This is a genomic window from Pseudohongiella nitratireducens, assembly GCF_001642735.1.
GTDB lineage: Bacteria > Pseudomonadota > Gammaproteobacteria > Pseudomonadales > Pseudohongiellaceae > Pseudohongiella > Pseudohongiella nitratireducens.
Map to the genome: position 1 here is coordinate 1 of NZ_LWHM01000025.1, position 82,946 is coordinate 82,946.

General features: G+C 49.6%; 55 protein-coding genes, 1 tRNA gene and 1 pseudogene. 16 read left to right on the forward strand and 41 right to left on the reverse strand.

Features of this window, described 5'->3' with window-relative positions; all coding sequences use genetic code 11:
• Positions 1-18: 18 nt before the first annotated feature.
• The 28 genes and pseudogenes from PSCS_RS15565 to smc all read right to left on the reverse strand — a co-directional run bounded on the left by PSCS_RS15565 (position 19) and on the right by smc (position 37,567).
• Positions 19-1,130, reverse strand: a protein-coding gene (locus PSCS_RS15565; RefSeq protein ID WP_397387140.1) for an IS3 family transposase whose coding sequence is annotated in 2 segments (ribosomal slippage) — positions 19-878 and positions 878-1,130 — 1,113 coding nt in all. Because the reading frame shifts where the segments join, the coding sequence is not laid out codon by codon here.
• A gap of 79 nt (positions 1,131-1,209) precedes the next feature.
• A pseudogene (locus PSCS_RS08675) lies at positions 1,210-1,500 on the reverse strand (phosphoadenosine phosphosulfate reductase domain-containing protein); the annotation flags it as partial.
• A 171-nt stretch (positions 1,501-1,671) separates the two neighbouring features.
• Positions 1,672-2,433, reverse strand: a complete 762-nt coding sequence (locus PSCS_RS08680; protein WP_229694652.1) for a glycosyltransferase family 2 protein — start codon at positions 2,431-2,433, stop codon at positions 1,672-1,674.
• 3 nt (positions 2,434-2,436) lie between these two features.
• Positions 2,437-3,411 carry a GDP-L-fucose synthase gene (fcl, locus tag PSCS_RS08685; RefSeq protein ID WP_068811727.1) on the reverse strand — a complete coding sequence of 325 codons (975 nt, stop codon included), beginning with the start codon at positions 3,409-3,411 and terminating at the stop codon, positions 2,437-2,439.
• 2 nt (positions 3,412-3,413) lie between these two features.
• Positions 3,414-4,532 (reverse strand): GDP-mannose 4,6-dehydratase, encoded by a 1,119-nt coding sequence (gene gmd / locus PSCS_RS08690; protein ID WP_068811728.1) that lies wholly within the window; start codon positions 4,530-4,532, stop codon positions 3,414-3,416.
• Between the two features lie 26 nt (positions 4,533-4,558).
• Entirely contained in the window at positions 4,559-5,533 is a 975-nt protein-coding gene (galE, locus tag PSCS_RS08695) for a UDP-glucose 4-epimerase GalE (RefSeq protein ID WP_082866418.1), read from the reverse strand.
• Between the two features lie 63 nt (positions 5,534-5,596).
• Positions 5,597-6,556, reverse strand: coding sequence for a glycosyltransferase (locus PSCS_RS08700; RefSeq protein ID WP_157885674.1), 960 nt, complete (start codon positions 6,554-6,556; stop codon positions 5,597-5,599).
• Positions 6,557-7,355: 799 nt separating this feature from the next.
• Entirely contained in the window at positions 7,356-8,537 is a 1,182-nt protein-coding gene (locus PSCS_RS08705; RefSeq protein WP_157885675.1) for a hypothetical protein, read from the reverse strand.
• Positions 8,538-9,040: 503 nt separating this feature from the next.
• Positions 9,041-10,203, reverse strand: a protein-coding gene (locus PSCS_RS08710; RefSeq protein ID WP_106387096.1) for an IS3 family transposase whose coding sequence is annotated in 2 segments (ribosomal slippage) — positions 9,041-9,948 and positions 9,948-10,203 — 1,164 coding nt in all. Because the reading frame shifts where the segments join, the coding sequence is not laid out codon by codon here.
• A gap of 318 nt (positions 10,204-10,521) precedes the next feature.
• A complete protein-coding gene (locus tag PSCS_RS08720) occupies positions 10,522-11,610 on the reverse strand; it encodes a glycosyltransferase (protein ID WP_232790085.1) in 1,089 nt (362 codons plus the stop codon).
• A gap of 41 nt (positions 11,611-11,651) precedes the next feature.
• The gene (wecB, locus tag PSCS_RS08725; protein ID WP_068811732.1) at positions 11,652-12,713 is read right to left on the reverse strand and encodes a non-hydrolyzing UDP-N-acetylglucosamine 2-epimerase; all 1,062 of its coding nucleotides are present in this window, start codon (positions 12,711-12,713) and stop codon (positions 11,652-11,654) included.
• Positions 12,714-13,040: 327 nt separating this feature from the next.
• Complete coding sequence (locus PSCS_RS08735; protein WP_068811734.1) at positions 13,041-14,393, reverse strand: polysaccharide deacetylase family protein; 1,353 nt, start codon at positions 14,391-14,393, stop codon at positions 13,041-13,043.
• Positions 14,394-14,470: 77 nt separating this feature from the next.
• Complete coding sequence (locus PSCS_RS08740) at positions 14,471-15,421, reverse strand: GNAT family N-acetyltransferase (RefSeq protein ID WP_068811735.1); 951 nt, start codon at positions 15,419-15,421, stop codon at positions 14,471-14,473.
• Positions 15,414-16,370: a methionyl-tRNA formyltransferase gene (locus tag PSCS_RS08745; protein ID WP_068811736.1), complete on the reverse strand. Its 957-nt coding sequence runs from the start codon at positions 16,368-16,370 to the stop codon at positions 15,414-15,416. The genes PSCS_RS08740 and PSCS_RS08745 overlap by 8 nt, the downstream gene beginning before the upstream one ends.
• A gap of 12 nt (positions 16,371-16,382) precedes the next feature.
• A complete protein-coding gene (locus tag PSCS_RS08750) occupies positions 16,383-16,985 on the reverse strand; it encodes an acyltransferase (RefSeq protein WP_229694653.1) in 603 nt (200 codons plus the stop codon).
• A gap of 13 nt (positions 16,986-16,998) precedes the next feature.
• Positions 16,999-18,303 carry a lipopolysaccharide biosynthesis protein gene (locus tag PSCS_RS08755; RefSeq protein WP_068893750.1) on the reverse strand — a complete coding sequence of 435 codons (1,305 nt, stop codon included), beginning with the start codon at positions 18,301-18,303 and terminating at the stop codon, positions 16,999-17,001.
• A 67-nt stretch (positions 18,304-18,370) separates the two neighbouring features.
• Positions 18,371-19,477: a DegT/DnrJ/EryC1/StrS family aminotransferase gene (locus tag PSCS_RS08760; protein WP_068811739.1), complete on the reverse strand. Its 1,107-nt coding sequence runs from the start codon at positions 19,475-19,477 to the stop codon at positions 18,371-18,373.
• Positions 19,478-19,540: 63 nt separating this feature from the next.
• The gene (gene wbpD, locus PSCS_RS08765) at positions 19,541-20,116 is read right to left on the reverse strand and encodes a UDP-2-acetamido-3-amino-2,3-dideoxy-D-glucuronate N-acetyltransferase (RefSeq protein WP_068811740.1); all 576 of its coding nucleotides are present in this window, start codon (positions 20,114-20,116) and stop codon (positions 19,541-19,543) included.
• Between the two features lie 8 nt (positions 20,117-20,124).
• Positions 20,125-21,069, reverse strand: coding sequence for a Gfo/Idh/MocA family protein (locus PSCS_RS08770; RefSeq protein WP_068811741.1), 945 nt, complete (start codon positions 21,067-21,069; stop codon positions 20,125-20,127).
• A gap of 28 nt (positions 21,070-21,097) precedes the next feature.
• Entirely contained in the window at positions 21,098-22,408 is a 1,311-nt protein-coding gene (locus PSCS_RS08775) for a nucleotide sugar dehydrogenase (protein ID WP_068811742.1), read from the reverse strand.
• Positions 22,409-23,185: 777 nt separating this feature from the next.
• Positions 23,186-23,674 carry a transcription/translation regulatory transformer protein RfaH gene (gene rfaH / locus PSCS_RS08780; protein WP_068811743.1) on the reverse strand — a complete coding sequence of 163 codons (489 nt, stop codon included), beginning with the start codon at positions 23,672-23,674 and terminating at the stop codon, positions 23,186-23,188.
• Complete coding sequence (locus tag PSCS_RS08785) at positions 23,671-24,000, reverse strand: MarR family EPS-associated transcriptional regulator (RefSeq protein WP_068811744.1); 330 nt, start codon at positions 23,998-24,000, stop codon at positions 23,671-23,673. Before PSCS_RS08785 ends, rfaH begins: the two co-directional genes overlap by 4 nt.
• 130 nt (positions 24,001-24,130) lie before the next feature.
• Complete coding sequence (locus PSCS_RS08790; protein WP_082866416.1) at positions 24,131-26,458, reverse strand: polysaccharide biosynthesis tyrosine autokinase; 2,328 nt, start codon at positions 26,456-26,458, stop codon at positions 24,131-24,133.
• A gap of 80 nt (positions 26,459-26,538) precedes the next feature.
• Positions 26,539-27,003 (reverse strand): low molecular weight protein-tyrosine-phosphatase, encoded by a 465-nt coding sequence (locus PSCS_RS08795; RefSeq protein ID WP_068811745.1) that lies wholly within the window; start codon positions 27,001-27,003, stop codon positions 26,539-26,541.
• A 74-nt stretch (positions 27,004-27,077) separates the two neighbouring features.
• Positions 27,078-28,397, reverse strand: a complete 1,320-nt coding sequence (locus PSCS_RS08800) for a polysaccharide export protein (RefSeq protein WP_068811746.1) — start codon at positions 28,395-28,397, stop codon at positions 27,078-27,080.
• Positions 28,398-28,710: 313 nt separating this feature from the next.
• On the reverse strand, positions 28,711-30,834 hold the full coding sequence (gene ligA / locus PSCS_RS08805) for an NAD-dependent DNA ligase LigA (protein ID WP_068811777.1): 2,124 nt from the start codon (positions 30,832-30,834) through the stop codon (positions 28,711-28,713).
• Complete coding sequence (zipA, locus tag PSCS_RS08810) at positions 30,821-34,021, reverse strand: cell division protein ZipA (RefSeq protein ID WP_068811747.1); 3,201 nt, start codon at positions 34,019-34,021, stop codon at positions 30,821-30,823. The genes ligA and zipA overlap by 14 nt, the downstream gene beginning before the upstream one ends.
• Before the next feature lie 9 nt (positions 34,022-34,030).
• Positions 34,031-37,567 carry a chromosome segregation protein SMC gene (smc, locus tag PSCS_RS08815; protein WP_068811748.1) on the reverse strand — a complete coding sequence of 1,179 codons (3,537 nt, stop codon included), beginning with the start codon at positions 37,565-37,567 and terminating at the stop codon, positions 34,031-34,033.
• Between the two features lie 320 nt (positions 37,568-37,887).
• On the opposite strand from smc, the gene PSCS_RS08820 reads away from it, so the two are divergent.
• The 7 genes from PSCS_RS08820 (at position 37,888) to PSCS_RS08850 (ending at position 54,544) form a co-directional block, all read left to right on the forward strand.
• Positions 37,888-39,024: a hypothetical protein gene (locus PSCS_RS08820; RefSeq protein ID WP_068811749.1), complete on the forward strand. Its 1,137-nt coding sequence runs from the start codon at positions 37,888-37,890 to the stop codon at positions 39,022-39,024.
• 194 nt (positions 39,025-39,218) lie between these two features.
• Entirely contained in the window at positions 39,219-41,747 is a 2,529-nt protein-coding gene (locus tag PSCS_RS08825) for a hypothetical protein (RefSeq protein ID WP_068811750.1), read from the forward strand.
• Positions 41,748-42,026: 279 nt separating this feature from the next.
• Positions 42,027-44,732 (forward strand): hypothetical protein, encoded by a 2,706-nt coding sequence (locus tag PSCS_RS08830; protein WP_068811751.1) that lies wholly within the window; start codon positions 42,027-42,029, stop codon positions 44,730-44,732.
• 124 nt (positions 44,733-44,856) lie between these two features.
• Entirely contained in the window at positions 44,857-47,328 is a 2,472-nt protein-coding gene (locus PSCS_RS08835; RefSeq protein WP_068811752.1) for a hypothetical protein, read from the forward strand.
• Positions 47,329-47,485: 157 nt separating this feature from the next.
• On the forward strand, positions 47,486-50,077 hold the full coding sequence (locus PSCS_RS08840; RefSeq protein WP_068811753.1) for a hypothetical protein: 2,592 nt from the start codon (positions 47,486-47,488) through the stop codon (positions 50,075-50,077).
• A 521-nt stretch (positions 50,078-50,598) separates the two neighbouring features.
• Positions 50,599-53,175 (forward strand): hypothetical protein, encoded by a 2,577-nt coding sequence (locus PSCS_RS08845; RefSeq protein ID WP_068811754.1) that lies wholly within the window; start codon positions 50,599-50,601, stop codon positions 53,173-53,175.
• Positions 53,176-53,485: 310 nt separating this feature from the next.
• Positions 53,486-54,544, forward strand: a complete 1,059-nt coding sequence (locus PSCS_RS08850) for a hypothetical protein (RefSeq protein WP_068811755.1) — start codon at positions 53,486-53,488, stop codon at positions 54,542-54,544.
• Between the two features lie 42 nt (positions 54,545-54,586).
• Here PSCS_RS08850 and PSCS_RS08855 read toward each other — a convergent pair whose 3' ends face one another.
• The gene (locus PSCS_RS08855) at positions 54,587-56,257 is read right to left on the reverse strand and encodes an MBL fold metallo-hydrolase RNA specificity domain-containing protein (protein ID WP_068811756.1); all 1,671 of its coding nucleotides are present in this window, start codon (positions 56,255-56,257) and stop codon (positions 54,587-54,589) included.
• Positions 56,258-56,492: 235 nt separating this feature from the next.
• Here PSCS_RS08855 and PSCS_RS08860 point away from each other — a divergent pair, with 235 nt between their 5' ends.
• The 3 genes from PSCS_RS08860 to PSCS_RS08870 all read left to right on the forward strand — a co-directional run bounded on the left by PSCS_RS08860 (position 56,493) and on the right by PSCS_RS08870 (position 62,440).
• Positions 56,493-57,668, forward strand: a complete 1,176-nt coding sequence (locus tag PSCS_RS08860) for an aspartate aminotransferase family protein (protein ID WP_068811757.1) — start codon at positions 56,493-56,495, stop codon at positions 57,666-57,668.
• Between the two features lie 91 nt (positions 57,669-57,759).
• Positions 57,760-60,717 carry a bifunctional diguanylate cyclase/phosphodiesterase gene (locus PSCS_RS08865; protein ID WP_068811758.1) on the forward strand — a complete coding sequence of 986 codons (2,958 nt, stop codon included), beginning with the start codon at positions 57,760-57,762 and terminating at the stop codon, positions 60,715-60,717.
• A 181-nt stretch (positions 60,718-60,898) separates the two neighbouring features.
• The gene (locus tag PSCS_RS08870) at positions 60,899-62,440 is read left to right on the forward strand and encodes a methyl-accepting chemotaxis protein (RefSeq protein ID WP_068811759.1); all 1,542 of its coding nucleotides are present in this window, start codon (positions 60,899-60,901) and stop codon (positions 62,438-62,440) included.
• Between the two features lie 109 nt (positions 62,441-62,549).
• On the opposite strand, the gene mtnC is transcribed toward PSCS_RS08870, so the two are convergent.
• From mtnC to PSCS_RS08900, 6 genes are all read right to left on the reverse strand, one after another.
• Positions 62,550-63,254: an acireductone synthase gene (gene mtnC / locus PSCS_RS08875; RefSeq protein ID WP_068811760.1), complete on the reverse strand. Its 705-nt coding sequence runs from the start codon at positions 63,252-63,254 to the stop codon at positions 62,550-62,552.
• Positions 63,251-63,832 (reverse strand): 1,2-dihydroxy-3-keto-5-methylthiopentene dioxygenase, encoded by a 582-nt coding sequence (locus tag PSCS_RS08880; RefSeq protein WP_068811761.1) that lies wholly within the window; start codon positions 63,830-63,832, stop codon positions 63,251-63,253. Before PSCS_RS08880 ends, mtnC begins: the two co-directional genes overlap by 4 nt.
• On the reverse strand, positions 63,829-64,482 hold the full coding sequence (locus PSCS_RS08885; protein ID WP_068811762.1) for a methylthioribulose 1-phosphate dehydratase: 654 nt from the start codon (positions 64,480-64,482) through the stop codon (positions 63,829-63,831). Before PSCS_RS08885 ends, PSCS_RS08880 begins: the two co-directional genes overlap by 4 nt.
• A 92-nt stretch (positions 64,483-64,574) precedes the next feature.
• The gene (locus PSCS_RS08890; protein ID WP_068811763.1) at positions 64,575-65,807 is read right to left on the reverse strand and encodes a class I SAM-dependent rRNA methyltransferase; all 1,233 of its coding nucleotides are present in this window, start codon (positions 65,805-65,807) and stop codon (positions 64,575-64,577) included.
• Positions 65,804-66,658, reverse strand: coding sequence for a pirin family protein (locus PSCS_RS08895; protein WP_068811764.1), 855 nt, complete (start codon positions 66,656-66,658; stop codon positions 65,804-65,806). Before PSCS_RS08895 ends, PSCS_RS08890 begins: the two co-directional genes overlap by 4 nt.
• A gap of 32 nt (positions 66,659-66,690) precedes the next feature.
• Positions 66,691-67,275, reverse strand: coding sequence for a nitroreductase family protein (locus PSCS_RS08900; protein ID WP_157885677.1), 585 nt, complete (start codon positions 67,273-67,275; stop codon positions 66,691-66,693).
• Between the two features lie 250 nt (positions 67,276-67,525).
• Between PSCS_RS08900 and PSCS_RS08905 the strand changes: the two genes are divergently transcribed.
• On the forward strand, positions 67,526-68,587 hold the full coding sequence (locus PSCS_RS08905; protein WP_157885678.1) for a lysylphosphatidylglycerol synthase transmembrane domain-containing protein: 1,062 nt from the start codon (positions 67,526-67,528) through the stop codon (positions 68,585-68,587).
• Complete coding sequence (locus PSCS_RS08910; RefSeq protein WP_068811765.1) at positions 68,580-70,796, forward strand: glycosyltransferase; 2,217 nt, start codon at positions 68,580-68,582, stop codon at positions 70,794-70,796. The genes PSCS_RS08905 and PSCS_RS08910 overlap by 8 nt, the downstream gene beginning before the upstream one ends.
• A gap of 76 nt (positions 70,797-70,872) precedes the next feature.
• On the opposite strand, the gene PSCS_RS15570 is transcribed toward PSCS_RS08910, so the two are convergent.
• Positions 70,873-72,093, reverse strand: a complete 1,221-nt coding sequence (locus PSCS_RS15570) for an HD domain-containing phosphohydrolase (RefSeq protein ID WP_082869573.1) — start codon at positions 72,091-72,093, stop codon at positions 70,873-70,875.
• Positions 72,094-72,272: 179 nt separating this feature from the next.
• Between PSCS_RS15570 and PSCS_RS08920 the strand changes: the two genes are divergently transcribed.
• From PSCS_RS08920 to PSCS_RS15575, 3 genes are read left to right on the forward strand one after another with little or no spacing between them, the layout of a single operon-like run.
• On the forward strand, positions 72,273-73,115 hold the full coding sequence (locus PSCS_RS08920; RefSeq protein ID WP_229694654.1) for a helix-turn-helix domain-containing protein: 843 nt from the start codon (positions 72,273-72,275) through the stop codon (positions 73,113-73,115).
• 53 nt (positions 73,116-73,168) lie between these two features.
• The gene (locus PSCS_RS08925; protein ID WP_068811767.1) at positions 73,169-73,621 is read left to right on the forward strand and encodes a carboxymuconolactone decarboxylase family protein; all 453 of its coding nucleotides are present in this window, start codon (positions 73,169-73,171) and stop codon (positions 73,619-73,621) included.
• Positions 73,622-73,632: 11 nt separating this feature from the next.
• A complete protein-coding gene (locus PSCS_RS15575; protein ID WP_082866412.1) occupies positions 73,633-73,806 on the forward strand; it encodes a YrhK family protein in 174 nt (57 codons plus the stop codon).
• Positions 73,807-73,823: 17 nt separating this feature from the next.
• On the opposite strand, the gene PSCS_RS08930 is transcribed toward PSCS_RS15575, so the two are convergent.
• From PSCS_RS08930 to PSCS_RS08950, 5 genes are all read right to left on the reverse strand, one after another.
• Positions 73,824-74,261, reverse strand: coding sequence for a HEPN domain-containing protein (locus PSCS_RS08930; protein ID WP_068811768.1), 438 nt, complete (start codon positions 74,259-74,261; stop codon positions 73,824-73,826).
• A complete protein-coding gene (locus PSCS_RS08935; protein ID WP_068811769.1) occupies positions 74,248-74,832 on the reverse strand; it encodes a nucleotidyltransferase domain-containing protein in 585 nt (194 codons plus the stop codon). Before PSCS_RS08935 ends, PSCS_RS08930 begins: the two co-directional genes overlap by 14 nt.
• 86 nt (positions 74,833-74,918) lie before the next feature.
• A tRNA-Leu gene (locus tag PSCS_RS08940) sits at positions 74,919-75,005 on the reverse strand.
• A gap of 606 nt (positions 75,006-75,611) precedes the next feature.
• On the reverse strand, positions 75,612-75,830 hold the full coding sequence (locus tag PSCS_RS08945) for a hypothetical protein (RefSeq protein WP_068811770.1): 219 nt from the start codon (positions 75,828-75,830) through the stop codon (positions 75,612-75,614).
• A 4-nt stretch (positions 75,831-75,834) separates the two neighbouring features.
• Complete coding sequence (locus tag PSCS_RS08950; protein WP_068811771.1) at positions 75,835-81,603, reverse strand: RHS repeat-associated core domain-containing protein; 5,769 nt, start codon at positions 81,601-81,603, stop codon at positions 75,835-75,837.
• 136 nt (positions 81,604-81,739) lie between these two features.
• Between PSCS_RS08950 and PSCS_RS08960 the strand changes: the two genes are divergently transcribed.
• A protein-coding gene (locus PSCS_RS08960) for an IS3 family transposase (RefSeq protein ID WP_106387068.1) occupies positions 81,740-82,938 on the forward strand; the annotation gives its coding sequence in 2 pieces (ribosomal slippage) (positions 81,740-82,010 and positions 82,010-82,938; 1,200 coding nt in all).
• Positions 82,939-82,946: the final 8 nt, after the last annotated feature.

An 82,946-nucleotide genomic window follows, 5' to 3' on the forward strand; every position in this document is an offset into this window, starting at 1 on the left:
TCTGTAAACATCCCTTAATTAGTGCCAACAGTTTTTAGAGGCCAAGGGTTCATTTTTCAGCCGAGCATATTCTGCTGGCGGAATGTCATTCAGTGACTCATGCGGCCGTTCTTCATTGTATTCTGTCAGCCATTGTTCTGTGATATTCCGAACTTCCGTCAGATTCCGGAAGACGTAAAAATCTAATACCTCGTTCCGATAGGTTCGATTGAACCGTTCAACATATGAGTTTTGCGTTGGTTTTCCTGGCGAAATAAATTCCAGGTGCACATTGTTTTCCTCTGCCCATTCGGCCAGTGCGACCGAGATGAACTCAGGGCCATTATCCAGTCTGACCTGCTCCGGATATCCGCGCCAAGCAGCCAGTCGATCCAGCGTGCGGATCACTCGTGCGGCTGGCAGATTCAGATCGATCTCGATGGCCAGAGCCTCACGGTTGAAGTCATCGACCACATTGAAGGTGCGAAATCGCCGCCCGCAGTACAGTGCATCGCTCATAAAATCAACCGACCAACTCTGGTTCAACGACTGCGGTACTGACAGCTGTTTCGGGTTGCGACTGGGTAGTCGTCGTTTGCCGCGTCGTCGCATGTTAAGCTTCAAAGCGCAGTACACTCGGTGTAATCGCTTGTGGTTCCATTGATGGCCCTCTCGCCTCAGTACGTGATACAGCTTTCTGAATCCGTAGCGTGGATAGCGTTCAACCGCCGACAGCAATGTTTCGATCACCTCGTCGTCCCTGTGGGTATCTGGCTGGTAATCGTACGTCGAGCGGCTCAGTCGCAGTGCTTTGCAGCTGCGCCGAACGCTGAGCCCATGCTCACTTACCAGATAATCGACAATACTGCGTTTCTCTGCCGGCGCTAGAGCTTTTTTTCAATGACGTCCTTCAGGGCAGTGTTCTCAAGCGCCATATCGGCATACATTCGCTTGAGCTTGGCGTTTTCCTCCTCCAGGGCTTTCAGCCGTCGGATGTCGGAGGCTTCCATACCACCATACTTCGATTTCCAGTTGTAGTACGTGGCATCGGAGATGCCATGCTCGCGGCAGACATCCTTGACCATCCTACCGCCTTCGACCTCCTTGAGGATCTTGATAATCTGGTGCTCGCTGAATTTCGTTTTTCGCATTTTCGGTTCTCCGTGGTTAACTACTATTATCCACAAGAACCTCTAAAAATCACTGGCCCAATTTTAGGGGAGGTTTACAAATCTCCTGGGCTTTGGCTTCAGGGTTTTGCCAGACAATCAGCTCCATGCCCGCCTCCTCCGCCGCTTTCTCGCGCATGGCATACATGTCACGGAACTTCCATGTGGTATCGACATGCATCAAGGGAAAAGGGGGCGGCGAAGGATAAAACGCTTTACGTGCCAGATGCAGCATGACTGCACTGTCTTTACCGATGGAATACAGCATGACAGGCTTGTCGGCTTGTGCCACAACCTCGTGCATGATGTGGATTGATTCAGCTTCGAGGCGTTGGAGGTGCGTTAACTTCATAATCTCATTTTCCACATTTTTGTGCTACAGCAACCTTAGACAGCACACATAACGATGAGATGGTGGATAAGAGCTACTAGAGTACCCAAAAGACGGTGGCCAAAATCACTTGACAACCATTTACCATAACTTTTTCAAGTGAAGAGTCAGATTTAGCCTAAAATAATACAATTAATTTCTTATAAAAAACTGATGAATTTTAGAGAGGTTTTTGTACGGTAATGCAATGAAGGGATTTAAACCATGTTTTTTCATAACGGCAAAATCCTCTTTAGACTTCCTGATAATTTGCTTCAGACTACCGTTACTGGCACCACCAACACGCATTTTTACTAATACTTCAGGGATATAAGCCACTTTTATTGTTGAACGATTCAGATAACGCAACATAGAATCATAGTCACTGGCAATTCGTAACTCCGTATCAAATGCACCAAGGCTCTCGTATAAGTCCCGCTTCATGAAAAAAGCTGGATGTGGCGGCATCCAACCACGACGAAGCTTGGATAGCTGAAATTCACCAGAGTGCCAGTTTCGAATAATGCGTGTGGGATCATCCGCACTCACATACTGCAAATCACCGTAAACAGCGTCAGCACCTGAACTTAAAAAAAGTTTAGCTACTCTTTGTAGAACCGTCTCTTTTGCCAAAAAATCATCCGAATGCAGAAACCCTATAACATCGCCCGTACTGAGGCTGATGCCTTTGTTCAATGCATCATAGATCCCTTTGTCGGGTTCTGAAACAAATACATCTTGATCCCCCAGGGTGGATTGCGCAATTTTTTGAGTATCATCTGTGGACGAGCCATCAATAACTAGGTGCTCAATTTCCGCCCAACTCTGCTTTTTTAAGCTGGCTATGGCCTGACTAATGGTCGCTCCGCTGTTATAACAGGCGGTCACTATTGAAAATTTCAATTTAGCAGCCATTAATCAAGCCATCCTGAGAGTCAATACATTCGCATTAAACCAATCATAAGTGTGAGCCAAACCACGCTCTAGATTATAGTTTGGCTGCCACCCCAAAGAGCGGATCTTTGATGAACTCATTAACTTGCGAGGGGAACCGTCTGGCTTTGTCGTATCGAAAACCAAACTACCCTGATAACCAATCACCTTGGCGATTGTTTCCGCTAATTCTTTGATTGAGCAATCAACACCAGAGCCTACATTGATATGAGACAACATAGGCGTAGTTTGTTTTTGATAAAGAGCCTGATCCAGATTCATGACATAGATGCTCGCAGCAGCCATATCATCAACATGGAGAAACTCCCGCAAGGGTTTTCCGCTACCCCAAATAACGACTTCGGATGCATTACTCACCTTCGCTTCATGAAAGCGCCGCATCAACGCTGGAATGACATGACTATTATCTGGGTGAAAATTATCTTCGGGACCGTAAAGGTTGGTCGGCATCACGCTACGATAGTCACGTCCGTACTGGCGATTGTAACTCTCGCAAAGCTTAATGCCCGCGATCTTAGCGACCGCATATGGCTCGTTAGTAGGTTCTAACGTACCTGCCAATAAAGCATCTTCAGACATGGGCTGATCTGCGAATTTCGGGTAAATACAGGATGATCCCAGAAACAAAAGCTTCTGCACATTATTTTGATTAGCTGCCTGAATAATATTGGCCTCAATCATCAGATTCTGATAGATGAAGTCTGCCGGATAGGTGTTATTCGCGTGAATTCCCCCTACCTTAGCAGCCGCCAAATAAACCTGATCTATCCTGTGCGTAGCAAAGAATTCATTGACAGCTTGCTGATTAGCCAGGTCAAGCTCGGCTCTGGTCGCGGTGATGATTGACACATTGTCATGAATCTCTAACTGTCGCTTCAAAGCCGAGCCCACCATACCTCGGTGGCCCGCAATAAAAACACGCAAAACTGAAGACGACATACTCAATTCTCCACAGATACTGGAATATCCAAATCATGCTGCTTCAACAATGCATGACGACGGGCGGTTTTTAAGTCTTCAGCAACCATTTCCTGACACATCTGCTGCACAGTAATTTCAGGTACCCAACCCAGTTTTTCTTTGGCTTTAGAAGGATCACCCAACAATGTCTCTACTTCGGCTGGACGGAAATATCGAGGATCAACTCGGACAGCAACATCACCAACCTTGACATATGGTGCTTTGTCGCCATCAACGGAGTCAACAATACCTATTTCATCAACTCCTTCTCCCTGAAATCGAAGCTTTATACCTAATTCAGAAGCACTCCATTCAATGAATTCCCGAACAGAATATTGAACACCCGTAGCTATAACAAAATCTTCCGGATGATCCTGTTGTAACATCATCCACTGCATACGCACATAGTCTTTGGCATGCCCCCAGTCGCGTAAGGCATCCAGATTTCCCATGTACAGGCAAGACTCGAGTCCTTGCGCGATATTAGCAAGACCACGGGTAATCTTACGCGTCACAAAGGTTTCACCACGGCGGGGTGACTCGTGATTAAACAAAATACCGTTACAAGCATACATACCGTAAGCTTCTCGATAATTAACGGCTATCCAATATGCATAGAGTTTTGCCACTGCATAGGGCGATCTGGGATAGAAAGGTGTCGTTTCTTTTTGCGGGACCTCTTGAACCATGCCAAAAAGCTCAGAGGTGGATGCCTGATAAAACTTAGTTTTCTTTTCCAAACCAAGTAAACGTATGGCCTCTAAAAGCCGTAACGTACCCATCGCATCAACGTCTGCAGTATACTCTGGCGACTCAAAAGACACCGCAACATGGGACTGCGCACCCAGATTATAGACTTCGTCAGGCTGAACTTCCTGAAGAATTCTGGTCAGGTTTGAACTATCTGTAAGATCACCGTAATGAAGAACAAAATTTTGATTCTCGACGTGTGGATCCTGGTAAATATGATCAACCCGTTGAGTATTGAAAAGCGATGCTCTTCGCTTTAATCCGTGAACCTGATAGCCTTTTTCTAGAAGTAACTCGGCAAGGTACGAGCCATCTTGGCCTGTGATACCGGTGATTAATGCTTTTTTCATACTGAATGTGTCCTAAAAGTATCTACTTACCGAGGGCGATTTCCGGACAGCTCCCACTTCCATGCATGTTCGATTATCGTTTTAAGGTCATGATAGCGAGGAACCCAACCCAGCTCCACCTTGGCTTTGGCAGAGTCGGCTACCAAAACTGCCGGATCTCCTGCGCGACGGGGTGCGTCCACAACCTTAATCGTTCGCCCAGTTACATCTATTGCCGCCTCTATAACCTCCTTAACTGAAAAGCCATGTCCGTTACCAAGGTTATACCTTTGGCTGCCACTTCCTTTCAGCAACGAAGTCAATGCAAGCCAGTGTGCACTGCATAAATCCATGACATGTACGTAGTCTCTAATACAAGTACCATCTGGCGTGACATAGTCACGGCCATAAATATTAATTGATTCTCTCAATCCTAGTGCTGCCTTAAGAACCAATGGGATCAAGTGAGTCTCTGGCTCATGACACTCACCAAACTCTCCCGCAGGGTCTGCACCAGCAGCGTTGAAATATCTAAGACATACAGACGTTAGCCCATAGGCACGATCGTAATCTTCCAATATTTGTTCGACCATTAATTTAGATTTACCATAAGGATTAATAGGAACTTGTGAATGGTTCTCATCAATGGGTAATGTTATTGGCTCCCCAAAAGTAGCTGCAGTCGATGAGAATATGAAATTACTTACTGAGTGCTCACACATAGAGTCCAGAAGAGTTAGCGTATTCGAAAGATTATTTAGATAATATTTGGCAGGATTTCGAATTGATTCTGATACTTCGATAGAAGAGGCAAAATGCATTACAGCGCAAACACCGGGCAGCACCTTACCCAACACCTCTTTATCACTAACGTTCCCGATCGTTAGGCTGGCGTAGCGCGATATATCTGCATTCCCTGATGACAAATCATCAAGAACTACAACCTCACAACCCTGATGAAACAAAAACTTCACCATATGCGACCCTATATACCCCGCACCGCCCACAACCAGAACCTTCAATCTAGCAACTCCCTCTTACCTGTAATAACTACTTTTCATCGCCACGAAAATTGATTCGTATACTTAAAGTATACTTTGAAATAATTGTAAGTATTGTCTAGAAACCACCTTATATGAGAATTTCGAAACGATTTTCTCTCTTGCAGCAGCAGAAAGCTTACTATTTTCTAATTGACTCAAAACAAAAAGCATACCATTAGCCAGATCTTCAGTGTCCATCGGTCTCGCCAAATAACCGTTAACCTTATGGTCGATCATGTCAGAATTGCCACCTATATCAAAACCCACCACTGGTAGAGAACAAGACATGCTTTCCATAATTGCATTTGACAAATTTTCTTGCAGTGAAGGTACAACCATCACATCGGCGGCTGAGTAAAGCTCTATTAATTTGTCATCGGAACTGATATTCCCCATCAAACGGACTTTTTGGTTTAAGGTTTCGCTTAGATCAGAATCGGTCGCTCCAAATACAACAACCTCAATATCTTTTTCTGACAAACTTCGAATTGCCTGACATAGTTGAGCGAAACCTTTGCGCTTGTCAACCACGCTCATTGCACCAAATAAGATCACCTTTTTATTAAGTGGAATGCCGAGCCCCCGCCTTGCCTGGTCTTTTGATATCGGTACGAACTTAGAGACATCAATGGGATTCGGCAAATTAACAACTCTATAGAAATCTGAGAGTGTTGATTTTTGAGCTTGGTCTGCCATCCATTTACTCAACCCAATAAATGTCAAAGAAGGCAACATTTTATACGAATTAATTTTTTTTTCGAAAAAAAATGAGGATAGCCACCCCCCTAGAAAGTTAGGAATTTCACCGCAAAACCCCTTACACGAACGAATATATCCATTACACTGCCCCGCGTAGTGGCAGCCGCCTGTAAAGGGCCACATATCATGAAGTGACCATATGATTGGTTTATTTATTCTCCCGATGTCATCAACATTAAGAGTACCAGAATTCACCCAATGCAGGTTAACCAAATCACAATCTGAAGTATTGATAAACTCCACCAATCTCCTAGAGGAAACAAATGGAGTAGAAAAGAATGCCCCTCCCCTCGATAAGAGATGCCCGGGAAGCCGATTCATAACTAACTTTAACCTCGTTCCAACGATATTATTAACGAATCTTTCTTCATCCAGGGCCGAGACAAAAGTAACTGCGACCTCAGGACATTGGTCCAAGCACGCCTCTAATCGTTTTGCGGCCCTTGTGGCCCCTCCCTTGGAGGAATACGCGTTGACAATCAAGATTTTTATTAACATAAGTGGAATGCTACCGATTATTGGACACCTGGAGAGGTAATAGCTAAGGATACTATTCAATTACATCGTTCATCACTGCTCGTTCCCACTACTTAGTCGATCGAGCTTCGTTAAGGCTTTTTTGCAGTTCCGGGCAATCATTTGCCAGATTAAGTTTACTATTCTTTTTTTTCAGTTTTTAGATCCAGCGCTGATCTGCTTCTTTTGTTCCTCGCAGAGTAAGGCGAACTTTTGCTGAAACCTTTATCGCCGTTCAGGGCAAACTCACGGCGCTAACCCGACAACAGGCTTCCATAAAGATTTTCACGACTAAACTTTCCATCAAGTTTTCCAAGCTGGACTACAGCCTTTGGATGAATTTCAGCTTCTAATCGGCTCGCAAAACTGGCCACTACAGCGTTTCTTCAGCACAGGATTAGGGTCAACTTACGTAGTAGCAATACTGACTTTAGTTTTGGCATTTCAATAACTCGCTTAGGAACCTTGAAATCTATGTTTTCACTAATCGCTGTATCGAATCAGGCTGAGACACAGGGATAACACCTCAATTGCTTGACACTTTGGCATTAGGATAAGCGCTCAAGACAAAACATGCAAAACACAAAGGAACAACAGAAAATGCTATAGGAATAGCGCCCAGCAACAGAGTAAACATGAGGAATAACTCATACCTTCTTAGTTTATCACACCTAACCATCATCGAACGATATAGAAAGTAAAGAGCAAATACACCCAAGAGTCCTAGCTCATAAATAAAAGAGCCGAGCCAACTCATAATCTTGTCACCAGTTCCGCCGTACCAAAAAAAGCCTTCATAAGCCATTATCAAATCAGCACGCTTCTCCCCAAAACTGTCTAGTCCACCAGGCAATAGATAATTATCCAAAGCCCCATGGATAGAAAAAACGACATGTCCCACTCTGTCGTTAATACTTGCATCGCTTCGAATGATTTCAATAGGAGAAACAGTCTGGCTCAAACTCAATAGCCTAGAAAGTCTTGATGACTCTGCGCCGATTGCTATAACTGCCACGACTGAAATAATTAATACTAACGAAAATCCCCACCTTAAAGTGGAAACCCTTAGTCGCGATATCTGATATAAGCCAACCACACAACAAACAACCATCAAGTACAAAAACCCCATACTTGATTGAGAAAGCAAAACTAATGCCGATGCATTAAGAAAAATCATTATTGAAACTAGCCAAGTCCACTTGTAATTATTTGAGAGTAGTAGCAACCAAGAAACAAATATTAAAAACACTGCGAAAAAAGTAGGTTCTGCCGCCAACGAAGTCACCCCTCGATCTAGGGTAGTGCGTTGCGCTGATATAAAACTCACGATCCTAGGATTGACTAACTCGACAAGTGCCACCAATAACCAAAGTAGATTCACGAAAACGATTTGCTTTAAAGGAAAACCGGATCGACGAACAATCTCAATGAACGCAGTCATAACCGTGAAGATAGACATATAGCCCACTATTGAGCGAAGCCTCAAAAACATCGTCGCGTCGCTACTAATTAATACAGCCATAATTACTGAAAACAATAAGAGCAGGCCAAATCCAAGTAACGCACCACTTAGCACTCTAGGTCTGTAAAACAAAATTATATACAAACTACTAGAAATGAATGGCCAAGGCTGGGAATCAAAACGATTTAGCCCCCAACTGGCCCAAGGGGTTAGAGATGAGAATACAACTAGGAATGAAACCATCAAATGAAGTGCTCCATTTCTAGCTCGAGAAACTTTTACCGTTTGGTAAACTGATTCATGACCCAGAGGCTGCTGTAGGAGAGATGGCAAATGCGACATTTTTTTGTACCCGGCCGGCCTGCATACATTTATAAATGTTTCCGGCGTTCATTTATGTGATTCAAGTTCGTTATGGAACTGAACCACCACCAAAAGCGCCACAGAGATCGCGCAGGACGACCTAGACGCCGAGTGGGAAACAGTACCAAATCATCGACATACGTTCCTGGCGCAATCTCTGGGACAGTCTGTCGGTGCACATCAAATACCCCGAAGTTGTCCGTAAAGCCATCTACACCACCGACGCTTTTCACCGTCATGTAGTGGTCAACTAATTCCGTGAACTGACCAAGATCGAAGACAGGCACCCTAATAGGAACAGCCTTCTAAAATTACACTATGCCGGTATACTTAGTGCTTTTAAAAGTGGACTCACCCCGTCCGAAACTGGCACCTAAATGTAGTGGTCAACTAATCCCGGACAGTGATTTAAGTTTTTCTTCCTTAGCTACAGGTGGTAATCCATCATTTGCCGCATGCGGTCTTTTCTGATTGTAAAAACTCATCAGATACCAACCTATATCCATTGTTGCCTCAGTTATTGACCGGTAACCATGATTGGGTACCCATTCTGTTTTCAGGCTTCGGAACAGTCTCTCCATTGGCGCATTGTCCCAGCAATTTCCACGACGACTCATGCTCTGCTCAAAGCGATAGCGCCATAGTCGCTGTCGGAATCTCAAACTGCTGTATTGCGATCCTTGATCCGAGTGAAACAAGACCCGTTCTGGTCGCCCTCGACGATGATAAGCATCCTCTAGCGCTTTTACTGCCAAATTCGCATCTGCCTTGTCTGATATCGCCCAACCAACCACTCGTCGTGCATATAGATCAAGAACAGCGGCCAGATAAACCCAACGTGAGCCAGTCCATATATAGGTAATGTCGCCACACCAAACCTGGTCCGGTCTGTCCACATTAAACTCCCGGTTCAGCACATTTGGTATATCCAATCGTTCTACGGTTGCTTGCTTGTATTTGTGAGGTCCTGGCTGCTTGCAGATCAACCCCAGCTCTCTCATCAGGGACCGAACAAGATAGCGACCCACTTTGATTCCCTGTGCTGCCAACATGCCTCGAATTGTTCTACTGCCAGCAGCGCTGCGGCTTTCTCGAAAACTTTGATTAACCAATGAGCACAACTGTTCTCGCTCAGGGTTCACTCTGTGTTTACGGCTGCGGTAGTCGTAATAACACGAACGACTCACATCAAACACGCGACAGACCTGCTCAACCGGGGCTAGCTCACTTAACTGGTCTATCAGTTGGTACGATTCCAATCGTCCGACATCAAGAGAGCTGTAGCCTTTTTTAAAATCCGTTTCTCCGTCTCCAGATCACGAACCCGCTTCTCTAGCTCCTGTATCCGTTGCTGATCCGGTGTCAGGGCTTTGCCTTTAGGCGTGATACCTTCTCGTTCAGCGCGCAGCTGGTTCACCCAACGTCTGAGGACGTTCTCGCCCACATCTAGTGAACGACTGGCTTCAAGCACTGAGTATTGCTGATCCAGCACCAGTGACGCTGCTTCTTTTTTAAATTCAGCCGTGAACGACCGACGTTGTCTCTTCATTGAACACCTCTCTGGCGGTAATATTACCACCTAAGTTGATGTCCGGTTTCATTAGACCACTACAAATACTGTCGCAAATGGTGATCCATTTAGAAGGTCGACTCGCACCGTATCTGGATCTTTAGCAGCGTGCCACGTTACACTTGAAACTGGCGATCTAAAGAATCGTTTAAAAAGACACAGATTTTTTTGAACATCCTCTAATCAAATGAAATCAACCGGTGACGGATATCAAACTAATTTGGTTAACATAAAATTCGCGTATTCTTCGCCCAAGAGCAAACAATAAGTCCTTAAAAAGTTATTCTAGCTGATGGCTCAATCGATAATCTTAGACGCCTTGACTCTAATATCTAGGTTTTCAATTGCGAAATTTCTTATCTGTTCCGGTAAGACCTGCTTCGCAATCTCATAAGTGTACCAGTTAACAATAGACTCTACATCTATCGCACTGGTATTATTCTGGCACTTAAACGCAAATCTCGGCCAATCTCCAAAGTCGATATCGTCCACACAAACAATTGGCAATCCTCTTGCCAAATACTCTCTAGACTTTAGAGTGGAAGCTGATGCCAGACCGATTTTGTGGAGCCCTAGTGACGAAACAGCAATATGTGAATCTTCGAATATTTCATCCAACTCTGAGCCAAATTTTGATCCTACGAACAGGACTTGACTTTCTATATCCAAAGTCCTCGCTAAATTTTTCCATACACCCAGAACTTCCCCGTTTCCAACGATTGTAAATTTGACATCACAGCTCACTTCGTCTCTACCATAGTACCTTGCGAGACCATAAATCATACGCTCGTACCCATGCCACGGAGCCAAGGCTCCAACGGCGACAATATTGAGACAATTGATCTCTGCGCTGAAGTACTCCCGCTTAATTCGTAAAATGTCAGCTGTAGAAACTCCATTGCCTATCAATTCGGTCTTACTTTTGACAAGGGTCATAAAATATTTCGACTCTTGCCCACATTGAATCACTCGATTTGCAGGTATCAAAACCCAAGGAAAAGAGCCATAAATGATGAATAGCTTAAGCACACACTCAAGAACTGATTTCCGATAAATAATTATCTCTCGTTGCGCGGCGACGAGCGGCGTGGGAATATCGATTATTATTCTTCGCCCCAAGGCTCTATGATATAAAAACAAAAAAAACATTGGCCACATTGAATACATCGTGTTTCTTATTATTAACACATCTGCTTTTGACCTCAATACATAACTGAGGAGTCGGACATGCCCCTTTAGCCCCCGAGCATTAACTGCGCACAAATTACTGTCGTGCCCCAAATCACAAAACGCATTAACCGTAGCGCTAATCTTCTTCCAGACGCCAGGGTTACTGACCTTATCACACAAAGAAAAATATTCTACTTTCAAATCAACCCCCAACACCTGACCCAAGATTGAGCTTTAGAATCCCTAAAAAAGCGTCATTATTGATTCAACAAGTCAACAACCATATTAGCTGAGTTTCCTTGTCCATAAATATTCGAATTCAAGAGTGAAAATTTGGCCTCACGTATGCTTTTAGCGATCAAATTAGTGTCGTCTCCCACTAATTGATTTATGCCTGCGTCTACAAGTTCAACCCACTCCGTCTCATCTCGAATAGTCACACAAGGTTTACCAAAGAAATATGCCTCCTTCTGCACCCCACCAGAGTCTGTGACAATCACCCTACTGTTTGCCTCTAACCAGACCATTTCAAGGTAACCTACAGGGTCTATCACACAAATGTTCTCGGGAATTCCAAGATCAAATTCAGCAATTTTAGATCTAGTTCGTGGATGCAAGGGAAGGATGATCTGCACGTTACTATCACTGAGGCCATGGAGGATATTTGTTAACCTCTGACGATTGTCGGTATTTTCCGCTCGGTGAATAGTACAAAGCACATATTCAGACACCTTATCACTTAGACCAATAGGAAGCTGTGGCTTTCGAGCCTTAGATTTGTAATACAATGAGGCATCATACATCACATCACCCACTAGTTTGATTTTTTCATCCGCAATACCTTCATTTCGAAGATTCTGGCGTCCGATTTCTGTGGGTACTAAAAGGATTTGTGCGATGTGGTCTGTCAACACACGATTGATCTCCTCTGGCATTTTTCGATTGAAACTACGTAATCCAGCCTCGACATGTGCCACAGGAATATCCAACTTTGCTGCAGCCAAAGCACCGGCTAAAGTGCTGTCGGTATCGCCATATACCAGTACCCACTGAGGTTGAATTTTCTTCATTATGCCTTCTAGCTTTTCTATCATACGGCCCGTGTTCTGGCCGTGGGTTCCGCCACCAATACCCAAGTTGTAGTCTGGCCTTGAAATGCAGAGTTCATCAAAGAAAACGTCTGACATATTAGCATCGTAATGTTGGCCGGTGTGTACGATAACCTCCCTAACGTCGGGTCGGATGTCTTTGAAAGCTCGGGATACTACAGAAGCTTTTATAAATTGGGGGCGAGCCCCAATGACGGTTAATACTTTCATTTAGGAATCATTCCTTTACTACAAACTTACGAGCCGAAAGTTCATATCAATATCTTCGGATGAATTAAAGAACGAGTTGTGCCAAAGCAGGATGAATACGCCATAAATTATTTTGCATTTATCCCTGAGCTTGTTAAATTTATCATAGACCGCCTCAGTCGAGCCAGGCCCAAGATACGGATTGGCTATCACTGTGCAGTCCATCACCACCATGCAGTGGCAAACCAAATCCGGAAAAAAGTTGAAGTTCAGTTTTTTACGGTGGCACACCTCATTGAATTGATGTGGTCTTCGCTAGGGGTAGCCATCAAGTTATAACTGGCATATTTACTTAGAAATCAAGCGACGATAAATGCTAAAGTCATTTGGCGAACTAAAAAACGAGTTATGCCAAAGCAGTGTGAACACCCCATCCACCTTTCGGCAATTATTCTTCAGTTCATTGAACTTTTCATAGGCGGTTTCGGTAGCCCCCAACCCAAGGTAGTGTTTCGCGATCACCGTGCAATCCATAGCGACCAAAGGCCTGATTCGCAGTGCCAAAGGCTTATCAGTTGCTACATCAAAGGCCGTGTACTCGAAGCAAGTGCCGCAGCGGAAGCCGGGCCTGTCGGCATAACTCAAGGTGCTGTCATAACTCATGCTCGCATCCGCCCAGGCTTTCTGAGTAATGGCCTGGTCCCAGCGAAGGAAGTGCATTCGGCCGCCCCATTCGTTCTGCTGTATGCCCTCTTCCTCACACACCTTCCTCAACCTATCCGCTTCTTTTATGATTTCTTCCGGACGGTTGTAGGTGTTGTAGCTGGGGTGCAGTCCTATTTCATGGCCTCGCTGGTGAATCTCTCGCATGAGCCTGCGTATTTGTGGCATTTCGGGATCGTACTTGGCATCTTTACTAATGTCTGTGCGGCCACAGATGAAGTAAAAGGCGCTGACCAAGCCATTATCCTCAGACTGCGACATAAGCCAGTCAAAGGTATTGGCAGGGTCTCTCGGGTGGATTGCCTGCTTGCTGTTTAGCCATATCCAAAGGGATCTTAGTGAAGCGGGAATGTCCTTTCGAACCAGAACATTACCACCCATAGTTCTGATAAGACCTTTCACACTCTGAAAAGCGTAGCTGGCTGGGCAGTCCACATCGTGGGAAACTTTCATGTTGAACTTATGTTGCTTAAGCTCAATCCCAGGCCAGACTCTTAGCATCACTTGGCCCAAAATGTTCAGCCATTCATCAATAATGGGTCTCTCCAGGTAGCCATGCCTGAAAGCGTGGGATGATATCGCCGGGAAGCGTTGATGATTGTCCAGGTCTGTACGCCCAATTTCCTCCAGGCGGGTCAGCATCCAGTAAGTTAACCCAAGAATGTCGTAGTGAATTGTGCCACCTTGTTCATGGAGCTCTATCAATCGAGTTGGCAATGAATCCATAGCAGGTGCCGGTATCAAGTCCTCTATGGGTGCCTGAAAGCCTTCACCGGATGCACACCATAATTTACAAGAAAAGTCTGATCGGGATTGATGAAAAATCGGCTGTAAGGAGTCGAAAACAATGTAATCCTCCGTGCCGGGTAGCGAAAGCGTTAGCATATGCTTTTGCTCTTTCAGCTCAAACGAATGGCCAAAGCGCTCCTGTAGGATGGACTCAAGCCAAAGCAGGGCGGCGGAAGTAAAGTAGTTCATGAATACCTTGAAAATTGAGCTGCAAAATCTCTAGGCGCTTGACCAAACGCCTTATTTGTTGCGCTATAAGATAGGAGTTAGTTTTTAAGATCACGCAACATTTTTAATCCTTTAAATAACTTTGAGGGGCTGCGAGATACGTTGAAGTAGGGAGTCTGAACTGCACCAAAGCCGCGAAAAAAACGTTCGATTGGTTCAATCATGGAGCCCTCAAAGTCAAAAATCTCAACCGTCTCCGGTTGCCGAATGATGGCTTCCCAGAGCACTAGACTTGTCGCTCCGCTGCCACGCAGCACGGGGTCGCCGCCCCCTATGAGGTAATACGCGGTATCGCCACTGCGAACGATATAAGCACCTGCATGCAACTTGCCGTCCGGCCCTTCGGCTACCAGGCAGTCCCGGCTATTGTGCGCAGAAGCGGCGGCATCTATACGGGCGACGAACTCATTGGTGTAAGGCACAGAAATATTCTGGCGCTGAAACACCATCTTATTGAGCGCCAAAAACTCCTCTAACGAGCCATCCCTAACCGTAACGCCTTCTCGCTCTCTGGCTTTGCGAATATCCCCACGAATGTTCTGTTGCAGGTCTTTCCATAACTGCTCCTGACTAGGCGCAAGCGGTAACCGATAGGTATATCTTGTGGTTTGCTTAAATCCACGCCAATAGAACGGCAACCAATTTTGCTGATCACAATGCCAACTCTGAGCGTAGTGATCACACTTTGGCAGTTGATCCGCCAGCTCGCCAAGTACATCCTTTTCGTAGGCGAGCTTTTTGGGGTAGGACTTATGTGTGGGTTTCACCCAAGGACCTAGAGTTTGAGTTAAGACTGGCTGGGTGAGCAGAGTGAATCCGTATTTTTTCTGGATTACGTATGGCAACGCGCCGATCACCTGATCGCCTTTTTTTGCCAATACTACATCCCAGTTATCTCCAGCTACAGCATCCAGCCACCAGTGTTGGGAGAAGATAGGGATGGTGGGTTCCCGTGCACATATTGCTCTATACTCTTCCTTACTATGCATGCTTAACAAACCCTAGAATCATCCGCTTGATGCGAAAGTCAATCGATAAGAAAATACGGCCACCTGCGGCCGCAACATATTTTCGACGATGTATCCGATAAATCTTTCCCGGAATGTCGGTATCGCGCGAACAGGCATCATAGTTGTCAATTGTCCATCTCTGCCCCCGGAAAACTCCTGAAGGCTGGGGAATCGCATTCAGCCATAGCTCGGTCCCTCTCAGCACATGCCAGACTCTTTCTACTGGCCAATTCTCCCAGTCTATAACGGTTTTGTGCTCATCAAGATGAAGGTTTCGGGCACGACTAGTAGGGCTTTCCATGGGCTGCTTAACTCTTGGCGCATGTCCCAACTCAATTGCATTCAATGCTTTGAGAATAAGAGAAACACCTAGCTTTCCCACTAACTGGTCAAGTCTTTCTGGCGACTTTGTACCAATCGGTATATTTACTCTATCCTGAAAAATAATATCGCCGGTATCTTCGCCTTCATCAACATAGTGAACGGTGGCACCAGGATACTCCTCCATATTAATATATTGCCAAAGGTCAGGATTAGGCCCACGGTATTCGGGAAGAAACGAAGGGTGAAGATTAATTGTTCCTAACTTTGGAATATTGAATATACTCTTTTTCAAAAGCTGAGACATACTGAAGACCACTATGACATCTGGATGTTTTTCACGCAGCCAAGCCTCCAACCCCTCATCATCGCAAGATTTCATAAACCTATATGGAATACTTGAATACTTGCAAACCATCTTTAGAGTACAACCACCGCTAAAAAATATTGAAAATAACCACCTAAATACTCTCTTTATTCTAAAAATCTTTATTTTCTTATTATAATTCCGTGGAGCTGACTCAATAATGCCAACAATTTCATGCTTTGAATTTAGAAGTGGGGGGACTATTCGAGACACACCCTGAGTAATCACAATAATTCTCAAAACGGAGGCACCTTAAATATCCAAACGTTTTTTTTCATAGGATGGAAATTTTTTCGCTTTGATGAACCCATAATATTTCCACTTATTTTCTCGCCTACTCACTTTATGTTCTGGAATAGATTTAATAATCTTTGCAGGATTCCCGCCGATTACTACAAAACCATCAGAAAAAGACTTAGTAACAACAGAACCCGCCGCAACGATTGTGTAATCCCCTAACTCAACACCAGGTAGAATGATCGATCCCATCCCTAGCCAACAATGGCTGCCAATTTTTACTTTAGACCGAACATGCTTGCTCGGATCCAACGGATCATGATTAGCACTAATTATTCCGACATTTGGACCAACCAATGTATAATCACCTATGTAAATGCGACCGATTCCTTGAATATAGCATCCAGGAGATAAGCCTGGGGCAGTTCCTACTCCAATCTTCACCCTACTAGCTCCATTAATTTTACTGGTATAGTGCACAGGCCAGTAAGCAGATCCGTTAATTCTTAGAATTTTTTGGATAAACAACCCGCGATACGTAACCGGAGCTGCAGTTCCGGCAGTCTCAACAACCATCGGAACAATTAATCTTGATAAAATAAAGTAAAGCTTTTTCAATAAAAATTTCACATTAAACCACTAAGAAGATAGTTATTATTACCAAAAAAGGGATTATATAATTTAACAAAATTTCTAAAGGGTCACCACCAACGACCTTAAATAGATAACATAGATAGATAGCATACGAGATGACATTGCTAACTGAAAAACAAGCAACGGCAAAAATGAAATCACCATAGAGAGCACCAAACACTACACCTATACATCTTGAGATCAAAAGTTGAAACTGCATTGCCATACCAAGACGTTGACGCTCAGCAACCTCATACATTGAACTTAAAGGGGAAGTAGTAAATGCCATCATCATCCATAGCGAAAGCCATCGCGACGCTTCCCCTGCACCCCTCCAATTTTCACCAAATATCACTGAAAATATTTCTGGCCCAAGACCCACTAAAACTAAAACAGGTAAAAGTATTAAATACACAAGCTTCTTGTGAACAGATAATAATAAAGGAGCCAATGTATTGTTTCGGTATCGTTTTGGTGCCTCAGACAGAAATACGTTTCCCACGGCTTGCCCAATAAATGTCATTGGCGCCGCCATTACCCGGTGAGCCAATGCATACAAACCTACAACTCCGGGTGTATAGAAAACGGCAAACAGCAATGGCGGCAACTGAGACCCAGCGACGTTTGCCAACCCAGCCCATGTAGAATAGAGCGGAAAGTCTTGATATCGGGCTGCACAAACCCTAACACCTTTGCTCGTTGCTTTAAGATATAGCTTACTTTTTATGAAGTCTTTTGAAAGACCCCAAACACCAACAGACTGTCCTCCCGTCTGACCTAGCACCAGCCCCAAACCTAACAACTTAAATGCTGAAAATTGGACTATTAACGTAGCGACTGATTGCATTATCTTAGTTTTTGATATTTCTTTGAAAGACTTACGCCTTATCGCCCAGTAACTAAAGACTTGATAAGTGCCAATAAGGAGAACACCCGAGGGAATCATCCAAAGATAACCTTGGATCTCTGGAATCATTAAAATCCCAACAATATTATCACCCCAAATAGTCAACAATATCGCAGCAACGATAGATACAACTACAACCAAACACTCAGCCAAAACTACTAGATTTATCGCTTGCTCTTCGTCTTCAGGTAAAGGTATTGCTAATTCGTACCGCAGGCCAGCAAGAACAACAAATAAGGACACAATAGCCATATACACAGCCAAGATGCCGAAATATTCAGGTGCGTACAGCCTTGTAAGTATCGGAGTTGCCAATATCAAAAGCAACTGGGAAAAGAAAGTCCCGCCTACCAATACTCCAACATTTTTGGCGAACCTATTACCTAAAGCTTTCAATTTATTTAAACTCGCACCGAAAAACTTTAAACATTAACTTAATGATCAACCCTTATCTTCAAGCGTTTTACACACTACTCTTAGGTAGTGCTGAACATGATCGAAGTTCGTCTATTACCAGTTGCTGATCTTCAATTCTTAGATATGGATGCATTGGTAGGCTAATCACTTTCTCTGCAGCATTATCGCCTATCTGCAGACTCACTTTTTGCTCAGACACGGCGGGCTGTCTGTTCAAAGGTAACGGGTAATGTACGGCTGTTGGTACACCCGCATCCTTCAACCTGGCCTGCACCGTTTCACGGTCATCTACACGGATTGTGTATTGCGCCCATGCTGAAACATTGTGTTCACTAACAAAGGGCGCTGTGTTAATGCAGGCTTCATGCAATAACTTCGTATACTGCTCAGCAACCTGGTTTCTGAGCTCAATCTCCTCACATAGAATCTCGAGCTTTGGAAGTATAATTGCAGCTTGCAGGGTATCAAGCCGGCTGTTCATTCCCACACGTATATGATGATAACGCCTATCCTGTCCGTGGCTGGCAATCTGGCGTATTACTGTTGCCAGTTCGGCATCGTTGGTGAAAATCGCTCCTCCGTCTCCGTAGCAGCCTAAAGGTTTGCTTGGGAAAAAGCTTGTGCAGCCTATGGTACTCAAATTACAGGATTTCTGTCCCTTGTAGCTGGCACCGAAACTTTGGGCGCCATCTTCAATCACCGGAATGCCGTGCTTTTGGGCAATGGCATTGATTTTATCGAAGTCCGCACACTGGCCGTACAGGGATACGGGGATAATTGCCTTGGTACGCGTGGTAATCGCAGCTTCCAGCTTAGCCGGGTCCATATTGTAGGTTTTCGGGTCGATGTCTACATATACAGGCTTAGCACCCAATATCGCAGGAGTCTCAGCGGTAGCTATGTAGCTGAAGCCAGGAACTATTACTTCGTCGCCAAGCCCTACTCCTAGTGCCATTTGGGAAATTTGCAGCGCGTCGGTTCCGTTGGCTACAGTAATGCAGTGTTTCGCTCCGCAAAATTCAGCCAGCTTCTGCTCCAGCTCGACTACTTCAGGGCCGAGGATGTAGTTACCGTGTGCTAAGACTGTCTGGATATTTGCATCGATTTTATTTTTAATTCTTGCCTGTTGGGCGGCTAGATCTACGAATTTCATGTTTGAAAACCTATTACTAACACGGACGGTTCGAACTAACAGAGACAAAAGACAGCACCAAGATTAGTGTTTGGTTACTTCGTTGCCTTTAAGTTTGTAGATGGCACCTGTGTGCTGACAAGTGGCTTCTGCTTCACCTGTTACGGGTAGGTCCAGTTGTTCACCAAATTCGCTCATCCAACCGATTTGTTTGGCTGGCACGCCAACCATCAGGGCGAAGGCAGGCACATCCTTGTTTATCACGGCACCAGCACCCACAAACGCATACACCCCAATAGTTACACCGCAAACTATGGTGCAGTTGGCACCCAGAGTAGCACCTTTTTTTACCAGAGTGTCACGGTATTCGTCTTTTCGCTCGATGAGTGAGCGGGGGTTGTAGACGTTGGTGAACACCATGCTGGGTCCGCAGAATACGCCTTCTTCCAGGTGCACGTTGTCGTATACAGAAACGTTGTTCTGGATCTTGCAGTTGTCGCCAATGGTTACTTTGTTGCCGATGAACACGTTCTGGCCCATGGAGACATTTTTGCCGATTCTGGCACCGCCGCATACGTGTACGAAGTGCCAAACCCGGGAGCCTTCGTCGATTTGGGCACCGTCATCGACAATCGCGCTGGGGTGAATGCTGACAGACATAATGCCCCCTACTGTTTCAGGAACGGATGGTAATCACCGGTCAAACCTGCTGTGGTAGCATTGCGAATATAAGCCACGGTCTCAATCGCCACGCGATTCTCCTCCAGGCCAAATCCACGGCCAGCTAGGATCTCTTCGTAGCTACGGGTGTGCAGGTCGGTAAAGCCGCCGGAAAATTCAATTTCTTCGCCATCCACGGTAATGGAGCGATACGTACGCTGTCCCTGTGCTTTGGCAGTCTCTGGTACGTACTTATAGTCCACAGACAAAAACCAGCGAACGCGAGCTTTCTCATACTCAAGATAGCCCGCAGCCGTAGTGTCGTCGCTGTAGTGCACAACATTGTCATGCAGCTCACCAAAAATGAAATGCAACATATCGTAAAAGTGCACACCAATGTTAGTGGCAATACCGCCGGACTTCTTATTGTCACCCTTCCAGGACTGTAGGTACCAATGTCCACGAGAAGTGATGTAAGTCAGGTCAACGTCGTGCTTAGAGTTGCGGTTATCATCCTTAACTTTATCACGGAGCGCGATGATAGACGGGTGCACGCGCAACTGCAGGATTGTGTTTACTTTCTGACCTGTGTCTTTCTCAACGTCAATCAGACCATCGATGCTCCAGGGGTTCAGCACCAGCGGCTTTTCACAGATGGCATCGGCACCCGAACGCAAAGCGAAGCGCATGTGGCTGTCGTGCAGATAGTTGGGTGAACAAATGGACATATAGTCGATTACTTGGCCGTTGTTGGCTCTGCGGAGCTTGTCAATGTGACGGTCAAAACGTTCAAATTCGGTGAAGAAATCAGCCTCCGGAAAGTAGCTGTCGATAATGCCTACGGAGTCGTTTTTGTCTAATGCTACGACCAGGTCATTGTCATTGTCTTTAATGGCTTTCATGTGGCGAGGTGCAATGTAGCCAGCAGCACCAATGAGGGCGAAGTTTTTCATGGTGATAACTCAGTCTCTGGTTTTATTTTCAGGCTTTGATGATATTGGATGCAGGCTCTCTATACCGCCCGCGACTGTCAATAATTAATTTTGCGCTGGATTTTATGAGAGCGTAGTCAAACTTGTCATGGTCAGTTGTTAACACAACCGCATCAAAGGTCTGTATATTTTCAGCACTTAATGACTCGCTTTTCAGATTAAACTTATGCTCGCGCATCCTTGGGAATACAGGCACGTGCGGATCACTGTACGCAATTTCTGCGCCTTTTCGAACCATCATCTCCATAATCTCAACTGACGGTGACTCTCGCATGTCATCGACATTTTTCTTATAAGCAATACCTAGTACCAGAATTCGACTGCCTTTAATTGCCTTACCAAGGGCGTTTAAACCATCCATTAGTTTACCAACGACATACTCTGGCATGGCACGATTAACTTCTCCGGAGAGCTCGATGAACCTGGTGTGGAGACCGTACTCACGCGCTTTCCAGGTTAAATAAAAAGGGTCGATTGGAATGCAATGCCCGCCAAGACCGGGACCGGGGTAATAAGGAGTAAAGCCAAAAGGTTTTGTTGCCGCTGCATCTACTACCTCGAAAATATCAACTCCCATTCGGTCAGCTACAATCTTCATCTCGTTAACCAAACCGATGTTCACTGCGCGATGAATGTTCTCTAACAACTTTGTCATCTCGGCAACTTTTGTGCTGGATACGGGAACAATTTTCGAGATAGCTTGCTCATAAAGAGCGATACCTATTTGGCGACAGTTTTCAGTGCAACCTCCAACAACTTTGGGGATTGTGCTGGTCTCAAAATTGGGATTACCCGGGTCTTCGCGCTCAGGCGAATAAACAAGAAATATATCACCCCCTACGACCAAACCTTTCTGTTGAACACGAGGTAATAATTCTTCGTCTGTAGTGCCGGGATAAGTTGTGCTCTCTAGCGAAACAACTTGACCTGGTCTAAGATAAGGCACTAGTGAGTCGGTCGTGTTGGTAACAAAACTAATATCTGGTTCACGATACTTATTGAGGGGGGTTGGCACGCATAGAATTAGCGCATCACATTCAGACGCACGACTGAAATCTGAAGTAGCGTCTAAACCAGCGGAAACGGCTGCAGTAACACGACTTGAAACGATATGCTCTATATAACTAACACCAGACTTTATTTTTGCTACTTTATCTGGGTCTATGTCAATGCCTAGAACCTGGTAACCAATGTTGGAATAACGCAGAGCCAATGGCAATCCAACATATCCTAGACCCACAACACCAATTGTTGCGTTTTTGCTATTCAGCTTGTCCAGCAACGCTTTAAACGCGGACATCTAATTTTCCTTTTTGGTTGATCCTAAGACTTGCTACAAGGCGTAAGTAAATACTTTAATGGCATTCACATGGCTTCGATCAGGTAGTTTCCCAAACAACCCTATCAACACCCACTTCTGCCCTACTTCCCATGCGCCTAACGCTGATATTTCATTCTACTTTAGCCTGACTTTTATCTGATCTCACTAATAATAACTGAGACCAACTGAGTTGATCTCACTTGAAGATGACTTCGGTTAGGCTAACCGAGCTATTTGCATAGGAAAACGTTTTTTACTGACTGCGCCTAGATTGTCGCCAGTGATGGAGAGCGGAGTCTCCTTCCCCAACGCCAACCAAATCTCCGACTTATGCAAGCAGGCCTAGGCGCTGCTTTCAATGGCATCCAGAGGTTCTCTTTGACTGGCGCACCGGCGCTCTCAAGTTGCTGCAGGGCGCGTTCAATTTCCTTGAGACTGTCTACTGCCTAAGCGGGTGATCATCAGCGTAACGGCTGCCTGTTCTGCCCACCAAGGGAGAGTCCAGAATACGCACGGTGCCGGCGCGGACGATGCACAATTCTTGCTGTTAAAACCTAAAATTTAACAAATGTCTGACTCATTATTAACATACTACGTCTTCAGACACGCTACCGCCCTACCCGTGCATTTTATGCGGCATCTTGGGTGGGGCTTTGTAAACAGGCTCCCGGAATGTTTCTGTACTGCATTGCACTGTGCCTGATATCTAACAGTGGTGTAATGCGATGGGGACGGAGCAACCCCCTGCCCCAAAAGTTAACCGGCTCGGGCCAGTTGTGTGACGGGAAAGGCGAGGGTTTGAGGGCTGTGCAGGATGTGAAGCAACACAATCACTCTCTCGTCCGGTGTCACGGCTTTGACGATGGCTTCGATGTCTTTGAAACAACCGTCGGTCACTTGTACTTTGTCACCTGCTTTATACAGGGCGACAGGTTTTTCCAGGGTGTAGAATTGATGGCGCAAGGCGTTGATCAGGTCGTCAGATACGCTGCAGGGAGAGCCATTGAAACTGACGATTTTGCCGACTCCACGGGTGCTGCTCAATGCGCCCCAATCGCTCTGCTCAAGGTCTAGCCTGATAAAAATGTAGCCAGGAAAGACGGCTTCATCACGAATGACACGCTTTTTTCGTACGATACGCTCAACAGAAATACTAGGCGAGAAAATAGCAAAGCCCTGATTGCACAGATTCTTTTCGGCACGCTGCTGCTGATTGGCTTTGGATTGGATCACATACCACTTCATGACGAATACTGCTCTAGGTCCTTCCGGATGTCTTCAATCTCTGCTTTCAGCGTTTCGTATTCGGCCATTTTTCGGACTAGAAAGCGTTTGGTGAGCCGCGCACGACTGTCAATACCTGCAGGGGTGAGCACATACAAGTAGCGCTTCTTATTGGCGCTCTTGCTGAAATTTCTGGCCTTGATCAGCCCCTTGTCCACCAGCGCCTTCAGACAGTAGTTGACTTTACCCAGGCTAATACCCAACTCATCGGCCAATTCCCGCTGGCTGACATCAGGGTTCACTTCCAGTGCACGAAGAATTCTGTAGCGGGCGTCTTCCGGGGCCATGATTTGTTTTCTTTTTAGTTTGCTTTGATCTTAATCCGTGTTCAACTATTGAACAATGTACTTATAACCAAGCTACATTGCAATAGCCCATATAGGTTAATTCCCAGCCATACAAAGCTGTTGCCTAACCTCAGTCATTATCTGATTTATAGGCATAATGATAATAGCCGTACCCATATCCGTAACCATAATACGACGATGCCGTTCGCTCGATAGCATTCAAAATACTGCCCTTTACGACCACGCCTGCATTTTCTAGTTGCTCCAGTGAACGTTCGATTTCATTGACCGGGTTTTCACGGAATCGGGTTATCATCAGCGTCGTACCCACCAGTTTCCCTACCACAGCAGCATCCGTTACTGCTAGTGCGGGCGGGGTATCAATAATCACCAGATCGTATTGTGATTCGACATCATCCAGAAACTGTGCAAAGCGCTGTGTCATCAATAGCTCAGAAGGGTTGGGCGGAGCAGTACCACGGGCTATGTAATCCAGGCCATTTTGCTCAGTGCCGCGTAGTACCGTATCCAGAGAACAATCCCCCACCAGGTAATCGGACAAACCTTGCGCACTCTCGCCTTTGAAACTGCGATGGATGTGACCTTTGCGCAAATCAGCATCAATTAATAAAACGCGCTGACCAGACTGAGCACAAATGGCTGCCAGATTAGCTGAAATAAAGCTTTTACCCACCGCTGGGCTAGGCCCGGTTAACATCAATCGCTTATTACCTGCTTCCAACATGGCAAAATGCAAACTGGTGCGCAAGCTACGTAATGCTTCAATAGCCAGGTCAGACGGATCGATTAACGCTAACACACCATTTTCATCTCTGGTACGACGAAATTTTCTCGCCTTACCCATTGTATCAGCCATCGTATTACCAAAAGCTGAGCGTATACGATGTCGCCATTTTCTATCTTTAAATCGGTCAAATAGACGCCGCTGACGCTCGGATAATGGAATCGTTGCATAGACTTGAAGTCCTAACGCTTGCAACTGATCGACAGACTCCACACCACGTCTCAACATGTGTCGTAAAAGCACGACCATCAACCCCAACATAATGCCCGCCATCGAGGAAATAACAATAATCAGATTTTTCCTGGGTTCAATGGGATACGTACCCGTAACAGCATTGTCCAAGATCCTGACATTACCCACAGTCCCCGCTCTGGCAATTCGTAACTCTTGTGTTGCATTGAGCATTTGCATGTAAATCGCTTGCGACACTTCCACATCGCGATTGAGACGCAGCACCTGTCTTTGTGTTTCAGGCAAGTTATCTGTTTGTGCTTCCAGGCGAGAGCGTTCTCGCTCTAGCTGTGAACGCTTTTCCAGCAACGTTTGATAGCTGGGGTGACTGGGAGTAAATCGTTGAGAAAGCTCGCTCTCCTGGATTTCCAGCTGATTCAGTTCAGATTCCAGCTCCACCAATCGCTCAAGCATGCTGCGCGTCTCGAAACTCAAGTCAACGCTATCCTGGCTGGCCCGATAATCATTGAGACGACTTTCCGCAGAATTTAAATCATTCTGAATAAGTGGTGTCTGCTGTTCGAGGAATTCCAGGCGACTTTCCGCCTCAGCGGCCTGGCGATTGATATTCTGTACAAGGTAGACATCTGAAATCGCATTCAGTGAGCGCTCAAGCTCTTCTGGGTCTGGCCCTTCAAGTGTTAATTCAAGAATGCCGGTCTCACGGCCACGCTGCGATACATTAAAGCGAACCTGCAAATTGCGAATCATTTGCGTATCGGTACGTTTAAGCACGGTGAATTCAACACCAGCCGGGGCCGATATTTGCGTCACCAACATTTCAACAAAGGGCGTTTCTATCGTTAACAGTTCACCAAGGCTGCCCTCGCCAAGCACTCTCTCATCTTGATCACTTAAGCGATACCTGTTTGCACCCGTCACGGTTAACGTTAATGGGCGTCCTGTTAACGACGGGTCAACCTGTAACGAATCAACCGTGATACTGTCACCGGCCCAGGCATGGTTGCTGCCTTGTGCAAATCCTGGACGCTCCACGTCCATACGAACCATGGCCGCACCGATGACAGGGAAATAGTTAGGTGTGACGACCAGATCCAATCCGGCCTGTTGCGCCGCACGCCCCATAATCATACGGGAACGTAAAATCTCTGACTGGGTACTGGAAGCCACCTGTTCCTGCCCCATCACAGCCATTTCGATCGATCCCAGGTTGCTTTGCGTTTGCTCTACTTGCAGTAGCGCGTCCGCCCGATAGATAGGCGTCGCCAGTGTGGCATAGGTATAACCGAGTAAGGTGACAATCAGCGTGACAATAATGATCAGCCATTTGTGGTCCAGACAGATGGCCAGCAAATAGCCCAGATCGATTTCATCACTGTTCTGGTTCTGCCCGCGCGACTGCCGGGGTGATTGCACGGGCGCCGCATGATTGGTGTGGCTGTTTGCAAAATTCTCTGACATGTTCTTCCTGTCTTTACCTTAACTGGCGCAGCGATAAACGGCGGCGCAAAAATACTGTATTAAAACTGATATCGAAAAGGTTACTTCAATTTGGGCGCCCACAGATTCACTGAGTCCTGGAGTAAAGCATGCACATGTTCAAACACATCCCGGCTCTTTTTATAAGGATCGGGAATATCCAGCCCATTGTTGGCTCGCGTCCCAGTGGCATGCACCCAGTGCCCAAGCAGCAGTGATTTACCCATCGCCGGCGAAGACATCTGTCCCAGCTGACGTCGCTGATGCTGACTCATGGTCAAAATCAGATCCGCCCACTGGATGATTTCACTGTCCAGTTGACGGGCCACATGGCTAGAAACATCCAGATCAGCCGCCGTGGCAATGTCAGCTGCCGTCGGCTCTGTACCCTGCCCCACCATCGCCGTCAGCCCCGCTGACTGCACCTGCTTGTGTGGCAGTGCCTGCTTCAGCATGGCCTCGGCCACAGGGCTGCGGCAGATGTTTCCCTGGCAAATCACCAGTATGTTCTGGTAGGGGCTGCTCATCCTGTGCCACCCGCTCCCTTTAGCTTATGTATTGATTAAATGGTATGTGACGTTTTTCTCAGCACCACAAGCGATCATAACTGGTTCACCCGGTCGGCTGTGATCAGTGCATTCAGGCTGGGGATGATCTGCGAGATCACGCGGTTCCAGCGTGTCACCGGTGCTGTCGTCACGTACACAATATCGGAAGGTTCCAGCATGAACTGCGTGCCCACGGCAAAGGCCACGGCGTTGCGCACGTTCAACTGGTAGACCGTGGCCAGTTTGTCGCTGGTCGCTTCGGTCTGGCGAATCACAAAAATGCCTTCGGCGTTGGACGTCACCTGGTTCAGACCACCGGAGCGGGTCAGCGCTTCGGTCAGAGACATACGGATGTTGCCCATGGGCAGTGTGTTCACGCGATTCAACTCACCCAGGACAAAGACTTTTTGTTGTCCCAGATCCGGCACGTGCAGGACATCGCCGTGCTGTAAGAGCATGTTTTGTCCCAGACGCCCGTTGTTCAGCATCTCATACACTGACAGACGAGTTTCTACACCATTACGGGACAGCAGCACTTCATGCCAGTTAGCGCCGTCGGCCAGCCCACCGGCACGCGAAATGGCATCCAGCACGGTCATGGGAATATCGTTAATGGGTTGCGGGCCTGGATTAGCGACCTGCCCTGTCACGTAGGCACGTTCGGCGTTAAAACCAATGACGCGCACATTGACTTGTGGCGAGGCAATAAATTCGGCCAGGGGGTTAGCGATGGATTCACGAATTTCATTGGTGGTTTTGCCCGCGACCTGCACCTTGCCGATGTAGGGATAAAAAATCGTGCCATCCGACTCAACAATGATGCCGGAGTTCTGGATATTGTTGTTATTGCTGCCGCTGGGGTTGGTCAGTTCGGGGTGGTCGTAAACGGTGATATGTAGCATATCGCCTTTGCCAACGTGGTATTCGTAGTTAGCGATGTCTTCCTGCAGCGATGCCGGCATGGCGGCCGGGATAAGGTTCTGGGATTGTGATTGCTGGGCAATGACGTTGGAGGTAATGGGGACGATATCGATGGCGTCTTCCAGCGTGTCTTCGTCCAGTGGCTCACCGGCAGTGGCGTCGGATTCCGCATCGCCACCGCGTAGTCCGGGGAACCAGGTGCCGCGGTTGACTTCAAACCAGTTGCTGCCGGCGTCGGCTTCATAAATGTCGGGGTCGATATTACTGCCTGGCACCAGGACGCAGGCGCTGAGGCTGATCAGCAAGGTTGTCAACGTCGCGACTTTGAAAAAACCGCTGCGGAATGAGCTTGATGCGAGACGACTGTCTGGTACCGCTTTCCTGCTGTTTGGCTGTTCGTTGCCATGAATCCGGTTGTTTTCGCTGTGCTCGTGGATCTTCTTATTACGCATGCCTACCACTTACTCTCATTCCATGAACCGACGCATTGTAACGAATAAATAACGCCAATGCTTGCTTTTGCTGCCGTATTACTACCAATGGCTAGGTGCTCCTTTACAGGATACCCAGTTTCTCAGTGCTGTCATGACACTAACATGACAGCTGATTATGACATTTTCCTGTCAATTTACGAATAAATGTTGATTCTTCAACTGCTTATTCAGGCTTATCTTTCAAAAACCGAGCCAGTGTTCACTCAGGTTTCCCTGGCAAATTTGCAACACGGGCAATTTGAACGATTTCTCGCCGGATGCAAGGCGCACGTTACGCTGTCGTATTCAGCAGCGCCAACAGGCCGGCCTCGTCCATGACCTCAACACCCAGTGACTGTGCTTTTTCCAGCTTGGAACCCGCCCCCGGTCCAGCTACCACCACCGAGGTCTTTTTGGAGACACTGCCCGCCACTTTGGCGCCCATGGCCTGCAGTTTCTGCTTGGCTTCATCGCGTGTCATCGCTTCCAGCGTGCCGGTCAGTACCCAGGTTTGGCCAGCCAGTGTCTCCGACCGCACCTCAACCACTTCCTCTGGCCAGTTCACGCCCACTTCCCGCAGCTCCTTGATAACCGCCTGGTTAGCGTCATTATCAAAAAAGTGAACGATATGTTCCGCCATGATCGGGCCGACATCAGCGACTTCTATCAGGGCCTCCTGATCGGCTGCCATCAGTGCATCCAGTTGCACGAAGTGGGCGGCCAGCGCTTGCGCAGTGGCTTCGCCGACTTCGCGAATCCCCAGGGCAAACAGTAACCGTGGCAAGGTGGTGGTTTTAGATGTCTCAATGGCGGCCAGCAGGTTATCGGCTGATTTTTCGCCCATGCGCTCCAGGCTGACCAGTTGCTCTTTTGTGAGGCGGAAAATATCAGCCACGGTATGCACCATGTCGGCATCCACCAGTTGCACGACCAGCTTCTCGCCCAGGCCATCGATATCCATGGCAGCGCGACTGCAAAAATGGCGCAGGGATTCTTTGCGCTGGGCCGGACAGATCAGACCGCCGGTACAACGGTACAGCACGTCACCGTCTTTCTCGACCGGGGAATCACAGGCCGGACAATGAGACGGCATTTCGATGGCTTTGCGTTCGTTTGCCTTTTCATCGTCAGCCGCCGGCGGAATCACCGAAATAATTTTGGGAATCACATCACCGGCCCGGCGCAGCACGACCCGATCGCCAATCTGGACGCCCAGCCGCTCAATTTCGGCCATGTTGTGGAGGGTGGCATTGCTGACCGTGACACCACCGACAAATACAGGCTTCAGCCGGGCCACTGGCGTAATGGTGCCGGTGCGCCCTACCTGGAACTCCACGTCATTCAGTGTGGTAGAGGCTTCTTCCGCCGGAAACTTGTAAGCCATGGCCCAGCGCGGCGTGCGGGCATTACTGCCCAGTTCGTGTTGCAGGGTCAGTGAATCGACCTTGATCACCGCACCGTCGATTTCATAGTCGAGATCATCGCGTTTGCTGAGCAGATCCCTGGCGTAATCCAGGCAGGCCTGCCAGCCTTTGACACGACCGCGCTCCGGATTCAGGGGCAAGCCCCAGTCACCCAGCATGGCCAGCACCTCGCTGTGATTGCTTGGCCAGTCGGTGGACACGGAGGATTCTGCTGCGTCTGAGGACACCGTTGCTGAGTAGGCAAAGAATTTCAGCGGACGCCGTGCCGCGATCCGCGGATCCAGTTGCCGCAAGGTGCCCGCAGCCGCATTGCGGGGGTTCACAAACACCCGGCCGCCCTCTTCTTTCTCGGCGGCGGCGTTCATGCGGGCAAAGCCGGAGCGGGTCATGTAAATTTCGCCGCGCACTTCCAGTCGGGCCGGGGCTTGTACCTTTTCTTTGCCTTTGCCGCTGTAGCCGCCTGCGCTGCCACTGTCGTCACCTTGGATCGCCAATCGCATGGGGATGTCGCCGATGGTTTTGACGTTGTGCGTGATGTCTTCCCCGGTCACCCCGTCACCGCGGGTGGCTGCCCGGGTCAGCTTGCCATGTTCATACAACAAGCTGACGGCAACGCCATCGATTTTGGGCTCACAGGCATAATGCAGGCTGTCATCGCTGACCTGGTCATCCAGGCGTTTGAGCAGACGGGCTTCAAAATCGGCGAGATCCTGTTCGTTGAACACCTTGGACAGCGACATCATCGGAATGTCGTGTGTGACCTGGGTGAAGGATGCCAGCGGCTCACTGCCGACTCGCTGACTGGGGGAATCGTCCGTGATCAGCTCAGGATACTCGGCTTCCAGCGCCAGCAGGCGATCGAACAGTTTGTCGAAATCGGCATCGGGGATTTCCGGCGCATCCTCGCGATGATAGCGCCGATTATGGTAATCGATTTGCTCGCGCAGGGAAGCCAGCTCTGCCGCGACGTCTTGCGGTTTAGCGTCGTCCATGAGCATGTTTCAATTGCTGTAATTCAAAGTCGCGAATGCGCTGACGGTAATGTTCCATCGTTTGCGCTGTCATCACCGAGCGGTTGTCATCCTTGAGCTCGGCATCCAGAGACTGCTGTACGTGTCTGGCCGTAGCCAGCATCTGCTCGTAAACCAGCATGTTATTGCTGGCCACATTCGGCAGCGTCATGAAGAAACAGACACCCGGCGTGGTGAACTCGCTGATTTCGTTCAGGTCGAAGGTGCCCGGATTAAGCGCGTTGGCCACGCTGAACAGGACCGGTCCGTTCTTGCCATTGGCATGACGGTGGAAGATGGACATCTCGCCGAAACGCAGACCGGATGACAACAGCACCTGCAGCAATTCATCCCCGGCAAAGCGTCGACCCTGGCGGGCCAGTACATTGATGGCCAGCACTTCCGAGGGCTCGTTACTGTCGTCGTCGTTTTCTTCGTAGCTGCTGTCTGTGTACGGATCCTGATCAAAGCCATCATCAAACGCAGATTGCTGCTGGTATGGTGATGCGGACTGCCCGGTTGCCTGCCCAGGTGCAGCACGACGTTGACGGCCGTAACCATCATCCTGCTGCCCCGCTACTGCTTCAGCGGCCTGTGCGTCAACTTCAATATCGAGACTCAATTGCTGCTCCTGATAACTGCCAGCACCTTGTTGTCTGCCAACACTTTCTTCCGGATAAGCGTCTTCTGGGTAACCGTCTTCCGGGCAGCCTAGACCTTGTTGATCGTCTGCATTATTCCAGACAGTTTCCTGCTCTTGATGCTCCGTATACCGCTTGTCATATTCTGTCTGCGCGTTTTCTTCTGTTTGTTCGTACCACTGATCTTGATCAGCGTTCGACTCAACCGGATCTTGCTGTTGATGCACCTGCTCTGGGGTCGACTCAACCGACTCAATCGTGTCGGCAGATTTTTTGGCACCCAGTCGTTTGAAAGCGCCACTGGCCCAGCTCATCCAGCTTCGGCCACGAGACGACTCCTTCTCTTCAATTTCTTCCATGGCTGCCTGACGACGCAAACGGTCTTCATCGTCGAACAGCTCATCAAGATCATCTTCCGGATCGACAGCAGCAAAGGCATCGTCCTCACTGGGCTCTGGTTCGGCATCCGCTTCCAGTTCGTCATCGAAGTCCGGGACGCTGTCTTCATCCGCTTCTGCCGTTTCAGCTATTTCAGCTATTTCAGCTGTTTCAGCTGTTTCAGCTGTTTCCACAACGTCGTCGTATTGAGCGGCTTCTTCAGCCAATTCAGAGACGTCAGCAGTGTCCTCATCCCGATCGCTGTACTTTTCTTCACGATCGCTGTATTCGGCTTCCTGTAATTCATCTTCTTCTGCTATTAACTGATCTTCCTGATCAACCGCAGAGTCTACCTTGTCTTCAGCATCCAGGCTGTAAAAGTTATCACCGGCAACCGGCTCATCATCAAAACCGCTGTCTTCATCGTTCTCGCTGTAATCAAACAGCGGGTCGAAGTCTTCGTCGTCGCGATCTTCGAACAGCACTTCATTGTCGACGTCCTCATTCGCGGAATATTCCAAAGAATCTGACGTTTTCTTGCCGTCTTCAGTCATTTCTTCGGTTTCCCTTTCCTCTTCACTTTCTGCACTCTCAGCACTACCACTCACATCAAGGTCTTCATCTTCTGCAGAGACAGTCATAGGTGCTGCATTCTCTTCCAGCAGCTCATCCAGGACATGATCAAGATCGCGTTCCTCACGTTCCGGGTGAAGGGCTTCGTCCTGGGCATATTCTTCTGCCACCAGGTCAACGTCTACCGAGCCACTGTCTTCATCACCTTCATCAATCAGCGGATCCGCATCTGCGTCACCCTGTTCAAAATTGACAGCCTCAAGGCCCGCATCTTCTTCCGTTTCAACAGAATCATCGCCCTCATCATCTTCCACAGAAGCCAATGGTTCTGAGTCTTCCTCTTCAGCATAGTCACCCAATACAGGCTCTGGCTGATCGTCTTCAAAATTATCCCAGTCAGCGTCATTGTCTGACGCTTGCAGTCCTTCCTTCGCCGATTCCTCTGATGCGATGTCAGCCATCTCATTCTCTGTGGGCTCACGTTCTTCCATGACTTCACCGGGTTCACTGACGTCAGACAGGAAGACATTGTTATCCTCTTCCTCATCGTCCCAGTCTTCGAGTTCAGGACGCTCTTCCTCGTCATCAACATCCCAGTCACTGCTCTCCAGGTCATCGGCTGCCGCTTCGCTAAAGAGAGCATCCGCTTCGCTTGCATCGGAGTCACTGTCTTCCCAGTCATCGTCGTCCCGGTTATTCGCAAACAGCGGCTCGGCGTGATCCAGGTCAAAGCCTTCCTCGTGGAAATCCGCAGCGCCATCCTCTTCTTCGGCTTCTGTCTCTTCCAGTTCCTGGTCAGACACACTTTCGCTCAACACTGAGGATTCTGACTGAGTCGTGGCCGCTGCGGTGCGATTCACTTCGCGGGCGGGTGAAACATCATCCATCCAGGCGTCATCCATCTCAGCGTTATTGTCCCAGTTGTCATCATTAATGGATTCACCCAGCGGATCGTCATTATCGATGTCAGTGCCTGTGGTGACAGGTTCAATGCCATCTGAATCTTCAGCCACTTCTTCAGATGTAACCGTCACTTCTTCGACTTCTGTTTCAACGAGATCCATGCCTTCGGTTGACGCCAGTGTTTCAGAAACAGGTGTCATTTCCTGTTCCTGTTCTTGTTTATGTTCTTGGAAATGATCCGCTTGCACCGTTTCCACAGCTTCTGTTTCTGTGAATGGCGTTTGTGCATCAGTATCCGCCGCAGACGTTTGATGGGCGTCAGTGGCGGCAGCGCGATTCTGATCCCGATTTTTAAAGGCATTGGTTCGCGGCGGCTTGAGGGTGGACTTGCGCGGAGGGGCCTTGGCTTGCGTTGTCGCTTTCGCCTGCCCACTAGCGGTTTCATTTAGCCCCTGGCTTTGCATCACTCGCGCAAAAGAACGCTCTACCTGACGGGCGCCGCCACTGGGCAGTTCACGCAGTTCGAGCTCATCCAGGTCATACTCCGGGATGTTTTTATCCAGGGCGATTTTGATTTTGTTCTTGCGACCGCTAATGGCCACGAAAATACCACGCAGTACAACGACCACGATGGCAAAGATAAGAAGTAGTATTAGCAGTTCGCGAATACTCATTATTGTTCCTTACATCGCTGCCAGTTCGGCGGCTTCATCGATATCCACCGCTACCATGCGCGACACACCCGGCTCGTGCATGGTGACACCCAGCAGCTGATTGGCGATTTCCATGGTCAGCTTGTTGTGCGTAATAAACACAAACTGTACCGATTCAGACATTTCTTTAACCAGTCGGCTGTAACGTCCCACGTTGGCATCATCAAGCGGTGCATCAACCTCATCCAGCATACAAAATGGTGAGGGGTTCAGCCGGAAGATCGAGAACACCAGCGCAATCGCCGTCATTGCCTTTTCACCACCGGAGAGCAGGTGAATCGTGCTGTTACGCTTGCCTGGCGGGCGCGCCATAATGGCGACACCGGTATCGAGCAGGTCTTCACCGGTCATATCCAGATAGGCATGGCCACCACCGAACACTTTCGGGAACAGCTCCTGCAAACCGGCATTGATCTTGTCAAAGGTCTCTTTAAAGCGCGTCCGCGTCTCCCGGTCAATTTTACGGATGGCATTTTCCAGGGTCACCAGCGCTTTTTGCAGGTCTTCATCCTGGGCATCCAAATAGACTTTACGTTCGGACTGCTGTTCGTATTCCTCAATCGCTGCCAAATTGATGGCACCGAGGCGCTGAATGCGATTATTGAGCAATGCCAGTTCGTCTTCGCAGCCTTTGGCGGTCAGCTCTTCGGGCAGATTGGCCAGCACGGTGTCCAGATCATAGCGTGCTTCCTGTAATTGCTCGACCAGGGCCTGGCGCTTGACCAGATCACCTTCAGTTTTCAGGCGATGCTCCATCAGTTTCTCGCGCACGCCACCGGCATCACGCTCAAAACCGGCGCGCTGCTGCTCAATGCTACGCAACTGATGTTCGTTCTCATCGGCCGCGGCCTTGGCCTTGTTCATCTGTTCTTCGACTTCAACCCGTTGCTGCAGCAGCGTTTCCAGCTCCAGGCGCTTGTCGTCCATGGGTTCGTCTGACTGGCTTAACTGCTGCTCGATTGACTCGATGCGTTCGCGGGCACGTTGCACCTGGGTGCCCATGCGGTCCATGGTGTCTTTTAATGATTTGATCTGCGACTGCAGCAACTGATCTCGCATGCTGAACTGGTGCAACTGGTCTTTGTCGTGGCGCGCTTTCTGACGTACCTGATCCAGTGTGGCACGGAATTCGTCGCGCTGTTGTAGCAGGGTTTCACGACGATCCGTGTCCTGCTCCATGGCATCCAGGGCATTTTGCAGACGTTCGCGCGATTCGGTGATATTTTCCTGCTCGATTTCCAGCTGTTTCTGCAGTTCCTGAAGATCCTGGTCCAGCCGCTGACGGCGCTGGTTGGTCTGCTCTTCCTGGGCAATCCTGGCGCTGAGCTGGGATTTCAGCTCGCTGTGTTCGCGGGTGTTCTGGGCAATCTGGCGCTGCACACTTTCACGCTGCTGCTCCAGATCCTGCAAACGATCACGACCACTTTGCTGTGCCTCGACCATGTCGTCGACTTTCAGTTGCAGGGTTTCCATGGTCTCGCTGAGCTGGGCCATTTCGCTCTTGCGGGCCAGCAGACCTTCGCTGGCATCCACGGCTTTGCGCACGCGAATCCAGTTGCGACCCAGCCAGATGCCCTGCTGCGTGACGATGGAGGCGTCAGCTGGCAGTTGCGCTCGTTGCTGCAGAGCCTGGTCCAGCGACTCAGCAACGTAGATACCCTGAAGCAAGGTCGACACATCCAGGCTGGATTGAATCTTGTCACTGAGCGGACTCAGTGTGCTGACAGAAGGCTGGCTGCCTGATGCGGATGCGGTATCACTATCATCGCTATCATCAGTATCGATTAAAGAGACCACACCGTCCGGCAGGGCCTCCAGCGCGGCAGCGACGCTATCCAGTCCGGGCACGCAAACCGCTTGCAGGGTGTCACCCAGCACGGCCTCCACGGCACCTTCCCAGCCTGAGTCGACACGAATCTGTTCGCCCAGTCTTGGCTTGTCGCTCAGCGCATGGTCATTGAGCCATTTGTTCAGTTTGTCATTCTTCTGTCCCAGCGCGGCCTGTTGCAACGCTTCCAGCGAGGCATACTGACCTTTACTGCGCTGCAGTTCGCTGCGCGACTGATCCAGATCCTGGGACAGCTGTTGCGACTGGCTGCGCTGATCGTCAATTTGTTCAGCCAGATTGTGATTCTCTTCCTGCTGAACCTCCAAAGCTTCTTCGGCCTGGGTGATCTGCATGCTCAGTTCGTCGATAGCGCTCTGTTCGGGGTTCTCACCCAGCGTCTCGCGCTCTTCCTTCAGGCGGCTACGTCGCTCGATCCCACGTTCAACAATGCGCTCAAGTTGCTGAATTCTCGACTGTTCAACTTCAGCAACCTGGCGTGGCTCTTCGGAACGTTGTGAGAACTCGTCCCAGTCCTGCTGCCACTGCTGCATGCGCTCTTCGGCTTCTTCCTGCTGGATGGCAGACTCTTCGGCAGTATGCTCGGCCATCTCCAGATCGGGCGCCAGCGTGTCCTGCTCTTCCTGCAGCTGGGCCAGTTTGTCGACATCCATATCCATGTCGGCCTGGGTCTGCTTGAAGTTGCGACGATGGTCTTCCAGCTCCTGGCGAAGCTGCTGCATGCGCTCTTTCTGGAACTCAATGGTCTGCTCAATACGGGCAATGTCACCACCGATGCTGTAATAACGCCCCTGCACTTCACTCAAAGTGTCATTCAGGTCGGTCTGGCGAATCAGCAGCTCTTCGTGCTGGGCATCCAGTGAGCGCTGATCAGCAATCACCGATTCGAGTTTGATCTCCAGCTCATTGATAATGGCCTGTTTGGACTCAACCTCGTCGTTCAAGGCTTTCCACTTCAAGGCATTAAACTGCGCATTAAGATCGCGCTCTTGTGCTTTGTATTCTTTGTACTTTTCTGCTGCTTGCGCCTGGCGATGCAGATGCTGCAACTGACGCTCCAGCTCTTCACGAATGTCGGTCAGACGTTCCAGGTTTTCGCGGGTGCGGCGGATACGGTTCTCAGTATCACGGCGACGCTCTTTGTACTTGGAGATGCCGGCGGCTTCTTCAATAAAGATGCGCAGCTCTTCGGGCTTGGACTCAATCAGCCGCGATACCATGCCCTGCTCAATGATCGAGTAACTGCGCGGACCCAGACCGGTACCGAGGAAAATATCGGTAATATCACGCCGACGACATTTGGCGCCGTTGAGCATGTAGATGTTCTGACCGTCGCGGGTCACCTTGCGCTTGATGGAAATCTCGGCAAAACGGGCGTACTCACCCTGGATGCGGTTATCCGAGTTGTCGAAAACCAGTTCGATACTGGCCTGCCCCACGGGTTTTCGCCCCCCGGAGCCATTAAAGATGACGTCGGTCATGCTTTCGCCGCGCAGGTTCTTGGCTGAGCTTTCACCCATCACCCAACGCACGGCGTCAATGATATTGGACTTACCGCAACCGTTCGGGCCGACGACCGCACAGAGATTACTGGGTAAATTAACCGTGGTCGGGTCCACAAACGATTTGAACCCGGCGAGTTTGATACTTTTTAAACGCATTTGGAGTGGACGGTGTCCTGTTTGAATTATGACTTCCTTATGAATCTGTAGAGTGTAGCGAAAAAACACGCTGCATGGGGAGTGGGAATTCAGGAAATGTGAAATAAAGTTGCCGGATGATGGGAAAATCTCCCTGATGACGAGAACAGCGATCTGAATAATGGGATTGGCAAGGGCAGAAACAAAAATAAAACGCAAAAAGTCTGTTCGGGTAATAAACAGCGCCACATTTTTTCGTTAAACTCAGCGCACAAAGTCTTAAAACAGCGTCTTAAAACAGCCTGGAGGCTGACTGCCTCCTATATTGAAGGGAATTCAACATGCGATCGTTCGCGACCACATCCACGCCACAACTGATCCTCTCCGCCCTGGTCCTGACTGGCGCAGCCAACGCCTCGGCTGCCGATGAGGCGACCGGCTGGATCGGCAACGATCACACCAGCGCCTACACCCTGGACGCCGGGGAGTTCGAGTTATCCGGTGGACTGTCCCGCGTTGATGAAACCATTGATTTTCTGGATCTGCGCGATGACATGCTGGCCGGCAACAGCCGACTGATTGACAACAGCGGCGACCTGGATGGCGTGCGCGGCGAAGCTCGCCTCGGTATCTGGCGCGGGCTGGAAGTGTTCTACAAACGCCATGATTTTGATCTGACCCTGAAGACATCGCCTACCACGCGCGCCAACATCGTTGACCTGTCCAACCAGTTAAGCACCACGCAAACCAGCTGGGGCGCCAAGTTTGTGCTATATGAAAGTGAGGGTGCCAATAACTCACTGGGCGGATCCAGCTTTGCCATTGATCTGCGCCGGGTCGAAAGCGAAAGCGATGACTTTGACGGTTATATTGAATCATTCAGTGTCAACGCCAACAGCAGCGTCAGTTTTGATCCACCGCAGCGTTTTGCCATGGACCGGCTGTCTGACGAAGGCTGGCAGACCCGCCTGCTGTACAGCAACGACCTGGGCAGCAACTCGCAGTTCAGCATCTGGGCCGGTTATGGAGAATCAGAGGCAGGCTCAGGCACCAGTACTGATATCGAGTTCGATTTCATCGCTGATCAATTCCTGCAAACCTTTGATATTGAAGAGTCCCAGTACATGGCTGGTGCCAGCATCAACCTGCAGGGCATCCCCCGATTGCCAATCCAGATTGGCTACGAGTACATCAAGATCAACAAGCGTGAAGCGGTAACTCAAAGCAGCAACAGTTCGCTGATCCCCTCCTTCCTGCGCGGCAGCAACATCCAGGACAGCGCCGACACCAACCACACGGCCTACGGTACCGTCAGCTGGTGGATCACCCCGCACATGTATACCTCACTGAGCGGCAAGCTCTTCAAAAACCAGTTCGTCGGCATTATGCCGCATTACAACAATCCGCTGAGCGCCAGCTTCTCGGAAACGTTGTACGGGTATGTGACGCTGAGCCTGGGGCTGAAATTTACGCGATAATCCTAGTGCTCAATATTTGTCAGTTTCATACGATAACCAACACTAACGACTACTAAACAAGCAGCCTGCTTAATGGCAGAATTGCTGCTTCTTAGTATTTTGGCTTGGCGGCAGCACCCGAAACACTTGCAATCGACGTTTGAAATCGCACGACACTCACTTTCCAGCACATAAAAAGATAGGGATTTTGATTTATGCAACATCGCAGTAGCTTTAAAAAACGCTTACTCAGCCAAGTTATATCGGCCGGTTTACTGGCCTCAGCCACAACCTCTGCCATGGCAGCGGATTTTGTCCTGGTCGGCAATCAGATCAGCTGGAACAAAGGCGCTGTCTCTGGCACTGCTACCATCGACAGCGGCGGCAATGCATCGACCATCAGCCTGGTCAACACCAGCAACTCCAGCACACTTCCTAACGTCACTTTCTCGTTAGAGGACTATGCCTCAACCAGTGATACCTATTCGCTGGGCATCTATATGGAAGTCAACAGCGACAGCGGGAATAACCAGGTTGAGATGTCACTGGGCACCGTACGTGTCACCACAGTGAATGGCTCTATCACTTCTGTGGCCATGGTTAGCAACTCAGGTGACGCACACTACCGCCCAGTGGAAGTGAATGCACAGAAAGTCTCTGGCGGCAGCACCTTGAACCTGTCTGCATCCTTTGCCGCGAAAGCCAACATGATCAGCAACCCGGCTGGCAACCAGAACCAGGTAACTATTCAGGTCGACAATGTGATTTCTGCCCTGAGCGGCAACAATGGCCTGTTTGACGACATCATCGAGCGTTTTGCCAGCAATGGCGATTACAGCTACCACATTGGTATCCAGCACATTAATTCGACCACGGGTAATGCGGAAATCGGCACCTATGACGACAACAACGATTTCACCGCCTCCAATGTTGGCGCCCCGTCCATCACACTGGGCACGCCTAACCTGTCCAGCAAGTTCTCCAGCGCCACCTACATCACCGGCGAATTCAACATCGTTGACACATTACCTGATTCGGGCGGCAGCACTGGCGGCGGTGGCAGCGGCTCCGGCGGCGAGTCAGTGGTCGATGACCAAACACTGAACGAGATAGAAGAAGACAACGCTGAACTGAACAATGCAGTTGAAGACGCACTGAACAACGGTGGAGACGTACCGGCAGCGGTTGTGACCCAGACCAAGGATGCCGTTGAGAAAAGCGCTAGCGCCATCAAAAAAATCACTGACGTGATCAATGGTGGTGGCACGGTTGATCAGGGCAACCTGTTGCAGGCAGCTCGCCGTATTACTGAAACTGTTATCACTGCTACCAAAGTGATCAATAATTCCTCTTCCGACACCAGCGAAGTTGAGGAAACCACTCGCCAGGCGGTCGACAACCTGGTGGCTGCAGTGAATAACCTGCAGGATCGCGAAGTTGAGCTGAATGACGTTGAAAAAGAAGTCTTCAACGACGTACTGGAGAACCTGGCGCCGTCTGTGAGCGGCCTGACTGAGAAGAGCCAGACCGAAGACGATGTCAAAGCTCAGTCTGACAAACTCAAGCAATTGACTGAAGCCAACAATGCTCTTGGCGTTGCTGCCTCGGACGAAGCCCAGCAGGCTGTTGCGGATGCGACTCAACAGATTCAGAAACGCTTACTGGAAGTGAAAAATGGCACCCTGGTCACTGATGAACAGGTTCAAGATGAGTTCACTAACAATGACGAATTCCGTGAGGATGCAGTCGAGATCGCACCACCGCGTCCAAACCAGGGGTTCGTTAGACCTATCGAGACCCTTACTAACCTGGGAAGCAGCTTCGATCTGATTCGCAATGACGCCGTCACCTTGAATGCCGTGCGCGCAGATCTGTCTCAAGACTTATCCGCACTGCTTGGTATCAATGCGGAATTTCTTGTCATTACTCAGATGATTCTAGGCGTCCAGACACCGGTGATTGCGCCTGAATACACCTCTGCAGATAACCGTGTGATTGCTGCCGCAACGGAAGCTGATTCCACCTTTGACATTGCTATCGACGATGAAACAGCGTTGGTGACGGTAACGTTGCCAGGCGAAAAATACGTGGCACGCCTGGTTAGCTCCAAAACGGTACCAGTCACTGACCAGCCAGCTTTCTACTTCCGCGCCAATGGCAATGCCATGCTGGTTGGTAATGGTGTGGCGTACGAGCTGGCTCCGGCTCCAGCCAGTCGACTGGCCTTCACACAAGCGGCACTGGCAATGTCTTTCCCCAGCACACTGCGGGACAACGGCAGCTTCTACCTCAAGCTGAGTGACACTGACCGCTTCTCAGGCACCTTTGCTTACGACAACCTGACCGGTCTGTCTCCAGCCGAGTGTGGCGAAGTCTCGTTTGCCACACCCACAACCGCCGTCAATACTGCTGATTACGCGTTCACCATGAACTGTGCGGATAACGACATCAGCCAACGCATCGTACCTTTTGTGGATGCAGTGGATTTCCGTGCCAGCGTGGCCGGATTTGACCTGTCAGCCAGCATTGACCGCAGCACCGGCTTTATCACCATCGCCGGTATTGGCAAACTGAAGCCCAGCTTCTTTGTCGAGCCAGCCAATGACGCTGAAACAGCATTCCACACGGCCAACAAGGACAGCTTCGGCCTGGCCTACATGGGCGAAGACGTCAATAATGATGGCAAGCTGGACTACAAGGTGATCTCTGAAACCGGTGTTCAGGTGCTGTACGCCGCGGACTGATGAGCAACTGTTAGTCTGGCAAAAACAGCCATTATTGATTGGCTGACCGTGACCCAAACGGCTACCTGACACTGAATCAGGTAGCCGTTTTTGTATTCAAACCCGCTTTTTCCCATTAAACCAACCACTGAGTGATTGAAGTCACTAAACATTGCTCTCATTTTTTGGCAAACTTAGCACCCTATGCATTTTGTCTCAGGTTGTTTGGCGGCAACCTGGCAAAACCGCAGATGCTCGACCATCACTTTCCAGCACAGAAAAAGATAGGGATTATTTTTTATGCAGCATCGCAATACTTACCAACGCAGTCGGTTTAAGAAACGCTTGCTCAGCCAGGTCATCTCCGCTGGCCTGCTGGCAACCGCCGCAACCTCCACCCTGGCCGGCGATTTCGTCCTGGTCGGCAACCAGATCAGTTGGAACAAAGGCGCGGTCTCCGGCACAGCGACCATTGCTGAAAACGGTGTCGCTTCCGAGATCAATCTGGTCAACACCAATAATGTCACCACTCTGCCCAATGTCACCTTCTCCCTGGAAGACTATGCCTCTTTGAGCGATACCTACTCACTGGGTATCTACATGGAAGTGAACAGCGACAGCGGTAACAACCAGGTGGAAATGTCACTGGGTACTGTGCGTGTCACAACCGTCAACGGCTCCATTACCTCTGTGGCCATGGTCACCAACTCCGGTGATGCTCACTACCGTCCAGTGGAAGTGAATGCCCAGAAAGTTTCCGGTGGCAGCACCTTGAACTTGTCAGCCTCTTTTGCCGCAAAAGCCAACATGATCAGCAACCCGGCGGGAAACCAGAACCAGGTGACCATTCAGGTAGACAATGTGGTCTCTGCCCTGTCCGGCAACAACGGCTTGTTTGATGACATCATCGAGCGCTTTGCCAGCAATGGTGACTATAGCTACCACATTGGCATCCAGTTCCTTGACGCCGCTGACAACAATGCCACGGATGCTGAACTGGGCACTTACGATGATGACAATAATTTCACGGCATCCAATGTTGGCGCTCCGGCCATCACTCTGGGTGCCCCCACACTGGCCACAAAATTCCCCAGCGCCTCCTATATCACCGGCGAATTCAACATCGTTGATGAGTTGCCCGATAACGGCGGCAGCACCGGTGGTGGCGGTGGTGGTGGCGACGACGGTGAGAACGTTGTCGACGACGGCACCCTGAATACCATTGAAGAAGACAATGCCGCCCTTGATAACGCTGTAGAGGATGCCATCAATGATGGCGGTGAGGTACCTGAAACAGTCGTTACTCAGACACGTGACGCTGTTCAGCAAAGTGCCGACGCCATTAAAGAGATAACTGATGCTATCAGTGGCGGTACGACCGTTGAACCGAATAACATTCTGGAAGCGGCACGACGTATCGCGCAAACCGTTAAAACAGCCACGACTGTGATCAACAACTCCAGTTCCGAGACCCGTGATGAAGTTGAGGAAACCACGCGTCAGGCCGTCCAGAATCTGGTGACCGCTGTCAACAATCTGAAACAACGAGGTGTTGAACTCAATACAGTGCAACAAGGCACACTGAACACCGTCGTGGAAAACATGGCGCCTTCGATCAGCGGGCTGGCACGTCGAAGCCAGACGCAAGAAGACGTTGACGCGCAAAGTGCTCGACTCAATCAACTATCTGAAACGCTGTCCGGCTTGAATGTAGATCCAACACCCGAGGTGTCTCAGGCCGTTACCGAATCTGGTCGCGCCATTCAGAAACGCAAAGCAGAGCTGGCTGCAGGCGGACCGTTGACAGACCAGGGGGTCGCTGACCAGTTCAATACTAACCCTGGGTTTCGTCAGCAAGGTACGGCAACTGCCCCCCCTGCACCACCAGCCGCGCCCCCTCCCCCTTCTACTACTACCGATAGCATCACATCGCGCTATGGTTCTGGTGCTTTTAGCGCTGTAACAGGTCAATTGGGCTCGCAAAGCGCCATTGATAACAGTGGTACTCCGGTCACGGCTGGCCTTAACGGGACTTATGGCAGCAACATGAGTGGTGGGTTAGCCGGATCCGGTGTTGGTGGTGCACTTGGCAATGCTGGCCGCCCAGGTAACACCAACCTGCCTGCGACTGGCGGATTGGGCGGTGGATTGGGCGGTGGATTTGGTGGCGGACTTGCCTCTCAAGGCCTGGGACAAGGTATCGGTGGATTTGGCGGCGGTAATGCGATTCGCGGGCTGCTGGGTAATGAACGTGAAATATTGGCCGCAACTGACACTGAGACCAAGTACAGCGCCGAGTATGATGAACTGACCGGCCTCTTCACTATCAACCTGGGTACAGAAACATACCTGGCCACACTGCGAAGTGTAAAACCGGCACCAACACTGGCTGCCACACAGTTTGACTTCATGCCGGATGGTAATGCCGTGTTCATCGACAAGGGTTATGCCTACATTCTGGCACCAGGCGCCTCATCACTGGTTGGTTTCCTGGCGGCCACTGATGGGCAGTCATTCACGCCGAATGTCCGTGCCGATGGCAGTTTCTACCTGGAGCTGACTGAGACCGAGCGTTTCTCTGGCACCTTTGCCTTTGAGAACATGCGGGGACTGGACACCGATGCCTGTGTGACGGTGAGTTTTGAGCCGCCGACCCAGGAAGTGAACAGTGCTGAGTATGCCTTTACCATGCGTTGCGATGATGTTGATGTCAGCCAGAGGATTCTGCCTTACGTCGATGCCGCAAGCTTCCTGAACAGTGTTACGGCCTTTGACCTGGATGTCAGCTTTAATCGGGTCAACGGATTTGTCACCGTAGAGGGTATCGGTAACTTGAAGCCCAGTTTCTTTGTCAGAGAGGCAACGGCAGCAGAAACCGCCTTCCACACCGCCAACCAGGATGACTTCGGCCTGGCCTACATGGGCGAGGACGTCAATGGTGATGGCAAACTGGACTACAAGGTGATCTCTGAAACCGGTGTGCAGGTGCTGTACGCTGCAGACTGAACACAGCACACACCCGTTGCCTTGTGCGGACGGGTCACTGCTGTATACAAAAACGGTCGTCCTAGGGCGACCGTTTTTGTTACCCCTATCACCCCATAACAAAAAAGCCAAAAGGATTCTCGCCGTGATCCCTCCTCGCTTCAAGAAATCACATCTCAGTAAACTGATTCTCACTGGCCTGATATCAAGCCTGGCCAGCTCTGCCTATGCCGGTGACTTTGTGCTGCAAAACAACCAGATATCCTGGGTTTCCAGCGGTACGTCCATCAATACCAGTACCGCAACCATCGCAAGTACTGGTGTCGCAGATACAATCAATCTGCTCAAGGGCAACGATGCAAGCGCACTGCCTAAGGTGAGTTTTACGCTGGAGGATCTGGCTGATACCACAGGCATTTATTTCATTCGACTGTTTATGCAGATAGCTGACCAGAGCAACAACAACCAGTTGGAGATGCGATTAGGTGTGGTTGAAGTGGCGGTAAATGCCGGTGACATCACAAGCACCCAGATAATCACCAATCAGGCTGACCCGAATTACGCCTCTGTCCATGTATATGCGCAAAAAGAGTCCGACAGCGCGACTCTCAACCTGGATGCTGAGTTTAGCACTCGTGCCGACATGGTGACTGGTGGCGGCAACGATGTGACCATCAATGTGGATAATGTGATAAGTGCCCTGAGCGGAAACAACTCTTTGTTTGATGGCATTATTGAGCGCTTTGCTGCTACCGGAACATTCGATTACATCATTGGCGTTAAAGACGACTCTATCAATGGTGGTCGCATCGGCACTAATGATGGAGGTGCTTTCACCGTCTCTCCCGTTGCAGTCCCAAATTTCGACCTCAATGCCGACTTTGACGTTGACTTCGCGGGTGCTACCTACATCAAAGGTACGCTGGCAATCGTCAATACGCTACCCACGCCACCCAACACAGGCGGAGGCAGCACGACACCGGATCCTGGCGAAAATGTGGCTGTGAGCCAGGATGAAATTGACGCACTCGATAACCAGGCGGATGAACTTGATAGCACGGTCGATGAAGAAATCAACCGCGGACAGATCTCCCAGACAACGATTACCCAAACAGCAACAGCGACCACGACTGCTCAGAGTCAGGTCAACACGGTTGTCAGCCAGTTAAACAACGGCAGCAATGTCTCCACAGACAATGTCATAAATGTATTAACCACTTCCACGAAGGTGGTTAGTACAGGGGCCAGGGTGGTCTCTGCCGGGTCAACCGACACAGCGGGGCTGAATACGCAAACAACCCAACTTGTTAACGCCAGCACTGATGTCATAGAGCAACTGGCGAATAACGCCACCAATGGCCTAACAATACTGGCTCCTGGCCAGCAATCAGAGATCCAGCTGTCTGTGAATTCGTTATTGACATCCACCGTGGACCTGACCAGGGTCACACAGTCAGTCAATGACCATATCAACATGGCCGACTCTGTCACGCGAATGATTAATGCTACCTCCTACCTGGGTATTGCGCAGGATGTGAACCAGGTTAATTCGGTTGCCAGAGGTTTGCAGCAAAATACAGCCAGGCGTGTACTGGGGATTGATGAAGCCCCGGATGACAATCTCCTTAAGACCATGCTGCAAGTCACTAACCAGGCAAAACTGCTGCTTGACGGCACTCCCGATACATCCCGGGTAAACCAGCCATCCCTGTCCGAGGTGGCGAATCAGGTAAAAAGCAGACTGCAACTAACTAACCCCGGGCTCTCCGGGCCCTCACTGGATAGTCTGGTTAACAACCTGAGCCGATCCAGTCAACTGACACAGTCCATCACTCAACAAATACCATTGAACAGTATGTTGAGCAGCCTGGCAGCATCCACAACCGGCAACGCATCTGACGGCTCGGGCACTGCGGACATCACCACTGGCAACTTGTCCATAGGTTTGCAGGAGCTGATGTTTTCTGGACGCCCGACCAGACTGAAACAGATACCGCCGGGCATGACGCCGGGTACTTTCAGCGAACCAAACGGCGACGTAACCATTTTCACCGCTGATGGTGCTGCTGTCACGATATCACCCGCACCTGCAAACCCGGTACAGTTCAATACTTCGGTCAATAACCTGGGGTTTATACCGAATATTAAGAATGGTGAAGTGAATGTCCCCATCGACAACGATGCTCGTTTTTCCGGCGCGTTCACTTTTGAGCCTGTCAATGTCCCCACAGGTTTTATCCCGATTGCAACCTCGGTCTTGATAGGGCCAACGGGTAGTCCGGCATCGCCCAACTCTTCCTATCAGATCAACTACCCAAACGGCAGCAGTCAACGCATCCAGCCTTCGATTGCAGATAGCAATGTTTTCAAGAGTCTTGATAACCTCGGCCTCAATCCGAGTGCCGATCGAAATTCTGGCACGATGAGTGTAGGAGGCAGTACAGTTCGACCTGATTATTTTGTACAGGCACTCAATTCGACTGATCGAGCATTTCTCGATCAGAATGCTGATGCCTCAGGGGTGGCCTATCGGCAACTCGATGCCAATGGCGACGGTGTGACTGACTATGAGGTGCTTTCTGCCAGTGGCAAACAAATTGTCTATGGTGTGCCCTGAGAGCATTTCCACGAACACCTTGCAAAGGCTTTTGATTTTTAAAAAACCAAAATACTATTGAATTTAATGCCTTTTTATGATTAAAAGTGGGTAGAATTTTCCGTCAGATAAATCTGAATCTAGATATCTCAATAAAAAAGCCAAAAGGACTCGCATCATGCTGCCACAGCGTTTTAAGAAAACTCACCTCAGCAAATATATTGCAACGGGTATTATTGCCAGCTTGGGCTCCAGCGTTTTTGCTGGTGACTTTGTGCTGGAGACCAACCAGATTACCTGGACAAACGGTCCAACCACCAACACCACTACGGCCACTGTGGCAGAAACAGGGGTAGCAGAGACAATCAGTCTCTTGCGAGGTAACGATGCCAATGCATTGCCTAATGTCAGTTTTACACTGCAGGATCTTGCAAACACCACAGGAACTTATTACATCCGCCTGTTCATGCAAGTCAAAAACCAGAGTGGCAATAACCAGGTGGAAATGCGGCTCGGCGTGGTAGAAGTCGATGTCACCGCTGGCACAGTGGACAGTGTTGATATGATCACCAACCAGGCTGACCCGAACTACGCACCTGTAAAAGTGTATGCACGCAAAGAATCCGGTGGCAGCACCCTCAATCTAGATGCGGAATTTGTCACGATTGCCAGCATGATTACAGGCGCTGGCAACGAAGTCACGGTAAATGTAAGCAATGTCGTGAACGCCCTGAGCGGTAATAACAGCCTGTTTGACGACATCATTGAGCGTTTTGCCTCTTCTGGTGATTTTGATTATGTCATCGGCGTCAAAGATGATTCCGCCAATGGCGGTGAAATCGGCACCAATGATGACGGCACATTTGTGGTCTCGCCAGTAGCGGCGCCGGCCTTTGATCTCAACGCCGGATTTAGTGCTGAGTTTGCAGGTGCAACTTACATCAAAGGCACCCTGAATATCGTCGATACCCTGCCCTCAGCGCCCGACAATGACGGCGGTACGACTGACCCGGAAGAAGAGGAAGAAACCACCATTCCCGAGTCTGACATCACCACCCTGAACACTGAAACCGATCTGGCAGATGTCCAGGTCGACGATGAACTGGAAAGTGGTACCGTCAGTGAAAGTACGGTTACCCTGACAGAAGAAGTAACCAATGACGCAGCGAATCAGACTGACCAACTGGTCACTGGCAGCCAGACTGGCGAGATCTCAACCTCAAACACTTTGAGTGTGCTAGCAACTTCCTCCAAGACGGCTGTTACCGGCAGTAAAGTGGTGAACGCCGATACCGCTGCTGACAAAACAACCGTCACCAACACCACCAAAAAGGTAATCAGCAATAGCGCGACGTTACTTGACAGCATTGCCACCAGCAATGAAGGCTCTGATGCCGCATTAACGGATGATCAGAAAAACCAGGTCGTTAACACCATCGTCAACATGGCCACTGCCGCTAAAAACGTCACCAGTGGTTCGACAGGTAAAGAATCCACTGCCAAAGAAATGAAGCAAAACCTGGAAAAAGCCTTCCAGGCGACTACGCGTCTGAAAGTGCCGCTAACCGATGAAGCTGAAACAGCCATCAAGGAAGCGGCGGTAAGTATTCAGGTGGCTGCACTGGCGGAACTGACCGGCAAGAGCAGCGAAGAAGTCACGCAGGAAGATTTGCAGACTGCCTTTAATGATCCTGAAACGCGTGAAAAGGTCCTGGCAGCTTCACCAAAACTGCCGCTGAAAAATCCGCGCTCCAATGCTGACATTGAGGCGGAGATTAACTCTTATATCACGGCGAATTATCCTGCCAAGTCTACGACTGTCGCCAAAGACGCCACCAAACAAACTCAGGACAACTCCGACGATTCACCCGCTGATAATTATGAAAATGACGATGAAGTTAGCAGTGCTATAGGCTGCCCTTTATTAGGCTTAATAATGGGCCCAGGGTTTTGCGCATTTATCCAAGCTCCTGCTGAGTCACCGAATGGCGCGCTATTGCTGGCAGCAACAGAACCTACCCAAACCAGTTCAACTGCACTCAAGCCTTCAGGCATGACCTATGACAAGGCGACAGCAACAACTTCCATGCCGGTGGGTGACGGAATCATGAAGTTTTCGCAACTTGGCCAGAAGGCCCTTCCGGCAGGATTGACACCTGGTGTAGTGACACAGCCAGACGGTCGTTTGACCCTGATTGGCTCACAGGGTGTGGCAATGGACCTCGCACCAACTGCTGAAGATACCATTGCTTTGGCAATTGCGCTGGATGACATGGGCTTCCCCATGACTTTCCGTAATGATGGCAGCTTTGAACTGGCATTGGCAGGCAATGACAAATTCACTGGCACATTTGGCTTTGATACGCTCCCGGCGGGCGATCGCGCTGCTTGCGGTGACATGACATTCGCACCAACGGCGAACATCGAAGTGAACCACCCAGACTACGTGTTCACAGCCGAGTGTGAGAATGGCATTACGCAAAACATTGCGCCATTCGTTGCCGAGGCGGGCATGTATGAAAGCCTGGCCAACGGTGGTTTCACATTGCTGACCAATCGCAATACGGGTGTTATCTCGGTTGAGGGTGTAGGTGACTTCAAACCCAGCTTCTTCAGCTCCACACCTACTGAGGCTGAAGTTGCATACCAGGCGCAAAACGCGGACAGCCTGGGAATTGCTTACATGCCGATGGATGTGAACGGTGACGGTCGAATCGACTTCAAAATCATCAGCGATACACGAGTCCAGATCATGTACGCCGCACCATGATAACGATCGCCTGGACAGGGCTTTGAGGTCAAACCCCTATCCTGGTCTACAAAACGCGTTGTCGGATAATCCTGACAGCGCGTTTTTTTATGCTTTCCTGTGGATCGAAATAGAGTCAGAATAACTGAAGAAACGGACTTGGGACGCAATCACTAGTACATCCGGCTAGCTTTGCGAAGCGCCATCCTTTTGACAGAATGTCTCAAAAGTGAGACAAATAACCAATAGGATAGGATTGACTGAAGCCTTTTCTTTGGAATATCTGACTCGCCTATTCGTTTCGATAAGGTGAAACGCTGTTTCACATATAACCTGTTCTTCCTCTCGAAAGAGACGATATTTTCTATTTGCGTCAAATATTTGTCACAAAGCTCTGGCATAATTTACAGAGGCGAAATATGATAATCAGGTTGGCGTGGAAGTAGCGTAAAACTGGCAATGCAACGCCAGGTTCGTACAGCTTCAGCTGAAATCAGCATGGCAGCTTTATAACAATTGACCGTACCAGAGGGACTCTCGTAATGAATCACGTTCGACGCTTCAGAAAATCCCGGCTTAGCCAATTCATTGCCGCAGGCGTACTGGCCACTGCTGGCACATCTGCACTGGCAGCAGATTTCGCACTTCAAACCAATCAAATCACCTGGACCCTGGGCGCTGTCACTAACACCACGACAGCAACGGTAGCCAACACGGGCGAAGCAGAAACCATCTCCCTGCTACGCGGCAATGATGCCTCTGCACTGCCCAATGTCAGCTTTACACTTCAGGACCTGGGCAACACATCTCAGACTTACGACCTTAGACTGTTTATGCAGGTCAAGAGCACCTCGGGCAGCAACGAAGTCGAAATGCGCCTTGGCGTGGTACGCGTCACCACCAATGCCGGGGAAGTCACTAGCGTATCCATGGTGAGCAATAACGCCGATCCTGACTACGAAACCATCGATGTCTATGCCAAAAAAGAATCGGGCGGATCGACAATTAACCTGAACGCCAGCTTTACTACGGTAGCCAACCTGATCTCAAATAATGGCGATGAAGTCACTATTAACGTAAATAATGTGGTCAGCGCGCTAAGCAATGATAATTCGTTGTTCGATGACATCATCGAACGATTTGCCTCGGTAGGCAGCTTTGACTATGCCATCGGTATTGAAGACATTAATGGCGATGGTGCCAAAATTGGTACTCAGGCTGATGGCGCCTTTACTGTTTCACCCTTTGCCGCTCCGGCTATTGATCTGGCCGGCGGCGCACTGGCGGCCGAATTTGGTACTGCCACCTATATTGGAGGTACACTGAATATCGTCAACACCCTGCCAGACGATGGCGGCGATGGTGGCGATGGTGAACCTGGCGAAGATGATCCCGTTGATGTAGTTGATGATGAGGACATCGAAGAACTGGATGGTGAAGCCGAAGACCTGGCGGGCGAGGTTGAGGGTGAAATCGCCAGCGGCGGAGTCTCAGCCGAAACAGTGACTCGCACAGAAACGGCTGCCGGTAATGCAGTCACGCAAACCAATACCCTTATTGAGTCCTCAAATAATGGCACGGCCGTTACGACAAGCAATCTGCTTACTGTTGTAACTACCGCGTCTAAAGTTGGTGCGACTTCCAGTACAGTTGCCAATTTCACATCCGGTGACACCACTAACCTGGTCACTCAATCTGCAAACATCCTGAACAACAGCGCCCAGGCATTGCGCATTGTTGCTTCTCGCAGCAACAACCAGGACAGCCCGCTGTCGACGCAGGAGGAAACACAGGTCAATACTGCGCTGGATAACCTGACAACAACAGGTGTTCAGTTGTCGCAAAAAGCGACCACGACTGCCCAGTTACAATCCTTGAGCAACAGCATGATCAGCCTGGTCAGCTCAGCCAAATCCATGAAAGTGCCTATCACTGAAGGTACTATGGGCAAGCTGGTATCAAACAGCAAACTGCTGATCCGCAACATTGTCAGACTGGAAAATGGCAGCAGCGATGTTCCATCTGAGGCCGAGGTGGTTCAACAACTGCAAAGCAATGCAGCATTGCGCGCCAGGGTGATAGCCCAGGCTTTCCCATTGCCACCATCAAGCTACGAGTCTTCAAGCGAGACTAACGGCAAGGTCACCGGCAATGCCCAGAGCAAAGGTGTCAACATCAATGCTTCCAGCCGGGCAAAACTGGTAGCAGGCATTAATAACAGAGCAAACGTCAATAATACCAATGTCAACGGTCAGGCTTTGCCTGAGCAGGCCAACTCAATCGTTCAGCAAATCCTGGCTGCTATACTCGGCGGCAGCGATTCACTGACTGTGCCGGTGCTGAGCGATGGTCGCATCGGTGGCATTAACGCTGCTGAGGGTGATACCACTGCCGAAATCAGTTTTGATGCAGATCTGCAACGCTATACAGTTCGCTTCGGCAGCGAGGTCTATGTTGCCCAGGCTCTGTCAGCCAAAGCAATCCCTGAAGGCCTGACAGCAGGACTGAGCATGTTGGCTGATGGCCGGATTGTGCTTATCGGCGAAGGAGGCGTAGCGATTGAAATGGCACCAGCGCCACTGGATATCTACTACTTCACAGCAGCTGTCGATAACCAGAACTTCACACCTGACTTCCGTGATAATGGCGGCTTCACGCTGGCATTATCTGGCAGCGAGTCATTCAGCGGCACCTTTGCCTACGACAACCTCGGTGCTGCGAATGTCACTGAAAGTTGTGGCGAAGTCAGCTTCACCGCACCAACCATTGCCCCAAATGCTCCGGCTTATGGTTTTGTCATGAACTGTAGTGACAGCGGCGTCAGCCAGAACATCGTGCCCTTCCCGGCCCAGGACAATTTCTTCAGCGCCCTGGCTGGCCTGGATATCGACGTCAGCACTGATCGCAATACAGGCATCGTAACTGTTGAGGGCTTTGGCATGTTCAAGCCCAGCTTCTTCGTCAGCAATAACCGTACTGATGCAGAAGCCAGCTACTACACGACTAACTCAGGTGACCTGGGTATTGCCTTCCAGGGTATGGATGTCAACGCTGATGGCGTACTTGATGTGAAAGTCATTACAGAAAGCAACGTACAGATCCTGTACGGCGTTCAGTAATACGGCTAGACCAGCCTGCCCCCTTGGCGATAATGGATTCCGCTTTGGGGGCAGACTGCAGCTCTTGACTGGTCAATATATGACTTGGCAGGAGACAAAATAATAAGCGTTATAAAATAATAATTAATAACCAGGTGCTTGATAAAGCGTAATACCTCGGGGAGAACACCAGTTCAATATTCAGATCCATAACAAAGGCGTCAAAGGCCATTGTATTCCTGCTACACCTGTACAGGTCATTGACATAATTACTGAATAAGAGAAAATAGCGGCCGCTTTGACGGCCCCCCGACACCGAACGGAATCAAACATGACCATTTATGCGTTATTGTGTGCATTTGTCATAACCGCCTTCTCCATGATGGCGTTACGGCCTTTTGCCTCCCGTGTGGGCCTGCTCGATATGCCCGGCGGAAGAAAGACTCACAAAGCTCCAACTCCTATGATCGGCGGGCTGGGTATTTATCTCGGCACTCTCTCTATCTGCATGCTCTCTCCAGTCATTGCAGAAGACTTCAAAATCCTGTTACTGGTTTCCGGTTTTGTCCTGTTTATCGGGGTCATTGATGATCTTTATGAACTGAAAGCCTCACTGCGTATGGCTGCTCACGGTGTTGCCGCCTGGGTGATGGCCATTACAGCAGGGATTCAAATCCAGAGCTTTGGTGACCTGTTTTTCACCGGGCCTATCATGCTCGGTGCGCTGGCGCTGCCAGTGACGCTGTTCGCGACAATCGGCGTTATCAATGCTGTCAATATGAGCGATGGCCTCGATGGTCTCTCCGGTGGTCTGGTGACCGTAACCCTGATTCTGTTGTCAGTGGCAGCGCTGGGTTCCGGACAGAGTGCTATCCTTAATTTCAATCAGATCCTGATTGTTTCCTTACTGGCCTTCCTGGCATTCAATTTCCGTCTGTTATGGAAGAAAAGCGCGTTGGTCTATCTGGGTGATGCCGGCAGTACACTGCTCGGCTTTATCGTCGCCTGGCTGGTGATTGCTGCCTCTCAGGGTGCGGACGCTTTTATCTCCCCGGTAACCGCACTGTGGTTATTGGCAGTACCGCTGATTGATACGGTCAGTTTGCTGATTCGCCGTCCACTGCAAGGCCGCTCACCTTTCAATCCGGGTCGCGATCATCTCCACCATCGCCTCCTGAATGCCGGGTTTGATGCCAAGCAAACGGTACTGATCATTCATGGTTGCGCTCTGTTTTTCGGCGTTATCGGCCTGGTTGGACATTTTGCCGGCGCCCCTGAAGGCCTGATGTTTATGCTGTTCCTCGCACTGTTTGCGGTATACATGCAGATTTCCAAGCGGGTTTTGACGGCAGGCGATCAACCGCCGTCTATCACTACCGAAAATCATTAATTCCAGAAACCGGGGTGGCGGCGAGTGTGGCTTGATTCAAGCTCACTCATCCAGCCCCGGAATCCAGACCTTCACTCCCAGCTCTCCCTTCACCGCCAGTTTCTTCGTCAGCTTTTGCTGGAAAGACTGCTTGGCCTCATCATCACCGTGAACGATCCGTACCTCTTCCAGCCCATCGATGTGCCCAGCAAAACGTAACAAATCCGACAAATCGGCATGCGCGCTATAGCCGCCCAGGGTATGGATTGCGGCACGGACTTCAATGCGCTGCCCGTCCAGTTCAATGCTCGGTACCGCAGTATGCTGGCTGCAGTTATCGCCTGAAGCCCCGGGTGCAAATTCACGGCGCTGCTGTTTCTCCGCCAGGTCTTGTAATGCCCGGCCCGGGGTTCCCGCTGCCTGATAGCCGACAAACAGCACATCATGCACCGGGTCTGCCAGCATGGCTTTGAGGTAGTTCACAATGCGCCCGCCTGATGCCATCCCGCTGGCAGCAAGAACAACTGCCGGCTGGCGGTTCCGGCTCAGGTAGTCCACTGTCTGCATGTGCTCTTCATGGCTATCAATGGTGTAAAGATTGTCAAAACTCAGCGGATGCCGCCCCTGACTGACGCGCTCACGCGCCTCAGCATCCCAGTATCGCTTCAGCGCCCGATATGACTCCGTAAAGCGCGCAGCCAGAGGAGAATCCACAATGATTTGCAGATCGGTTATTGCCGGATCGTTCCTGGCATTGATCAGCGCTTCCAGTTCATACAGCAGCTCCTGTGTGCGGCCAATACTGAACGCTGGAATCATGACTGTACCGCCATTGGCCAATGCCTTATCCAGTACTGCCTGCAGGCGCTGTATACGATGTTCCCGATCCTCGTGCTGACGATCGCCGTACGTGCTTTCTATCACCAGTGTATTGCACCAGACCGGCGGTATGGGTGGTGGCAGTAATGGCGCATGATCGGCGCCCAGGTCACCGGAAAACACGGTCCGGTGCTGCCAGGCGACATTACCGTGGGGCTGCTCTGACGGGGACAACTCAGATTGAGGTAGCTTTGATTGAGGCCGCTCTGATTGAGATAGTGCCGACGCACGGCATCCAGGCTGAGGAAATGCCGACTGGTGTAATTCTACGTAGGCGGACCCCAGAATATGACCGGCAGGTTGTAATCGCAACGACAGTCGGGTTGTTATTTGCTCACTCCCGGCCTCAGTAGTGCCAGTGCAGCACAATAAGTGATCCAGCGACTCCCAGACACCATAGTCCAGCGCTACCAGTTGGCTGGAGACACGTGCCAGGAACTGTGAAATCAATCGCTCGTTACGGGTAAAGCCAACCTTGAGTGCATCCTCAATGACCAGCGGCAACAGGTGCGCCGTGGGTTTTGAGCAATAAATGGGACCATCGAACCCGGCGGCAATCAGATAAGGCAAACGGCCAATATGATCGATATGCACATGGGTCACAACCAGCGCCCGAACCGACTGCAGCTCAAACTCGATTGCCTGCACCGGATCGACGGCATCATCGACAGTGTTATCGCCCAACGACTGCCCGACCCACATCGCTTTGAGGCGGGCATCGCGCCCCTGAAACAGACCGCAGTCAATTAACAGATGGTTTTGTTCACTGGCCAGATACCGGTGACAGCTGCCAGTCACCCCTGTCACGGCGCCATGGTGGCGGATTTGCGGGTAATTGCGTGGTTTGCTGGTCATCCTGACCTCCTGTTTCCTGTCTCATGAGTCACATCGTAAATCACGTCATTAATCACACGATGAATCACTCGATGAATTGCGTCATCCATCGCAGCATGATCGATTTTCGTCATTTTCCTGTTTTGTTGATCACCCTCAATGCCCCATCGGTCTAATTGCCACGCTACGGGCTATACAAGCGATCGGCAGCTGCCTAGAATAGCGTTTTTGCTAACCGCACCAGGATCGATCGTTCATGACTACAGCGTTGATGGCCAATTACGGCAACCCTTCATTACAGTTTACCCATGGTAAAGGCAGCTTTCTCTATACTGCAGACGAGGAAGTGTACCTGGACTTCACTGCGGGCATTGCTGTTAACTGCCTGGGGCATTGCCACCCTGCCCTGGTCAAAGCCATCCAGACGCAATCTGAGACGCTCTGGCACACCTCTAACCTGTTCAGCAACCCGGTTACAGAACGACTGGCCAAACGGTTGACCGAACTCAGCTTTGCCGACCGCGTGTTTTTCGCCAACTCGGGTACCGAAGCGGTGGAATGCGGATTCAAGATGATGCGCCGCTATCATTACCACCATGGCAACCCTCAACGACAGCGCATCATTACACTGACCGAGTCGTTCCATGGCCGGACCCTGGCGCCCATTGCTGCCTGCCGCAACCCTCTGCATATCGAAGGCTTTCTGGTTGGTGACAGCGGATTTGATCAGGTTCGCTATGGAGATTTACAGGCTCTGGCCGATAGCATTACGGACAAAACAGCCGGTGTGATCCTCGAGCCAGTACAGGGTGAAGGCGGTATCCGCCCGGCCACTGCTGAGTATTTGCGCGGTATCCGCGAATTGTGCGATCAACACGATCTTTTGCTGATGTTTGATGAAGTGCAATCAGGCATGGGACGAACCGGTCATTTGTTTGCACACCAGGCACATGGCATTGAGCCTGATTTGCTGGCCTCTGCCAAAGGCCTGGGTGGTGGTTTCCCGATTGGTGCCTGCCTGTCGACCGAAAAAGTGGCAGCCGTTATGACCGCCGGTACGCACGGCAGCACTTTCGGTGGCAACCCGCTGGCCGCCGCTGTGGCGAATGCTGTGCTGGATGAGTTAACCAGCCCTGGTTTTATGCCGCAGGTAAAAGATCGCAGCCAGAAACTGTGCCAGGGGATCGATGCGCTGGCCAAGGCCTTTCCCGGAGTGCTGAAAGGCTATACCGGTGCAGGCCTGATGATAGGTATCGTCAGTGCCGGCAGTAATGCCGAGTTACTGGCAGCCCTGCAACAGCAAAAAGTATTGGCAGTAAAGGCGGGAGGCAATTCAGTACGTCTGCTGCCACCGCTGAATGTCAGTGAGAGTGAAATTGATCAGGCACTGGCAGCACTGGAGGCTGCCTGTCGACATCTGTCGCAGCAATAACGGCAAGCACCGTATTTAATGGAGTCACCACTTTTGCTATAGCAGATTAGTTGTTACATTCTTGAGATCTGCCAGGACACCCCAGCCAGCCATGACCGTTACGCCCAGTACACCCACCGCATTGATCATGCTTTGCAGCGATTTGTTCTGGTACCAGAACCAAAATGCAGACTGTTTATCGGTCGAACACTGTTCGACCCGGCTTTCTGAACTCGGCGGCAAAATCGCTGCTTCCTGCCTTCATGAGTACATGTCCGGGGCAGACCGTGTCAGATGGTTGCAATTGCTCAGCCTGCATCGCTCTTTTCGCGACTTTGAGTGTCAGATTTCAATAGACGACAAACCCTTCTGGTTACGCATCTGTGCCACGCCCATTGTGGATGAGGAAGGCATTCAGTCAGGTTACTCCTGCCTGGCCGAGGACATTGGCAAAGAACTCCGGCAAAACAGCCGCCTGATGCGTTTCCGTGCGGCCATGGATACTTCACTGGATATGATTTACCTGGTGGACCGTGAGACGCTGCAGTTTCTGGATGTTAATGACACCGCCTGCATCAACACCGGGTGGTCACGCGAGGAAATTTTTGCCCGTGGCCCCGATCGTGTGCTGAACCTGGACAAGGACGAGTTAATTGCTCGTTACGATCGCCTGATTTATGAAGGCGACAGCAGTCGCCTGGAGCGGCAGTGGACCACACCGGACGGGCGGGATATCGTTGTTGAAGTCTACAGCCGGGCAACTCGCATAGAAGATCGCTGGGTAATTATCGGGGTGGGCCGCGATATCACTTCCCGCAAGCAGGTGGAAATGCGTAACCTGCGCCTGCAAAACCTGTTTTCTGCACTGAGCCTGACCAACGAGGCGATTCTGCGTGCCCGATCTGAAAACGTGCTATTTCAGGACGCTTGCGATGCCGTGATCACCTCCGGTTTGTTCACCATCGCTGCTGTGCGTGTGCCTGACGAAAATGGCTGGTTTCAACCGGTCGCCGTAGCCGGGGCACATGCACCCGATCCTACCAAAATTCGCGTCAATATTGATAAGAACAACCCGAAAGGGCAAGGCATCAGTGGTGAAGCCTGGCGCAGTGGAAAAGCCAGTATCAGCAACGATTTTCAACATGACCCCAGACTGAAACCCTGGTGGCAGGAAGCCATAGAGCTGAACATCGGCAGCGGCGCTGCGTTTCCGCTGTACCGCCGCAAACAGAAGGCAGGCATGATGCTGTTCTTCTCGTCTGAGCCCTGGGCATTTGATGACCAGACCCAGTCCATATTGCAAAGCATGGCGGATAACTTATCTTTTGCCCTGGACAGCTTTGCCGCAGAAGAAGAACAAACGCGTGCCCAGGCCGCTATCAAGGCCAGTGAAGAGAATTTACGCAGTCTGGTTCACCTGACCTCTGATTTTTTCTGGGAATTTGACGCTGAACTGCGTTTTACCCGTTATGACGGGCGAATTGTCGGTGAGGCCAATGAGGCTGCAATCAAAGGCGCCATTGGCACCCATTTGTGGGACAACCCCGGTGTTTCCGCTTCCGAGGAAGAATGGAAGCAGTTCATGGAGACGCTGGCAAAACGGGCACCTTTCCGGGAGTTCGAGTTCGCCTTCACCAACCTTGAGGGCCGCCTTTATTATTTCTCCATGAGTGGCGAACCGGTATTTGATGAACAAGGCGAATTTACCGGCTACCGGGGTATCTCCCGGGATATCAGCAGCAAGAAAATTGCCGCCAAACGCATCGAGCACCTGGCGACACATGACCCGCTAACGGGCTTACCCAACCGTAATATGTTCAGCGAATTGCTGCAGCAACAGATCAACAACGCCAGGCGTTACCCGGATCAGGCCTTTGCTATCTTGTTTATCGATCTGGATCGGTTCAAAACCGTCAACGATAATTTCGGTCATCACATGGGCGATGCCCTGCTCCGTGATATTGGCGAGCGCATCAGCCGACCTTTAAGAAGCAGTGATATTGTGGCCCGACTGGGTGGTGACGAATTTGTCGTATTGTTGCATAAAATCAAAGATCGGCACCGGGCCAGGAAAGTGGCAGGCTGGATTCTGGAACGCTTGAGTACACCCATCTATTTAAAGCAGCACGAATTCCTGATCAGTGCCAGCATCGGCGTCAGCATATTTGGCGAAGACGCCCATGATGAAGAGACACTGATGAAACACGCCGACACCGCCATGTATGCCGCCAAGGAAGCCGGTCGCAACAATGTTTGCTGTTACTCCAGCGACCTGCACCACCATGCGCAGGAACAGGCCAGCCTGGCACTGGCTCTCCGCCATGCATTACAGCGTGAAGAGCTGGAGGTTTACTACCAGCCCAAAGTCGAGCTGAAAACAGGCCGGGTAACCGGAGTAGAAGCACTGCTGCGCTGGCACCACCCTGAGCTGGGTCAGGTGTCTCCGGAACGATTTATTCCCATCGCAGAAGATAACGGTCTGATTCTGCCCATCAGCGACTGGGTGCTGGAAACAGGATTGCAGCAACTGCGCGACTGGGATGAGATGGGCCTGCCGGCGCTGAACATCGCCGTGAACCTCTCTGCCCGGCAATTCAGTGATCCGAACCTCGCTCGCAACGTGGTGAGTAAATTACGGCAATATGAAATCGACGCCCACCGCCTGGAACTGGAGCTGACGGAAAGCATGGTGGTCCAGGATCCGGCACATGCCATCTCTGTCATGAGAAGCATCCAGGAAAGTGGCGCCAGACTGGCACTGGATGATTTCGGTACTGGTTTCTCGTCACTTGGGCAACTGCGTCACTACCCAATTGACACACTGAAGATCGACCGGACCTTTGTTCAGGAACTGGCCGAGGACAAACAGGATCAGGCCATCAGTCGCGCCATTATCGCCATGGGCAAAACGCTGGGGCTGACAGTGGTTGCCGAAGGCGTGGAAAATGAGGTACAGGTGACTTTCCTGAAACAGCACCACTGTGATCAGATACAGGGGTACCACATCAGCCGCCCGGTTCCCCAGGGCCGCTTCATTGCCTGGTATCGCCAACAGCTGACCAAACGATAATCAAACCTGAAGCCTGGCTAAACACTTACCATACACGACAGCTGGTCACAAACTCACAATCCCTCAATAACTTGACGCAACGCAAGTTTCTGCCCTTAAGTTTCAGACCGATTTGCCGTTAGCAATACCAAGAAAGCATTATCACCAATTGCTATACGGTACAGAAGAAAGGTGCAGAATCATGCCAGAACGCAAGCTGTTCTCCAAAAATGAAAAACTTGTATCCACTACCGACAGGGACAGCTATATCCGCTATGCCAACAAGGAGTTTATTGATATATCCGGCTTTAGCGACGAAGAGCTGGTTGGCTCTCCGCATAATATTGTGCGCCATCCAGACATGCCTAAACAGGCATTCAAGGAGCTCTGGGGACAGTTAAAAGCCGGTAAACCCTGGCTGGGCATGGTGAAAAACCAGTGCAAGAACGGCGATTATTACTGGGTGGATGCTTATGTCACCCCGGTTCTGCGCAATGGTGAAATTCAGGGCTATCAATCGGTGCGAAGCTGCCCCGATGAGGTTGATGTCAAACGTGCCGAAAAACTGTATCGCCAGATAAGAAACAACAAGTCAGTCCAACTGAACAGCCTGATTAGCTGGCGACATAAGATATTGGCCGTTCCTGCCCTGTTCTTTGCCCTGTGCTTGTCGGCAGGCCTGGTCAGTGGCGTTGGTATGGGTTACCTGGCAACTATTGTATTAGGCGGGGTTGCATCAGTTGCGGCGACGGGCGCTTTGCTGATGCCTTTCCGAGACCTGATAGAACGTAGCGAGCGGATTCTTGATGACCCCCTTGCCCGTCGCGTCTACTCCGGCCGTACGGATGAGCTCGGTAGCCTGTCCCTGGCACTGAAGGCGCGTGAATCGCAGATCACTACCATCCTCAAACGTGTTGATGAAGCGGCCGGACGTTTGTCCACCGTTTCTGACGATGCTACTGAGGCGGTCGTGGATACTGATAATGCGATCAGCCAGCAATTGACTGAGCTGGATTCAGTTTCCTCAGCCGTAACAGAAATGACCAGCGCCATTCATGAGGTTGCCAGCAATACGGCTAATACATCCTCTGCTGCCGAACTGGCAGACAAGAGCGTTCAGGATGGTCACGAGTCAGTTGAAAAGAGCCTCAGCGCCACCACTGAACTGGCCAGAAGCATTGATGAAATCACGCGCATGATTGAGACACTGGGCACCGACAGCAATGCCATCGGTTCGGTGATCGAGGTGATCAACGACATTGCCGAGCAGACCAACCTGCTGGCTCTCAATGCTGCCATTGAAGCCGCCCGGGCAGGTGAACAGGGACGCGGCTTTGCCGTGGTTGCTGATGAGGTCCGCACGCTGGCACAGCGCACGCAGAACTCAACCGTTGAAATCAAGGACATCATCAACCGGATCCAGACCAGTACTAACAGCTGCGTCAGCAGCATCGGCTCGGCCCAGGAGCGGGCGCAGTCCTGTGTGGGTTACAGCGAAGCGGCTGATAGCTCCTATACCCAGATCAGCCAGGCGGTATCCGATATCCGCAACATGACATTCCAGGTGGCAACAGCCGTGGAAGAACAGAGCGCCGTTGCCGAAGAAGTCAATCGCAACATTGTGAACATTCAGACGCAATCTGAACGCACTAATGAGGCGTCCGGCAAAACCGCCAGCACAACTCAGGCGCTGGGCCGGGATATTGCTGCAATGAGAGAAATGGTTAATCAGTTTTCTGCCTGATCAATACAGGAGAAATCGCGGCAGTAAACGGGTGGACATGGCTGGAAACAGCAAGAGTGGAATAAGTTGAAACCCCAGCCGTTAAAGTCAGTAATGAAGCGCTGTTAAATTACAGCGCTTCAAGGTCAATCTCTGCAAAGGAAGACACCATCTGGTGATTTGAAGCGATATCCTGAATTGGGGTATCGCTTTCTTGTGGGCGTACCACACGAATGGTCTTCATACCGATAGACGCGGCCGCATCCAACTCCCCTTCGATATCCGACAGGAAAAGAATGTCTTCTGGCGCCAGTGCCACCCACTCTGCTATTGCCTGGTAGGAAGCCTTCTCCTGTTTGGCACCCATATTGGTATCAAAGTAGCCGGCGAACAGCAGCCGCAGGTCGCCAAAATTGGTATAGCGCATGAACAGTCGCTGCGCTTTCTCAGAGCCAGACGAATAGACATACAGGTTAATGCCGTCGTCGAGCCAGGCCTGCAGGCGTTCAGGCACATCAGGATACACGTGCGCCTGATATTCGCCACGCTGATAGCCTTGCTCCCAGACCATGCCCTGCAGGGCTTTTAATTCAGTGACCTTCTCATCGGCCCGCATCCATTCCAGCAACTGGGCAATCAATGCTTCAGTATTGCGGTAAGGAATACCGGTATTGTCACTGATCGCGCGCAACTGACGTGCCACGTCACGCTCATCTTTGTGGTCGCGAATAAAGTCCGGCAGAAATTGCTCGGCATAAACAAAAAGAACATCTTTGACAAAGCGAATGGAACTGGTGGTTCCCTCAATATCTGTCACGATCGCGATTGGTTTCATTGTGACTCCAGTCGGGAAAACGAATCTGCTATAGCACTGCCGGTATAGTTTGCCACCCAGCCTTCGGGGTTATTGAAAAAGCGAATGGCAACAAACCTTGGCGCCGGGCCCATGTCAAACCAGTGCGGCGTATTGGCCGGCACCGATATCAGATCCCCCTTCTGACACAATATTTCGTACACTTTCCCGTCAATGTGCAGGCTGAACAGCCCTTGCCCATCAACAAAGAAGCGCACTTCATCTTCACTATGGCGATGCTCACTTAGAAACTTCTGGCGAAGCTCCAGCAGCTTTTTTGCTTTAATTTCCGGGTCCTGAGCTACCTGGTTGCCGCTGGCATCAAGACTGATGACATCAACTGTCTGGTAACCTTCATTGTCTTTCAGCCTGGCGATATCGTCCGCATAAGCCTGCATGACCTTCTCATCACTGTCGCCGGCTTTAACGGGCGCGTTTGCCTGCCATTGCTCAAAGCGTACACCGACCCCTGCCAATGTCGCCGCAATTTCAGCCGGATCAACACTATGTAGCAGTTCTGTCGCTGGGTCGTTGTCAGCAAAAACACTGATTTCACTCATGCCTTCGCATCTCCTGCCATTAATCGTTCCCCGGCTGAGGCCAGCCTGTGGGTCTGCCAATAATAATCCAAGAGGAATTCCAGGGCCTCAAGATGCCGTAACGTTTCAGTCATGTCTCTTCCCCACGTGTACAAACCGTGTCCTCGAATCAGGTAGGCGACACCCGTGCCATGCACAGACATCCATCCTTGCACCTGATCGGCCAGGGCAGCAATATCCTGGGTGTTGTCAAACACGGGTATTGTCAGGTTGCCTTCATGGCTGTCAGTTCCCTGGAATGCTTTCAACAGTTCCAGTCCCTGCCAGGACACCGGACCGTCCGCATGCATGGAAACCAGCGTCGCTTTGACAGAATGCGTATGCAAAACAGCGCCGATGCTTTGATCACGGCGGTAAAGCTGGGTATGAAGCAGGGTTTCCGCCGAAGGCTTTTGTCCGTCGAGGGACCGTCCCTGCATATCTACCTGCATGATGTCAGTGTCCTGTAGCGCACCTTTATCACGCCCGGAAACCGTGATGGCACACCGTTCGTCATCCAGGCGCTGCGAAAAATTACTGCTGGTGGCCGGGCACCAGCCCTGGCGCCAGATACGCTGCCCTACCGCGATAATGCTGCGGCGTGCTTGCTCGAAGGAGTGTGCATCATTCATGGGGCGGCATTATAAACTGAAACAGCGGTCGGGATAAGCGACTTTGCACACGAATCTAGGACTTTTATGGGAGATTCCTCCTGGGAATTGTATCAATCCAGCACGCTCACCAACCCTTTCAGGTATCTCGCCTCCGGGAAGGCCAACGCCACCGGATGATCCTCAGACTGACTCAAAAAGCCGGTAATTGCCCCCTGTCGCTCCGCATCAAGCAAGGCATCTGCCGTTATCTTCTGGAAAAGTGGCATATCTATCGCACCGGAGCACGAGAAATTGATCAGGTAACCGCCTGGCGATAGCAGATGTGCCGCCTGCATGGCGATGTCTTTATAGGCCCGTGCAGCCTTTTTAAATTGGTGCCGGGTGTCAGCAAACTTGGGCGGATCGAGAATAATCAGGTCAAACTGCTCATTTTGCTGACGCAATTCACGCAAATATTCAAACACATTGGCCTGTACCTGCACCGATTGGGTATCGGCAAAGCTGTTTAACGCGGCATTGGCAGCGGCTGACTGCAGGGCCGGCTCCGAAGCATCCACATTAACCACCTGCCTGGCACCACCGGCCAGCGCGGCAATACCAAAGCCACCGGTGTAGCTGAAACAGTTCAGTACCCGCCAGTTCTGCCCCTGACGCGCACACAGCTGCTGTACCCACTGGCGATTATCATACTGATCCAGGTAATAACCAGTCTTGTGCCCGGACGCAATGCTGACCTGATACTGACGATCATGTTCGTGAATCACCAGTTGTGCCGGTGGCGCCTCACCCCAGATCCGACCGGATTGTTCTTTCAGCCCCTCATGTTTGCGCACGCTCACATCAGAGCGTTCATAAATGCCTTTGCAACCCGTTTCTGCCTGTAACGCATTGATGACCGTATCACGCCAGCGTTCAATACCGATCGTCAGGAACTGGCAGGAAAGGAAGTCACCATACTGGTCAACCACCAGACCTGGTAGCCCGTCGGACTCACCATAGATCAGACGCAAGGCTGTGCGTTTGTCACTGCGCAATGGCTGACGGCGCCGGATAGCATGCTGGATGCGCTGCTGAATCAGGGATTCATCCACCTGTTCGGAGGCACGTTGCGGGGCATCAAAGGTCCACATACGTGCCCGGATCTGCGACTCCGGCGACCAGGCGGCTTTGCCCAGCACTTCGCCACCGGCACTGAGCACCCTGACGGTGTCTCCGGCCTCGGGTTTGCCTTTCGTACCGGCATTAATACTGGCAATGGCCCCGGAAAACACCCAGGGGTGATGGCGACGCAAAGACGCCTCCCTGCCCTTTTTGAGCAGAACATCAGCGGTAAAATCGGTCATGGCAGTGGGATATGTTCCTCGTCGTCGCCAGGAATGGCGGGAAATCCGCCATTTTCCCAGCGTTCTCTCGCCGCATCAATATCTTCCGGCTTGTAAGCGACAAAATTCCAGTGCACCAACGGCTTCTGCGCAAACGCAGTGCCACCAATCAGCACCAGACGCGTGTCCTCTTCGATCCTGATTTCCGCATCATTCTCAGACAACACCACAAAATCATTGGCAATGGCCTCTTCACCATTAACCGTCACCCGGCCACTGACAATAAACGCGGCCACTTCCATGACAGGATCGGGATGCGGAATCGTCCGGCCAGCTTCGGCCAGCACGTCCACATATAGCATGCTGGAGAAGGTTCGTACCGGCGAGACCCGTTCATAGGCACTGCCCAGCAGAACACGCATCATGACCCCCGGGCGGTACACACAGGGCAAATCATTTTTGCTGACATGGAGGAAGTCCGGATCCACATCCTGCATGTCCGGTGGCAGCGCCACCCATAATTGCAGACCATGCAGGTCGTGCTCGCCAGATCTAACTTCATGGGTTTCACGCTCGGAGTGCACAATGCCGCTACCGGCGACCATCCAGTTGACGTCACCGGGGTGGATCTCCTGCACGGAGCCCAGGCTGTCGCGATGCAGCATGCTGCCTGCAAACAGGTAAGTCACCGTCGCCAGACCGATATGAGGATGCGGACGCACATTGACGCCCTTGCCTGCGGGAAAAACGGCGGGTCCGATATGGTCGAAAAACACAAAAGGGCCGACCATGCGCTGCGCTTTCTGGGGGATATAGCGGGCGACAGAAAACCCACCCAGGTCCTTCTTGTCTCCAACAATTAGCTTGGGCATAACGCTCTCCTGGATGGTAATGACTCTAGTGATTAGCGTATCAGTACGTCTGCCAATGGTTTACGCGGCGACGGCTTCTCGCGTTTGGCGATATCGTCCGGCAAGGCCGAGGGTTCATCCGCCACACCAATGGCAATCCCGCAAATCACCTTATGATTATCATCCAGCTTCAGGTAGCTGGCCACCTCATCATGCTTGATGCCCCCCATACCATGGGTGTACAGCCCCATTTTACGGGCTTGAAGGCTTAATGCCATCCAGGCGGCACCGGCATCAAACTCGGCATAGGGGTTGGGCTTGCCGTTTTGGTCGAACTGCTTTCTGACCACCACGAAACACAGCAGGCTGGCATTTTTGGCCCAGGCCTGGTTGCCTTCCATCAGCAGGTCCAGGTACTCATCAAAATTGGTATCGGTACTGACATGGAACTGCCAGGGCTGGTCATTAAAACACGATGGTGCCCAGCGGGCTGCGTCAAAGAGGGTCTCAACGTCATTATCAGCAATGGCGGTTTTGACAAAACTGCGCGGTGACCAGCGCTCTGACAGCCAGCTATCCACACCACTTAAGGCATTACGCTGCGAAAAATCGGGTGAAATCTTGTCGGGGTAGGACATATCGTTGAGCTCCCTAACGCTGGATGAATGTGACTTTTCTACATACCTACATACTAACGAATTTATACATAGTAACGAATCAGACGGCCACAATGGTTCAGAAAATCCTCCTGTCATGATCGGCTCACTAGATATTTCAACTCCCGCTATTACCCGTCCGGGCTATCTGTTGGCTGTCCCCTTGAAATCGCCGGTCGGTGGGGCTATGGTGCGAAGGCCTAATGAATCAGGGATTTTCCTAAGGCCTTTTGTGACATCAAACCTGCCGTCCGTTGCCAGCCTGCTGGGTGGTCGTCCGCTCAAAATGATCACGTTTGCCGTGCTTTTTCTGGCGCTGAGCGCAAGTGTCCCCTACCTTATCTGGCAAGAGCTCAGTGCTCAGGCCGTTGTATTACAGGTGCCGCAACTGTCGATCAACGCCATGCTGGCAATACTGGGGCTGCTGATGCTCTACTATCTGAGCGATGCCCTGCGCCTTTGGTCTGTGTTGCTGGCACTGGGGGTCAGCATCAAGGCCCGGCGCATGATACCGCTGGTCTTTATCAACCTGCTGTTTTCCAATATCTCTCCCATGGCCACGGGTGGCGGATTGATACAGATCTGGTATATGAAGCGCCATGGCGTGCACCTGGGTGAAGCAACTGCAGCCACGACACTGCGAACCGTTATTGCCAGCCTGTTGATTTTTTTACCGGCCCCATTGCTGCTGGTTACCATGAACCGTTTACAGGACACTCCACTGGCCCAGCAATGGGTACCCTGGTTTGTGCTGTTTGCCACCGTCTATGTGGGGTTTTTCTTTTGTCTGATCTGGCGCCTGCGCTGGTTTATCGGCGCACTGGGTTCTCTGCTGGACCAACTGTACCGCCTATCCCTGATCAGCCACAAACGTCTTACCCGCTGGCAGTTCAAACTGCGCAAAGAGATGCTGCGTTTCGGGCGCAGTTTCCGCGCTTTTCTCACAGCACCACCGTCACACATCGCGCTGGCGTTACTGTCTACGGCCCTGTTCCTGCTGTCCTTGTTTTCCTTCCCTGCCCTGCTACTCTGGGCCCTGGGTTACGAGGTTAACTTTACACTGGTAATCGCGCTGATGCTGATCAATACCTTTATCATGTATTTTGCGCCGACGCCCGGTGCCGCTGGCGTGGCAGAAGGGATATTTACGCTGTTTTTTGCCACCATGGTTGAACAGCAGGATCTGCTGCTGATGGTACTGGCCTGGCGCTTCCTCACGGTGCACCTGGGCATGCTGATTGGTGTACCGGTGACCATCGCCGTGCTGTTAAAACGGGGGACAGGTCATGCTTAGACGCTTATTGCACTTACTGTTCTGGTTGAATCTGACGGTGATTGTCAGCCTTGTGATCTACAAGGTTTACCTGAATTTCTTCGAGACTGATTACCGGGCCGAACACGCCCGACAGCTGGAACAGCTTGAATCCGATATCACAGAACAGGACCAGTACCGCTTTGCCGTGGTTGGCAACATCAGTAACTCGGTGGGTATTTTTGAACGCAAGATCATCCCCCGCCTCAATGCCGAAGGTTACGACTTTGTCATCTCTGCCGGCAATGCCGTGTCCACTGGCGGTGAGGATAAGTACCGGGCCATTTACCGCACCCTGTCACGACTGCAGATGCCCTACCTGCTGACCTTTGGCCCTAAAGAAGAAAGTCGCCTGGGCAGCTTCCGGTTTTATGACCATTTCGGCCCGCTGCATTACAGTTTCGCCACCGCTGACAGTCGATTCATTTTTATTGATAGCACTGGCACTACTGATTTTGACTGGCAGCTACGCTGGCTCAATCAAGAGCTGAGCAACGCCACGGAGCAGAACCAGTTTCTCTTCAGCGCTAACCCCCTTCACCCGGTTGCCGAGCCCAGCTTTTTTGGCATGGACGGAGACTACCTGTTCCCCACCTCACATCGCATGCGTTTTATTGAAATGGTCGGCAATGCCGGTGTGGATGCGGTATTTTCCACCGACCAGCCATTCTTCGAACGCCAGCGTCACAGCAACACTGACTATATTGTGACAGGCGGCGCTGGTGGGTTTGTTTTCAACAATGAAGACAACCATTACCACTTTGTTTCAGTGGCAGTGAATGGCGGACAGATCACGATTGAGGAGCAACAGCTTGATGTCGGCCAGCACCCTTTCTGGCGGACAGCAGAAAGCCTCTGGTTCTTTATCCATTCGCTGTTTTATGTGGGATACCTGAACTTCATTATCCTGATCAGCTTCTTTGCCGCCGTAGGCATCTGGCTACATACCAAGGTTTTCACTGAGCGGGATTATTATCCGGACTTTGATGTTACGGCTGATTACCAGCGCGACACACCGTTAAAGGTGGCCATGTTCACCAACAACTACCTGCCTTACATCGGTGGCGTGCCCATCTCGGTCGATCGCCTGCGTCGTGGCCTGATCCATGAGGGTCACCAGGTCAAGGTCGTCGCCCCTCACTACCAGCATGAAGATGACAGCGATCAGGATGTGTGTCGGGTTTCCTCCCTGCTGCCTTTACCAGGGACAAAAGAATTCAAGGTTGCCAACATCTTCACGCCCCGCATCTGGCGTGAAGTCAAACAGTTTGCACCGGACATCATTCATGTTCATCACCCGTTCTGGCTTGGCTGGGTGGGACAACTGCTGGGCCGCATGCTGCGCGTGCCGGTGATTTATACGTATCACACCCGGCTGGAACACTACGCCCATTATGTGCCGCTACCCGGGCCGCTGTTTCGCAATGTAGTGGCACATACCATGATCCGCCGCTTTGCCAATCGCTGCAATGCTGTGATCGTCCCCACCTCTTCTGCCGAGGAATACCTGCGCACCATTGGCGTTCGCCGACCAGTGCTGGTCCAGCCCACCGGCATTGAGTATCAACGCTTCTCTGAAGCCATACCAGCCAGTGAACTCCAGTCGATGCGAGAACAGCTGGGCCTGTCCGCAGACAAGCGCGTGCTGGTTTCCATTTCGCGTCTGAGCAAAGAAAAGAACATCGTCTTTATGTTTCAGGCCATGAAGGAACTGCGAGACCGTGGCTGCGATTTTCATCTGCTGGTTATTGGCGACGGCCCTGACCGCAGGTTACTGGAAGACAAAATTCAGGAACTCGGGCTGGAAGAGCACATCACCCTGGTCGGCTCCGTACCTCCACCTCAGATGGCGCTCTACTGTCAGCTAGGCGATATTTTTGTATTCACTTCCCGCTCGGAAACCCAGGGTATGGTGATCCTCGAAGCCATGGCCGCCGGACTGCCGGTAGTCGCTATCCGTTCCAGCGGTATCGAGGATATCGTGCGCCACAACTACAACGGCTTTAAGACTGCCTCACAGATGTCGCAATGGGTCGAACGCGTAGCAATGCTGATCGACGATGAAGCATTGCGCACTCAACTGGCCGGCCAGGCACAGAGCTTTGCTAGCGAGTATGGCATTGCCCCGTTTACTTCGTCGGTGGTGGGGCTTTATGACAATGTACTGGCTTCTCAACGACGAAATAAATGAAGGGTATCTTGCATCATGTCGTAGCGCCGTCTCATAGCAGCACCGTTTCGTGACGCAGGGTCGCTTGCGTCATTTCTCAGGCCTTTAGTGGCAATTGATACTTCTTTTCCCGAAACACTCTCAGCGCAGCCCTGGCAACATTGATGTCATAAAGCCGCCCGGCATTTTTTTCAATTTCTTCCAGAGCCTTGTCTATCCCCAGCGCGTGCCGATACGGCCGGGAGGTAGCCATAGATTCAATCACATCGGCTACGGCAACAATCCGAGCCTCGATCAAAATCTGCTCTCCCTTCAATCCCCTGGGGTAGCCACTACCATCTACCCGTTCGTGATGCTGGTGGGCCACTTCGGCAATCGGCCACGGAAAATCTACGCTTTTGAGAATTTCGTAACCGTTTTCCGGATGGGTTTGCAATATTTGATACTCGCTTTTGGTTAACCGGGTGGGTTTGGTGAGGTATTCAGACGGAATACTGATCTTGCCAATATCATGGACCAGACCCGCAATTTTCAAACCATACTGGGTGTCAATGTCCAGACCCATCTCTGCCGCAATCGCCACGGACAGATCGCCCACTCTGGACTCATGGCCTGCCGTGTAGGGATCCCTCATTTCCACCATGCTGGCGATACAGTTCACTGAACCCAAAAAAGCCTTTTCCAGGCGAGAAGAATATTCACGAACCTGTTGCTGGGCTTGTTCCTCGACACTGACATCATGCCAGGCACCGACAAATAGGCGTGGGTTTTTGATATCAACCGCTTTTGATTCATCGTGGATATGGATATAGGTACCATCTGCACGCCTGATTCGATAGAAATGATCGCCCCCCCCATTGTCGATTATAGCTTTTGACTCATTGACCGCACGCAAACGGTCTTCGGGATGCAGGTTATTGATCCACCAATCTGACTCCAGTGCCTCAGAGGCGGAATACCCCAGGACACGCTTTATAGTGTCACTGACCCACAGAGGATTGGCATGGCTGCCTGTCGTCTCTGTCGCATAGGTTACAATGGGAAGTGATTCAAAAAAATCAGGCATTTTGTACAGAAACAGCTGATCAATACTTTCAGCAGCTTTAGCCTTAATTTCAACCGCATGCAACCTCATCAACAGAACATAAAGGAGCACTGACATTATCAGTACAAAGGCAACCCCTTTCACTACTGAGATGTCGAATGGCAACACACCTTCACCAATAAAATAACCCACAAGCCAGTCACTGACGGCAATCCACGTGATGCCTGCCAAGGCATACACGAAAGCTAATTTACGGTACCTGGTTTTATTCACTTATTCTGACCTTCCTATTCAACTTGCCTTATAGCTGTATAGCAATGACTCTTATGTACGCTAATTCAGTACAACTATACTTAAACCGCCCTAACAATCAAATGCAGCGAACATACTAAATTTTTCATTCATAATCAGGCAGAATACTTCTGCGAGACGTTAATTGTAAGGCATATCAAGTGGAAGCAAGGGACGGAAAACAGACTGACATGTCACCCGAGCGTTTTGACATCATCCCGGCTGCCAGTTTTCCCAGTATTGATCTGATGATGATTCCACCCGGCCCTTCCCTGGCTCGCTGGGTGCAATGTATGTGGGTGGCGCTGAAGCCGCCGCACGCTCAGTCTGTCATTGCCGAAAAACTCTATCCCGATGGCGGCACCAGCCTGACCTTTGTAATAGACAATACTGGTGCCAGCGCCCGCTTCTTCCACCACAATCAGGTCACGACTTATCACTGGAACATGTCAAAACACCATATCAGCATCCGGTTCCGCCCCGGCGGTGCCACAGCATTACTGGGACTGGATATTTCTGATATCCACAATATGGAAACCGATCTGCTTGAACTGCCTTTCCCGCATCTGGCCGATTTGACCCGACTGCTGGATACACTGCCGGTTTTGTCGGTGACGGAGCGGCTTTCTGCCATACAGCACTGGTTGTCTGAGCTGACTTACCGGGCGCATCTGCCTGAACGTAAATGGTCAGCATTGCTCGCCTATGCCTCTGCCAACCTGGTGCCACCGCAGCAAGCAGCAAACCTGAAGGGCGTGAGTCGGCGTACGCTGGAAAGACAGCTACGCAAACAGTTTGGTCATTCCCCCAATCAGCTTCACAGCTACGCCCAGATTCGTCACGCCCGTCAGCGCCTGATGAATACCTCTGACCGCCTCAGTGACATTGCCCTGGATTGCGGGTATTTCGATCAGTCACATTTCAGCAATGCCTTTCGCGAACAGACCCTTGAAACCCCTTCCGAGTACCGACAACGAAAATTGTCGCAAATTTCCAATCCATAAATCTTGCCGCTTTCTATCATTGTCCTGTCTTTCATCAGTGACAGGAGAGCAACATGCAACCCAGAATTTCTTCTTCCTCGCTTTACAGGCAGTGCCCCCGCCTCATCACCCACCTGACCGCACTGGGTGACGTACCTGAACAGGTTGCAATCTCACCACAACTGCTGCACCTGGTCAGACTGCGGGCCTCACAACTGAACGGCTGCGGCTTTTGCCAGCACATGCACGCTGATGAAGCCCGCCAGGGTGGTGAAGCGCAGGAGCGCCTGGATGTGCTTGCCGCGTGGCGGGAAATCTCCGGTTTCAGTGATCAGGAACGTGCCGCACTCGCCTGGACTGAAGCACTCACACTGATCAGCCAGAAGCCCATCGACGAGACAGTCTTTCAGGCAGCAAAAGCGGCCCTTGGCGAAGCAGGCCTCATCGAATTAAGCGCAATCATCGTACAAATTAATAGCTGGAACCGCATCGCCGTGGGCTTCGGATTCCAGCCAGGCATGAAGTAACAGGATCCATCATGAAAGTATCGCGATTCGAGCGACTCAGAAAAAACGGGCTGGGCGTGGTGTCCAGCCTGGCCTTTTTCTTCGGCAGCATGCTGTTTCTGCCGCACTTTGCTGACTATGCCACCGCCGGCGTGTGGCTGTTTATGGCTGGCTCGGTTTTGATGTTTGTGGATACGGTTTGGTGAGAGGGAACTGTGCGCTATCAAATTAAATCAAAATGTTCGCTCTTCAACCATGTATTAAGTTGTTCCCAAAGTTGTTCAGCATGGCTGATACATTCTGCTACGGCCTTATCGGCTACCAAATCGCCAGAATAATCAGCGACATTGCGTTGCTTACGCAAAGCATCAAGTACAATCACAAGGTCTGCATCCAAACCGATGGTTTTAGGTAATGTCTGGATCATCGTTTGATGATGACCGGGTTTGCTGGTCAGCGTTCTGTAACCACTGGCTTGAAGAGCGGCATTAGCCATTTGCATAATAGCTTTGTAGGCTGCGTCAAAACGATTCTCGTTGCTCACGGCTTCAATCTGCGCATCATTGAGGTTGCGTTTAGCAGCTTCTAAAAGCCGCTGAATGGTCAGTATATCTGGCTTAATGCGTTCCAGGCTCATCCCTAGCAAGTTATCCAAGGTCATCAATATTCCCTATTATTTTGATAACTGGTTTTTCTAAAATATCGCGAATAAAAGCTGAGTTTTCATTTTTGGTAGCTTGCCATTCCTCAGCACTATAAAGTTTTGGGTTAATTTCACGGCCTAATACATCCTGTACCGGGTATAGCACTTTCACCGCATCAGTGAAATTAACTTCACCCACAATCAGTAAATCAATATCGCTATCGCTCGTGGCTTTCCCACTGGCAACGGAGCCAAACACCATGGCAACATCAATGTTATCTTTCAGTGGTGCCAAAGCATCTACTAATATATCCGCTACCCCAGAAGTTTTACGCAAAATACTGGACAGTTCCTCAAAAATTAAGCAGTCGCGGTTGGCTTGATAGCTTACCTGATTCCCCCGACTGAATTTTTTGAGTACATCAGCATCAGCCAATTTACTTAACTCTTTGTGCAAGGTACCTGGAACAGTATCAGTGAGTCGTGCAATTTCCCGTACATGGTAGGCTTGATCAGGTCGCAGCAGTAAAAGGCACAACACCCGCCTGCGGTATTCCTTGAATAAAATATCGGCTAGAAGTGAGGACATATCGAGCTTTGCTTATGAGTTACAGGCCAAAAAGGTATGTAGCTAGAAATGCTTCGAATGTAGCTATTATTGCTTCAGCTGTCAACTGGTGCCCGGGGCCGGACTTGAACCGGCACGGTGTTGCCACCGAGGGATTTTAAGTCCCTTGCGTCTACCAATTTCGCCACCCGGGCCGGGAGGGAAGGCCCCGCTTAGCAGCGGAGGACGCGCATTATATATCAACAGAAAGGAAATTCATAACCTTTTGCTTATCATGGTGTTATAAGGCCCTGAGGTGGTTGACTATGGCGGGTTTTGGCTATTGGCTTAGTTGATGGTGCTGAATCTGACGTATCGGACTATGCATCCGTTGGGTCGGTATTGGGGGAGGTTTACATGTGCCTGTTTCAATATGTAGAGGACGCCTATGATTCCTCTGAACCATAGCAGCTCTAATTAGGTGGCCAAATTCACTATGCCACTACAGAGCGTGGCAAGCATCAACCTGATTATTCCGTTGTAGAAAAGATCGCGAAGATATTGGATGTACCGGAGGCATACTTTTATGCAAAAGAGGATGACTCGGCCAAAGTGATACTGGCTTATCACACAAGAACTGCCAAGGAAAAGAAGATAGTCTTATCTCAATTAATGACGACGGAGTGACCCAAAAACTGATACATAGAAATTTCACAACCTCATATTCTGAGAATTGTATTGTATTAGTCTATTCTACGAGAAAGAAAAATCACTACATTGGTAGAGTGGGCTAACCTCACCAGACCAAATTTGACACTGAATTATTTTTTATCTTTTTTATGTTCTTTATTATATTTTTCGACTATCAACGCCTTCATTTTCTTTTGGGCCTCTATCAAGCCATGAAAACCTATTAGTATACCAAAAAAGACTATAATTACACCTATTCTTTCATTTATTTTGAAAGCAATTATCAACCCGATCACTGCAATAGCAAAGCCAGCTAGATTTATCTTTACTTCCAACCAATATGAATTCATTTGATTACTCACCTGTACAATTTAAACTCGCACTACAAGCTTGGATTCCGAAAGATAGCCCTATTCCTCCACCAGCAAATCCTCGAGCCCCTCCTAAGAATCCTTCACCTATATTCATACTTCCTCCTGCAGATAATCCACCAACTCCACCATTAGCAAAAACTCCTACTGAATCAGAAACACCAGACTCTAGAGCAATATCGGATAGGCTTAAGTTTACGATGCCCCCTCCCCCTCCATAAACTCCTAATCCAAATTGGACACAAGCAACAACTACACTACAGACTTTACCATTTACAGGATCACCTACAACTCCTGCAGAGAGTGTTGCTCCCACTAACCCTCCAAATAGCTGACCACCAACCTCGAGGCCAAGTGGTACAGTAGGATCTCCATTTAATTGTTGCTGAGCTTTTGCATATGGTTCCAACTCCTCAAAAAACATCTGCTCAACGTTTTCCTCCGATAGCTGCTCTTCCATTTCACTTTCATATAACGAATCATTCTCTGTATCTTCAAACATTTCAGCTGTGATTATCTCTTCACGAGATTCAGGAGCATTTGTTGGCTCATCTACTTTAGTAGCTGGATCAGTCCCTTCGTTTATTGTGGGGGCAGGCGCTTGAGTACTTTCTTGAGATTCACCTTCGCTTGGAGCAGCCGTGGTCGGTGCCAAGCCTTCTCCAGTGCTCGACCCTGAACCTGAGTTCGATGAAGGAGTGTAAGAACCACCATACCAATCATTATAAACATTATAGGTACCACTGGATCCACCACTCGGGTTATAGGTTACAGTAATTACACCCATCACATTACCACCTTGACAAGCGTCATCACCTTGTTGACATTGATCAAAACCTGTCGGATCTAAATATTTCAGTGGGCTGTTCATCACATATGAATAACGGTTGCTCCTCTGAGAGTTAGATAAATCACTGATTATAGGGTCCCCGCTCATAAAACGAGCCAACTTAGGGTCATAAACACGCCCTCTCATATGGATGACACCGACTTCATCTGCCATTTCATGGCCTGTATAACCGTGTGTAGTAATCGCATTTAACTGCTTATAAGCAGATGAGCTTAGTGCTTGTAATGTCGTAATGTTTCTTCTTTCACCAAAAGCGTCAAAGCTCATCTCTGCTTCAATCAATCCGACATTGTTAGTAACCACATCAACTGATCCCAGGCTATTACGGTGAAGGTATTGCTCCTTCCAACTTTCAGCACCCTTTTTTGATACTAAGAGAAAGTCACCGATATATCTCTTCACTTCAGGGTCAGCCGACGAATGCTCAATAAATTCAACATTGCCAATTTTCAATACTTCTTTTGTAGATTGAGAGTCAGTATCGGTTCGTTTATACCAATCTCTGTTCGGGCTATATGAAAACTCCGTAGTATGAGTAGACTTACCTATAGAGAGAGGTTTTTGAAAAGTTGTATAGGTAGTAGTCCTCCCGTCACCAGAAACCATATTACCAATATCATCGTAATTGTAACTAGCGCTACCAGCGGTTGTCACAGCATGGGGGCCCGCGCCATTTTGTCCGTACTGATATGATCCAACATCAGACTTAAAAGTTAGGTTACCAATTGCATCGTATTGATAAGTTTTATCTTGAAAGCCTGTTACCTCACTTTTAGTTAACCGATTGAGTTCATCATAATGGAAATCTTCGCTAATCGTTTCATCGCTGGACTCAACATATCGCTTCCTGTTCGTTAGGTTACCAATCTTGTTATATGTATATTGGTTATCTTGTAAGTTCTCTGACAAGTTATTAGTGACTCGAGAGGAATCCAACAACCCAGTTGCCATGGAATACTGATTAACCGCTGTCAGGCCATTGCCTAGTAAGCTTGAGGTGGGGTTGCCAAATGCATTATAGGAATTAAATTCCTGGTACATAACACCTGAGTTCGAGGCCTCAACGATCTCAGCTACGTAACCATATGAGTTGTATTCAAACTGTATGCCATGGAAAGTTGGGTCAACCTGTTGATAGACACGACCATATTGATCATACGTAACAATTTCACTGTAGCCTTCGTTGTCAATTGTCGTGTACTTGTGCCGTAAACGGCTAAATTGGTCATAATCATACGCTTCTGCATAATTACTAATAACGTCGACTAAGGTACTGACACGACCGACACCATTCGGCGCATCATCATAGACCCAGTAAGTATCGCCCTCTTTCGTGATACCATCAGACAAGTAATCTGTACGGCGTTCAATCCGTCCTAATTCATCATATGTATACGCGATTGATTGTCCGGAACTGTCAGTCTGAGATGTCATTTCATCATATGCATTATAAACATATGACCAGGTTCCAATATCTGGGTCCACCAAAGAGGTACGGCGACCTAGACTATCGTATTGAATGGTTGTCTGGATATTAAAACTATCAGATGCATTACCGGTCGAGATCAACTTGGTCAACTGACCAACCGAGTTATACTCGTACTCTACAACACCACCTAAGGCGTCCTCAGCCAAAAGCAACTGTCCTAGCGCATCATAAACAGTAATTTTACTTTGATTTTCAGCATCAGTCGCTGTCATCATTAGGTGGCTTTTTCCACCTGACAGTAAAGCTTCAGAATAGCTAGTTTTTGAGGTGTAACCTAAGCCATTTGTTGAAGAGATTTGACGCCCCATATCATCGAAGTTTGAGGATATCCAATAAACAGAATTTCCTACTTTATAGGGCAGAGATTCTCTGTGCAAACGTCCTGCTGCATCGTATTCATAGTCCCTGTAGATATCTTGCCCGGTGAATGATTTATAAGAACTTCTTATCAACCTGGACTGATTATCATAGTATCGAACTTGTTCACTTTGACCAGGCGATATTACTTTTTCATAGTAGACTGCACCAGTAGGACAATTTGTGGAGCAGAACTGTCGCGTCAATGTTGCTTGAGCACCTGTATCATTACCCGAAAAATAAGCCCGCCCGAATGTGCCATAGCCTTGATAAGTATTAACACCATTACTATCTTGTAGCGACGTGACATTACCATAGATATCGCGATTATTAATGGTTTTGACAATATGCCCTAACTCATTAGTTTCTTGCACCAGATAACGGCCAATAGCATCATATGTAAATACTGACTCCCTACTAGCAAGACCCGATGCAGATAATTCTATGCTTGTAATATTTCCAAAGGAATCGTATGTATAACTGGTAGTATTACGTAAATTACTGTCATTTGGCTGTCGGACGACTGAGAGCAATTTTCCATTTACAGAGTCATTAGTGTATGAGGTCTCACGCGTAACTGCTGTTGCCCCAGTTGATGTAGTTGTACTTTCTAGGTTCTGTAGTTGGTTTAAGATCCAACTCTGCGTATTATGAATATACTGCCGATTTAACTCTTCAATCTTAGTTTGATTGTGTCCCACAGTGGTTTTAGTAATCAGTGTAGCTTGACCATAACTATTGAAGTTTTCATACTCTGTACTCACTTCACTCGTTATACCACCGACTGTAATACTTGAACCACTAGGAGAGTTCAGAGCCGCTCTTTTGATCAAATGGCTTTCAGACAAAACAACTCTATGGGGCGGTGTACCAACTGGTGTATCAGATGCAATTTCCTGGTAATTAAAAAATGTTGAACTCACAGGTGTCGAGTTGCCAGGAGCGATAATTGAGGTGCTTTTTATCCTTCCTGTAAAAGGCGGCTCCTGGAAGTATTCTGTCTCAGTAGAAACGCCTGTATTTATATCGGTCTTAGTAATTACACCAAACCCAAGAAAACCTTTGTCTGCTGGTTGCAACAACATTGATTCATAATGATAGGAAACACCGACCTCATGATCCGTCACATGAGCGTTTATCGATGAGTCTTTACGGGGTGCAATTTCAGACACCTGAGAAACTACTGCGCGTGATGATTTATAATCAAGAACGGGATCACCCCAGTCTATAGAGTGAGCACTATTACCAACTGTATAGGTATTAGCATCATGAAGTGGCTTATACTCAACAAAAACTTCCTTACCAAGACCATCTTCTATAGAAGTAATTACATTGTATAATGCTGTCCCGTTGCTTTCAGCTGGCTGAGCTAACTTCACACCATCTGCCAAACTAACAAAATCAACATTGCCATCGCCATTAATATCCATAAAAATTTCTTGAGGTCCATATGGCTCCGAATATGAAACACTTGTCACTGCGAAAGAGTTATTTTGATCTTTAAACCCCTTAGGCTGACCAAAATAGAAATCGCCCTCCCATGCCAACGCTCTAATTTCATTAGAATCGGGCTTCTTATAAATATAGTCCGTATACCCATCATTATTAAAATCGAAAAGACTTCTTGGGGGCAAACCCGAGGGATATTCATAATTATCAAAAAAGTGCTCAAATGATGTTCCTGTATTTAGGTGAGCATACCCTCCATTACAATAAGCATCAGGCAAAGAGTCACGGTTAAAATCATAAATACTGCATTCTGACTGATTATTTCCATCTATCACAGGGATGTAGTCATATACAGAGTAAGTACCGTCAAACGCTTGTATCAAAGCGACATGAGAGGAAATGATTGGAGCCTCACATCCGGAGCTGTCACATTTTTCTTGCAATAACGGAACCCATATGTCTGGTAAGCTATCATTATTGAAATCGGGACCAATATTCATCGTTTTGAATTCAGCATCAATCATGCTGTATCCAGCATATTTATTGACTTGATACGGAATCGCGGATTGGTAATTTTGATCGTCGTAGAGAGTAGCTAAGACTGTATTTATTTGACTTAAGGCAGTTGAACCACTGGTACTGTTGAACTTATACGGTCCGTGTATTTCACTTGGATCCTCAATTAACTTATGGACCTTGTCATCATAGACAACATCAATTAGACCATTTGCATCATAATCAATGAAAGAAACGAATTCTGTTGTCGTATAAGGAAGATCATCTAATAGTACAGTAGAATTTGAGAATTCTCTGCTGCCAGAGGCAGGTGTATTAAACAATACGGCCACATCTAAATCATTAGATACTGAGTCGGTATATGCATATAGAATATCTAAGTACCCATCTCTATCATAATCGTAAAGTAACCAGTTTGTAATCTCTTCAGTTAAAGATAAAGTATTTGGAGAAGCTACCAATGTTGATCCATTTGAGAGAGCAAAGAAAAGCTTACTGCCATTATCCCTTTCGATAGTAACTAAATCGGTATAGCCGTCATTATTAATGTCACCTGTTTTTAGATCAACATCTTCTGCAGGAGCAGGCGTTGAACGAGGCTGCTCAACAGGAAAGTTCTGGAATCCAACTAAACTATTCCATTGGGTTGAAAACTGAGGATCTGAATCAGCACCAGACCAATTAAAGACAGTTGGGGACAGGCAATTTTGACCCCGACATTCAGTGATAGATTTAAGCCTCGCTGTTTGATTGATTGAGTTCGGATAATCTTGATGAACATACCGTAATTTATAATTGCGCAACATTTCATTGGGAGTCTCAACATATATTTCATGCACACGATGTACATTATCAATGTGATACCCAGCTCTAAAAACACGAACAGGATCTTCTCTAGAAGTGTAGTTCAACCGAATTTTTACCTGGGCAACATTACTGCTATCAAACGCATAGCGAATTTCAGACAAACGTATATCAATCCGCTCACTTGCAGTTACAACATATTCATACTCTATTCTGTTATTGCCATTTCCTGTAGCACTGACAGCATCTCTAACACTCGTTCTTGCCCAAAGGACATATTCATTCAATCCTGTTCTTGTTTTTCGAGCACTTGGATCATTTCCATACTCTGTTACTGTCCCATTTTCATTTGTAGTGGCATAGTGAATTTGGCCACCTAATCAGAGCTGCTATGATAGCAGCCATAGCAAATTAGGTGACAAAATGACAAAGAAGAAAGGCCCCAATTTCAGCCCTGAATTCAGGCTCGAAACAGCACAGTTGGTTATCGATCAAGGTTACAGTCATCAGGAAGCTGCTGATGCGATGGGAGTGGGTTACTCAACGATTGGTAAGTGGGTAAGGCAACTTCGCGCAGAGCGCTCAGGCACCACTGCTCAGTGCACCCCGATCAGTGATGAGCAAAGAGAAATACGAGAGCTAAAGAAACGGGTTGAACGGCTTGAATTAGAAAAGGATATTTTAAAAAAGGCTTCAGCTCTGTTGATGTCGGACTCCATGAAACACTCTCGATAGTTGAGAGACTGAGTCAGAGCGATAAGCGCCGTTATACGGTAAAAATATTGTGCGAGGTATTGGATGTCCACCGCAGCACGTTCAAGTATTGGCAAAAGCGGGATAAACGTATCAACCCGGAAACCGTCAAATTGCATAGTTTAGTGCGAACTGCCCACCGGTTGAGTCAAGGCTCAGCTGGTGCCAGAACTATCGCTGATATAGTCACCAACGACGAGTCGCACCCAGTCAGTTTATCTCGATATCGTGCCGGGCGTATTATGAAAAAACTCAGTTTAGTCAGCTGCCAGTTGCCCAAACATGCATACAAGAAGGCGGCGCAGGAACATGTTGCCATACCTAACCTACTGGCTAGGGAATTTACCGTTTCGCATCCCAACCAGGTGTGGTGCGGTGATGTCAGTTTTATTTGGGCGGGGAGTCGTTGGGCATATTTAGCAGTTGTTATTGACTTGTTTGCCCGAAAGCCAATTGGCTGGGCTATGAGCTATTCACCGGACAGCTATTTAACGTGTCAGGCCCTGACAATGGCTTATGAAAGTCGCGGGCGGCCGCAGAACATCATGTTCCACAGCGATCAGGGCAGTCATTATACCAGTCGTCAATTCAGGCAAAGAGTATGGCGATACCGGATGAAACAAAGTATGAGCCGTCGCGGAAACTGTTGGGACAATAGTCCAATGGAAAGGTTTTTCAGGAGTTTAAAAACAGAATGGGTACCGGTCACAGGTTACCGGTATTTTACGGAAGCCAAACAGCGTATTGGTGATTATATCCATGGCTATTACAGTCAGCTCAGACCGCACTCATTCAACGGTGGATTAACACCAAATGAGAAAGAACAGAGGTACTGGGATAGCTATAAACCCGTGGCCAAAATGACTTGACCACTACA

Excerpts from the sequence above, each read along its gene's own strand:
- PSCS_RS08885 (WP_068811762.1), bottom strand. The coding sequence starts at position 64,482 with ATGAATGATGCACACTCCTTCGAGCAAGCACGCCGCAGCATTATCGCG.
- zipA (WP_068811747.1), bottom strand. The coding sequence starts at position 34,021 with ATGAGTATTCGCGAACTGCTAATACTACTTCTTATCTTTGCCATCGTG.
- PSCS_RS08735 (WP_068811734.1), bottom strand. The coding sequence starts at position 14,393 with ATGAACTACTTTACTTCCGCCGCCCTGCTTTGGCTTGAGTCCATCCTA.
- rfaH (WP_068811743.1), bottom strand. The coding sequence starts at position 23,674 with ATGAAGTGGTATGTGATCCAATCCAAAGCCAATCAGCAGCAGCGTGCC.
- PSCS_RS08740 (WP_068811735.1), bottom strand. The coding sequence starts at position 15,421 with ATGCATAGTAAGGAAGAGTATAGAGCAATATGTGCACGGGAACCCACC.
- PSCS_RS08870 (WP_068811759.1), top strand. The coding sequence starts at position 60,899 with ATGCCAGAACGCAAGCTGTTCTCCAAAAATGAAAAACTTGTATCCACT.
- PSCS_RS08680 (WP_229694652.1), bottom strand. The coding sequence starts at position 2,433 with ATGGCTGCTAAATTGAAATTTTCAATAGTGACCGCCTGTTATAACAGC.
- PSCS_RS08880 (WP_068811761.1), bottom strand. The coding sequence starts at position 63,832 with ATGAGTGAAATCAGTGTTTTTGCTGACAACGACCCAGCGACAGAACTG.
- PSCS_RS08825 (WP_068811750.1), top strand. The coding sequence starts at position 39,219 with ATGCAACATCGCAGTAGCTTTAAAAAACGCTTACTCAGCCAAGTTATA.
- wecB (WP_068811732.1), bottom strand. The coding sequence starts at position 12,713 with ATGAAAGTATTAACCGTCATTGGGGCTCGCCCCCAATTTATAAAAGCT.
- ligA (WP_068811777.1), bottom strand. The coding sequence starts at position 30,834 with ATGGACGACGCTAAACCGCAAGACGTCGCGGCAGAGCTGGCTTCCCTG.
- PSCS_RS08840 (WP_068811753.1), top strand. The coding sequence starts at position 47,486 with ATGCTGCCACAGCGTTTTAAGAAAACTCACCTCAGCAAATATATTGCA.
- PSCS_RS08760 (WP_068811739.1), bottom strand. The coding sequence starts at position 19,477 with ATGAAATTCGTAGATCTAGCCGCCCAACAGGCAAGAATTAAAAATAAA.
- PSCS_RS08865 (WP_068811758.1), top strand. The coding sequence starts at position 57,760 with ATGACCGTTACGCCCAGTACACCCACCGCATTGATCATGCTTTGCAGC.
- wbpD (WP_068811740.1), bottom strand. The coding sequence starts at position 20,116 with ATGTCTGTCAGCATTCACCCCAGCGCGATTGTCGATGACGGTGCCCAA.
- PSCS_RS08855 (WP_068811756.1), bottom strand. The coding sequence starts at position 56,257 with ATGACCAGCAAACCACGCAATTACCCGCAAATCCGCCACCATGGCGCC.
- PSCS_RS08790 (WP_082866416.1), bottom strand. The coding sequence starts at position 26,458 with ATGTCAGAGAATTTTGCAAACAGCCACACCAATCATGCGGCGCCCGTG.
- PSCS_RS08910 (WP_068811765.1), top strand. The coding sequence starts at position 68,580 with ATGCTTAGACGCTTATTGCACTTACTGTTCTGGTTGAATCTGACGGTG.
- gmd (WP_068811728.1), bottom strand. The coding sequence starts at position 4,532 with ATGAAAAAAGCATTAATCACCGGTATCACAGGCCAAGATGGCTCGTAC.
- PSCS_RS08895 (WP_068811764.1), bottom strand. The coding sequence starts at position 66,658 with ATGCCCAAGCTAATTGTTGGAGACAAGAAGGACCTGGGTGGGTTTTCT.
- PSCS_RS15575 (WP_082866412.1), top strand. The coding sequence starts at position 73,633 with ATGAAAGTATCGCGATTCGAGCGACTCAGAAAAAACGGGCTGGGCGTG.
- fcl (WP_068811727.1), bottom strand. The coding sequence starts at position 3,411 with ATGTCGTCTTCAGTTTTGCGTGTTTTTATTGCGGGCCACCGAGGTATG.
- PSCS_RS08930 (WP_068811768.1), bottom strand. The coding sequence starts at position 74,261 with ATGACCTTGGATAACTTGCTAGGGATGAGCCTGGAACGCATTAAGCCA.
- PSCS_RS08785 (WP_068811744.1), bottom strand. The coding sequence starts at position 24,000 with ATGGCCCCGGAAGACGCCCGCTACAGAATTCTTCGTGCACTGGAAGTG.
- mtnC (WP_068811760.1), bottom strand. The coding sequence starts at position 63,254 with ATGAAACCAATCGCGATCGTGACAGATATTGAGGGAACCACCAGTTCC.
- PSCS_RS08925 (WP_068811767.1), top strand. The coding sequence starts at position 73,169 with ATGCAACCCAGAATTTCTTCTTCCTCGCTTTACAGGCAGTGCCCCCGC.
- PSCS_RS08770 (WP_068811741.1), bottom strand. The coding sequence starts at position 21,069 with ATGAAAAACTTCGCCCTCATTGGTGCTGCTGGCTACATTGCACCTCGC.
- PSCS_RS08845 (WP_068811754.1), top strand. The coding sequence starts at position 50,599 with ATGAATCACGTTCGACGCTTCAGAAAATCCCGGCTTAGCCAATTCATT.
- PSCS_RS08800 (WP_068811746.1), bottom strand. The coding sequence starts at position 28,397 with ATGCGTAATAAGAAGATCCACGAGCACAGCGAAAACAACCGGATTCAT.
- PSCS_RS08900 (WP_157885677.1), bottom strand. The coding sequence starts at position 67,275 with ATGTCCTACCCCGACAAGATTTCACCCGATTTTTCGCAGCGTAATGCC.
- PSCS_RS08860 (WP_068811757.1), top strand. The coding sequence starts at position 56,493 with ATGACTACAGCGTTGATGGCCAATTACGGCAACCCTTCATTACAGTTT.
- PSCS_RS08820 (WP_068811749.1), top strand. The coding sequence starts at position 37,888 with ATGCGATCGTTCGCGACCACATCCACGCCACAACTGATCCTCTCCGCC.
- PSCS_RS08850 (WP_068811755.1), top strand. The coding sequence starts at position 53,486 with ATGACCATTTATGCGTTATTGTGTGCATTTGTCATAACCGCCTTCTCC.
- smc (WP_068811748.1), bottom strand. The coding sequence starts at position 37,567 with ATGCGTTTAAAAAGTATCAAACTCGCCGGGTTCAAATCGTTTGTGGAC.
- PSCS_RS08945 (WP_068811770.1), bottom strand. The coding sequence starts at position 75,830 with ATGAATTCATATTGGTTGGAAGTAAAGATAAATCTAGCTGGCTTTGCT.
- PSCS_RS08890 (WP_068811763.1), bottom strand. The coding sequence starts at position 65,807 with ATGACCGATTTTACCGCTGATGTTCTGCTCAAAAAGGGCAGGGAGGCG.
- PSCS_RS08830 (WP_068811751.1), top strand. The coding sequence starts at position 42,027 with ATGCAGCATCGCAATACTTACCAACGCAGTCGGTTTAAGAAACGCTTG.
- PSCS_RS08935 (WP_068811769.1), bottom strand. The coding sequence starts at position 74,832 with ATGTCCTCACTTCTAGCCGATATTTTATTCAAGGAATACCGCAGGCGG.
- PSCS_RS08775 (WP_068811742.1), bottom strand. The coding sequence starts at position 22,408 with ATGTCCGCGTTTAAAGCGTTGCTGGACAAGCTGAATAGCAAAAACGCA.
- PSCS_RS08795 (WP_068811745.1), bottom strand. The coding sequence starts at position 27,003 with ATGAGCAGCCCCTACCAGAACATACTGGTGATTTGCCAGGGAAACATC.